We start from the raw sequence: 115,343 nt of genomic DNA on the forward strand, positions 1-115,343 counted from the left end.
GCGACCTGCTGGCATTTCCCTCGGTGGTGAAAGTCGATCCGCGCGAGGCCGGGCCAGGCGAGCGCGACTGCCAGCGCTATCTGCAGCAGCGGCTGATGGCGCTGGGCATGGACACCGATTTGTGGGATCCGGATGGCCCGGCGCTGTACCAGAAGTATCAGGGCCGTCCGGGCGCCAATAAAGGCCGCACCTTCGAAGGTCGGCCGAATCTGGGCGGCACTCTGAGCGGATCCGGTGGCGGCAGGTCGCTGATGCTTACCGGCCATATTGACGTGGTACCACCGGGTCCGGCTGAGCACTGGCACAGCGATCCTTTTGTGCCGGAGATCCGCAACGAGGCGGTGTATGGTCGCGGCGCGGTCGATATGAAAGGTGGCGTGGCCTGCATGCTGATGGCGGTGGAGCTGCTGCAGGATCTCAACGTGCAGCTGGCCGGCGACGTGGTGTTCACCACGGTAGTGGATGAAGAGATCGGCGGCATGGGCTCGCTGGCAATGGTGGATCGCGGCTTCAAAGCCGATGCCGGTATCATGACGGAGCCCACTGCCAACCGTATCGCGCCGATTTGCCACGGCATTTTGTGGGCGCGCATCATTCTGGATGGCATCGGCGGTCATGCGGAATTAACGCCGAACAGCTGGGACAGCAGCGGTCCGGTTGATGCCGTGATGTTGTGTCGCCAGATGCTGGACGGGCTCGATGTGCTGAACCGCCGCTGGCAGACGCAGCCCGACAAAAACCATCCACTCATGGATCTGCCCAACCAGATTATCGTGACGCAGCTGAAAGTGGGCGAGCATCCGGCGTCAATTGCCGGCCGCGCCGAGATCGTCATAGACGTGCAGTATCTGCCGGCAGAAAAGGATGAGATGGGGCTGGGCGGTAAGGTAAAACAGGAGATTGAGGCGCACGTGGCGAAGGTATGCGCGCTGGATCCTTACCTGGCAAAGCATCCGGCGCGCGTGGAGTGGATACTGGACGCCGACTGCGCCGAGATCCCGGCCGATCATCCTTTTGTCAGCGCTTTTCAGCAGGGCGTGAGTGACGCGGCACTGAGCCCGCAGCTGGCCGGCTTTGGTGCCCACAGCGACATCGGCCTGCCCAGCACGCTGGGCCAGACGCCGACGGTCAACTTTGGTCCCGGCGATCCGGCGCTGTCGCATCAGCCTAACGAACATGTGCCGATTGCCGATCTGGTGGCCTGCACCAAAGCCATTGCGCTGACGCTGGTGCACTGGTGCGGGCTGGCGAAGGAAGCGGGGCGCTGAGAGCATTAACCACCGCAGTGACGCTGGCCGCAGAGGGCCGGCGTCATGCGTTAGCGCATTCTGTCACTGAGCAGTCCTGACGGCTTAGCCACTTACGCTTTTCCACCCTCCGCCAGCCAGCATGCACTGGCGGAGGGGACCTGCATTACGGCTGATCGGGCAGCGCGGCGAGTAACTTATCCAGCGTCACCGGATAGTCTCTCACTCGTACGCCGGTTGCATTGTAGACCGCATTAACCAGCGCGGCACCGACGCCACACAGCCCCAGTTCACCAACGCCTTTGGCTTTCATCGGCGAAGAGACCGGGTCGGTGTCATCGAGGAAAATCACCTCCTGCTCGGGCACATCGGCGTGTACCGGCACTTCATAGCCTGCCATGTCGTGATTGACGAAGTAGCCGAGCCGGGTGTCCACCGCCAGCTCCTCCATCAGCGCGGCGCCGAGGCCCATGGTCATCGCGCCGATCACCTGACTGCGCGCGGTTTTGGGGTTGAGAATGCGCCCCGCGGCACATACCGCCAGCATGCGCCGCACGCGCACTTCGCCGGTGGCGCTATCGACCGCCACTTCAACAAAATGGCCGGCAAAGGTGGATTGCTGGAAGGTTTTGTCCAGATCGCCGAATTCCATGGTCTCTTCCGCCATCAGCGGACCCGCCGCAGTGAGCGGCAGGCGCTGCCCGCTGGCGTGAATGTGCCCATCGGCAAACTCTGCGCTTTCCGCATCCAGACCCAACTGTGCGGCAACCTTCTCGCGTAGCCGGACGCAGGCAGCATACACCCCGGCCGTGGAAGTATTGGCTCCCCACTGGCCCCCCGAACCCGCCGAGACAGGAAACGCCGAATCGCCGAGCCGCACGCTGACCTGCTCAATCGGCACGCCCATCATCTCGGCTGCCGTCTGGGCGATGATGGTATAGCTGCCGGTGCCGATATCGGTCATGTCGGTTTCGACGGTGATTGTGCCTTGCGCATCCAGCTGCACGCGCGCGGCAGAGGGTGCCAGCAGGTTGTTACGGAAACCGGCTGCCACGCCCATGCCCACCAGCCAGCGCCCCTCGCGCCGCTGCCCGGGTTGGGCACTGCGCTCCGCCCAGCCAAATTTGCTGGCGCCGGTGCGCAGGCATTGCACCAGCTGGCGGCGTGAAAAGAAGCGCTCCGGATGCAGCGGATCGACCTGTGTATCATTGATGATGCGAAACTCAACCGGGTCGATACCGGCGATGGCGGCCATTTCATCCATGGCAATCTCCAGCGCCATCAGACCGGGTGCTTCACCCGGCGCACGCATCGCGTTGCCCTCAGGCAGATCGAGTTCGGCGAGTCGCAGCCCGGTAAGCCGATTGGCGGCGGCGTAGAGTAATTCAGTCTGCTGCACCGCAGTTTCCGGCGTTCCGCCCGGCAGGTTACCGGACCAGCTTTCATGGGCAATGGCGGTGAGATGGCCATGCGCATCGGTAGCTAATCGGATGCGCTGCCGCGTTGCTGGCCGGTGCGTAGTGTTGTTGGGGATCATCGGGCGCGGCACCATTACTTTCACCGCGCGTCCCACGGCGCGCGCACCCAGAGCCGCCAGCAGCGCATCGCTACGTAGAAACAGTTTGCTGCCGAAGCCACCGCCGACGTAAGGAGAGAGCACGCGCACCTTTTCCATCGGCATATCGAGCGTGTGCGCAAGGTCGGTGTGGCACCAGTTAATCATCTGATTCGAGGTCCAGACCGTCAGGTGATCGTCCTGCCACAGCGCCATGGAAGCGTGCGGTTCCATTGCCATATGGCTTTGATCGGGCGTGGTGTAGGTGGCGTCCAGCGTAAAGGCTGCGCTGTGCAGGGCAGCATCGACGTCGCCCAGCGTTTTATCCGGCTCACCTTCGGGTGACGTTGTCACCTCTGGCTGAGCAGCTGCGAGATCGTAAGCCCCCGTTTCAGCCTGGCAGTTAACCTTAACCAGTTGCGCGGCCGCACGTGCCTGCTCGAAGGTCTCCGCCACCACCAGCGCGACGGCCTGGTGATAGTGTTCGATATTATTATTCGCCAGCAGCGTCGCGGTGTTACGCTCTGACTTGTTGAGCTTGCCGGCGGTTGCTCCGGTGACGATGCCGAGCACGCCCGGTGCCTGCGCCGCGGCGTGGGTGTCAATCGAGAGAATATTGCCTTTGGCAACTGGCGCGCCGACCACATAACCGTAGGCTGCATCCGGTGCTTCAGCGTGCCATTCATAGGCGTAATGCGCCGAGCCGGTGGTTTTCAACGGGCCGTCGATGCGTGCCAGTGGCTGGCCGACGACGCGCTGCTGGTCGATAGGATTGGCGGTTGCAGGTGTGTCAAATTTCATGCGTTGCTCCTCGCTTCCGCGATCGCTGAGGCGAGCGTGCGCTGCGCCAGCAACAGTTTGTATCGGTTGGCTTCAGTGGGACGCGCATCAGCAAACAGCACGTCGCAGACCGCCTGTGCCCCGTGAGGAAGTTCAGCATCCGCCGCCGCGCTGCGCCACGGCTGATGGGCCACGCCGCCGACGGCCACCCGGCCGCCACCCTCAGGCAGGATAACCGCTGCTACTGAGACCAGCGCAAAGGCGTAAGAAGCGCGATCGCGCACCTTACGGTAAATGTGCGTGCCACCCAGCGGTGCAGGCAGGGTAACCGCGACGATCAGCTCACCCGGCTGCAGCACGGTTTCGATATGCGGCGTGTCGCCCGGTGCGCAGTAGAATTCAGCGATGGGAATAGCGCGCTGGCTGCCATCAGGGCTGACGGTTTCAATCACCGCATCCAGCACTCGCATCGCCACCGCCATATCGCTGGGATGGGTGGCAATACAGGCTTCGCTGACACCCACTACTGCATGCTGGCGGCTGAATCCTTCGCGTGCGGCACAGCCCGTCCCCGGCTGACGCTTGTTACAGAGTTGATTAACATCGTAAAAATAGGGACAGCGCGTGCGCTGCAGCAGGTTGCCAGCGGTGGTGGCCTGATTGCGCAGCTGGCCAGAAGCGCCAGCTACCAGCGCGCGCGTCAGTACGGCATAGTCGCGCCGGATGCGCGCATCTGCCGCCAGATCGGTATTGCGTACCAGCGCACCAATACGTAAGCCGCCCCCGGCGGTGGGTTCAATGCTGTCCAGCGCCAGTCCGTTAACATCAATCAGGTGCGACGGGGTTTCAATTTCCAGCTTCATCAAATCGAGCAGATTGGTACCGCCGGCGATAAAGCGTGCGCCCGGATGCTGCATTGCGCTGCTGGCGGCCTGTGCAGGCGTCACAGCCCGTTCAAAGGTAAAGGCTCTCATGCTTTCTGGCCTCCGGCGTACTCTTTAATGGCGGCAAGAATGTTGGCATAAGCGCCGCAGCGGCAGATGTTGCCGCTCATGCGCTCACGAATTTCTTCATCGCTCAGCGCTGGCGCGGCGGTCAGATCGCCCGTGACATGGCTAGGAATGCCCGCCGCAATTTCCTGCAGTACCGCCAGCGAGGAGCAGATTTGCCCCGGCGTGCAGTAGCCGCACTGATAGCCGTCGTGGCGGATAAAGGCGGACTGCAGCGGGTGCAGATCATCAGGCGTGCCGACGCCTTCAATGGTGGTCACTTCGGCATCCTGCTGCATCACCGCAAGAGTGAGGCAGGCGTTGATGCGCCGGCCATTGACCAGCACGGTACAGGCACCGCACTGACCGTGATCGCAGCCTTTTTTGGTGCCGGTCAGGTGTAAATGTTCGCGCAGCGCGTCCAGCAGCGTGGTACGGGTATCCACGTTTAGCTGCTGAGGTTCGCCGTTCACCTGCAGCGTGACCGGCACCGTGACAGGGGCCGGCGCGGCGGAACCGGCACCGGCTGTCCGCCGGGCTCGCTCTGTCTCTTCCTGCTGCGGTGAATACCGCTGCGTCTTCTCATCGCGTGGGTTGCTCATGCCTTTGCCTCCGGACAAGTGGCGAAATGAAATCTCAATGACACCGATTTTTATAAGGTTTTGGAAAACTTTAAGCATAGACGTCAATACGCAGACGACCATGCGGCAGGGCAAAACCGATCCCAGCAACGGACAAGTCTGAAGCCTGTCGGAGTGTTCACGGTGACAAATACCCGCATTCATGATTAATATGCATGTTTTGCTAAAACGTTTTAGCGATTAAGTGAGACTGAATCATGATGAAACGTATCTGGTGTCTGGGTGATGCCGTAGTGGATTTGCTGCCTGATGACGCAGGCCGTTTGTTGCAGTGTCCCGGCGGCGCGCCCGCCAACGTGGCAGTGGGTATCGCCCGGCTGGCGGGTAACAGCGGATTTATCGGACGGGTGGGCGACGATCCTTTTGGCCAGTTTTTGTGTCGCACGCTGGCGCAGGAAAAGGTGGATGTTTCCCATATGCGCAAAGATGTGCAGCAGCGCACCTCCACGGTGGTCGTGGCCCTGGATGAGTACGGCGAGCGTACCTTCACTTTCATGGTGCGCCCCAGCGCCGACTTGTTTCTCACGCCAGACGATTTGCCGCGGTTTCAGTGTGGCGAGTGGCTGCACTGCTGTTCGATTGCGTTACTCGCCGAGCCGTCGCGCACGGCGGCGTTAACCGCCATGCAGCGCGTGCGTGAGGCGGGCGGTTTTGTCAGCTTCGATCCCAATATCCGTCTCGATTTGTGGTCCGATGCGGCGGAGCTGCTGCAATGCCTCAGTGCGGCCCTGCAGCGGGCGGATGTGGTGAAGCTCTCTGTGGAAGAACTGGCCTTTATGACGGACACCGCCGACATTGACAGCGGCATCGCGCAACTGGCGCAGCGCTTCTCCGTTAAATTGCTGTTAGTGACGCAGGGCAGCGCTGGCGTGCGTGCTTATTTTAATGGCCGGCAAACTCGCTATTCCGCGCGCGCGGTGATCAGCGTGGATACCACCGGTGCCGGCGATGCCTTCGTGGCGGGACTGCTGTGGGAACTGGCGCAGCGGGGTCTGCCGGCGGATGAAGCGCAGCTGGCGGCCTGCCTGCGCACGGCGCAGGCGTGCGGGGCGCTGGCCACCACCGCCAAAGGCGCGATGACCGCGTTACCCAACTATCAACAGTTACAGCAGCACGGTATCTGACCCCGCCGTTTTCCCTGTTTTGCGAAGTATCTCACATCCACTAAATCGGTTTAGCAAAATCCATTGCGCTTTAAAAATCGGCACCGCTATGATGCGGTGCCTAAACCGGTTTAGCAAAAAATACATCTGATGATAGCCTTGCCTCAGGGATGCAAAACAGTGAAAAAAAGCATAATCGCTATAACCCTTAGTACCGTGTTAGGCTCAGGCTCAGCCTGGGCGGCAGACGACATGAGCAGTATTGAAGCGCGCCTGGCGGCGATGGAAAAACGACTGGCCGCGGCTGAACAGCGTGCCAGCTTAGCGGAGCAGCGCGCGCAGGCGGCGGAACAGCAGGTGCAAAAGCTGGCTGCGGTGCAGCAGCAGAACCCGACGCCGGTTGCCGTGGCACAGACCGAACCGCAGGCCGCTCAGCCTGTTGCGCCCGCCGCCAGCAGCGAGTCAGAGGGCTTTGAGTTTCATGGCTACGCACGCTCCGGCCTGTTGATGAACAGCTCCGCTGCGAAAACTCAGGGCGGGCCCACCGTCACGCCAGCCGGTGAGACCGGCGGTCACGTCGGGCGGCTCGGCAATGAGCCGGATACCTACGTTGAACTTAACCTCGAACATAAACAAACGCTGGCCAACGGTGCCACCACGCGCTTCAAGGCGATGCTGGCCGACGGACAGCGCACCTACAACGACTGGACTGCCGCCAGCAGCGATCTCAACCTGCGTCAGGCGTTTGTCGAACTGGGGCAGCTACCGACCTTCACCGGTGCGTTCAAAGACTCCACGGTGTGGGCCGGTAAGCGTTTCGACCGCGATAACTTCGACATCCACTGGATCGATTCCGATGTGGTGTTTCTCGCCGGAACCGGGGCCGGTATTTACGACATGAAGTGGGGCGATGACGCCCGCAGCAACCTGTCGATTTATGGCCGCACCTTCGGGGACATCGAAAATAACGACAACACCGCGCAAAACTACATTCTGTCGCTGAATAACTTCGTCGGACCGCTGCAGCTGATGGTGAGCGGCATGCGCGCGAAAGATAACGATCAGCGCACCGATATTGACGGCAACCGCGTGAAAAGTGATGCCGCCAGTGACGGTGTGCACGCCCTGGTCGGATTGCACAACGACAGCTTCTACGGCCTGGGGGAAGGTTCAGCGAAAACCGCGCTGCTGTATGGTCATGGCCTCGGCGCAGAAGTGAAGAGCATCGGTGCCGACGGCGCGCTGTTACCGCAGGCGAATACCTGGCGGCTCGCCAGCTACGGCATGACGCCGCTGGGCGCTGGCTGGCATATCGCGCCGGCGCTGCTGGCGCAGAGCAGCAAAGACCGCTACGTCAAAGGCGACAGCTATGAGTGGGCCACCGTGAACCTGCGCCTGATTCAGGAATTTACCCAGAACTTTGAGATGCAGTATGAAGGCTCATATCAGTACATGGATCTGCGGCCTGAAGGCTATAACAATCGTCAGGCCGTCAGCGGCAACTTCTACAAGCTCACCGTCGCCCCCACGCTCAAAGCCAGCGATGTGGGCGAATTCCTCAAGCGTCCGGAAATCCGCCTGTTCGCCAGCTGGATGGACTGGGATCATCGTCTGGATAACTACGCCAGCGATGACGCCTTTGGCAGCACCGGCTTTAAGTCCGGTGGCGAGTGGAACTTTGGCGTGCAAATGGAAACCTGGTTCTGATGAAACGGCCCGCGTGCGGGCCGCTTAGCGCATGATGGCATAACAACCAAAAACAGAGGTTACTATGGATTTTGTTACTCTTTCCCGGTCGCTGCTGCCGCTGCTGGGAGGCCGGGAAAATATCGCCAGTGCAGCGCACTGTGCCACACGTTTGCGCCTGGTACTGGTGGATGATGCCAAAGCCGACACCGCCGCGATTGGCAAACTTGACGGGGTGAAGGGCTGTTTTCGCAATGCCGGACAGCTGCAGGTGATTTTTGGTACCGGCGTGGTGAATAAAGTGTATGCCGCGTTTATCCGCGAAGCTGGCATCAGTGAAACCAGCAAGTCGGAAGCGGCGGATATCGCTGCGCGCAAGCTCAATCCGTTCCAGCGCATTGCGCGTCTGCTGTCGAACATTTTTGTACCGATCATCCCGGCGATTGTGGCCTCTGGCCTGCTGATGGGACTGCTCGGCATGGTTAAAACCTACGGCTGGGTTAACCCCGATAATGCGCTGTATATCATGCTGGATATGTGCAGCTCGGCGGCCTTTATCATCCTGCCGATCCTGATTGGCTTTACCGCGGCACGCGAGTTTGGCGGAAACCCGTTCCTCGGTGCCACGCTCGGCGGCATCCTGACGCATCCGGCGCTCACCAACGCCTGGGGCGTGGCGGCCGGCTTCCATACCATGAACTTTTTCGGTATCGAAGTGGCGATGATCGGCTACCAGGGCACGGTGTTTCCGGTGCTGCTGGCGGTATGGTTTATGAGTGTGCTGGAGAAGCAGCTGCGCCGGGTGATTCCGGACGCGCTGGATCTGATCCTGACGCCGTTCCTGACGGTGATTATCGCCGGCTTCGTTGCGCTGCTGGTGATTGGTCCGGCAGGACGGATGCTGGGCGACGGTATTTCATTCGTCCTCAGCACGCTGATTGCCCATGCCGGCTGGCTGGCCGGACTGGTGTTTGGCGGGCTTTACTCGGTTATCGTGATCACCGGCGTGCACCACAGCTTCCATGCGATTGAAGCCGGACTGCTGGGCAATCCGGCGATTGGCGTCAACTTCCTGCTGCCGATTTGGGCGATGGCTAACGTGGCGCAGGGCGGTGCCTGTCTGGCGGTATGGTTCAAAACCAAAGATGTGAAAATCAAAGCGATTTCGCTGCCGTCCGGCTTTTCAGCGCTGCTGGGTATTACCGAGGCGGCGATTTTCGGTATCAACCTGCGCTTTATGAAACCCTTTATCGCCGGCCTGATTGGCGGCGCGCTGGGCGGTGCCTGGGTAGTGTCGGTGCATGTATATATGACGGCTGTCGGTCTCACCGGTCTGCCGGGCATGGCGATTGTGCAGGCCAGCTCGTTGCTTAATTATGCCATTGGCATGGTGATCGCGTTCAGCAGCGCATTTATGATCTCTTATCTGCTCAAATACAAAACGGACGCGGAATAATGGCGGCTTCTACATTGTTACCCGATATTTTACAGGCGGTGATGCGCGGTCAGCCGCGCGCGCTAAGCGACCCGCATTATCCGGGCTGGCATCTGGCACCCGTTACCGGATTACTTAACGATCCGAACGGTTTTATCCACTTCGCCGGGCGTTACCATCTGTTCTATCAATGGAATGCGCTGGGCTGCCAGCATCAGCATAAATGCTGGGGCCACTGGAGTTCAGCCGATCTGCTGCACTGGCAGCATGAACCCATAGCGCTAATGCCGGATGAGGAGTATGACCGCAGCGGCTGCTATTCGGGCAGCGCCGTTGATGATAATGGCGCACTGACCCTGGTCTATACCGGCAACGTGAAGTTCGTGGATGGTTCGCGCACCGCCTGGCAGTGTCTGGCGGTGCAGAATGCGCAGGGCGGCTTTGACAAACTCGGGCCGGTGATCGCGCTGCCCGACGGCTATACCGGACACGTGCGCGACCCGAAAGTGTGGCGGCATGGCGAGCACTGGTTCATGGTGCTGGGTGCGCAGGATCAACAAAAGCAGGGCAAAGTGTTGCTGCTGCGCTCGGCGGACCTGCGTGAGTGGCACAATCTGGGTGAGATTGCCGGCAGCGGCCTTAACGGACTGGCGGCAGCCAGTTATATGTGGGAATGCCCGGACATGTTTATCCTCGGCGATACCACCTTCCTGATTTGCTGCCCGCAGGGGCTTGCGCAGGAACAGCATCGTTTTCTCAATGCACATCCCAGCGCGTGGCTCTCCGGCGATCTTGATTATGCTAACGCCCGCTTTAGCCATGGCGAATTACATGAGCTTGACGCCGGTTTCGAATTTTACGCGCCGCAAACCACGCTAACCGCCAACGGACGCCGGCTGCTGGTGGGCTGGATGGGCGTGCCGGATGGCGAGGAGATGCTGCAGCCCACGGTGGCCAATGGCTGGATCCATCAGATGACCTGCGTGCGCGAACTGGGCACGCGTGATGGCCGGCTGTTCCAGCGTCCGGTTACTGAACTGCAGGCGCTGCGCAGCGCTGAACAGCACTATCAGGGGCCAGCCGCCGATGCGCCGGTCATTGATGCGCAGCGGCTGGAATTACTGCTGAGCGGGCAGGGCGACATCACCCTGGATTTCGCCGACCAGTTACGGCTGGAGTGGCGCGCCGACGGGTTGCGGCTCGCGCGGCGCAGTCTGGCAAACGGCGAGTGGCAGTTCCGTTACTGGCGCGGCGCGGTGAGTCAGCTCCAGTTACTGTGCGATCACTCCAGCGTTGAGATTTTCATTAATGAAGGGGAAGGGGTGATGAGCAGCCGCTACTTCCCGGCGCATCCGGCGCAATTAACCCTGACCGGACACGCAGAAGTGACGGCGCGCTACTGGTCGTTGCGGCCGTGCATGGTAGAATAAGTCATTGTTTCCTTAACCGATGCACTGACGTGAGAAAAACCAAACGCGTTACCATAGCGGATATCGCCGCGCTGGCGGGGGTGTCCAAAGCCACCGCCAGCCTGGTGCTGAATGGCCGTGGCAAAGAGTTGCGCGTGGCGAAAGAGACGCGTGAACGGGTATTAACGCTGGCGCGCGAACATCACTACCAGGCCAGTATTCACGCACGCTCGCTGCGCGATAATCGCAGCCATACGCTGGGTTTAGTGGTGCCGGAGATCACCAACCATGGTTTTGCCGTGTTCTCGCACGCGCTGGAAAATCTTTGTCGCGAGGCGGGCTTACAGCTGCTGATCTCCTGCACTGACGAGAACGCCGGGCAGGAGCGGGTGGTGGTGGATAATCTGGTGGCGCGTCAGGTGGATGGGCTGATTGTGGCGTCCAGCATGTTAAGCGACAGTGACTACGTCAAACTGAGCGATCAACTGCCGATCGTGCTGTTTGACCGCTACGTTAATGATACGCAACTGCCGCTGGTGATGACCGATTCGGTCACGCCGACTGCCGAGCTGGTGGAACGGCTGGCGCGCGCCAATCCGGATGAAATTTATTTCCTCGGCGGTCAGCCGCGTTTGTCACCCACCAAAGATCGTCTGGCCGGTTTCATGCAGGGTCTCGAACGAGCAGGTGTGACGCCACGGCCGGAGTGGATCATTCACGGCAACTATCACCCGAGCAGCGGTTATGAAATGTTTGCCGCGCTGTGCGCCCGGCTGGGGCGTCCGCCCAAAGCGATTTTCACCGCCGCCTGCGGTCTGCTGGAAGGGGTGTTGCGCTACATGAGCCAGCATCATCTGCTGCACAGCGACATCCGCGTGGCCAGCTTTGACGATCACTATCTGTATGACTCACTGACACTGCCGATCGATACCGTCGAGCAGGATGTGCCGCGCCTGGCGCAGGAGTGTTTTACGCTGCTCACTACCATGATTAACGGCGATGACCCCATCAGCCAGCATACCGTGCTGCCGGCAACGCTGCGGCTGCGCTTTGGCAAGTAGCGCAGCCGCATTGCGTTTCACGACTCAATCGGTCTCCGGCTCACACACCTGCCATCTGACCGAGCTGACGCCTTTTTCCAGGCTGATGCGGCTGACCAGATTTTCCAGCTGATCGGTCAGGCTGGGTTTACCCAGCACTTCCGCATTTACCGCCATGCGGTGTGACGGTTCCAGATCCTCACTGTGAAGGGATTGCAGCCGCAGACCGCTGCCGCCAAGGCTATGCAGCATCAGGCTGCGCACCTGCACCTCATCGGCCGCCAGACAGATGATCTGCACTTTGTAATACTGGCTGGCGTCTTCCGCAGTAATGATGCTCTGCCGATTGATGCCCTGTGCCAGCTCGCGCAGCAGGATGTTGGCGCACAGAATTACTACGCAACCGATGCCTGCTTCCAGCAGCAAGCCCATGCTGCATAACACGCCAATCGCCGCGGTACACCACAGCGTGGCAGCGGTGTTAAGACCGCGCACATTCAGGCCATCGCGCATGATGACGCCACCGCCGAGGAAGCCAATGCCGGAAACCACATAGGCCGCCACGCGCGAGGCATCTGCGGCAATTCCCGGTACGCTTTGCGTCATCAGCACAAACAAACAGGCACCGGTGCTGACCAGCGCATTGGTGCGCAGCCCGGTCAGGCGCTGGCGCAGCTGGCGCTCGCTGCCAATCAGCGCGCCCAGAATCAGCGCGACCGTGACGCGCAATAAAAAGATTTTCCAGTCCATGTCAGACCTCACTCCATCACCGCCGGGCAATGGATATTCAGGGTTGTAAGAATGGATTACAGCGGGGCCAGACAAAACGCAGAAAAAAGGGGGAGGGAAATCCACCGTCTTAACGCAGGGCTAAGACAGCGATGAGGCTATCTCAGCATCGGCACCGATTGTAATCGTGTGGGACAGGTGTCCAATTGTGTATCCTCATCAGTAAAAATTTCGCCGGCATTGTAGACGCTTTGCTCCGCCAGAGCGAAGACAAATCGCGCATCGTTTAAGCGGGGTTGAACAGGCATGAGATAATCACGCGTTTTCACACAATCAGGCTGGAGTGTCTGCTAAAAAACGTTTCATAATTAATTATCTGCGCTCATCCAAATACCCTAAGGTCTGACATGCAACCAATCAGTCTGCAAACCCGGTACCGTTCTGCGAACGAAAACACCATTGCGCTGTGGGCGAAAAATGCAGGCATCGGGAACATCCGTGAAGAAAATTACTACGATCCGGTAAAACTGGCGCTTGCCGCAGGGATAAAGCCGTCAGTTTCCTTACTGGTGTTACGTCTGATGGATGAATTGCAACAACTCACTCAGGCTGATCCGCTTGCCGATACGCTGCCAGCGCAAGGCCTTCATTTTACTTTTTTGCCTCTGACTTTACCGCTGTATAACGTCAACGAGCCATTACCAGCGAAAGCGGCGCAACTGACCACGATCTGGCAGGAATTTGCTGCGAAAAAAATCGTTATCCGGGATCTGCGCTTAGTGGCGTTGCCCAGTCAGTTATTGCTTGCGGGTATACCTGATACGCCTGCGATTGCCATGCGCCAGTCATTCTGCGACAAGGTTCTGGATTCAGACTGGAAAAATGAATTGCTGATGCGGCATGGCAACAGCCCATTGCCGGCACCATTCTGGCACAGCACGTTACTGCGCTACAGCGCTGAGTTTTTACCCGCAGTTTTGCGTCAATTCTTTTATGAACGTCAGGACATCAATTTCGGTGCGGTGGCGGGAGAATTGATGCTGGCGAAGGCTAACTACAACTGGACGACGTGTTATCCGTTATTGCCGGCGAGGGTTTAAATATGGTGAGTGCGCCATAACTGGCAGCCTCAGACTAATGGAGCTGTGTGTGGATACTACTGATTTACCTTTCGGGTCAAAGTGCGCATAATCATGATTATGTTAAATAAAATGTCTCGTCAGGTATCGCAGTCCTTCAGTTTCGTCCTTTACGCCTCTTATCCCCACAGCGGCACTGATGATTATTGACTGATACTCTTAACATTCCCGGCTCGATGGCCGGTATTGTATTTGTTGGGTCAAAATAGTGCGTGTAACAGTGAATCTTCCCTTACTCAGCTCTTCACCATTAAGGCTTAAGAATATCATTTCGATCAGTCAGATGTAGCTTAAAGGCAAGCTAACCCCCCCTATTTCAGGTGAGCTTTAATTCGCTTACACAAAAACTCATAGAAGTTGTTCGCATAATGCAGTGAATTCCCAGAGGGTAACCTCTGAAATATTGGACACTCTCCATCTTTAAGTTGCGAGTAGTCAAAATAGAATATTTCACCAAAATCAGTTTCACTCACAACTAGTTGTTTTTCTTTTGCCTTACCATTTTTCACGTCAGTTAGATTCTGATAAACAATATCTCCACCACAGACATCCTTAAAATCTATGCCATAAATACTATATATTTCCTCGCCACCAATTTCGCCGCCAACATACTCCTTTAAAAAAGCTTTATAGGATGGCGTAAATGGAAGACCAAGAGTTTTTTCAGCTCGTTCAATCCACTCACTATCAACGGCATTTTCAGCATTTCCAAAATCTACTAAATCACTATTATTAGCAATAAGCTCCGCAACATCTGATAGCGCAAAATCGCTCATAATTCATTCACCATATCCCGCAGCAATGATCATTATCACATAACTCAATCTCGATAACCATAAAAACAAATTCCTTGATGATAGATTGATATTAGTAAACATTTCGTTCAGACATTTAACATCCTTTCCATTATAGGTTTCGTTAGAAAATGATCTGCAATGAACAAAGAAAAGAAATGTAGAAATAAAGCCAATTGAATTTATGTATAAAGCTGAGGTGTTCTGATTTTTGACGAAGTCAAAGAGGTTACCAAATATCAAGGTGCCTCCAATCGATATGGCTGAGATATTAGATAACCGGCCAGGCTTAAAAAGCATGAAGTCAAAAAAAGAAATGTGGCTTTTGCTGGTGTTTTCCTGCTTAAACTGGAATGCGCAAAAAGGAAGAAACAAACAATGAATGTTAGCATGGAAATTACTGTTATAGATAAGCTAGTGTAGTAAATATCATTTAGATTCATGACCATAAAACTTCTGTTAAGAACTCCCTTTAAAATGAATACTACGGAATTTGATGCGACTAATCTCAGGAGATGATCCCACACCAATGAGAGACTAATCATTCCAACATTTTTCGTTATGTCTCACACCTGATGGAGGAAGAAATCATTGCATCAAATACTGCGTTCTACCGCGTTTCTTACCGGTGCCGCTGATTCTTAATTATCCAGGTGCGCATGAATGCGCACCCTACGAGATATAGCACAATTTAGTGTTTCTCCGGTGTGCATGAATGCGCACCTTGCGAGGCATCGCACAACTGAATGTGTCACCGGTGCGCATCAATGCGCACCCTGCGAGATATCGCACAATTTAATGTGTCACCGGTGTGCATGAATGCACACCCTACGAGTCATCGCATAATTTACTGTTTCTCTGAGGCGTATGAAGAAACAAAACCGCGCCGTTTTCTGTAGGGGCGCCATTCATGGCGACCAAAAAAGCAGGGAGAAATTCCACAAACCCGCCACGCACATTGTATCACCGGGCCGACGGATTTTCCCCCACTGAGCCGCGCACCACCATCCAGCTGTCAAACGCGGGTAAGACGCCGGCGGATTGCTGGCGGATGTGGCAAATCAACCGGCGCGCGGCTTCGCGTCCCATTTCATACACCGGCTGGGCGACCACGGTCAGCGGCGGTGACATCAGCTCGGTCCAGGGAAAATCGTCGTACATCACAAAAGAGATATCTTCGGGTACGCGCAGGCCGCGTTTGGCCAGACCGCGCAGGATGCCCATCGCAATCAGGTTATCGGAGGCAATCAGCGCGCTGGGTGGTTCGGCGAGCGCCAGCAGTTCAGTCAGGATCTGCTCAATGATGGCTTCGCTGAGTGCATTAAGCCGAATCAGCGCTGGATCCAGTTCCTTACCCGCGGCCCGGTAGGCATCAATCATTCCGCTAACACGCTGCGCCACCGGCGTGGGGCCCAGCGTGATTGCCGGCGAATACGGTGCAGCGCTGCGCATGCTGGAGAGATAAGCAATACGCTGATGTCCGGCCGCCAGTAACAGCTCCGTCGCCTGTTTGGCCACTGCGACAAAGTTTGCCTGGATGGTCTCCACCTCCATCCCCTGCACTGCCCGGTCGAACATCATTAATGAACGCCCTTCTGCCAGCACCTGGCGAAGATGTTCATTATCCTCAAACAATGAGCTGCACGGCGCGACGATGATGCCATCGACGCGCTTATCCAGCATCACGCGCACGGCTTCCCGCTCCTCGTCCAGCGTTTCATCGCTGTTACTCAGCAGCAGGTGAAAGCCCGCCTGGCGCGCAACGTCGGCCATGCCGCGCAGCGCGAGGCCAAAGTGTGGGTTTTCGATGTCGCCGACAATTACCCCAATAGTATTGGAGCGGCCAGTGTTCATGCTGCGCGCCAGCTCGTTCGGTCGGTATCCCAGCGCTTCAGCAGCCTGATTCACCCGCGACTGCACATCTTCACTGACGGAACCATACCCGCCCAGCGCACGTGCCGCCTGAGCTTTGGAAACATTGGCGGCGCGGGCGACGTCGGCAACGGTCGGACCGCGTGAACGAGCATTTTCATTGGTCATAATTATTTCGAATCACAAGTTGATAACAACATAATTGACGCTGCTGATAGCGTGTGCTTAATATCAGTATATCCGAATGAGACCGGTCTCACAACCAGAGCCGGTTTCATTTTGCCCCGCGTTGAGACCGGTCTCAATAACAATAAACCGGCTTGGCGAACTCTGAAGTTTCACCTGCACAGACGGAAGAGCCTTATGACATCGCACAAACGTTTCAATCACCTGACCGCCGCCCTGTTCGGCACGGCAATGCTGGTTTCCGCCAGCTGGAGCGCCCATGCCGCCAGCGACAGTAATCCCTGGGGTTTGATCGAACCCGGTCATCTCCGCGTTGCCAGCCTCGGCGACGCGAAGCCCTACACCTTCACCGATAAAAACGGCAACTTCACCGGCTTTGACGTCGAATTCTTCAAAAATGTGGCGCATCGCATGGGCATCGATCAGGTGGATTTTATCGGTCAGGACTTCTCCGCCATTCTGCCGGCGGTAGCAAATGGCCAGTATGATGCCGGCGTCGCCGCCATTGGCATCACGCCGCTGCGCGAAAAAACCGTCGATTTCTCCACCGGCTATCTCGCGGGCTATCTGACGGTGCTGACCCGCAGCGATTCCGGGGTGAAAAACGTTGAAACCCTGGCGCATAAACGGCTGGGGGTGATTCAGGGCACGCTGCAGGAGAACTATGCGCTGCAGCACTTCAAACAGACCGATCTGGTGCGTTTCCCCGATAACAACGCAGCGGTGTCCGCGCTGAATAACGGCACGCTTGATGCCATGTTCCTCGACTACGAAGCCGCCAAAGATTATGCCACCCGCTTCAAGCTGGTCACGGCGGCGAACATCCCTTCATTTGACGCGCCTGCGGGTGTCGCCATCGCCAAAGGCAAGCCCGAGTTCAAAGCAGCGCTGGATAAAGCCATCAAAGCGGCGATGCAGGATGGGACCTGGAAACAGCTGTACCAGAAGTGGTTCCCGGGTTCGCCAATGCCGCAACAATATCTGCCCGGCGGCCAATAACCCTGCGCATCGTTATGCGTGAGACTGCATCCGGTGACGGCGCATGTCCGTCACCCGCAACCGAGAATCGGCTATGGATCTGATCACTATTCTTTCCCGTACGTTTTTTGATATTCCATCAATGATGGATGTCCTGCCACAGCTGCTGGCAACCGGACTGGTCAACACCATCATTATCTCCGTGGCGGCCACCGTGCTGGGCACGTTATTCGGCCTGATCCTGGCGCTGATGGGCATCTCGCCCTCGCGCTGGCTGCGTGTGCCCGCGCGGCTGTATACCGATCTGTTTCGCGGCTTGCCTTCCATCCTCACCATTCTGTTGATTGGTCAGGGTCTGGCGCGTTTCAGCTATCAGCTATTTGGCCCGACGCCGTATCCGCTCGGCATTTTTGCCCTGAGCCTGATTGCCAGCGCCTACATGGGCGAGATTTTCCGCTCCGGTATCCAGAGCGTGGAACAGGGGCAGATGGAAGCCTGCCGGGCGCTGGGAATGAGCTATGGCCGGGCGATGCGCCTGGTGATCATTCCGCAGGGCATCCGCCGCGTGTTGCCTGCGATAGTCAATCAGTTCATCGCCATCATCAAAGACTCCTCGCTGGTTTATCTGCTGGGCCTGATGACCGGTCAGCGTGAGCTGTTCCGCGTCGGTCAGGATGCCGCCGTGCTGAGCGGCAACCTGTCACCCCTGATGCTGGCCGGGCTGTTCTATCTGGTGATCACCGTGCCGCTCACCCACGCCGTGAACTACATCGACGTCCGCTACCGTACCGGACGTCGCCGCGCCACCGCGCCACAAAGCGGCCTGAAGGAGCTCGATGAAGTGCAGCAAAAGCGCAACGTGGTTCCGGCGGTCTCCCTTACCAGCGAGCGAGGACACTAATATGACCATGCCATCTGCATTTCACGGTGCCAGTCTCGAGCTGCGCAATCTCACACTGGCGTACGGCCCGATTGAGGTGCTGCGCAATGTGTCGCTGAGCATCGAACCGGGCACCACCACCTGCATCATCGGTCCCTCGGGATCGGGAAAATCCACCTTGCTGCGCGGCATTAATCGCCTGCATGAGCCGAAGAACGGCGATGTCTTACTGGCCGGGCGTTCTGTCCTGAAGGACAAGCCCGATGCGCTGCGGCTGAGAATTGGCATGGTGTTTCAGCATTTCAACCTGTTTCCCGATCACAGCGCGCTGGAAAACGTGGCGCTGGCACCGTGGAAAGTAAAAGGCCGTCCGAAAGCCGAAGCACTGGAGATTGCCCGTCAGCGGCTGGCCGAAGTGGGCCTTGCTCAGCGAGCCGATCACCGTCCGCGCGATCTCTCCGGAGGTCAGCAGCAGCGCGTGGCAATAGCGCGCGCGCTGGCGATGGAGCCGGAAGTGATGCTGTTCGATGAAGCCACCTCGGCACTCGATCCTGAGCTGGTGAAAGGCGTTCTGACGCTAATGGCCGATTTGTGCCAGCGCGGCATGACCATGGTTGTCGTGACTCATGAGATGGGCTTTGCCCGGCGCGTGGCCGACCAGGTGGTGTTTATGGATGAAGGCGAAATCGTGGAAGCCGGCACGCCGGAACAAATCTTTGACCGTCCGCAATCCGCGCGCCTGCAGCGTTTTCTGTCGGAGGTGCTGTGATGACACATTTTCAGGTTAGCGGCCCAATCCGCACGGCCCTGGTGGGGTTTGGCGTCGCCGGCAGCGTGTTTCATGCGCCGCTGCTTGCCCATAACGCTGACTACCGTCTCGACGTCATCGTCACTGGCGATGCCCAACGCGTAGCGACCGCGCAGCAACGTTACCCTCAGGCGCGCGTGCTGCCGGACTGGCCAGCGCTGCTCAAGGCCATTGATGGCGGCGAGATCGGCATCGATCTCATCGTGCTGGCCACGCCGCCGGCGCAACACGCGGAGCAGGCTGTACAGGCCAGCCAGCGCGCGATCCATCTGGTGGTGGATAAACCGTTCGCACCGGACGTGCAGGCGGCAGAAATGATGATCGCCGCCGCGCAGCAGGCCAATACCTTGCTCACCGTGTTTCATAACCGACGCTGGGACGGCGATTTTCTGACGTTGCAGCGCCTGGTGCACCAGGAAGCCTTCGGCACCGTAAGGAGTTTTGAGTCGCGTTTCGAATGGTGGCGACCGCAGGGATTCGGCAACTGGCGTGACAGCGTCACGCTGGCACAGGGCGGTGGTTTATTGCTGGATCTCGGCAGCCATCTGATTGACCAGGCCATCCAGCTCTTTGGCCCGGTAGAACACGCCACGGCAGAGCTGGCGCGCCATTCCGGCCCGCAATCCGACAGTGACGAGGACTGTTTTGTTTCATTGCTGCACCACAACGGCGTGCGCTCGCGGCTGTGGATGAATGGCCAGGCGGCACTGAATGCGCCGCGCTTTCACCTGCTGGGCAGTAAAGGCGCCTTCACCCACTGGGGGCTGGACAATCAGGAGCCGCAGCTGGCGGCTGGCATGTCACCCGGCGACAACCAGTACGGCGTGACGCCGGCAGAAAACTCTGCCCGGGCCGGCACGGTCGGGGCAACCACAACGGTGCCGATTGAACGTGGTCACTACCCCGCTTTCTATCAGCTGTTAGCTCACGCGCTGGTACATGGCGGGCCGCCGCCGGTTGATGCGCGTGAAGCGCTCGGCGTTTTACAGCTTATTGAGCAGCTCCATCAGCAGCATCGCGTACGTATTGCCTGAAGGGCGAACATTTTTTAACAGAAGGAATGAATGATGTCTGACAAAACCGTGGTAAAAACCGTCATCGTGCTGGGTGGCGGCATCCTCGGCGTCTCAACCGCCTGGCAGCTGGCGCAGGCGGGCGCGCAGGTCACGCTGGTGACGGAAGCGGCACTCTGCTCCGGCGCCACCGGCCGATCCCTCTCCTGGCTCAACTCCGCGGGCGAGCGTTCGCAGCCTTACCATGCGCTGCGCATGGCGGGCATTGACCGCTATCGCACGCTGTTTGCCCGCCATCCGCAGCTCGACTGGCTGCGCTTCGACGGCGCGATTTATTGGGCCGCAGACGATGACGCGGGCACCAAAGCGCGTCATCACTATGAAAAAGCGCAGGGCTACGACTCAAAGCTGATCAATCGCGCCACGGTCGGTGATGTCGATGCACAGGTGAATCCGGCCAGCCTGAGTCAGGTGGCGATTGCCAACCCCGGTGAAGGCTGGGTCAGCCTGCCGCATCTGGTTGAGCATCTGGTTCAGGCATTGCGCGCGCTGGGCGGAGAGATCATTGAGCACGCCGGTAAAGCCAGCGTGATCACCAAAGACGGCCGGGCCAGCGGCATTCGCAGCGAAAAACGCGGTGAGCTGCTGGCCGATCGCGTACTGGTAGCGTGTGGCCCGTGGACGCCGGACGTGGTTGCCCCGCTCGGCGTGCACATCCCCAACGGTTCTCCGGTCTCTATGCTGGTAACCAGCCAGCCCGGCGATCACCGGCTGCAGGTGGTAATGAATACGCCGCGCGCGGCGGTCCGGCCTAATCCCGGCAACACCATCGCCGTCGATCACGACTGGTATGAAGAGCACATCGTCGCGCAGGCCGACGGGCAGTACAGCATTGATACCGCAGTCATTAACCAGCTGATGGCGGAAGCGGGTAACCTGATCGCTGACGGCGCGCCGCTGAAAGCCAGCAGCTGGAAAATCGGTCTCAAGCCGATTCCTGGCGATGGCGAACCGGTGGTCGGTGAGCTGCAGCAGGTTCCCGGCTGTTTTGTTGTCTTCACCCATTCCGGCGCCACGCTGGCATTGATCCTCGGTGAGATACTGGCGCAGGAGATACTCACCGGCGTTAAACACCCGATGCTGGCGACCTTCCGCCCGGAAAGATTCAGCTAACGTCAGCACCAGCGCCACGAAGAAAGTGGCGCTGGCTACACGCCCTGTTGTCTGTCACACACCGCGACTTTGCCCAATCCCATCGCCTCATCCACGCGCCCTTTTCGTTTCCCTGCTGGTCTGATATCCGCTTATTGCCGGTTTCTTTTCCGATGACAACCGCCAGGGCCAGATAAAATAAGAGTCCGCTATTGAGGCCACAAAGCTTCAGCGGCGGAAAATGTCACATTTTTCACGCAAATCACGACAATCTGAACACAGGAAACCCCTTATGCGTATCGCCATACTCGCCCTGGAAGGCAGCGTACTGTCCGCCGTTGCCGGAATGACCGACCTTTTCTGGATAACCAACAAAGCGATTGCCTCTTCCCCCGTGCACGCCGCACGCTTTCCCGATAAAGCTTTTGAAACGCTGATTGTCAGCGCCAACGGTGACCCGGTGTGGGATACGGAAGGCCGCCTGATTCACATCGACAGCTCATTTCAGGGGGCCGGTGCGGTTGATGTGGTGATTGCGCCCGGCATGTTGCTGGGGCCCGACCTGCAACCGATCAACCTTGACAGTATCCGTCAGGCTGCTGGCTGGTTTAACAAACTCTATCAGCAGGGTGTCTGGGTGGCTGCTGCGGGCACCGGTGGCGTGATCCTTGGCGAGGCGGGTTTGCTGAATGACCGTTCCTTTACCACCACCTGGTGGGTCAGCCATATGTTGCAGGCGCGCTATCCGCAGGCGCGACTGGCGAAAGGCAAGACGCTGGAGGAAGACGATCGCGTCATTACCAGCGGCGGCTGTTTTTCGTGGATATCGCTGGCCCTGTATATCATTGAAAAAAGCGCCGGCAAGGCGGTGGCGGATCTCACCCGGGAGATGTCGCTGGCCGATAACCCTGTGCTGCACACCCACCTTCCCGGCTCGCCGGGTACGGGGAAAAGCAGCACGCCGTTTCTGGTGCGGGCGCAGGAGATCATCCGCCTGGAAAATCCTGCCATCAATGCCGCGCAGCTGGCAGCCGCACTGAACGTTACCGGGCGCACCCTGCAGCGCAGAATGAAAGCCCTGTCGCAGGAGACGCCAAAAGAGTTTATTACCCGCATCCGCATTGAACTGGCCTGTACCATTCTGGCCAGCACCGACATCAGCGTGCGTCAGACCGCCTTGCAGTGCGGTTACAGCGAAGACACCGCCTTTCGTAAAGCCTTCCATCAGGTGATGGCGATGACGCCGGCCCAGTATCGTGAGTGGATAGCCCACCGTAAGAAGCAGGTAATTAGCGCAAAATAATACGCCACGCATTTTGAAAGTTATTTAATTACTTCAAAATTAATGATCCTGAAAAGTTAATTTATTCATAATTTTTGAAATAACCTTTTGTGAGGTCCTGCCGATGTACGGTGGGTTGTCGCTTTATTCCTTTTAACTTTTTACCAGGTAACAATATGATGAATATTACTCAAAGACTTACCCTGGCTTTCATTTTACTCTCAGCTTCACTGGTGGTGACGGGCATTATTTCTGTGCGACTGTTAGGCGGTTTTCAGGAGCGCTTTGAATATGTTCAGGTCAATGCGATTCCCTCTATTCGCGATCTGTCCGAACTGATTGATCGCAGCAATAAACTGTCGCTCTCCCTGTATAAACATCAAAGCCAGACTGACAATGCGCGCATGCCGCCGGTCGAGAAAGAGATCGCCCAGCGCCTGGCCGATATTAAAACGCTGGCAGAATATTATTTAGCCAATGATATCTCCAGCGACGAAGATAAGCAGATGACCATTAAAGGCCTGGCGACGCTGCGCGTGGTTGAATCACGGTTGCCGGCCTTTCTGGCTGCTTCACACGCTCATCAGGATGACGTCACGCTCGGCATGCTGGAAGCCGAGAGCGGTATTGGCGGCGCCATCAGCCAGTTAAAAAATGATTATCGCCAGCAGATGGCGCTTAATTTGTCGCTGGGTGACGGCTTGCGCGTGGTCAACCAGGAGATCTATCACCGCACATTCTGGGGATTGAGTGCCGGGGTCGCGGTGACACTGCTGTTACTGGGTACGCTCACCGCGTTAACGCTGGTGCGCATTCGTCAGAGCCTGAAAGCGATTGGTCAGGTGATGGATCACGTTGGCAGCAGCCTTGATCTGAGCGTCACCGCCGATGACAGCAAAAAAGACGAAGTCGGCAACATGGCCCGCGCCTTTAACCAGCTGCTTGACCGGGTTGGCAGCGCGCTGGCGCAGGTCAGTACCGCTTCTCACGCCGTCAGTTCGGCGTCGGCACAAATTGCCGCCGGCAACGAAGATCTCTCCTCGCGGACGGAACAGCAGGCCGCCTCGCTGGAACAGACGGCGGCCAGTATGGCGGAATTGAGCGAAACCGTGCGTCAGACGGCCGACAATACCCGGCAGGCTAATCGTCTGGCCGGTAACGCGACAGAACTTTCAGACGCCAGCGCGGTGTCGCTGGGCAATATGCTCAACACCATGGCGGAGATCCGCTCCAGCTCGAAAAAAATCACCGAAATTGTCACGCTGATCGAAGGCATTGCCTTCCAGACCAATATTCTGGCACTGAATGCTGCTGTCGAAGCGGCGCGCGCCGGCGAACACGGAAAGGGCTTTGCGGTGGTTGCGGGTGAAGTGCGCAATCTCTCGCAGCGTTCGACCCAAGCGGCCAGGGAGATCAAACAGCTGATTGATACCTCCTACAGCCTGGTGGAATCGGGTGCGGTCCAGGCCGAAGCGGTGGAAGAGAACATGACAGGACTGAAAACCGCGTTCCGTCAGGTGAATGACCTGGTAAGCGAAATCGCTGCCGCCGCCGAAGAGCAAAACACCGGCATCTCGCAGGTGCACCTGGCGATTAATCAGATGGATGATGTCACGCAGCAGAATGCGGCGCTGGTAGAGGAGGCCTCTGCCGCATCCGCGTCATTGCAGGATCAGGCGCAAACCCTGTCCGGCCTGGTGAATCAGTTTTCACTGGCCGCATCCGCGCGACCTGCTGAGCGCCCGAAAACGGTCTCCGCGCTGAAACGTCCGGCAGCTGTACCCGTGGCCGCCGGGCACGGCATGGACGCGGACTGGCAGAGCTTTTAACCCAATACGGCCAGCCAGGTGCTAAATAGCGCATTATTCCGGACCGCCGTGACGATGACGGCCGGTCCGGACTGGCTCAGGAGACAGCCGATCAAAGCAGCTGGCTGAGGTGCAGCTGCCCCATCAACAGCGGGTTATCGCTGTAATCTACCGGGATGGCCACCACGGCCGGTCCTTCCACCTCCATCGCCCGCCGCAACGTGGGTTCCAGTTCAGCGGCGCTGTTCACCGAAAATCCAGCGGCACCAAACGCCTGCGCGTAAGCTTTGAAATCCACCGGCCCGAAGTTCACACCGGACACGCGCTGGTATTTCTTCTCTTCCTGAATCGCCACCATGTTATAGCCATTGTCGACCCAGATGATGTGCAGAATATTGGCCTTTAACCTGACGGCAGTTTCCAGCTCCATGCTGGATTGCAGAAAGCCGCCGTCGCCCGACACCGAAACCACTTTACGGGACGGATCGACCAGCCAGGCGCCAATCGCCCACGGCAGCGCCACGCCCATGGTTTGCTGCCCGTTGGAAATCATGATTTGCCGTGCCCGGAAGCTGTAAAGATAACGGGCAATCCAGATATGAAAACTGCCCATGTCGACCGTCAGGCTGACGTCACTGTTAATGATGTCCTGCATCGCCCGGACGATACGCAGCGGATGCAGGGCGAATTGATCGAGGCTGGCACCCTGCATCGCCAGCAGCTGACGCTGTTGCTGGCGATCCTGCAGAATGGTGGCGGCAGCGTCGCTGAGCTGCAGCGGCGACGTGATTTGCGCGGCGATTTTGCGCACCGTACCGGCGATATCACCTACCAGTTCGGCGTCGGGTTGATAGTGGTTATCGGTCTCGGCGGGTAGCACGTCGATGTGCACCAGCAAGGCGTTGCTGCTGTTCCACATGGCCGGTTCATACTCGACCGGGCTGTAACCAATGGTGATAATCAAATCCGCCTGCTGGAGCAGGCGGTCACCAGCCTGATTGTTAAACAGGCCAACCCGGCCGGCAAAGCGTGAGAAGTGCTCCTGCCGCACCGCGCCCGCCGCCTGATAGGTGCTGGTCACCGGAATACGGCTTTTGCTCAGCAGTTCATGAATCGCCGCGCTGTTCTCCGGCTGGCTGGCCATCAGGCCCAGCAGAATCACCGGATTTTTCGCCCGCGCAATCTCGCGGCTTACGGCATTCACCAGCGCGTCGGGCGCAGCGCCCAGCGTGATGTGTCCTGAACGCTGTAACAGGCTGCCTGACACCGGCTGGTCAACAATGTCCTGAGGCAGACTGAGGAACGATGCGCCGCCGCGCCCGTTTTCGGCATGGCGAAACGCGTTCGATACGCACTCCGCGAGCGCCGAGGCATCAGTGACTTCTACGGCAAATTTGGTCACCGGGCGAAACATCGCCACCGTATCCATGCTTTGATGCACCTGTTTGGCACTGTCAGAGCGCTTAACCGCCCCGCCGATCGCCACCACCGGATCGCCTTCGCTGGTGGCGGTGGCCATGCCGGTCACCAGGTTTGAGCAGCCAGGCCCGGAAGTCACCAGCGCTACGCCGGCGTGGCCGGTCAGGCGGCCCATTGCCGCGGCCATAAACGCCGCGTTAGCCTCATGACGCACCGGAATCAGCTGAATGGAAGAGTCCACCAGCGAATCAAACACCTTGTCGATTTTGGCACCGGGAATGCCAAAAATATGGTTTACGCCCTGCGCTTCCAGCTGAGCGACAACCAGGTCTGCGCCACTGTTCCACAGCGTCTGGGTTTTAAGCTGTTTCATGATCACCTCTGCACTTAACTTTCGACGGAACGGATCGCGGCATCCAGATCCTGCGGATTAAGATCGGCCTGTAAAAACTCGCGATCCTGCGGCAGGTCGACCACCAGCTTACTGATGGCACCAAACGTCAGCGTGCCCTGCTCCAGCACATAATCGAGGATATGTCCGCCGCCCTGACGGTCGTCGGTGATGAAGTGCTCGTGATAGCCGGCGACGTTAATACCCTGCATATATTGCGGCGTGCGGAATCCAATCAGCTCACCGTCGCGCTGGCGAAAATCGAAGGTGGGCTGATTGCCGAGCACTTCCGGCATCGAGCGATACGGGCGGCACTGGCAGGGAACGGTGCGCGTCTGTACCGAGGCAAAGCGACCGCTCAGGCGCAGCGCGCAGAAATGGTTATCGGAGGTGATGATGCGATCAATCACCTGATGGACGTCATCACGCGTGGCGGTATGCGCAAAGCGGTGCTGATGTTCCGGTTTAAAGAAGGTCATCACGGCGAACGGGGTTTGTTGTTCAGGCCGTGCCGGGCTGGCGCTGCCATCGGCGCGCAGCTGATAAACCTGCCGGTCAAATGCCACCAGTTCACCATCCAGCTGATTAAACGTGCCGAGGCCAAAATCGCCCTTCTGCAACAGCTGCGCGACGGTGGTTGAACCGTCATAGACGCCATTGAGCAGCGCACTCATCAGGGAGGTCTGATAGATAACCTTTTCTGGTGATTGCTGTCCCAGTTGAGTGACGGATGCCTTTAGCTGATCTTCGCATGAACAATCAGATACAAAGTTACACATTTGCTGCCTCACAATCAGATAGTTAAGCCGTGTTAATATCATGGTGGGCTATATAGCTCACAGAATCCAATAGTGAAAACTGCCAACTTCGAGACGTTTTTGATATGGAACTTCGCCACCTGCGTTATTTCGTTGCCGTTGCTGAAACGCAGCACTTTACCCGCGCCGCCGAGTTGCTGGGCATGTCGCAGCCACCGCTCAGCCAGCAAATCCAGCGGCTGGAGCACGAGATCGGCACGCCGTTGCTGAAGCGCCTGACGCGCGGCGTGGAACTGACCGATGCGGGCCGCGCGTTTCTGCCCGATGCAATAGCGATTGTGCAGCTGGCCGATATGGCGCTGGAAAAGGCGCGCGGCGTGGCGCGCGGCATGAGCGGCCAGATGTCACTGGGTTTTGCCAGCTCGGTGGCGTTTGGCGCGCCGGTGTTTGATCTGATTCGCGCCTTCAAAACGCGCTACCCGGCGATGGAGCTCATCACCCGGGAAGAGAACATGGCGCTGCTGATGCAGGACTTAGGGGAAGGTTTGCTGGATGCGGCGTTCATTCGTCTGCCGTGTGAGAGCAGTAAGGCGTTTAACCTGAAAGTGATCGCCACGGAGGAGATGAAAGTGGCGCTGCCGGCCAGCCATGCGCTCAGCCAGCAGCAAAGTGTTGCGCTAACGCAGCTGGCCGAAGAATCACTGATTATTTTCCCGCGCGAGGTGGCGCCCAGCCTGTACGAATTAATCGTCAGTGCCTGTCTGCGCGCCGGCTTTGATGCAACACGCTTTCAGCAGGCTCCGCAGATTACCTCCTCGCTCGGCATGGTGGGCGCAGGCTGCGGGATTGCGCTGGTGCCGGCTTCGCTGTGCTGCGTCAACAATCCACAGCTGGTATTTCGTGACATTGAAAACAATACGCTGTTCACCGACATTGCCTTTGCCTGGCGGCGTAATCATCCAGCCAAAACGGTGTTACACCTGCTGAGTTTACTTAACGGGGAATAATTTGAGGGGGAAATCTGATGTCTGTGGTGACAGAGCGGACTGAACAATACGCTTATATAACATTAGCCGGGATAATAAATATACCGGCAGGTGCGTTTTTATCAGGATAATAATACGCAGCGATACTATTATTTTGCTCATTAATTATTAGAAAGCCAGCATTATTACCCGACTCATCCCTGCCAGAAATTAATAATGCCTTCATTCTCAGGAAGTAATGGCCTGCATGCTCTACTTAATTAGAGTTAGCAGAGAGGTCAGGTAACCTGTTATTGCCAGACTGATAAAAATAATACGATAAATTATCAGAATCGTCGCTGCTTAAAAATTTCGTTAAAGAAAATAAAAATGACAGATGCCGGTGTTAAGCCTACCATGAGAAAGACCATTATAATATTTACGCTTATTAACCACGCCAGCGGCAGGGTGTTGCAGGCCGCATACTGAACTTTTTGCTGTTAAATTTCGCACCGGAACCAGGCCGGCGCGGAGGAAATTATGCTGATGAATTTCAACGGTGACGACGATCGCCGCGCACGGGCATTGAAGGCGCTGCGCAGTCGCGACGAAAGCCGTGACGACGTATTGCAAAACTTTGTCCGGCTGACCAGTCAGGCACTGGGTATTCCAGGTAGCTTTGTCTCCGTTCTGGATGATGAACATCAGCATATCTGCGCCGCCCATAATTTTGCGCTGGAGCACTCGTCCCGCGAGGACTCGCTGTGCCGCCACGCCGTTGACAGTGACGGCGCGGTAGTTATCTCCGACACCCTGCTGGATGCGCGTTTTGCCCGCCATCCGCTGATCATCGGTGCCCCTTTTATCCGCTTTTACGCCGGTGTGCCGCTCAGACATCGCGATGGCTATGTGCTGGGCACGCTGTGCGTCACGGACGTCGCGCCACACTCATTCAACGCTGATCAGGTGAAGGTATTACAGCTGCTGGCCGATCTGGTGATGTCATTCCTCGAAGCGTGGCACTGTGCCGGCTTCACCGATCCGGTCACGGCACTGCCTAACCGCCAGCGCCTGATTCGTGACCTGCAGCGTCTCGCCTCCATCGGGGACCGGACGCCGCAGCGGCTGATCCTGATCGACTGCATTGATATGCCGCGCGCCTATGAACTGGCGCGCTCCATGGGCATGGGGCCGGTGGAAAGCCTGCTGAAGCACGTCACCACGTTACTGCCTTTGCGCCTGCAGCCCGGTGCGGACGACATCATTTATACCGTCGCCACCGGGCGTTTTGCGATTCTCACCATGGACAACAGCCCGCTGACCGCCGCATCGGTGGCAGAAAACCTGGCAGGGATCAGCGCGGATTTGGACGCGGGCATCTCTGTCGCCCTCACCTGCTTTACCGGCGAAGTCATTTTCATTCCAGCAGAACTTCGCGCGCAGGAAGTGCTGCGCCGGGCGGTAAGTGCCCTGCATGAGGCGATTGGCAACCGGGTGCCCGCCATGAGCTTCAGCCTGGTGGCCGATCAGCGCCGCACTCAGGACTTTCTGCTGATGAACGATCTGGCTGCGGCACTGCAACAGGATCAGGGCCTGTGGCTGGCGTTCCAGCCGAAGATCTGCCTGAACAGTGGCCGGCCCGTTGGCCTGGAGGCACTGGTGCGCTGGCGGCATCCGCAGCGCGGCGAACTCGCTCCCGATCTGTTTATCCCGCTGGCGGAACAGACCGAGCTGCTCAGTGCCTTAACCAGCTGGGTGACCGACAAGGCGATCGCCAGGTTAAAACGCCTGCAGCACAGCCCCCTCCAGCTGCCAGTGACCATCAATATCAGCAGCCGCGACTTCTCTGATCCCGGCTTTGCCGATGCGCTGGAAATGAAAATGCTGCAGGCCCGCCTGCCGACCTCGCTGCTGGGCATTGAATGCCTGGAGACCGAGCAGATTATTAACAGTCCCGCGGCGCTACAGGGGCTGGAGATGCTGAAGCTGCGTGGGTTTGGCATCTCGCTGGATGACTTTGGCACCGGCTACAGCAATATCGGCTACCTGCGACGGATGCCGCTGGATGTGATCAAGCTTGATCGCGCGCTGATCAGCGAAATCGCCTCAGATACCGCGTCGCGGATTATCGCGCGCAGCATCATTACCATGCTGAAACAGCTGGATTACACCGTACTGGCTGAAGGCGTAGAGAATGTCGACACCGTTGCCGCGCTGGCGGAGTACGGCTGCGATCAGGCGCAGGGTTACTTCTATGCGCGCCCGCTGCCGGAAAGCGAGCTGGATGCGTGGCTGACGCGCCAGCTTGCGGCACAACGCTGAGGTGTGGTTCAGTGTACGCCGGGGAGCGTCTGGAGCAGAGTCCGTGGCAATACGATGACTCTGTTAGCTTAAAGCAGAATGATACTTCAAAGGTGAAACAGAAATACCCGGCTTAGTTTTAGAGAATGCGCTTCACGGCCTCGTTATAAACCTCCGCGCGTTCTCTTTTACCAACCGAAATCACGAAAACCACCACCTTCTCGTCTATCACCTGATAGACAAGGCGATAACCTGAAGACCTGAGCTTTATTTTGTAACAGTCAGGCATACCGCGAAGCTTGTTCGCTTCAATACGGGGTGCCTCAAGTACTTCAGCCAACTTTTTTTTTAATTGTTCACGTACCGTCGAGCCCAGCTTTCGCCATTCCTTTAGTGCCCGCTCGTCAAAATCCAGAAAATAGGCCATCAAAGGTCATCCAGCGTCACACGAACTGGCTTAGGATTGCGAAGCCGCTCTTTCACTATTTCGACCAGCTCAGCATCTTCGTCGCTCAGCAGTGTCTGTTTGAACGGTAAACGTTCATTTTCGGCGATATACTCAAGCATGAGACGAAGCGCTTCAGAGGGAGTCACCCCCATTTTTTCAAGCGCAGCGTAAGAACGTGCTTTGAGTTCATCATCAATACGCAGGTTGATGCTGCCCATGTCCTACACCTCTTGTACATACAAATGTCATTACAAGTATTTCACTCCCTCATGCATATATCAAGTCATGCCCAGCGTTAAACGCGCTCTGCGAGGTAATGACATCCACCGCCACACGACTTCTGCCTTAAACGTAGCCCATCAGTTTCAGCATTGACTGCGCCTGGTGCATCGCTTCGGCGCGATGGGTGACGCCCAGCTTCTGGTACAGATTACGGATATGGGTTTTGATGGTGGTCGCCGCGACGTCCAGCTCGCCGGCGATCTGATCGTTGCTGTAGCCGGAATAGATCAGCCCCAGCACCTGCCATTCGCGTTGCGTCAGCGGGCTGGTGCGAATCAGCTCCGGCACATCCGGGTGGTTCAGCAGCCGGCTGACGAAGCCCTCATCGAAATGGGCAAACTTATGCCGGTGATACTTATTGATCTCACTGAGAATGCGCCGGGCCCGATGCTGATCGAGTTCGCTCAGCGTATTGAGCTGAATTAACTGGCGCAGCTGCTGCGCCATCATTTCGCCCTCAATCACGAAGTGGCTGACGAAGCCGGTGCTGCGTGCCAGCTTCAGCGCTTCGATCAGCGCCTGCTGCGCCTCCGCTTTGCGCGCGGTTTGCCAGTAGATTTGATTCAGCAGCAGCAGGTTACGGTTTAAATCACTCATCAGCCGCAGCGCATGCGCATTTTCATTCAGCTCATCGAGGATCACTTCGGCCTGGCTGAGATTGCCCAGCAGAATCTGCGCCCGCGCCACATTGCGCCACTGGCCCTGCAAAAAATGATTGTTGGCAAAGGCGGGTTTATCGGTATGGCGCATCCAGTGGCTGGCGCTCTGCGCATCGCCCGTCATCTGCCAGTAGATCAGCCGCACTTTGTCGGCGTTGGCAATCCAGTCGCTGTGCAGCACGCCGTTATTCATCAGGTTTTCCAGCCGGCTGAGATAGCTGCGCGCATTATCCAGATTGCCGCGTGCCAGCGAGCACTGAATCAATAGCCCAAGGCACTGGATTTGCTGCTGGGGCGGATAGCCTTTCAGGACTTTGATGCCTGCGCGCGCGGCGTGTTCGGCCTCATCCAGCCGGCCCCACGCCCACATCAGCTGCGCACGGATGCGCAGTAAAAACTCGTGCAGCGGGATGTTCGCCAGATGCTGTTCACTTACCAGCACAAACGCTTTTTCCTGAATCTCCCACGCTGATTGTAAAAAGCCCTGCGCGAACAGGATTTCGCTCTGCTGAATCAAACTCCACAGCGCGTAGTGCCAGGCTTCATCGCGGCGCGCCATCTGTTCGGTTTGCCGCATCAGCGCCAGCGAGTTGGTCAGATCGCCTTTGCAATGCATCACTTCGCCGTGCACTGAAGTGGCCACAATGCGGCTGTAGCGACGCGTTTCCGGCAGCGTTTCCAGCGCCAGCCGTGCCAGCCGCTCTGCTTCGTCGGCGTTGCCGTGATTGATGGCCACCTGCGCGCGCACCGCATTGAATTCGCCCTGCAGCGCGGCGTCAATTTCGCAGTCGCAGCCTTCCTCAAAGCGTGCCAGCAGCCGGTTAACTTCAGAAAAGCGATGCTGGCTCTGCATCAGCCAGGCCTGCAGCAGTACCAGTTTCGGACTGGCCAGCAGCGTGCGCCACGGCAGCGCATTCAGCGACTGCTCCAGCAGCGCCAGTTCACTGCGGTTGAACAGCGTCCACGCATGCTGCAGCAGCACGTCGCGCAGCATATCGGTATCGCCGGACGCCAGCGCATGATGAATCGCCTCGCCGGGAAAACCCTGCGCCATCCAGCTTTGCGCGGCCGCGCGGTGAATGGCCGGTAGCTCGCTGGCCAGCTCCCATTCGCAGCGCTGACGCAAAAAGCTGCCGAACAGCGGGTGATAGCTGAACCACTGCCCTGAATCATCCATGCGCTGAATAAACAGCCCCTGACGTTCAATTTCTTCCAGCCGCATGCGCCCGTTGTCTTCACCGGTCACGCAGGCGACCAGCGCATCATTCATCGACTGCAATAACGCGCTCTTCAGCAAAAAATGGCGCGTGGCGGCATCGACGTTATCCAGCACTTCCTCGACCAGATAATCGGAAAGGTGGCTGGCATTAATACCGGAGAGCCGGCGAGCGGAGTCCTGCGCCGATGCCGCGCCCTGACGGGTGGACAGTGCGATCAGCTGTAACGCGGTCGCCCAACCTGCTACATCATCACACAGACGGTTGCTCTCATCCGGCGCGAGCGGCGCACTCAGGCGGCAGTCGAAGAACTGTTTCGCCTCCTGATGGGTGAAGGCCAGCTGCTGGCTGCCCAGCTCCAGCAGTTGTTCACGCACGCGCAGGTTAGCAATACCCAACTGCGGCAGATTGCGGGACAGCACCACCAGCGTCAGGTTATCCGGCTGATGGCGCAGGAAAAAGCGCATCGCTTCATGCACGGCGGGATTAGTGATGTGATGATAATCATCGATGATCAGCCACAGCGGCTGCTGCCACGCGGCCAGCTCATTAAACAGCTGGGCGAACAGCGCATTGAGGTTCACGTACTGACGCTTTTGCGCCAGCGTCTCGCTGCGGCTGCATGCGCCGCGGGTAGCCTGCTGCAGCGCGGCGATCAGGTAATCGGCGAAGCGCTCCGGCTGATTGTCGCCCTCGTCTAATGAATACCAGCCCAGCTCGCTTTTATCAGCCGCCCACTGCGATACCAGCGTGGTTTTGCCGTAGCCCGCCGGGCTGGCAATCAGCACCAGCCGGTAATTCGCCGCTGCGCTGAGCTTTTGCAGCAGACGATCGCGGGTAACCGTGCTTTCAGGACGAACGGGACGACTCAGTTTTGAGGGTATCAACATGGGCGCACGCTTCTCCGTTAACGTTCAGCGCATCATTTTTTTACGCTTCGTAATTAATAGTCATACACGTTCGGAGATTCGGTTACTGAATGCAAGCGAACTGATTAGTTACGCTTTACAAAAGCGAGTGTTATCACACTCCTGCCGCGCTTTCAGATTTACCTCAGCCTCTCCACCCTCCCTGTCCTCCCCGTGGAATTTTTTACAGGAGGAGGTAGCCGCCTGGCGGCAGCGTCACACTGCCTGTAACCCTATTTATTCGACTGGAGTTTCCCTATGGCACTGCCCACATTTGACCCTGACCGTTTTTCTGCCGCGCTGGTGCGCCAGTGGCAACGTTTTGGCCTGCCGGATGCGCAGGAAATGAGCCCCGACCAGTGGTGGCATGCGCTGAGCGGCGCGCTGGCCGAACTGCTGGCGGATATACCGGTGCAGCCGGCCGCTGGCGGACAGCGCCACGTTAATTATCTGTCGATGGAGTTTCTGCTGGGCAGGCTGACCGGCAACAATCTGCTGAATCTCGGCTGGTACGACGGCGTCAAAGCGACGCTGGCCGCAGCAGGCGTGACGCTGAGTGACGTGCTGGAGCGTGAAACCGATCCGGCACTGGGCAACGGCGGTCTGGGACGGCTGGCCGCCTGTTTTCTCGATGCGATGGCGACCACCGGCCAGCCTGCGCTCGGCTATGGCCTGAACTACCAGTACGGCCTGTTTCGCCAGCATTTTGTCGGGGGTGCGCAGCACGAACAGCCGGATGACTGGCAGCGCGATCGTTATCCCTGGTTTCGCCACAACGCGGCGCTTGACGTGCAGGTCGGACTGGGCGGCAGCGTGACCACCATTGACGGCGTGGCGCACTGGCAGCCTGCTTTTGTTGTGCAGGGTGAAGCCTGGGATCTGCCGGTGGTCGGTTTCCGCAACGGCATCACGCAGCCCTTGCGTCTGTGGCAGGCAAAGCATGCCCGACCGTTTGATCTCCAGCGTTTCAACAACGGCGATTTCCTGCGTGCGGAACAACAAGGCATTGAGGCGGAAAAACTGACCAAAGTGCTTTATCCGAATGACAACCATCAGGCCGGCAAAAAACTGCGTCTGATGCAGCAGTATTTCCAGTGTGCCTGTACGCTGGCGGATATTCTGCGCCGTCATCAGGCCGCGGGACGAGCCATCGAAACGTTAGCGGATTATGAAGTGATCCAGCTGAACGATACCCATCCAACGCTGGCCATCCCGGAGCTGTTGCGCCTGCTGCTGGATGAGCACCGGCTCAGCTGGCAGGACGCCTGGCGCATTACTCAGCGCACCTTCGCCTATACCAACCACACGCTGATGCCGGAAGCGCTGGAGTGCTGGAACCTGCGCCTGGTGCGCAGCCTGCTGCCGCGCCATGTGATGATCATCAATACGCTCAATGCGCAGCTAAAACAGCAGGTTGAGGCGCGCTGGCCGGGCAATCAGGCGATCTGGTCAAAACTGGCGCTGGTGCACGATCAGCAACTGCGCATGGCAAATCTGTGCGTGATCGGCAGCTTTGCAGTCAACGGCGTGGCGGCGCTGCACTCGCGTCTGGTGGTACAGGACCTGTTCCCCGAGTATCACGCGCTGTGGCCGGAGAAGTTTCACAATGTCACCAACGGCATCACACCGCGTCGCTGGATCAACCAGTGCAATCCGGCGCTGGCGGCGCTGATCAACAAAACGCTGCAGCGTCCGTGGCTTAACGATCTCGATGCGCTGCAGGATCTGTCGCCATTCGCCGATGATGCCGCCTTCCGCGCCGAATATCGCGCCATTAAGCAGCACAACAAGCAGGCACTGACAGAGTGGATCGCCGCCCGAACCGGCATTGCGGTGCAGCCTGATGCGCTGTTTGACGTCCAAATCAAGCGGCTGCACGAATACAAACGGCAGCACCTGATGCTGCTGCACATGATTGCGCTGTGGCAAACGCTGGTCAGCGATCCGCAGGCCAATCTGGCTCCGCGCGTGATGCTGTTTGGTGCCAAAGCGGCGCCGGGTTATGCGCTGGCGAAAAACATCATTTACGCCATCAATAAAGTAGCAGAGACCATTAACCACGATGCGCGCGTCGGCGACCGGCTGAAAATTGTCTTTATCCCTGATTACAACGTGTCGGTTGCCGAGCGCCTGATCCCGGCCGCCGATCTCTCGGAACAGATCTCTACTGCGGGCAAAGAAGCATCCGGTACCGGCAATATGAAGCTGGCGCTGAACGGCGCACTCACCATCGGTACGCTGGATGGGGCCAACGTTGAAATCGCGCAGCAGGTCGGTGAAGAGAATATCTTCATCTTTGGCCATACCGTAGAGCAGGTCAGCGCGCTGAAACAGGCCGGTTACTCGCCATTGAACTGGCGCAGTAAGGACGCGCAGCTGGATCGCGCGCTGATCGCGCTGGAAGATGGCACCTTCAGTAACGGCGACCGCACGGCGTTCAGCGATCTGGTCAACAGCCTGGGCGCGCAAGGCGGCGATCCTTATCTGGTACTGGCTGATTTTCGCCACTATCTCAACGCGCAGCAGCAGGTTGAAGCGCTGTGGGCCGATCCTGAGGCCTGGACGCGCGCCGCAATCCTCAATACCGCGCGTTGCGGCATGTTCAGTGCCGATCGCGCCATTCGTGACTATCAGCAACGTATCTGGCAGGCCAGCCGCTAAGGAACGCCATGAAACCCAAAGATGCTCTTGATCGCCGTGCTGACGCGCTTATTGCTGCGGAATATATTGATGCGCACGGAAAACCGCAGCAGATTTCTGCTCTTACCCATCAGCGTCTCGCTGCGCTGATGCAGGCCCCTGCGAACGGCTCCGCACCGCTGCCGCCGGTGGTGATTTTTTATGTCGGACAGCCACTGAGTCTGGCACCGGTGCTCAGCGCCGACGCGGAATGGCAGTTGACGAGCGAAAGCGGCGAAAACTGGTCCGGGCGCTGCCAGCCGGGTGAAGCGTTGGTGTTGCCCGCGTTGCCCGCCGGTTATCACCATCTGACATTGACCCAGGAGTTACAGTGTCACCGTTGCCCGATTATAGTGGCACCCCGCCGCTGCTACGAACCTGCGGAACTGCTGGCGGGCGAATCGCTGTGGGGCAGCTGTATTCAGCTTTATACGCTGCGCTCTGCGGCTAACTGGGGCATCGGGGATTTCGGCGATCTGCGGCAAATGATCGCTGAAACCGCGCGGCGCGGCGGCGCGTTTGTCGGGCTCAATCCGCTGCACGCGCTGTTTCCTGCCGCACCGGAGAGCGCCAGCCCTTACAGTCCCTCTTCCCGGCGCTGGCTCAACATCCTCTATATCGACGTGGGCGCTGTGGCAGATTTTGGCCTCAGCGACGCGGCGCAGGCCTGGTGGCAAGCTGAGGAGACGCAGCAGGCGATTCGGGCAACGCGTGATGCCGCGTGGGTGGATTACACTGCCGTCACCCGGCTTAAGTTGCAGGGACTGCGGCTTGCCTGGCAGCAGTTTCGCCGGCGCACGGCAGATGATGGACAGGCGCAGGCGTTTGCGGAGTTTGTGCGTGCCGGGGGCGACAGCCTGCTGCATCAGGGACTGTTTGATGCGCTGCACGCGGCGCGCAGCGCCCAGGATGGCACGGGCTATGGCTGGCAACACTGGCCGGCCGAATGGCAGCAGGCCCACAGTGCAACAGTGCTGGCGTTTCGCATTGAGCACAGCGACGAGGTGCGTTTCTACATGTGGCTGCAGTGGCTGGCGGCAGAGCAATTCGCCGCCTGCTGGCAGCTGTGTCAGCAGCAGCAGATGGCGATCGGGCTGTATCGCGACCTGGCGGTGGGCGTGGCGGCGGATGGCGCGGAAACCTGGCGCGATCGGCAGCTTTACTGCCTGGACGCCAGTGTTGGCGCGCCACCGGATATCCTCGGTCCGCTCGGTCAGAACTGGGGATTGCCGCCGATGGACCCGCAGGTGATGGCCGCGCGCGGCTATGAACCGTGGATCGACCTGCTGCGCGCCAGCATGCGCGACTGCGGCGCGCTGCGCATTGACCATGTGATGGCGCTGCTGCGTTTATGGTGGATACCGAAGGACGAAAGCGCGGCGCACGGTGCCTATGTGCACTATCCGGTGGATGATTTGCTGGCGATTCTGGCACTGGAGAGCCAGCGCCATCGTTGCATGGTGATTGGCGAGGATCTGGGCACCGTGCCGGAAGCCATCGTTGATAAACTGCGCGACGCCGGTGTGTACTCCTACAAAGTGCTCTACTTTGAGCAGGAATCGCAGCGCCACTTCCGCGCGCCAGCGACGTGGCCGCGTCAGGCGATGGCCGTTACCACCACCCATGATATGCCGACGCTGCGCGGCTGGTGGCAAAGTGACGATTTGCGGCTGGGCAGTGCGCTGGGGCTGTACCCCGATCGGGCGATTCTCGCTGGCCTGTATCGCGATCGGCGCCTGGCTAAACAGGCGTTGCTGCGTACGCTGTTGCGCAGCGGTGATCTGCCGCCGCGCCGCCGCTTCCGGCGGGCCAGCGTGCGCATGAGTCATCAGCTTAGTCAGGCGATCCATCGCTATCTGGCCCGCAGCCAGTGTGCGCTGCTCGGTTTGCAGCCGGAAGAGTGGCTGGATATGGCACTGCCGGTCAACGTGCCGGGCACCGTCGATCAGTATCCCAACTGGCGACGTAAGCTTAGCGTAACGCTGGAAGCGATGGCGGAGGATGACAGAATCGATGCATTGCTGACGGCGGTACAATCACGTCAGCGTCAGCGTCAGCGTCAGCGTCAGCGTAAGTAGCACGAAACCGGCCTGCTGCGTGCAGGTCGGAGTGCCATAAAAAAGGTGCGCCTAAGCGCACCAGGTGGGGCAACTCAGCACTGTCGGGGCAGTTTCACCCCTTGCCTTTAACACTGCTGATAAAGGTTTGCCGCGCCGATGTCGATCCCAGACGCTCCGCTTCATCCAGCAGCTTCAGCGCTTTATCGATATTGCCCTGTTGCACCGCCTGACGAATGCTCTGATTGAAATAGCTTTCCGTCTCATTTACCAGCGGTGCCGGTTCAGGCGCTGGCGCGCGCGCCGTCGTGGCGGCCATGGCCGGCCGGGTGCTGCCAACGGTGACAGCGGCAGGCGCGGCTGAGCCAAACAACGGGCCAACCAGAATCGACGAGCCGGAGCTGGTTGCCACTTTCAGTTTGATTTTGCCGTCGCGACTGTGACGCGCCACCGGATCGGGAATATCCGGTACCGCATGGCCGGTGCCTTTGGCATAAGCTTTGGCCGGATCCAGCAGCGTCGTGGTCTGGGTTAAATCCTTGTCGGTGGTGAACACCAGCAAATAGATCTTCTGCTGGCCCGGCACCGGCGTCAGCTTCATCACCCCTTCCAGCCGATCGGCGCTCATCACGCCGGGCTGCTGATAGCTAAAGAAGCGACTCGGAAACCACGCGGCCGGCTGCAGGTTTTCATCCAGTACCAGCACATTGGGCGCAAAGACCTGATTGTGTACCACCTCGCTGCTTAGCGTAACCGTCAGCTCGCCCTGATTGGCAGGCAGGCTGTAAGCCGCGATGGCCCCTGTTAAGCCACGTACATCCAGCGGCGTTGCGCTTTGCGTCAGCGTGGTGGTTTGTGCACGCGTTGCATCCACCGGCTGCCAGCTGAGCTGCTGCAGCCGGGCGGTGGGAATGGCGGGTGCCGCGGAAAGATCCTGCGGTACCAGATTGATGTCGGCCTGAACTGGCATAATGACGCCGGTCAGCAGCGCGCTGCTCAGGCAGAAGGCGATAAGATGTTTTTTCATTGTGATATCCCAACAAGCTGTCAGGCAGCGACGTGGGCCAGGCAATGGCTGCCGCTGTCCGAAAACGCCGTGCGTCTGCCGCACGGCGGATGTTTGCTTAACCTGCGCAGCGCCTTACCACCAGATTTCCATCTGTGCGCCGAAGGTCCACTCATCGTTGTCGCCACGGCTGTTGGTGAACAGACCGTTGCCGCTGCTGTCCGCCGCGGCCAGCGAAGTGATATCGCCGGAGGCGTCTTTGCTGTAGCCCCACTTCTCATCCCATTTGGCGTAGGTGGCGAACAGGCGCAGCGCCGGACGTGACCAGATGCTGTCGCCAGCCTGCCACTGCTGCGCCAGGGTGATTTTGTACTGACCGTTGCGTTCGCTGACCTGCTGTGACTTGACGTTGTCATAGCCTACTTCCAGCAGGGTGCTCATGATGGGCGTCCATTTGTACATAGGACGTACGCCGACGGTGTACCACTCGGTTCCGCGGTTGTTATCCAGATCGACGTTCTGGTACATCGCCACGTACATCAGATCCCAGCGATCGGCCAGCGAGATCGCACCGTGATCCAGGATGCGGTACATATTACCGTTGTTATTGATGTTGCTGCCCTGCGGCAGGCCTTTGCCCTGCGAGGTCAGCGCATCAGTGGCGTACTGCAACACAAACTTGTTGTAGCCTTTCAGCATGCTCTGCGTGTGTTCCGCGGTGAACATCCAGCCATCTTTCGACGCGCCGTCGTCTAAGCGATAGCCGTCACGCGCGTTGGCGCGGCCATAGTCGACACCCAGTTCCAGCACGCCATTGGGGTTAGTTTCCAGGCCGGCGAGACGCACATCAAAAACGTCATTGGCGGTACTGGTGGCGTAATCACGGATCTGGTCACTGGAGAAGGTGTAAGAGCCGCCCGCTTCGGAAGAGCGTGTCGCGGCGAACGAGAGCTTACCAAACCCGAGATCGACATCTTCCAGACCGGCGCCCGGACCGGAGATATCCCAGTAGTAGAAGTCGATCATGTGAACATCATGACGCTGATAAAAGCGTTTACCGGCCCAGATGGTGGAACCCGGCAGCGCATCGATCAGGTTTTTACCTTTAACGTTGGCTTCACGGAAGGCCGGTGAGGTCGCTTCCCAGTCATTCTGCTGGGAAACGGAATAGGCGACGTTGGTATCGAAATAGAAACTTTTATCGCCCTCTTTCCACACTTCCTGGCCCAGTTTCAATTCAGCATAGGTTTCACATTCGTTGCCCAGACGGTATTTGCTTTGCGCGCCGGTAGCCTGAAAGCACTGTTGCTCGCCGCCGCTGCCGGTCCAGCCGATACCCGAACGGGCGTAACCCGTAAAATCGACCGCCATGGCTTGAGCGGAGAGCGTACCCGCTGCGATGGCAATCGCGACGGGAAGTTTGCGCAGAGTTAACATTTTCTATCTCCTGAGGTCATTGCTTTTATTGTTTTGCAGGGCTAAACACCGGGTTCCTGATGCAGCCTGCGGCAGGCGCTCCCGTCCTCGCGGAACAGGTGACAACGCTCCGGCGGCAGGCCAATACCCATCAGGGCGCCCTCTTCTACCAGCACCACGTCCTCCTGGCGATACACCAGGTTCTGACGAATGGCGGGGATCTGGATATGGATTTGCGTCTCGTGGCCGAGCTGCTCAACCACCTGCACTTCGCCCTCCAGCGTGACATCGGCGATGTCGCTGGAGAGCAGATGTTCCGGACGAATACCCAGCGACATGTTGCTGCCGACCTGGACGCCGGCGCTCTCCACCGGCAGCCAGACCCGCTGATCGTTGGGCAAGCGCACCTGCACCTGATCGATGGCGGTGGCGGTCACTTTGACGGGCAGAAAATTCATGCGCGGCGAGCCGATAAAACCGGCAACGAAGCGGTTAGCGGGATAGTGATAGAGTTCGAGCGGCTTGCCGACCTGGGCGATGCGACCGGCGTCCAGCACCACGATCTTGTCGGCCAGCGTCATCGCTTCGATTTGATCGTGCGTAACGTAAATCATGGTGCGCTTCAGGCGTTTATGCAGGCGTGAGATTTCAATGCGCATCTGTACGCGCAGCGCGGCATCAAGATTGGACAATGGCTCGTCGAGCAGAAACACACGCGGTTCGGCCACCAGCGTGCGCCCGATGGCCACGCGCTGCCGCTGTCCGCCTGACAGCGCTTTGGGTCGCCGTTCCAGCAGGTGCGCCAGCTGTAACACCTCCGCCACCTGATTGACGCGCTGCTGGATTTCAGCACGCTTTACGCCGGCCAGCTTCAGGCCAAACGACATGTTTTCGGCCACCGAAAGGTGCGGATAAAGGGCGTAAGACTGAAACACCATGCCGATACCGCGCTCAGCGGGCGGAACATCGTTCATACGCTGACCGCCAATCAGCAGATCGCCGCGGGTGATGGTTTCCAGGCCGGCGATCATGCGCAGCAGCGTTGATTTGCCGCAGCCGGATGGACCGACGAACACCACAAATTCCCCTTCGCCGATCTCCAGATTGATGTCTTTTGATACCTCGGTATCGCCCCAGGCCTTGGTGACATGGTGTAACGCAACGCTCGCCATGATGCTTTCCTCTTCGCAGGCTCATGCTTGCCTGCAGCACCGCAGGCAGACTCCGGCGACCACTATGGGCAGGCGCAGACGGCGCAACATCCTCCACCGTGTGGGTTTTTACTGGGGGATGAGGCGGGAGGAGGAGTACGCGCACGCCAGCCGCGCCGGCGCGACGTTCTCGGCAATTTTGTGAGCTGTCACGCAGAGCTGACGCGTCAATAGTGTGCGCCAGCGCGTATTAAGGCGCTGTTTTGCAACCGCGATCACGGCTTAGTGCCGTTGGGCGTAGAGCCCAGGAGGATGAAGAAATGGCATAACGCCGCAAAATGATGCCACTAATGATTTCCGCTTCCGCTAACAGGATGGAGTTATGACAATGAAAACCGGCGCACGCGTTCTGGCCCTTTCCGCCCTTACGGCCGTACTGTTTTCGGCTTCGGCCGTGGCCAAAATTGAAGAAGGTAAACTGGTCATCTGGATCAACGGTGATAAGGGCTACAACGGCCTCGCCGAGGTAGGCAAAAAATTCGAGCAGGACACCGGTATCAGCGTGACGGTTGAACATCCTGACAAAATGGAAGAGAAATACCCGCAGGTCGCCGCGACCGGGGATGGGCCGGACATCATCTTCTGGGCGCACGATCGCTTTGGCGGCTATGCCCAGTCAGGACTGCTGGCCGAAGTCACACCGGATCAAAACTTCCAGCAAAAACTGTTTCCGTTTACCTGGGATGCAGTGCGCTTCAACGGCAAGCTGATTGGCTATCCGGTTTCTGTGGAGTCGCTGTCGCTGATTTACAACAAAGATCTGCTGCCCACCCCACCGAAAAGCTGGGAAGAGATGGCGGCGCTGGATAAGCAGCTGCGCGCCAAAGGCAAGAGCGCCATCATGTTTAACCTGCAGGAACCCTATTTCACCTGGCCGCTGCTGGCCGCCGGTGGCGCCTATGCTTTCAAAAAGACCGATAGCGGCTATGACGTGAAAGATACCGGCGTCGACAACGCCGGCGCGAAAGCAGGCATGCAGTTCCTCGTCGATCAGGTGAAAGCCAAAATCCTTAATGCCGATACTGACTATTCGATTGCCGAAGCGGCCTTCAATAAAGGACAAACCGCGATGACCATCAACGGTCCGTGGGCGTGGAGCAATATCGATAAAAGCGGCATCAACTACGGCGTTACGCTGTTACCGACGCTGAACGGCAAGCCGACCAAAACCTTTGTCGGCGTACTGAGCGCGGGCATCAACGCGGCCAGTCCTAATAAAGAGCTGGCCAAAGAGTTTCTGGAAAATTACCTGCTGACTGACGCCGGTCTCAACGCGTTTAACAAGGACAAGCCGCTGGGCGCGGTCACCCTGAAGTCATTCCAGCAAACGCTGGAGAAAGACGCGCGCATCGCCGCCACCATGAGCAATGCGCGTAATGGCGACATCATGCCTAACATCCCGCAGATGGCGGCCTTCTGGTATGCGATGCGCACCGCGACGCTGAATGCGCTGAGTGGTCGTCAAAACGTCGATGCGGCGCTGAAGGATGCGCAGGCGCGTCTCAATAAGTAATGCTGTTACGGAGCCGACGGCTGTCGGCTCGCCACTGGCTGTTAAGGAACACCGTATCATGTCAGGAATACCGCAAAAGAGACGGCACAGCCTGGTGCTGCGCAGCCTGCTGGTCGGGATCGGCTGTCTGCTGGTCGGCTACCTTCTGGTGCTGATGTATGCTCAGGGTGAATACCTGTTTGCGCTGGTCACGCTGGTAGTCAGCGCGGCAGGCCTGTGGATTTACACCAACCGGCGCGCCTATGCCTGGCGCTATGTGTATCCGGGACTGGCCGGCATGGCGCTGTTCGTGCTGTTTCCTCTGGCCTGTACCGTCGCCATTGCCTTCACCAACTACAGCAGCACCAACCAGCTCAGTGAGGCGCGCGCGCAGCAGGTGCTGCTGAGTCGCCAGTATCAGGCCGGGGACGCGATGAACTTCGCGCTCTATCCGCAGGGCGATCGCTGGCAGCTGGCGCTCAGCGCAGGCGAAAGCAGCTTCCTGTCCCCGCCATTTACGCTGGGTGGTGAACAGCAGCTCAGCCTCACGCCAGCCGCGCTGCCCGCCACCGCGCGCGCCAGCTTAAAAATCATTACCCAAAACCGTCAGGCGCTGAGTCAGTTAACTGCCCGACTGCCGGACGGTCGCGAGCTGGTGATGAGTTCGCTGCGCCAGTTTTCCGGCACGCGGCCGCTGTATGTGCTGGACGCACCGGGACAGCTGAGAAATCAGCAAAACGGCGCCCGCTATCAGGCCAACCGGGACACGGGGTTCTATCAGCAGATCAACGCCGATGGCAGCTGGGCCAGCGAACAGCTCAGCCCCGGCTTTACCGTTGGCGCGGGCTGGAAAAACTTTGCCCGCGTGTTCACCGACGAAGGCATTCAGAAACCGTTCCTGGCGATATTTGGCTGGACGCTGCTGTTTTCGCTGTTGACCGTGCTGCTGACGGTCGCGGTGGGCATGGTGCTGGCGTGTCTGGTGCAGTGGGAAGCGCTGCGGGGCAAGGCCATCTATCGCGTGATGCTGATTCTTCCCTACGCGGTACCGGCATTCATTTCGATACTGATTTTCAAGGGGCTGTTTAACCAGAGTTTTGGCGAAATCAACGTCATGCTCAATGCGCTCTTTGGCTTCAAGCCAGCGTGGTTCAGCGATCCGACACTGGCGCGCGCCATGCTGGTGATCGTCAATACCTGGCTGGGTTATCCCTACATGATGATCCTGTGCATGGGCTTGCTCAAGGCGATCCCGGACGATCTGTATGAAGCGTCCGCGATGGATGGCGCCGGGCCGCTGCAGAATTTCTTTTTGATTACGCTGCCGCTGCTGCTGAAACCGCTACTGCCGCTGATGATCGCCAGCTTTGCTTTTAACTTTAATAACTTCGTGCTGGTGCAGCTGCTGACCAATGGTGGCCCCGATCGACTCGGCACCACTACGCCGGCGGGCTACACCGATCTGCTGGTCAACTACACCTGGCGCATCGCCTTTGAGGGCGGCGGTGGTCAGGACTTCGGCCTGGCGGCAGCCATCGCCACGCTGATCTTCCTGCTGGTCGGTGCGCTGGCGGTGATTAACCTGAAAGCGCTACGCATGAAGTTTGATTAAGGAGGCGTTATGGCCATGGTACAACCGAAATCGCAGAAGCTGCGTCTGCTGCTGACGCATCTGCTGCTGCTGCTGTTTATCGCGGCAATCCTGTTCCCGCTGCTGATGGTGATTGCCATCTCGCTGCGCAGCGGCAATTTCGCCACCGGCAGTCTGATCCCGGAACAGATTTCCTGGGAACACTGGCGGCTGGCGCTTGGATTCAGCGTTACTCATGCCGATGGTCGCGTGACGCCACCGCCCTTCCCGGTGCTGCTGTGGCTGTGGAATTCGGTGAAGATCGCCGCCATCAGCGCACTGGGGATTGTGGCGCTCTCGACCACCTGCGCCTACGCGTTTGCCCGCATGCGCTTCGCCGGTCGCGCCAGTTTGCTTAAGGGCATGCTGATTTTTCAGATGTTCCCGGCGGTACTATCGCTGGTGGCGCTCTATGCGCTGTTTGACCGGCTGGGGCAATATCTGCCGTTTCTCGGCCTCAATACCCACGGCGGCGTGATTTTCGCCTATCTGGGCGGCATCGCGCTGCACGTCTGGACCATTAAGGGCTATTTCGAAACCATCGATGGTTCGCTGGAGGAAGCGGCGGCGCTGGATGGTGCCACGCCGTGGCAGGCGTTTCGTCTGGTGTTGCTGCCACTTTCGGTGCCAATCCTCGCGGTAGTGTTTATCCTGGCGTTTATCGCTGCGGTCACCGAAGTACCGGTCGCCTCGCTGCTGCTGCGCGACGTCAACAGCTATACCCTCGCGGTCGGGATGCAGCAGTATCTTAATCCGCAGAACTATCTGTGGGGCGATTTCGCCGCGGCGGCTGTGCTGTCCGCCATTCCCATCACGCTGGTGTTTTTACTGGCGCAGCGCTGGCTGGTGAGCGGGCTGACGGCGGGCGGTGTAAAAGGGTAAAGATTCATCAGTGCCACTGCTTCCTCAACGGCAACCACCTGTTGAGGTTTTGGCGGCCAATGGCCGCCGTTTTTATTGCAGGCATAAAAAAAGTGGAGCGCTGTGGCCCCACTCTGTTTGCTGACTGCGCTGTATTATTCCGGCAGTGCGTGATCGCCCACCTGATTCTTCAGGATGGTATTGCCATCGGCGACATACTGGCGGCCTTAGAGGCGGCACGGCTAGGATGTTAATGATAAACGCTCAGTCCATAGGGTATTTAAACCCTGCGGACTGAGTCAGAGACAAATAAGGCGTTACGCGTTAGCCCTGCAGTTCTTTCCGCACAATCTCTGCGCCGGCACTTAATGCCTGCAGCTTACCGTAAGCCACATGACGCGACAGCGGCGTCATGCCACAGTTGGTGCTTGGATAGAGTTTATCGGCATCTACAAACTGCAGCGCTTTACGCAGCGTGGCCGCCACTTCTTCCGGTGTTTCGATGGTGTTGGTGGCGACATCAATCGCGCCAACCATGACTTTTTTACCACGAATCAGTTCAATCAAATCCATCGGAACGCGTGAGTTCTGACACTCCAGCGAAACGATATCAATGCCGGAACTCTGCAGTTTAGGGAAGATCTCCTCATACTGGCGCCACTCGGTACCCAGCGTTTTCTTCCAGTCGGTGTTGGCTTTGATGCCGTAGCCGTAGCAAATATGCACCGCGGTCTCACATTTAAGCCCTTCGATGGCGCGTTCTAAGGCGGCAATGCCCCAGTCATTCACCTCGTCGAAAAAGACGTTAAAGGCGGGTTCGTCAAACTGAATAATATCAACGCCCGCGGCTTCTAATTCGCGCGCTTCCTGGTTGAGAATTTTAGCGAATTCCCAGGCCAGCTTCTCACGGCTTTTATAGTGATCGTCATACAGCGTGTCGATCATGGTCATCGGGCCAGGCAGCGCCCATTTGATTGGACGCTGCGTCAGCTGACGCAGGTATTTGGCATCATCGACAAAGACCGGTTTCTGCCGGCTCACTTCGCCCACCACGCCGGGTACGCTGGCATCATAACGATTACGGATGCGCACCGTTTTACGATTCTCAAAGTCAACGCCGTTAAGGTGTTCGATAAAGGTGGTGACGAAGTGCTGGCGCGTTTGCTCGCCGTCGCTGACGATATCAATACCGGCCTGCTGCTGGTCGTCCAGACATAAACGCAGTGCGTCCTGTTTGCCCTGAATCAGCTCATCGCCCTGCAATTTCCACGGCGACCATAATGTCTCTGGCTGCGCCAGCCAGGAAGGTTTCGGTAAGCTGCCAGCCGTTGACGTCGGTAATAATGTTTTCATTAATCAATAACCTTATTTATTCGTTAATCAAAGAGCGAAATGATCAGACCACTGTTTCAGAATGCTGTGGTAAGGCTTAATAAACTGCTCTTCGGTAAATTTACCCTGCTCAATCGCCAGGCGGGTACGCTCTTCGCGATCGTAAACAATTTTGGTCAGCGAGTGATCCTGATGATAAAGGTCTGGCTGATATTCAATGCCCGCCGGTGAGTTCGCATTGTAAATCTCCGGGCGGTAAATCTTCTGGAAGGTTTCCATGGTACTGATGGTGCTGATCAGCTCCAGGTTACTGTAATCACTGAGCAAATCACCGGCGAAGTAGAAGGCGAACGGCGCCACGCTGTTGGCCGGCATGAAATAGCGCGCCCTGAGTCCCATTTTTGCAAAATAGAGATCGGTCAATGAAGATTCATTTTGCTGATACTCAATGCCCAGCACCGGATGCTGGTTACCGGTACGACGGTAGATATTTTTGCTGGAGACGCTGAGGCAAATGACCGGCGCTTTGCGGAAGTTGGCTTTATACGTCTCTGAGTTGACAAAATGGCGGAAAATATTGCCGTGCAGCACGCCGAAGTCATCCGGAATACTGAAACCGGAACGGCCTTTATTATGCTCGGACAGCAGAACGCTGAAATCATAATCACGCACATACGAAGAGAAATTGTTGCCGGTGATGCCTTCAATGCGCTCGCTGGTTTTTTTATCAACGATGTTGGTCTTCAGGATCTCAATCGCCGGAAAGCTTTTGCCCTCGCCGCCTGCACCCAGATTCATTTCCACAGAAATGATATCCAGTTCAATCGCATAGCGATCGCCTTTCGGGTTGTCCCAGTTCGCCAGCGAATTGAAACGGTTATTCATCATGATCAGCGCGTTGCGCAGATTCTCTTCACGATTGCTGCCGCGCGCCAGGTTGGCAAAATTGGTGGTAATGCGCGTATCTTTGGAAGGATTGTAATTCTCATCGAAGCGCGTGCTTTTTATACTAAAGGTAAAATCATTTTTCATCGCGAGCGGGCATCCTGATTTCTGCTTGCAACCTGACGCGGTTCTCTCCTTTGCCGGAGTTCCAAAATCGTTACAGGATTGCAAATTCAGCAGTGGTCATATTGTCGAAAATATTTAACATGACCTTAGTTATGCCAGAGTCCCTGCGTGAGGAAAAGTGATTAAATTTCAAAGCAAGATGAGCTAACTTCATGTTGCCTGCACCAGGCTCGCGCTGAGGGTAAGTAAGCAAAGGTTGGGCAAAAAACCTGCAAAATCAGGCGCTAATCTGCGCTATCACACTGCCCATCCTTAGCCTGACAGCTGACGGGGCGTTTGTCAGGTGAAAAAACTTCACCATCGCCGTTTTTCATCCCCTTTAGCGCTGTCCATCCAGATTTTCAGCGGTTAGAATAGCTGACTTCATATAATTGGCATTATATGAAGTCAGGATCCGCAGGATCATCACCTTTGGTTAACATGATGCAGTGTGTCTGCGCCACGCCGTGCATAAAAAACCGGCACCGCTACGTTAAATCTGGCGGGTGATGACCCTGCAACATGCACAGAATTCACGTAGCGACGTCATAAATTAATGAGTAAAACGGATACCCTGCCCGGGATTACCGCCAGCCCGGCCCTGATGCATAGTGCTGATGAGGATATTGCTGAACGCCTGAGAGAATTTGTCAGTGATAAAGAGGCATTTTCTGATAACACGTGGCGACAGTTGCTGAGCGTTATGCGGATCGGCAGCCGCTGGGCGACGGAACATGGCCGGCAATTTTTTCCGATGGATCCTGCCGATCTGCGTGATTACCTGCTGTGGCTTCAGGCATCGGGACGCGCCTCTTCTACCATCGCGACTCATGCGGCATTAATTTCCATGTTACACCGTAACGCCGGTCTGGTGCCGCCCAATGTTTCGCCGCTGGTGTTCCGCGCGGTGAAAAAAATCAATCGCAGCGCGGTGATAGCCGGTGAACGTGCCGGCCAGGCCATCCCCTTTCGCATTCGGGATTTACTTAAGCTGGATCAGCGCTGGGCGGGCTCTGATCGCCTGCAGAAACAGCGCGATCTGGCATTTTTGCATGTAGCTTACGCCACGCTATTACGCATTAGTGAATTGAGCCGCCTGCGGGTGCGTGACATTTCGCGTTCGGCCGATGGCCGTATCATTCTTGATGTCGCCTGGACCAAAACCATTGTGATGACCGGGGGACTGATTAAGGCACTCGGGGATCTCTCATCACAACGTCTGACCGAATGGCTGGTGGCATCCGGGCTGATCGCTGAACCCGACGCGTTCATTTTTGGCCCGGTGCACCGCGCCAACCAGGCGCAGATTGTCTGCGATAAACCGCTCTCGACCCGCGCGCTGGAGGATATTTTCGTCCGTGCGTGGCGTTAAGTGGGACCGGGCACCGGCTTGCAACCCAATAAGAATCGCTATCGCGGCTGGTCGGGACATAGCACCCGGGTCGGTGCCGCCATCGACATGGCCAGCAATAAGTACAGCACCGCGCAGATCATGCAGGAAGGCACCTGGAAGAAGCCGGAAACGGTGATGCGCTACATTCGCCACGTTGATGCGCATGCCGGGGCGATGGTGGATCTGATGAATGGGCACCTTTAATCACGCGGCTTTGCCTCATAGTCATACCTTTTAGGGTATCAAACAGGCCAATCTTAGTATTGGAATCAACGCTCACCCTGCTTCTAAGATAAATTCAGCCCGGAAACTGGCGGATTATTAACCGATAGTCAGAGGTGAACAACGATGAATAAACCGATTGCAAAATTAAACGACATCCCGGTACGCCGCGGTGGTGATGTCCTGCTGGAAGTGTTAGAGAGCGAAGGCGTTGAGTATGTGTTCGGTAACCCAGGTACGACTGAATTACCGTTCATGGACGCCCTGCTCCGAAATCCCAACATCAACTATGTGCTTGCCTTGCAGGAAGCCAGTGCGGTTGCGATGGCCGATGGTTACGCGCAGGCTGCCGGTAAGCCCGGTTTTCTCAATCTGCACACGGCCGGTGGTCTGGGACACGGCATGGGCAATCTGCATAATGCGGTTTGCTCGCAAACGCCATTAGTGGTGACGGCTGGCCAGCAGGATTTACGCCACAGCATCACCGATCCCCTGCTGTTGGGGGATTTAGTGAGTATGGGTAAGATTTTTTCCAAATGGTCGAAGGAAGTCACCAGCGTTGACCAGTTACCAATCCTGGTTCGCCGTGCTTTTCATGATGCGGATGCTGCGCCCAAAGGCCCGGTTTTCCTCTCTTTACCGATGGATGTGATGGAAGCCATGAGCGCCGTTGACATCGGCGCGCCGTCTAACGTTGATCGTAAAGCGGTCGCAGGTTCACTGCCGCTGTTAGCCAAAAAATTAGCCGCCTTTACTCCCGGCAAGGTCGCGATTATTGCCGGCGATGAGATTCATCAAAGCGGCGCGGCGGCGGAAGTTGTCGCACTGGCTGAGTTGCTGGCCGCTGACGTTTATGGCTCAACCTGGCCGAATCGGATTCCTTATCCCACCGCGCATCCTATGTGGCGAGGCAATCTCTCTACTCAGGCGACGGACATTGCCAAAGCGCTTGATCAATACGATGCAATCTTTGCGCTCGGCGGTAAATCGCTCATCACCATCCTCTACACCGAGGGGCGTGCCGTGCCGGAGCATTGTAAAGTGTTCCAGCTCTCAGCTGATGCCGGCGATTTGGGACGAACTTATCGTAGCGAGCTCTCAACTCTCGGCGATATTAAATTATCACTGGCGGTGCTGCTACCTGAGCTGAAAGAGGCTACCGCGCATAATCGCCCGGATTATCAGCGTCGTTTCGCGGCTGCGGCAGCACAGTTCGAACAAACTAAAGAGAACTTATTACAGTCGGTACAAGAGCAGCAGTCGGCCACGAAGATCACGCCATTGATCGCCGCATTTGAGGCCGCGCGCGCTATTGGTCCGGATATAACCATTGTTGACGAGGCCATTGCGACCTCACAATCGCTGCGTAGATCGCTGTCGAGTAACAGAGCAGATCAATATGCTTTTATGCGCGGTGGCGGTCTGGGCTGGGGCATGCCCGCTGCAGTGGGGTATTCCATCGGACTGGGCAAAGCCCCTGTTGTCTGTTTTGTTGGGGATGGTGCGGCAATGTATTCGCCTCAGTCGCTGTGGACCGCCGCCCATGAGCAATTGCCGGTAACCTTTATTGTGATGAACAATACTGAATATAATGTTCTTAAGAACTTTATGCGGTCTAAAGAAGATTATACCTCGGCGCAAACCAATCGCTTTATCGCCATGGATTTGGTAGATCCTGTGATTGATTATCAGGCACTTGGCACCGCGCTGGGGCTGAAAACGCGTAAGATTGAGGTGGCTTCACAGATCGCTGCGGCTGTCGAGGAGGCTATCGCCAGCGGTAAACCCAGCCTGATCGAAATCGTGATTGCTAAGAACTGATGCGGGTATCCGATGCCGTGCTTAACTCCTCTGCGAAGGCACGGCATTGGTTAACAAAGTGTTCCAGCGCTGGATTTTTATTATCAGAAGACCACATCAGGATATTTTCGATGGTATTTGCGTCCGCAATTTTCCGATAATTAATGCCTCTTATCTGCGCTGTCGCCATACTTGCCGGAATGATGGCCACCCCTAATCCATGAGTGACGAAATTAACGATGGTTTGCTGGACGGAAACCTCAACGCCAATATGTGGACTAAAACCGGCTTTCAGACATTGATTAAAAATTCTGTCATAAAGCAGCGGCGACATAGGGCGAGGCACAATGATAAACGGGTCATTGGCCAGCGTTTCCAGGGTGAAATTTTCAACACTGGCCTGGGGATGATCCGCAGGAAGCGCGACAATTAACGGTTCACGCAATAACACCAGTGAGTTAATTGCGGAGCTGGTGACTTCCGAAAAGCTGATCGCAACGTCCAGCCGTCCATCCTCCAGCGCAGCGTTTAACCCGGTCGGGATCATTTCCTGGAATTGCAGATCAATACCGGGATAATTCATTCTGTGTTTCATGACCAGTTGCGGCACCACACTGTACGATGCGTACATGGTTGCGCCCAGCTTAATCAATCCCATTTGCCCTTCTGAAACAGCCTGCACATTATTACACGCCTGCTGCATCATTCTTAATACGGCGTAAGCATCTTTTAAAAATTGCTCGCCGGCAAAGGTGAGTTTCATGCCTTTGGCATTACGGGTAAACAGTTTCGCACCCACATCACGTTCGAGCTGCGCTATTTGTCTGCTTAGCGGTGGCTGCGAAATATTCAACTTGTCTGCTGCCCGGCCTATATTCCCCACTTCTGCCACGGTACAAAAACTCATTAGCTGATTCAGTGTTGGCTTCATGACTGCGCTTCTCACGCATAATCTGACAATAGATACGTCAGTGAATCACAATTTAGCCGATATGGCATAGCAATTCGCCATATTGATCCCCATAACGCCGCTGAGGCTGGAATGCCCGCCTGATTACGCAGCGGGTTCATCACCATAGTGTGACTGCGCATACCCGGCAAAGCGCCGGATCTCCGGGTTAGCAGCGCCGGTTTTCCAGCACAGGTAGAGTGCCGTCGTGACATCCTGCTGCGCCAGCGGCAGCAGTGCCACATCCTGCCGCAAAAATCTCTCCGGGGCGTGGGGGATGAAGGTCACGCCCAGGCCCAGCGCGGCGAGGTCAACGGCGGTGGCCACATCGCGCGCGCGGAGCACGCTGGCTGGAATCTGCCTGGCGGCGGCATAGAGATTAAGCACCGCGCCACCCAGCCCGATGCCTTCCGGATCTTCCTGCAAAATCAGCGGCTCCGCCGCTAAATCAGCCAGCGAGATGCAGGCCTGCTGCGCCAGCGGATGGTCGTCTGCCAGCACCGCACACAGCGAGGTTTGATGCAGAATTTGCCAGCTAATCTGACGACGTTCCGGCAGCGGCCCGCGCAGGATGCCGATATCCAAATCGCCGCTCTCCAGCAGGCTTAGCTGTTGGTTGACGCTGTACTCCACGGGTTGCAGCGCGATCTGGGGAAAATCACGTCTGAAGGCACGGATAATTTTGACCAGCGCCGGCTCCAGCATGGACGTGCCCACATAGCCTATGCGTAACATGCCGCGTCGCCCGGCGGCCACCTGCTTAATCGTGTTCTGCAGATGCTCCACACGTTGCACCGTCTGCTGGACTTCCCCGAGCAGCAATGCGCCTTCGCACGTCAGACTCACCTTACGCTTGTCGCGCGCAAATAACTTCACGCCCCACTGCTGCTCCAGAGCCTGAATATGCTGAGACAACGCCGGTTGCGTGAGGTTAACCGCCGCCGCCGCTCGTGCGAAATGCAGCGTATCGGCGAGTGCCAGAAAAGAACGCAGCTTTCGGTAATCCATGCCACACCTGATAAGGGTTCGTTATTAATAAAAGCATATTACCAATTAGACCCTGATTAGCGAGCGCATTATCTTTGCCAGCAGGACGGCGACGGCAGGAACGCGCCGGAAAATTTTTGCCTTTCACAGGAGGCCTTATGCGCATCATTGTCGGCGTAACCGGTGCCACCGGTGCCCCACTCGCGCTGCGATTACTGCGGCAGCTGGCGGACATTCCGCACATCGAAACGCATCTCATTTTGTCACGCTGGGGAAAAGTGACGCTGGAACATGAAACCAACTGTTCTCTCAATGAAATCAAACAGCTGGCCGATGTGTTTCATCCGGCCGGTGACCAGGCCGCGACTATCTCTTCGGGCTCATTTGTCACCGACGGGATGGTGATTATTCCCTGCAGCATGAAAACGCTGGCCGGTATCCGCAGCGGGTATGCGGAAGGGCTGATTGGCCGCGCCGCGGATGTCATCCTGAAAGAGCAGCGCAAACTGATTCTGGTACCGCGCGAAACCCCGCTCAACACCATTCATCTGGAAAACATGCTGGCGCTGTCACGCATGGGCGTCAGCCTGATTCCGCCTGTGCCGGCCTGGTACAACCATCCGGCCACAATCGCCGATGTGGAAAATCATATCGTGGGTCGCGTGCTGGATCAGCTTGGCATCGACACTGCTGGCGCCACGCGCTGGCAGGGTTTGCATCCCGCCAGTGATGACCAGACACTCTCAAACTAAGGAACAGCCTATGTCAAACACATCTCCCTCTTCGCACAGCAGTGAGGTTTACGATCTGCGCTCTGCCATCGAACTGCTGAAACAATTTGATGGTGAGTATATTGAGACCGATGAACCGGTGAATCCCGAAGCGGAACTGTCCGGTGTCTATCGTTACGTAGGCGCGGGCGGCACCGTGATGCGTCCCACACAGACCGGACCGGCGATGGTGTTTAATCACATCAAAGGTTACGACAACTTTCGCGTACTGATTGGCTTGCTGGCTTCACGGCAGCGCGTGGCGCGCCTGTTAGGGGTGCCGAAAGAAAAGCTGGCGCATCTGCTGCGTTCATCGGTACATAACGCCATAGCACCGGTGGAAATAAGCCAGCAGCAGGCGGTTTGTCAGGAAGTGGTGCACCTCGCCACGGATGACGGTTTTGATATCCGCCGCCTGCTGCCTGCGCCTACCAATACGCCTGAAGATGCCGGCCCCTATTTCACCATGGGGATGTGTTATGCCGCCGATCCGGAAACCGGCGAACATGACGTCACTATTCACCGCTTGTGCGTGCAGGGCAAAGATGAGATCTCGATGTACTTTGTGCCGGGCCGCCATCTTGATCAGTTCCGCATCAAGGCTGAGCAGGCGGGCAAAGCGTTGCCGATTACCATCAGTATTGGCGTCGATCCGGCCATCGAAATTGGTGCCTGTTTCGAGCCGCCGACCACACCGCTCGGTTTTGATGAGCTGGCGATAGCCGGTGGTCTGCGCGGTCGGGCGGTTGAGCTGGTTAAGGGTGTCGCCGTTGATGCCCGCGCCATTGCCCATGCAGAGATCGTGATTGAGGGTGAACTGGTGCCGGATTATCGCGTACAGGAAGATCAGCATACCCATAGCGGTAAAGCGATGCCGGAATTCCCGGGTTATACCGGTGAAGCGCAGGCGGCAGTGCCGGTGATTAAAGTCAAAGCCGTGACGCACCGCAAAAATCCCATCCTGCAAACCTGCATCGGACCGAGCGACGAGCACACCAATCTGGCCGGTATCCCGACCGAAGCCAGCATTCTCGATATGGTTGAGCGTGCGTTACCCGGTCTGGTGAAGAATGTGCATTGCCCTTCGCCAGGCACCGGGAAATATGTTGCGGTGCTGCAAATCAATAAGCGCGGCCCACAGGATGAGGGACGCCAGCGTCAGGCTGCCCTGCTGGCTTTCTCGGCCTTTTCAGAGCTGAAGCACGTGTTCCTGGTTGATGAAGATGTTGATGTGTTCGACTTAAATGACGTGATTTGGGCGATGACCACGCGTTATCAGGGCGATGCAGATACCATCTTTATTCCGGGCGTGCGCTGTCACCCGCTCGATCCGTCACAGGATCCGGCCTTCAGCAACTCGATTCGCGCGCATGGCATTACCTGTAAAACCATTTTTGACTGTACGGTGCCGTATGACCTGAAACACAACTTCCAGCGCTCGCAGTTTATGGAAGTCGATGTTTCACGCTTCATTCCTGGTTTTAACCGTTAATCACTCACTGCCCGCCAGGCCTGCGCCTGATTGCGTCCGCTATGCTTGGCCTGGTAGAGCGCCGCGTCAGCATGCTCGATCAGGTTGCCGGCCTGATCGTCATGCCAGGTGGTCGCACAGCCCGCGCTGAGCGTCACCTGCGCGTCGGGCAGTGCGGAAGCGGCGTGAGGCAGATGCAGGTCAGCAATCGCCTGTACTGCCTGACGCGCAATATTCAGCGCCGCATGCTGATCGGCACCGGCGAGGATGATGGCAAACTCCTCGCCGCCATAGCGCGCGACCATGTCGCTCTGCCGTAGCTTAAGGCGTTTAAGCGCGTCGGCCACCTGGCGTAAACAGTGATCGCCTGCGACGTGCCCGTAGCGATCGTTGTAGTGTTTGAAGTAGTCAATATCCATCAAAATCAGCGACACCGGTTCTGATTTTTCCCGCAGATTATGCAGAGCATTCTGCAAAAAGCGGTCAAACTGTCTGCGGTTAGCCAGACCGGTCAGCCCATCAAAAAACGCCAGCTGATCCAGATGGTGATTGGCATCGGCGAGGTCGTTTTTTAGTTTGAGCAGCGCTTCCTGATAATGCTGGCTATGCCGAGCCTGACGAATGACAAACAGTCCCAGCAGGATAATCGCGACCAGCAGCGCCACGTTCAGGGAAATATCCTGAAGTCTTCCTTTCACCCAGCGCAGATACAGATTGCGCTTGTCGTAACCGGCCGCGACGACCAGCGGATAGCGTTCTGAGCTGGCGAAGCCGAAGATGCGCACCTGGCCATCCAGCGCTGCGTTCCACTCGCCGCTGCCGCGATCGGCTTTCACCAGCATCCGCTGGAACAGATGGCTGGCGGAGAGACTCTTGCCGATATAGCTGTCGGGCATCGGACGGGCATAAAGCACCGTGCTGTCTGCCAGCATCAGTACCAGCACGTCGCGCGGCCCCAGTTCGTAGTAACTGTAAAAACGGCGGAAATAATCCACTTTAATGGTGGCTAACAGGATGCCTTTGAAATCACGCGCGGCATCGCTGACGCGCAGGGAAACCGGAATAACCAGATCGCCAGTGCTGCGGCTGCGAATCACCGGGCCGATGTGCAAACTGTCACGGCTGTTGTTGCGGTGATAGCGGAAATATTCACGGTCAGAGTTGTTGGTGCCCACCGGCACGCTGCGCGTGGAGGTGGCGATCCAGCGTCCCTGCTCATCATAGTAAAACAGCCCATGCAGCTGCGGCAGACGGCTTTGCAGATCGCGCATAATCTGGCTCAGGTTGGCGGCGTTGAGCTTTTCCAGCGGCTGCGCCTGCAGGTCGCGCTGCACTTCACGCAGGGCCAGTTCGGTCTGGAGCACGGTATCTTCCGCCTGACGTGACTGTGACAGGGAAAGATTGACCGCCATCTCTTCCGTCTGGCGCACCGCGCCGTGCCAGTCTTCGCGCAGCGTCCACAGGGTGAGCGCAACAATCGCGCATATCAGCAATCCGCCGGACAGCAAAATACTGCGCAGCAGCGAGGAACCTGAAATGATTGCCGCTTCATTTTTCCTTTTAAACGTCATGTTTCACCCTGTTGCTGTCTCAACGCTAAGTTAAGCACATAATCAGCGACGGGATTTTCAGGATTAAAGGCGGTAAAGATGTCAGGCGTGGCGATGGCCGCTGAACGACGGGTGAATGCTGCATAAATCGCCAGCGATCAGCGCGCGTCTCACTCGCTGCTCATCGTGATGACCACCTTACCGAAAGGCCCCCGGTCCAGATGGTCCAGCGCTGATGGCAGGTCAGAAAACGCGTACACCGAGTCGATCACCGGCTTTATGCCGGTCCGATCAACGGCACGGATCAGGCGTGTGAGTGCGCGACGGCTACCAGTGCCGATACCATGAAGGGTCACGTCTTTCATCATCAGCGGCATTGCCGGTGAGCTGAAGTCAAAGCCCTCAAGCGCGCCGATCTGGCAGATGTGCCCACCGACCGCCGCCAGCTGCACGGATTTCCCCAGATGATCGCCACCGATGACTTCAAGGATATGATCGGCGCCGTGGTTGGCGGTGATGCGGTAAATTTCCTCCAGCCAGTCTTCACGGTGGCGATCCACATAATGGTCGGCACCCAGCGCTTTCGTCCGGTCGGCGTTGCTGGCTCTGCCGGAGACAATCACCTGCGCGCCATGCGCTTTGGCAATCTGCAAACCAAACAGGGCAACCCCGCCGGTACTGGGAATCAGTACAATATCGCCAGCCTGCACGCCGGCACGTTCGACCAGCGCAAACCAGGCGGTGAGACCGGCACAGGGCAATGTGGCAGCCTGAATCGGGTTAAGCGTCGCGGGGGCGGTAACCAGCCACGCTTCCGGCATAACCACATATTCAGCCAGCACGCCGGGATAATAACCGCCCAGCGTTTTATAGGCCGGCGTGCGCGCATCGCCGGGACGCACACCGTCGATCCAGTCGGGCGTGAACGTTGAGATAACCCGGTCACCGGTGCTGAAGCGGCTGACACCTTCCCCCCGGCCAACAACGACGCCGGCCAGATCGGAACCCGGTGTAAAAGGAAACGCAAGCGGCAGGCCCCGGCCATTCTCAATCACCATCTTGTCCCGGTGATTCAGGGCGACGGCTTCAACTTTCACCAGCACCTGCTGCGGACCCGGAACCGGCATCGCGACCGTTCTCAGTTCGAGGTTATCGCGCCCGATGGCGTCTGTTTCCCAGCGTCGCATGTGTTTTGTCATCGTAAAGCCCTTCCAGGTCATTAATTTTATTGGTGTTGTTAGTCTCCGGCTTCTGATTATGAATAACAATACGCTATAATCGACACAGCTTGTTGAGCCGGGAAGCAATAATGAAAGGCAGCGAATATAGCGAACTCCGGGCATTTGTGTGTGTCGCGGAGGAACGCAGTTTCAGACGGGCGGCGCAGCGCCTGGGTGTGTCGCCCTCCGCGCTGAGTCATACCATCCGCGCGCTCGAGGAGCGTTTGGGTAGCCGGTTACTCAACCGGACCACCCGCAGCGTGGCGCCGACAGAAGCAGGACAGGCCCTGCTCAATCGTCTGATGCCGGCGATGGCGGAGATCGCCTCGGCCGTCAGGGACGTCGGTGCCTGTCAGGACGAGCCGCGTGGACGGGTTCGCATCAATCTGCCGCGTATTGCTGCCCGCATGTTGATTGCGCCCATGCTGCCGTTATTCAGGGAGAACTATCCGCATGTCTCTCTTGATGTGGTTATTGATGACAGCCTCACAGACATTGTCGGCAAGGGATTCGATGCCGGCATCAGATCGGGACAACTCGTGCAGCAGGATATGATTGCCGTGCGGCTGACGCCCGACATGCGGATGATTGTGGTCGGTTCCCCGGACTACTTTTCACGCCATCCCGAGCCACAACATCCGCAGGATTTGCGCCAGCATCAATGCCTGACCTATCGCTGGGCCGATACCGGTGTGCTGCAACGTTGGGAATTTCATGGGCCGGCAGGCGCGCACAGCGTGAATGTTGAAAGCATTGTCACCGCCAACGAAACGGATTTTGTGCTCGACGCGGCGTTAAAAGGAACCGGGCTGGCCTATATCAGCGATCAGTTCGCCCAACCCTGGATTGAACGCGGCGAACTCAGGCAGGTGCTGAGCGAGTGGTCTGCAGTATTTTCAGGGCTTCATCTCTATTACGTTAACAATCCCCATATGTCGGCCTCGCTGAGAGCGTTTATTGACCAGTTAAAATCCTTTGTTGCGACGAGGCGTTGAAATCAGCAAGCGCCACGCTGCTCGTCCCGCTACAAATATTAAATCATGCTAATCATTACCCCTGCTTTCGTTCCGGTTGTTACCGCCCTTACTTTCTCCTCTTCAACGCACCTTATCCCCTGCCGCCACGCTTTTCAAACGATCTAAATTTGCAGCAAAAATTTATTCAATCATTAAATTATATTTATTATATTAGCGAACTTTAATGTGGACTGGTTGAGGATTACAGTGCATTTAACAAGGAAATCAGTGATTAGCAGCGCTATCTCTGATGGCGTACTGACAAAAAGAACCCACAGAATGTGCAGGATACTTAATGGTATCGATCAGCGTATTAGCATTACACCGGCAAGCGGATTGATTGACTTCCTTAAAGGGATGGAGGTGACCAACGAACAGTACCGGCGCAGTGGAATCGTTAAGGAAAAACGCTCAATTTTTCTCTATAACGAAGGGCTGCTGAATCCGGAAAGCACGCTGTTTCTCGCCCGCAAAGGCCAGGATATCCTCGGCACGCTAAGCGTCATCGCCAATCACAATAACCGTCTGCCGTGCAGCAAACTTTTTCGTGAAGAGATGGCCGCCCTGCAGCTGGAAAAGCGCAAAGTGGTAGAGCTTGGCACGCTGTCGGTACGCTATCAGGCAGACAGTGAAAACATCGTGTTTATGCTGTACCTGAAAATCATGATCTACACCATTTTCATTGAACAGGTGGATGACATCTTTATTCAGGTCAAAGAGAAGGTTGCTGCGTTTTACGAGCGCAATTTCCTGTTCAAACAGGTCGGCGGCACCAAAAAGCACCCGGATTACAGTGACCTTAACGCCACGCTGCTGCGCGTGGACGTGAAAAGCATCCGCGACAAAATTTATGAGCAGCAGTGTTATGGCCCGATGGGCTGGCTGCGCATGCTGCGTGAACTTGGTTTACTGCAGCACTACCGCACGCTGAGCCAGCAGTGCCACAGCTGCCCGCGCTTTACGCCGGATCAGCGGGACGCGGAGCTCTATCAATATCTGTGTAATCTGTGACGGCGCCAGCCGTCTCTGCACCGTTTTCGATTTTCACACAGATTACTTGCCGGCATTACTATCCACGTTGTGCTGCAGGAAGAGATCTTTTAGCCATTCGATGAAGACCCTGACTCTGGGTGATAGCTGTCGGTTGCGCGGATACAGGACAGATACGGGAGACGGTTCAGGTGGAAAGGCTTTGAGCAATTCGACGAGGGCTCCCGTCTTCAAATCATCTTCCACGTGATAACGCGGCACCTGGATGATGCCGAGTCCCATGCGCGCCACGGATACAAAGGTATCAGCCGCATTGACGGTAATTGAAGTTTTGATCGTCGTGGTGATGCGCTTGCCGTCCACCCTGAATGCCAGAGGGAGTATGCCGCTGCTGCCCGTGGTGCGAAATCCGATCATCCTGTGGCCGGAATGCAGTTCATTCGGATCCGACGGAAGCCCGAACCGGGAGACGTAACCGGGCGAAGCGACCGTGACCTCTTCCAGCGTGGCGACGCACCGTGCGATCATATCGCTGTCCTGCGGCGTTCCGACACGCAGGACACAATCAATTCCCTCACGCACCAGATCGACCAGCCGGTCACCCTCGCTCAGATAGATTTCAATATCAGGATAAGCTTCGAGAAAACAAGGAAGATGCGGCAGAACAAAATGTCTTGCCAGCGTGCCATGAACATCGACACGCAGCAATCCCTTCGGCCGGGCGCCGGCAAACGCGCCCTCGGCATCCTCGATATCGTCCAGTATAGAAACGCAGCGCTTGTAATAGGCTTCACCGTCCAGCGTCGGGCTGACGTGACGCGTGGTGCGTTCCAGCAGCTTAATGCCCAGGCGCGATTCAAGATGCTTAATCGCGTCCGTTACGGTCGAGCGTGGCAGGCCGAGGTCTTCCGCCGCCCTCGTAAAACTGCGGCGCGCTACCACACGCGTGAAAACGCGCATCGTATCAATTCTGTCCATGGCATTGTTCGTTATTATCGGATTCTGATGCCAGATAGTGACTGATTATCCGGAAAAGATACAGTGCTAGATTTCTCCTTGTTCAGGCGCGATACCGCGCGAAAATGGGAGAATATCTATGTCTGCTTCAGAGAAAGTTGCAATCGTAACCGGTGCATCCCGCGGAATTGGTGCCGCCATTGCCAGGCAGCTTGCTGCGGACGGCTTTGCCCTCGTGGTGAACTATGCCGGCAACGCAAAGGCTGCCGCCGCCGTGGTTGAGGAGATCAAAGCCGCCGGTGGCAGAGCCATCACCGCGCAGGCGGACGTTGCTGAAGCCAGCCAGGTCAAATGCATGTTCGATTTAGCCGAATCTGCGTTTGGTGGTATTGATGTGCTCGTCAATAATGCCGGCGTAATGATGCTGTCTCCGCTGGCCAGCGCCGACGATCAGAGTTTTAGCAAGCAGATCGACATCAATCTGAAGGGAACGTTTAATACCCTGCGCGAAGCGGCAAACCGCCTGCGTTCTGGCGGGCGCATCATCAACTTCTCCACGTCGGTTGTCGGGCTTAAGCTTGAGAATTATGGCGTCTATGCCGCGACCAAGGCGGCCGTCGAAACACTGACAACCATCATGTCCAAAGAGATGCGCGGACGCAGCATCACCGTCAATGCCGTCGCGCCCGGTCCGACTGCGACCGACCTCTTCCTCAACGGGAAAAGCGATGAACTGATCGCGCGCATGTCCAAAATGAATCCGCTGGAGCGTCTCGGCACACCTGAGGATATCGCCAGAGTCGTTTCTTTTCTCGCCGGACCACAGGGCAGCTGGATGAACGGACAGATCCTGCGCGCCAATGGCGGAATGGTCTGAGCCGCAAACTGCAGATTGAGTCAAAGGAGTACTGTTATGTCTCAGAAGATTATCCTTGTGACCGGATCGTCAAGCGGCTTCGGTCGCCTGACCGCCGAAGCGCTGGCTCGTGCTGGTCATACCGTTTATGCATCAATGCGGGATATTGCGGGTCGTAATGCCGCAAATGTCCGCCAGTTAAGCGAACTTTCCACGCGGGAAGGAATTGACCTCCGGCCGCTGGAACTTGATGTTCAGAGCGACATATCGGTTGATGCTGCCATTGAAACGGTAATATCCGACGCCGGGAAGCTTGATGTGGTGGTACACAATGCTGGCCACATGATGTTCGGCCCGGCCGAAGCCTTCACGCCAGAGCAGTTCGCCCAGCAATATGACGTTAACGTGCTGGGAACGCAGCGCGTCAACCGGGCCATACTGCCGCATATGCGCTCCCGACGTGAAGGCCTGCTGGTCTGGATTTCCAGTTCCAGCGTGACCGGCGGCACACCGCCCTATCTGGCCCCTTATTTTGCCGCCAAAGCGGCGATGGATACGCTTGCCGTTCAGTATGCGCGCGAGCTCAGCCGATTCGGCATTGAGACAACAATCATCGTGCCGGGAGCCTTTACCAAAGGGACGAACCATTTTGCCCATTCTGGAAGTCCTGCCGACACCGGGCGTGTCGCGGAGTATGAAGCAGGTCCTTATGCCGGTTTCGGAGATGTTGTGCAAAAGGCCTTTACGGAGATAGTGCCGGAAGATGCCGATCCCGCGCGCGTTGCAGCACAAATAACCGATGTTGTCGGTATGCCGTTTGGTACGCGTCCATTTCGTGTGCATAACGATCCGTCCGAAGACGGCGCGAATATCGGCTTTGCGGTCATCGACCGTTTGCGTGCCGAAATGCTAAATCGGGTTGGATTGTCCGATCTTCTGACGCCAGCGAAAGCACCGTCATGTGAAGGGTAACAGGTGTGACCGGCGGGATCGCTCGCCGGTTGCTTTACCATGCAAACAGGAGCGCCGGAAATGCACACCGTTGTCATCCTTATCTGTGGCTTTGCGCTATTTGGCATCTTCCTGGCATTTGGATGGCTCTGGCATTTAGGGCCCTTTCCCAGTGAGTTAACCACGAAAAGTTTCATCGCTGTCTGGGTGATAATCGCATTCATCAACATGTGGACAGGTATCAACAAAGCCGGCTATGCGTTCAGTGAAGAATTGTCCATACTGCCGTACATGTTGCTGCCGCCGGTCATCGCTGCCGGTTTCGTGCTGTTTCTCTGGTAACTCGATCACAAACAACCAGCAAGTCAGACTAATGACGTAAGCTACTGTTTAGCTAACATCGAAACATGATTCGCAGATGGCGATTTATCGCCTGTTTTCAGGTAAACTTTCCGGTGATGTAATGGTGAATTTTAAGGATGAAATCCATGAAAATTAGCGAAGAATCACTGCTGGAGTCCGGCTTCAGTCATAAAGATATCCAGAAAATCAAAAGCAATGTGGAAAATTTCGGGGGAACTCTTGATGAAGTGGTTCAGGATTTAGCAAAACGATTTAATGTAGCTAAGTGGATAACTATTATTGCTTTTTTAATCCTGATTTTTACATCTGTTTTATCTACAAAAAATAACACACTCTCTCTGGCTTTTGCTTTAATTGTAGGGTTACCTTTTATCTGGTATTTGACGCCCGCCAAACTCGCTTTTAAAGCCTGGCGGTATAAAAAACATGCTTCCGGGATTAAGGGCGATCTGTAATTGTCATCAGATCAAAAATAACTTTGGCCTTCACGCCGTATCCAACTATTTTCATGGTTAGTTTTGGCCGACTTAACGTACTGACTTTCCTGTAATAATCGATGGGCATATAGCGAAATAGTCTCCATGCTCCAGGCTTTCTTATTAAGCCTAAGATGCTGTAAGCGTTAGCAATAAGTGAGATTGATTTATATACGCCTAATCCACTTTTAGAACTAAAACCCATAAATTCAGCCGTAGACATAGCAGCATTGGCAGCGAACCCTTCAGATGAAGAATCATGAAGGACCTGATGGCTAAATTCTTTACTAAGGCCATTGAATCCATCCACAACGAGTATTGCGCCAGCCAGCACACCCAATGGATTAGCGCTAGCCAGTAGCGTTGTTCCTAAAGCTATTTCTGCGCCCGAAAGCACTACATTCACAGCAGAAATCACATAACCGACAATTTTGTTATTTTCCCGGACGAACTCCACTTTGGCGTAAAGTTTCGCAGTATTCCTGCGCAGCATTTGCCCCTGCTCTGCAAGATTTTCGGTCTCTGCCCTGAGATTTTTTACGCAGGCCATGCACTCTTCATCAGACTTTGCGCGCCGGGCAATCGAGAACTGCTCTTCAATCACATCCCTTATTTCCTGCACAAACTGGAGTCGCGTAAGTCCATCCCTGATGTGAAACCCGGCTTCACGGTTAGCCGTTTCAATCAGCTTACGGGCTTCAAGATTGACCATCGATTCTGCCCAGGCCCTGTTGCGCCCATTTGAACGCATCATTGCGAGTAGTGCTTCATCCATTTCACAGTTCCTTTGATTAGCCAATAATTCGATAATACTTAATCAGATCCCTCTTTAACATGAGGAGTTATTTTGGGCCGCTGGGTTTACGCCTGTCCAGAATTCCTTAGCGTTAGCTTGCATTCTGTTGAGCCTCAGCCCCTGGTTTGAATAAATGGCGCTAGTCAGCTTTACCGGCACGTTAGCCGAACCCGGCGCCATTACATCAATCACTAAAAGTATGTTGTAATTAATGTGTGTCATTGCCGCTTACATCTGGCATTGCTGCAAATCCGGCTGCAGCTCCTATGCTGTAGGGAGTCATTAACGTGCGGATATGAGGTATGCATGAGTTTACTGTTTAGCGCGACGCAGCTTGGCGAGTTGTCGCTGGAAAATCGCATTGTAATTGCACCGATGTGCCAATACTCAGCGGAAGAGGGTCAGGCAACGGCCTGGCACCGCATTCATCTCGGCCAGCTGGCGCTCTCCGGCGCGGGACTGCTGATTATCGAGGCAACGGCGGTGGAAGCTATTGGCCGTATCACACCGGGCGACCTGGGGTTATGGGACGATGCCACTGAAGCCGCGCTGGCCAGCGTGCTGCAGGACGTGCGGCGCTACGCTACCCTGCCGATTGGCATTCAGTTGGGTCACGCCGGGCGCAAAGCGTCCTGTGCTGCGCCATGGCAAGGCGGTGCGCAGCTCTCTGAGGAACACGGCGGCTGGCAGACCGTCGCGCCGTCTGCGCAGCCGTTTGGACAGGATGAGCGTCCGCCGGCCGCACTCAGCAAACAGGATCTGGCGCAGCTGAAACAGGCCTTTGTCGATAGCGCTCTGCGCGCGGTACGCATCGGCATTCAGCTGGTCGAACTGCATGCTGCGCACGGCTATTTGCTGCACCAGTTTCTGTCGCCGCTCAGCAACCAGCGTGACGATGAATATGGCGGCTCATTAGAGAACCGTCTGCGTTTCCCGCTTGAGGTGTTCAAGGCGCTGCGCGCTGCGCTGCCGGCGGAAATCCCGGTTGGCGTGCGGCTTTCTGCCACCGACTGGATCGAGGGCGGCTGGGATAATCAGCAATCGATTGTTTTCAGCCAGCAGCTCGAAGCCGCAGGCTGCGCCTATATTCACGTCTCCAGCGGGGGGCTGGCACCGCAGCAGCAAATCAGCGTCGGTCCAGGTTATCAGTTGCCGTTCGCTCGCGAGATTCGCCAGCAGGTCTCGATTCCGGTGATTGGCGTGGGGCTGATTACCGAACCGAAACAGGCCGAGCAGGCGCTGCAGGAGCAGGATGCCGATTTGATCGCGCTGGCACGCGCGGTACTGTATGACCCACGCTGGCCATGGCACGCCGCCGCCGAACTGGGTGCGCAGGCCAAAGCGCCGCCACAGTATCTGCGTTCCGAACCACACGGCCTGAAAGGCACCCTGATTAGCAACCAGTAGTTCCCCTGACCGGCAGCCGCCCGGTTGCCGGTTCTGCTCTGGGAAATTTCACAGATTTCAGCCCATTGTGCGCGACTGTACTGTTTTCGTCTTATGCTTTCCCGGCCAATTAACCAAAAGGAAGATGAGATGAAATTGCAGCATTATTTACTGGGCGGCGCGCTCTGCGCTTTCAGCGTGAGCGGCCTGGCCGCTGAGATGAAAAATCCCCTGAGCGTGCATGTGCTGAATCTGCAAACCGGCGTACCGACCGCAGGTATTGAGGTCGAGCTGGATAAGAAACAGGGGGAAGAGTGGGTGAAACTGGCGCAGGGCACCACCAACGAACAGGGACGTATTCCAGCGCTTTACCCGGCGGGCCAGAAGGCGCAGACCGGGATTTACCGCGTAATTTTTAAAACCGGTGACTATTACAAAAAAAACGCTCAGCCGACCTTTTTCCCGGAAATCCCGGTGATGTTCAACCTGGATAATGCCGATCAGCACTACCATATTCCACTGTTGCTCAGCCAGTACGGCTACTCCACCTATCGCGGCAATTAAGTCATGATGGCGTCGCTACCGATGCACTGACGGGTAGCGGCGCAATTCATTGCGCAATTTACAACGCTGCGGCTAATGGATTAGCGCGATAAATCGCGCCGCTACGAGCTGGTGCTGTGACCGTAAGCGGTGCAATTTATCGCACAATCTACAACGGCGCGGCGGCCAGATTCGCGCGATAAATCGCGCCGCTACGATACGAATAGTGCAGCCTCACCTCTGAACCCCATGGCTCACGCCACTCAGGCCGCAGCAAATTGCGGTAACACACCCAGCCAGCTCAGCGTCCATGCCAGCACATTCAGCACGCCGAAAAGCAGCACCAGACCAATCGCCAGTGGCGTACGCGGCCGATCGGCGAAACGCTGTTGCGCACGCCGCGCCAGCAGCGCCGGAATAATCACCGCCCACAGCGTGGCAAACAGACCGGCAAAACCGATGGCGGCGACGAAGCCATGCGGCCACCACAGCGAAGCGAGCAGCGGCGGCAAAAATGTCAGGCAGGCGGTTTGCAGCCGCGCGCGCGGGGAATGCCCCCAGCCGAGGCGGTCGGCGATAAAATCAAACAGGCCTGCCGTCACGCCGAGGAATGAGGCAATCACCGCAAAATGTGAGAACACCGACATCATCAGCGACAACGCGCGCACGTGCAGGTGATCGCGCAGCGCGGCCATCAGCGCGGCAATATCTCCGCCCTGCTGCACGATGTCAGGAAACGCAGCGCGCGGCAAATTCCCCATGGTGCAGACAATCCAGAACAGGTAAAGCGCCAGCGACATCAGCGTGCCCAGCACCAGCGCGCGTGTCACCGGCGACTCGCGGCGCTGATAATAACTCACTAGTCCGGTGATGTTACCGTGATAGCCAAAAGAGGCCAGACAGAACGGCAGCACGCCCAGCGCGTAAGGCCAGTAGCTGTCTCCCGGCGCGGCGGCAGCGAACAGCGAGGGCACGTCAACCTGGGTTAACAGCCCGCCGAACAGCAAAATCAATAGCAGGATTTTTGCCAGCACGCAGAACGTCATCAAACGACTGACGCCGGTGGTGCCGAGCCACACCACGGCGGCGACACACAGCGTCAGCGCGATTTTGGCCCCGGCGGTTGAGAGCGGCACGCCAAGCTGATTCAGCGAGTGCTGGTAAACCGGACCACTGGCTGAAATATAAGCGTAGGTGAGAATGCCCAGTACAAAAAGGATGCTGAGGCCATTGATGCTGGCCCAGCCGCGCCCGAGCAAATCGCGCGTCAGCGTATCGTAGCCCGCGCCCGGCGGATAATGCAGGCTGACACGCATAAACAGCAGCCCGGAGAGCAGCATTGCGCCCCAGCTTATGCCCAGCAGCAGCAGCGCCCAGCCAAACCACGCCCCGGCCATCACGATCGGTAACGTAAACATACCGGCGCCCACTACCGTCCCACAGATGATCATGGCGCCCCACCATACCGAGGGCTGGCGGCGCGCCATTACGCTCTCCGTCATCACACTTTTCCTTGCACAACATAAAGGCGGCGATGATACACGGGATCGCTAACAAATGTGAGGCGCGGCGGTGACTGACGGGAAGACAGCTGTCAACAGGTGACAATGTCACATAAAAGCGCACCGGTTCCGGTGCGCCAGCCGTGATTTTGCGGGATTAACAATAGAAAGCCGGACGTGGCGGCATGGTAATCGGGACAATGTCACCGTTGTTCTGTGCCGCAACACAGGCATCGGCTGCCACGGCGGCGGCATAGCCGTCCCACGCCGACGGGCCTGTCATATTGCCCGACAGCACGTTGTTGATGAAATCCTGCAGCTCAACGTCATACGCAGCGATAAAACGCTTTTTCCAGTCGGTCAGAATGCCGGTGGAGAGCTGCGCCGCGTGGCGGGTCTGTACCGACATTGGTTCAGGCAGGCGGGCAATGCCGCTCTCGCCAACCACCTCACACTGAATGTCGTAACCATAGGCGCAGTTAACGAAGATCTCGACATCAATGCGGATGCCCTTCGCGGTTTCCAGCAGCACAATCTGCGGATCCTTCAGGTGCGATGACGCGTGGCGGGTCTTGCGTGGGTAAATCACCTGCGCACTGACATAATCATCATTCAGCAGCCAGCGCAGCACGTCAAGTTCATGGATCAGCGTATCGGTGATCGCCATATCGGTGGTATAAGCATCGCCGACCGCAGGATTGCGGTGCGCGCAGTGCAGCATCAGCGGCTCACCCAGGGTGCCGCCGTCGATAATCGCTTTCAGCGCGCGATAGCCGCTGTCGTACGGTCGCATAAAACCCACCTGCACCAGTTTTTTGCCTGCGGCAATTTCCGCTTCGACAATGTTCATACAGCCCTGCGCGGTCACTGCCAGTGGCTTCTCGCAGAATACCGCTTTGCCGGCTTTGATGGCTGCCAGCACAAACTCTTCATGCGTCGGGCCCCATGAGGTGACCAGAATGGCCTGCACCTCCGGCGCGGCGATTAAATCGTGCGCGTTGTCGTAAATCTCCGCCTGCAAGCCGAGCTCGCTAATCACCTGCTCACAGTTGCTGCGATTGATATCATTAAGCGCGACCACGCGCGCATGCTGCAGCACCTGGCTGCAACGACGAATGTGTTCACGGCCGATAGCGCCAGTGCCGATTACACCAATATTGAGTGTCATGCGGGGTTCCTTCAGCAAAATGCCGGATTTGTTAGTGGTTGAGGTAGTCAATGCTGCTGCGGATTTCGCGCGTAATATCCTCAGCGCTCCAGCTCTCCATCACCGAAGAAAACGGCTCGAAAGCATAAACACCGCGATAGCCCATCTCTTCCAGGCGCTGCACCTGCTCGCGGGATTTCAGCAGGTCATCCGCGCTCAGCATGATGCGCTCTTCGTCGGTGAGTTGATGAGTCGGGCGCGCATCCGTTACGCCAGAGAGATGCACCAGGCCGATGTGATTCACGTCTACGCCACCGGCGAAATCCTGTTCGGCGCCTTCGTACAGGTGATGATGGAAGGTATCCAGCACGATGTTAAACGGCACGCCGGCCTGAGCGATAAGCTGCTGCGCCAGCGCGGCGGAGCGCAGTGAGCTCTGCGGAAAACCGAGCGGTTCAACCAGCCCGGCAACACCATATTCGGCAAACAGCGGCGCCAGGGTTTGCAGTGCCTGTACGGTTTGCTCATTACTCACCGGCGTCCCATCATTGAGCGGACAGAGCACCAGCGCTTTCGCCCCGGTGGCGCGCGCATCGGCTAACAGCGCGCGCGTTTTTTCCAGCACCGCATCATCTAACTGGTTGAAGGGATACACCGCGTTGATGGTTTCGATCTCAAGCTGATGCTGCGCTGCCAGACGACGCACCTCCTCACCGCCTGCGCCGTCGGTCACGCTGCCGCTTTTCATATCGTTGCGTATTTCAACTTTATTTAATCCCAGCTGTTCCACCAGCGCGAAGAATTCCGCCATGCTGAGATGAGGGGCAATTTTACGGTTAACACAGAATCGGTCACTGCTTATTTTGTAGGTCATGATCTTTCCTGGATAATAATCACTGGGTAAGGTTCTGTTTGCTGCAAGGTACTGACATGCCCTGATAGTAAGTTATCTTTTTTGCCCGCTCTGCGGCTTCTTTGAGTGATTTACATCAGCCTGAGCGCCCTCACATTTAGCCTTTGCCGTCATACAGTTCATAGAAATAGTGTTCGACCTGTTCCAGGCTGCGCCCTTTGGTTTCCGGGATAGCACGCAGTACAAAAAGGGCGCCGCCGATCCCGATCACCGCAAAGGTGAGAAACGCCCCTGCAAGCCTAAAGGCGGCCAGCAACAGCGGGAAGGCCATGGAAATGGCGAAGTTGGCAATCCACAAGGCAAAAACGGCACCGCCCATGCAAATGCCGCGCATGCGCGCCGGAAAGATTTCCGACAGCAGCAACCAGGTGACCGGTGACAGCGCGCCCTGCTGAAAACATAAAAACATCAGCATTCCGGCCAGTACCAGATAGGCCCGCAGCAGATTAACCGCACCACCGGCGTGATACTCCGGCATAAGCAGGCACACCGTGGCGATAAAGAACAGGCAGGCGGTACAGCCCATCTGACCAATCAGCACCAGCGGACGACGGCCAACCTTACCGATTATCACGATCCCCACCAGCGTCATGATTACGGAGATCACGCCGTTGGCGATGGTGGCGAACAACGCCGCATCGTTGCTCAGGCCGGTAGCAGTGAGCATGGTTGGCGCGTAGTACATGATGGTATTCACACCGGTCAGCTGCTGGATGGCGGCAATGCCAATTCCCAGTAAAAACACTTTGCGCAACCATGGCGTGCGCAGGTCACGCAGGCGACCTTTGCCTTGCTGGCGATGCTCTTCGATGGTCTCTTCGATCTCCTCCAGCTCCCACTCTACGTCCTCCGCCGCCCGGGTTTTCTCCAGCACCCTGCGCGCGCCAGCGGTGTTGCCGCGCATGACGTGCCAGCGTGGACTTTCCGGCATAAAGATCATTCCGATCCACAACAGCACGGCGGGTACGGTGGAGATGGCCAGCATCCAGCGCCAGGTATGTTCGCCACCCCAGATTTCATTGAAAGTGGCATTGGAGACATAGGCCAGCAGCTGGCCAGAAACAATCATCAGCTCCTGCAGCGTCACCAGTTGACCGCGTTTATTCGCCGGGGCAATTTCCGCGATATACACCGGCACAGTGGCAGCCGCCCCGCCAACGGCAATACCAAGAAACAGGCGTGACGCAATCATCGTCACCACATCAGGTGCGAAGGCAGAGCCGACCGCGCCGAGGGCAAAAATAAAGGCCAGCGTGATGATGATTTTGCGGCGCCCGAGGGCATCCGCGAAGTGCCCTGCCAGCAGCGCGCCAAAGGCAGCGCCGAACAACAGTGAACTGGTCACCAGCCCGGTAGTGAAAGGCGTGAGATGCAAATCGCTGCGCATGAACAGCAGCGCGCCGGATACCACGCCGGTATCGTAACCAAACAGCAACCCGCCGAGTGTCGCCACCAGCGCGATGATTTTTACGAAGGGTTCGGTTGTTGTTGTGCTGTTGGGGCCGGACGCGGTGTTGGTGGAGAGATAAAGTTCTTTTTCCATAATACCTCCTGGTAAAAAATGCGTTAGGAAAAGCATCAGAACAAAGCAGCGCGTCCAGGCTATCGGCATTTTTATTTCATGTTAATTTATATTTGAAACCTGCTTTTCAAATTGTGAGTTCAAGCCTTTTGACCGGTTTATTTTGATGGATTTACATCAGCAGAAAAAAGGTGAATGAAGATCGGGCGAGGTGGTTATTTAAGCGCAGCAGATCGGCCCCTTTACGCCGGGAGTCGCCACGCTTTGTGATCAATCGCGCAACAACTGCACAAACCTTCTTGTATGGTAGTCGCTCTTTAACCTCTTAGGGATTTGTCATGGCCTCTTCAACTGTTGCTCAATCTGATACCGCTGAAGCTCACCCTAAATCATTGATTCGCCGCGTCGCCAGCGCCTCGGCGATAGGCACGGCGGCAGAGTATTACGACTTTTTCGCTTACGGTACGGCAGCGGTACTGTTCTTTGGCCATCTGTTCTTTCCCAGTCACGATCCGCTGGTCAGCACACTCGCTGCCTTCGCCACTTATGCGGTTGGCTTCCTCGCACGTCCCATTGGCGGCATGGTGTTTGGGCACATCGGCGACAAAGTGGGACGCAAAAAGGCGCTGGTGGCGACCATCCTGATCGTGGGCCTTGGCACGTTCTGCATTGGCCTGTTGCCAACCTACGAAAAAATTGGCGTCTGGGCCCCGATATTACTGATTGCCATCCGCTTGCTGCAGGGGTTTGGCGTCGGCGGTGAACAGGCGGGCGCGGTATTAATGACGGCTGAATATGCGCAGCCTGCCCGGCGCGGTTTCTTTGCCAGCTGGGTGCAGATTGGTGCTCCGGTCGGGTTTCTGCTGCCGCTGGCGCTGTTCGCTATGCTTAATGCCGCGCTGAGCGCGGAGCAGATGATGGACTGGGGCTGGCGCGTACCTTTTCTGCTCAGCGCGCTGCTGGTGATTGTCGGCCTGTTTATTCGCCTGCGCATTGATGAATCGCCGGTCTTCGCCGCCATTCGTGAAACCAAAGCGGCAGAATCCAGGCCGTTAAAAGAGGTGCTGCGTGGTAATCCACGGCTGGTGGTCAACGGCGTGGCAGCGAAACTGATCGAAGCCTGCGCCTTCGCCCTGTTTACCGTCATCATCCTTGCCTGGGGTAAGGCTAATCAGCTTGATGCCGGCATTTTGATGAACAGTATGATCGTCGCGGTGATCCTCGAAGTACTGGCGATCCCGCTGATGGGTGCCCTTTCCGACCGCATCGGTCGCAAGCCGGTTTACCTGATCGGCACGCTGCTGATCATGCTCTCGATCGTGCCCTTTTTTCTCGCGCTGGCGCACAACAGCTACTGGCTCACGCAACTGGCGATGATCGTGGCGCTGACGCTGGGCCACAGCATGTGTTATGCCCCGCAGGCGTCATGGTTCCCCGAACTGTTTCCCACGCACATTCGCTGCAGCGGTATCGCGGTGATCTGGCAGATCGGTTCGCTGATCGGCAGCGGCGTACTCGGACTGGTGGCGGTGAAGATTCTGCAAGTGACCCATGGCCACTGGTATGGTCTGGCGCTGTATGTTGCAGTGCTGGGGGTGATTTCTTTGTTCGGCCTGCTGCGTCTGCCGGAAACGGCGCCAGGCCGCCGCCAGGGTGAATATCACCCGTGGCAGCAGCATTAACGGTTAACGGCGCGGCAGCGCCACACACAGCAGGCCGCAGACGATCAATATGACGCCAGCGAGACTGCTCCAGCGGAAGGTTTCATGCAAGGCTGGCAGGGAAATAGCGGCCAGCCACACCAGCACATAGCTCAGACTGAGCAGCGGATAGAGCCGGTTGAGCGGCAACAGCCGCAGCGCCAGCAGCCAGCACAGCATTGAGCAGCCGTAGGCCGCCAGTCCGCCGATTAACGGTATCAGGCCGTGCTGCCACGGTAGCGCGGTCCATGTATCCAGCGGTGGCAGCGCGAGCATTGCCGTGCGCAGCAGCAGCTGCGCCAGTGACACCAGCAGCACGCTGGCCAGCGCCAGCAGCCAGCCCTTCACAGATGGCTCCCCATCAGCGCAACCCCGGCAACGATCGCCAGCGTACCCAGCCACTGCCGTCGCGTGTAGGTCTCACGCCAGATGACGCGCGCCGCCACCGCCACCAGTACAAAATTCAGGCTCAGCATCGGGTAAGCCACGCTGACCGGCACGGTGCGCAGCACCACCAGCCACAGCAGCATCGCCGTCCCCAGCAGCAGCAGGCTGAGCACCAGCCAGCCGAACAGGCGGTGCCCGCCGCAGTGGGCCGCCTGTTTCTGGCACAGCTGGGCGGCACAACTGAGCAGACTTACCAGCAGGATCAGCAGCAGATTCATGGTGTCGCGTTGTAGCCGTAGTAGACCAGCCGTCCCTGCTGATACACATCATCCGGCACCGGCAGATGCGCATCCGCTTGCTTTTCGTCAGAATTCAGCAGCAGCACCAGCGCTACCGGACCCTGTCGGCGATGCAGGCGCAGCCAGTCGGCGAAGGCTTCCCCGTCGACGTAGCGCGTTTTTGCATCGGGATAACCCAGTCCGTACTCCAGCTCACCTTTTTCATCGAAGAAAGTGATATCGCTGCGGCGCAATTCCCATGCGACCGCAGAAGCGATGCCGGAATTGTCCACCACCAGATAGCGGCTCTGCGCCAGCTGAGGCCGAACGGCGCTGACGAAACTCTGCGGCTGTTTGCTGTCACGTACCTTTTGTGGGATAGCCAACCCGACCAGCAGCGCCAATGCCAGCGGGCAAAGCGCAGCCAGTTGCCAGCGGCCTGTTTTCAGGCTTAACCAGCCCATCACCGCCCAGCCGGCAAATGCCAGCGCAGCGCACAGTACCCGCAGCAACTCATCGCGCGCGTACACCGGATGGTGCGCCAGCCCCCAGGGTGCCAGCACCACCACGACCAGCAGCGTGGCGCCCAGACCAAACAGCAGGTTAATCCAGCCATTTACCGCCAACGCCTGTTTCAGGCGCGCGGTGTTACCGTGCGCATAATGCGCCATTAACAACGCCAGCGGCGCAAAGCACGGCAGGATATAGGTCGGCAGTTTGCCTTTGGCGATGCTAAAGAACAGCAGCGGCAGTACAACCCAGCTAAGCAAATAGATCGCGGCAGCGTGCTGTTGACGCTGTCGCCATGCGCCGCTCAGCGCGCCTGGCAACAGGCCGAGCCACGGTAAACAGCCCGCCACCAACACCGGCAGGTAATACCAGAACGGCGCTTTGTGCTGCGCATCGCTCTCCGCGAAGCGCTGAATATGTTCGACCCAGAAGAAGTAGTGCCAGAAATCGCCTTCCTGATGCTGAATGGACAGCGCCCAGGGCGCGCTGATCGCCGCCGCCACCGCAATCGTGAGCGGCCCCCAGCGCAGCAGTTCACCAAAACGTCGCTGCCAGAGCCCCCAGGGCACAATCGCCAGCACCGGCACCGCCAGCGCCAGAAAGCCCTTGGTCATGAAACCCATGGCACAGGCCGCGCCGAGCAGCACATACCCCATCAGCCGCTGTGAGGTACTGTGCGCCTGCGCAGCAAACCAAAAGCTGCACATCGCCGCCACCAGCCACAGCAGCAGAATCGGATCGAGCACGGCATAGGTGCCAATGCCGTAAACCAGCAGCGAGGTAAGAAAGATCACGCTGGCGGTGAGCGCTATTTTGCGGCTGGGGAACATCCGTTTGCCCAGCCAGTAGATCAGCATGGCACTCAGCGTGGTACAGATAATCGCACCGGCGCGCACGCCAAAATTATTATGCCCAAATAACAGCTGGCCAAGATTATTGACCCAGTAACCGGCAATCGGCTTCTCGAAGTAGCGCAAATCAAAAAAATGCGGCACCACCCAGTTACCGCTCAGCAGCATCTCGCGGCTGATTTCGGCATAGCGGGTTTCATCCGGCTGCCAGAGATCGCGGAATGGCACCGGGATCAGATAATAGAGAGCAAAAAGCGCTATCAGCAGCACTATGCGGGTGCGGCTGCGCATCGGTGTTTCCATACTTGGGTCCTGTAAAATGTTAACTCTGGCAACCCAGCCAGCCTTCCCGGCCGGCAATGTGCCCGCGCACCACATGGCCCTGTGGCAGCGTACTGAGATCGTCCGGCAGCAGCTCGCTCAGCGGACAAAACCGGATGCCCTGCTGCTGCGCGCGCGTCAGCAGATCGGCAAAGGCGGGCAAACCGACGATGCCTTCGACCTCTGCGTGAATGGTATAGACCGGCGTACCGCTGGCGGCATGCATCTGCGCGAGAATAAAGTCGTTAAACCCCTCCGCGCTGACCTGCTGGCCCACCACTTCATCCCACGTCGGCAGGGTTACCGGAATTTGCACCGTGCCGAGGCTGCCATCGTTGAGGCGCGGAATGAACGGCCCGCTGCCGCGACAGTCGCTGTTATAGCGAAAGCCAAACGGCTGCTTGGCATCCAGTACCCGGCTGTCGGCGCGCCAGCCTGCCACCGCAGAGCAGGTGACACTGTCACCCAAAATGGCTTCCAGCGTCGCTTTACCGCGCGCAATCTGCGCATTCAGCTGCTGTGGCGACCAGACGCCAGCCCAGGTCTGCCAGGCAAAGTGATCCCACGCATGTAACCCCACTTCATGGTGATCTGCCGTGGCGCGAATAATCGACGCCAGCCCTTTGCCTATTTCGCGGCCCGGCCAGGCGGTACCGGCCAGTAAAATATCCCAGCCGTACAGCGAGGCCGCGCGCGAACGCAGCATTTTCCACAGAAAGCGCGGCTTCATCAGGCGCCACAGGTGGCGTCCCATGTTGTCCGGCCCAACGCTGAAGAAGAAGCTGGCCTGCAGCTGATGCAGGCTGAACTGCTGCAGCAGCGCCGGTACGCCCAGTTGCGTGCCGCGCCAGGTATCGACATCAACACGCAAACCCACTCGCTTCATGGCTTTTCCTGTAGCTCAACGGTGCGCAGGAAGAAGTCCAGCGTGTTGTCGATGGTGGTATCCATCGCCACGGTTGGCGTCCAGTCGAGCAGACGGCGGGCGTTTTTAATCGACGGCTTGCGGTGCTCCACGTCCTGATAGCCCTTGCCATAGTAGCTGCTGCTCTCTACCTCACGGAAACCGGCAAACGGCGGGAAGCGATCGCGCAGCGGGTGGCGCTCAAAGCTGGCCAGCAGGTGTTCCGCCAGCTCTTTGATACTGGCTTCGTTCTCCGGGTTACCAATGTTAACGATCTGGCCATCGCAGTTGTTGTGTTTGTTCTCGATAATGCGGAACAGCGCTTCGATACCGTCGCGAATATCGGTGAAACAGCGCTTCTGTGCGCCGCCGTCGATCAGCTTGATCGGCGAGCCTTCCACCAGATTAAGGATCAGCTGGGTGATGGCGCGAGAACTGCCGATACGCGCGGCGTTGAGGTTATCCAGACGCGGGCCCATCCAGTTAAACGGGCGGAACAGCGTAAAGCGCAACCCCTCTTTTTCGCCATAGGCCCATAGCACCCGGTCCAGCAGCTGTTTTGATACCGAATAGATCCAGCGCTGTTTATTGATCGGTCCGACCACCAGGTTGGAGTGATCCTCGTCGAAATGCTGATCGGTACACATGCCGTACACTTCGGAGGTCGACGGGAAAATGATGCGCTTTTTATACTTCACGCAGTCACGAATAATTTTCAGGTTCTCTTCGAAATCCAGCTCGAATACGCGCAGCGGATTACGGGTATATTCGATCGGCGTGGCGATCGCCACCAGCGGCAGCACCACGTCACATTTCTTGATGTGATACTCAATCCATTCAGAGTGGATGCTGATATCCCCTTCAACGAAGTGGAAGCGCGGTTCATCCAGGAAGCGGCTGATGGCATCGGAACCGATATCCAGGCCATAAACCTCAAAGTTATCATCCTGCAGCAGGCGTTCGGTGAGATGGTTGCCGATAAAGCCGTTTACGCCGAGGATCAGCACCCGCGTGCGGCGTTTCACCGCAGCAACCGGCTGCGAATAAAGCAGCGCACCCGGCACCATGCCCAGACTCTGCGCCAGCTGGCTGCCGTTCATGTAAACACCGTTGTCGCTCTGCCCGGTGACCACTTCGAGCGCGCCCTCGCCGCAGGCAATCAGGAACGGCTCAACTGACAGCACCGTGCCCGGTTTGGCGCTGGGCGCATCCTGGTGAACCCGCCCTTTCCACACCACGAATTTCACCGTGCCGGCATACGCAAACGCACCAGGCCAGGGATCGGTGACTGCACGCACCAGGTTATTCACTTTAGCCGCCGGCAGCTCCCAGTTGATGCGGCCGTCCTCCGGCGTGCGGCGACCGACCACGGTCGCTTCCGCGTCGTTCTGCGGCGTGGCGGCAATCTCACCGCGCTTCATCGGCGGCAGCGCGCCTTCCAGCAGCTGGCCGGCGCAAGCCACCAGTTTACGGTGCAGCGTCAGCGCATTATCCTGCGGGTCAATCGCCACGCGCTGCTGCGCCACAATGTCGCCGGCATCGGCACGTTTCACCATGCGGTGCAGCGTTACGCCAGTTTCCGTCTCGCCGTTGACCAGCACCCAGTTAAGCGGCGCACGACCACGGTATTTCGGCAGCAGCGAACCGTGCAGGTTAAACGCGCCAACCCGCGCGCAGTTCAGAATGGTATCGCTCAGCAGTGCGCGATAATAAAACGAGAAGATAAAGTCCGGCTGCATGGTGCGGATGCGATCCACCCACAGCGGATGGTTAGCATCTTCCGGCGCATAAACCGGAATGCCCTGCTCAGCCGCGAGGCGTGCTACCGAAGGAAACGCATGGCTCTCCGGCGAGGTGTCCGCATGGGTGAAGATGGCACTGATTTCATAGCCTGCGTTCAGCAGCGCAGTGATGCCTGCACAGCCCATTTCGGCATAGGCGAAGACGATAGTTTTCATTGCTTAATTTCCTGTACAGACGGGGCATCTTGTTGCGGATGGATAACACGTTGAATGAAGTAGCGCGGACGGGCGCGTACGTCGTTATAAATACGACCGATGTATTCGCCCAGCAGGCCCATGCCGACAAACTGCGCGCCGACAAAAATAAACAGCACGGCAAATAGCATGAACACACCGTCACCGGCCCAGCTGGCACCAAGGAACAGGCGCAGCACAATCAGGATCAGAGAAAAGGCGAAACCGGCCAGCGCGATTAAGCTGCCGACAATACTCAGCAGACGCAGCGGCGTGGTGGTCAGGCAGGTCACCAGGTCATACATCAGGTTGATCAGCTTCATAAAGCTGTATTTGGAGTCGCCAAACTCACGCTCGGCATGCGTAACCGGCAGTTCAATGGTGCGGCGCGCGAAGGTGTTCGCCAGAATCGGGATAAAGGTGCTGCGTTCGTGGCAGTTGAGCATCGCATCGACAATGTGACGGCGATAGGCGCGCAGCATGCAGCCATAATCGCCCATCGCTTTGCCGGTCACGCGCTGAATCAGGTGGTTGATGGTGCGTGAAGCGCGGCGCCTGAACCAGCTGTCCTGACGGTTCTGACGCACGGTGCCGACCACGTCGTAGCCCTGCTGCGCAGCTTTGACCAGATTGGGGATCTCTTCCGGCGGGTTTTGCAGATCGGCATCCAGCGTAATGATCACATCACCGGAAACATGGCTGAAACCGGCCATAATCGCCGAGTGTTGCCCGTAGTTGCGATTCAGCAGCACGCCGACCACGTGACTGCCCGGCATATCCGCCGCATCGGCGATCATCTGCGCGGAGCGGTCGGCGCTGCCGTCATCCACCAGTAAGATTTCATAGTCAAGGCCGAGCGTGCGGCAGGCCGCGTCGGTACGGCGCACCAGCTCCGGCAGGCTCTGTTCTTCGTTGTACACCGGGATCACCACGGAGACTTTGCGAATCGGTTTTTCTTCCAGCATCTCAGGCTCCCGCAAGGTGGCGTAAGGCAGTAATCACACGCGTTACATCGTCATCGAGCATGTCGGGGAACAGGGGCAGCGAGCAGATACGTTCGCTGTTCCATTCGGTGGCCGGCAGCGAGAGCTGCGGATAGCGTTCACGGTAATACTTGTGGGTATGCGCGGCGCGGAAATGCAGGCCGGTGCCGATGTCATGAATTTTCAACTGCTCCATCAGCGCATCGCGACTGATACCGCAGCGCGTTTCGTCCACGCGAATGATAAACAGATGCCACGCATGCTGATGCGGCCACGCCGGCTGCACCAGCGGCAGCAACGGCGTATCTGCCAGCTCGCGCAAATAGCGCGCGGCGATGGCCTGGCGACGTGCATTGATGGCCGGCAACTTTTGCAGCTGCACCAGCGCAATCGCGGCGTTGATGTCTGGCAGGTTGTATTTAAAACCGGGCATGATTACTTCGGCCTGCGGTTTGCGGCCATGGGTATGGCGATCGTAGGCATCGACGCCCAGGCCGTGGAATTTCAGGCTGCGCAGGCGGTCAGCCAGCTGCGCGTCATCGGTCACCACGATGCCACCTTCGGCGCAGGTGATGTTTTTGATGGCGTGCAGCGAGAAGATTGCGGTGCCCTGCTGCCCGACGTGCCGGCCTTTGTAGTAGCAACCTACCGCGTGGGCCGCATCTTCAATGAGCGGGATATTGTGGCGCGCGCTGACGGCGCGAAGGGCGTCGATATCCGCCGGCGCACCGGCATAGTGAACCGGCACGATGGCGCGGGTGCGCGGCGTAATGGCCGCTTCGATCTGTTCTGCGCTCACCATCAGGTTATCGCGATCCACATCGATCATCACCGGCGTCGCGCCCAGCAGCGTAATAATATTGAGCGTGGAAACCCAGGTCAGCGACGGGGTGATCACCTCGTCGCCGGGCTGGATACCCAGCGCCATCAACGTGACGTGCATGCCTGCTGTGGCAGAGCTGACGGCAATAGCATGCTGGTTGCCGGTGAGCTGGCAAAACGCCTGCTCCAGCGCAGCATTCTGCGGTCCGGTGGTAATCCAGCCCGATGCAAATACCGCCTGCACCGCGGCCAGTTCTTCCTCACCCAATGCCGGGCGCGAAAACGGAAGGAAACTCATAAGATAACCTTACTGTTGTGCCTGAAAACATGCTGAAAAATAAAACAAGCGTTATTGCCGCGCATGACAACCTGATGAAACACGCTGTAACCTTTTGTTTAAACGTTACTTAAACGAGTGTGTTCGCAGGGCGGCTGTCATCTGCGCGCAATAAAACTTAAGCAGGTCTGTTTTATCGCTATAAGAAACCAAAATACGGGGGAAAACTTAACTGAACATTAAATGGCAAAGCGGCACGCTGACTTTTTTACGTGATGTTGAAGATTGGTAGAAGATTGCGCGCCGGGGCCGGAAATCAGCATCGGGTCAGACATTGTGGGTATGCTTGTCGACTCCGGCAATTAAAGTGGCTATTTTTCAATGCATTAACCAAGAGACTATACTGTTCTTAAGGTTATCCTAAGGTTGGCTGCTTATTCTTCCCTGGGATAGTGACGCCAGAGGCTGGACAGGAGAATGATGATGAGAACCGCGACTGACAGACTTTCACAGGCAGCACTACGCCGGCATCACATTGGCGTGAAAACAAAAGGATTGCGTTTCCGCGGTGAGCTGTATGTGTTTCGCTATAACGCCGGCCATTACGACGTGTTTCGCAACAGCGAATGGGTGATGTCGCTCGCCACCAGCAATGTGCTGGAAGCCATGCAGCAGTTTAAACAGAGCCAGTAAACTCGCTGGCGCATTGATTGGATTATGATCTGTCTCCGCTGGTGTATTGATTAGATTGTTGTCAGCCTCGGCTGGCCCATCGATAGGATTTTTGCCTGTCTTCGCATCGATTTGGTCATTGCCAGCCCGTGAAATTCACGCATCCCTGCTTATATCTCCTCTGTTCTCTGGAACCCGCTCGTAAATCCTGCTGCAAATCGCTGCAACGCCGCTTTGCTGCTCGCCACGCCGTCTCCACCGGCGTATTGTGCCTCTCGCACACCGGCCAGGGTTAGCGACAGATCGCGGTGCGCATCAATGCGCACCCTGCGAAACCTGTAGGGTCGCCATTTATGGTGACCTGTCGTCAAACCGCACAAATCCGTAGCGGCGCGATTTCGCGGTGCGCATCAATGCGCCCCCGGCGAAACCTGTAGGGTCACCATTTATGGCGACCTGTCGCCAAACCGCACAGAACTGGTAGCGGCGCGATTTCGCGGTGCGCATAAATGCGCACCCTACAGGTTTTGTAGGGTCGCCATACATGGCGACCTGTCGCCAAACCGCACAGAACTGGTAGCGGCGCGATTTCGCGGTACGCATAAATGCGCACCCTACAAAACCTGTAGGGTCGCCATTTATGGCGACCTGCCGTCAAACCGCACAAATCCGTAGCGGCGCGATTTATCGCGCAAACAGGTTACGCGGCACCTTTATGCCAACCTGTCGTGCAACCGGGCAAAAAATCGCCCCGCTTACACCGGTACGCATCAATGCGCCCCCACGGTAACCGCGCCATGATCTGCACGATCGCCATTCGTGGCGACAGAAAAACCCAACGCTGCATGGACAGCAGGAGAAAACCTCATGGAAATCGCCTACTGGTTGATCGGTACACTGCTGGCGCTGTGCGTCGGCAGCTTTCTCAACGTGGTCATTTATCGCCTGCCGCAGCAGGTAATGAACCCGCAACCCGGCATTACCCTGCTGTTGCCGCGCTCGCACTGTCCACACTGCCAGACCACGCTGCGCGCGATCGATATGCTGCCGCTGCTCAGCTGGCTGTTGTTGCGCGGACGCTGTCGCTACTGCCACCACCCGGTGAGTCTGCGCTACCCGCTGACGGAACTGCTCACCGCCGCGATCAGCCTGGCGCTGGCCTGGCTGCTGCCGCCCGATAGCCGCCTGCCTGCCGCCCTGCTGCTCGCCTGGATTCTGCTGGCGCTGACTCTCATCGACATTGAGCATCTGCTGTTGCCGGACGCTCTCACCCTTTCACTGCTGTGGCTTGGCCTGCTGTTCAAAGCGCTGCACTGGCTGCCCGGAACGCTGCATGACGCGGTGTTCGGCGCGATAGCCGGCTACAGCGCACTGCGGCTAATGGGTGGACTCTACCAGCTGATAAAAAAGCGCCCCGGTCTCGGTGGCGGAGACGCCAAACTGCTGGCTGCGCTGGGTGCCTGGCTTGGCTGGGCGCTTTTACCCTTTGTGCTGTTACTGGCTTGCACAGGCGCAATTGTGTTTGTTCTGCTGGCCCGATTAGGCTGGCAACGCGAGCTGTATCACGTGCTGCCCTTTGGTCCGTGGCTGGCACTGGCGGGCATAAGTCTTTTTATTCACACGATTATTTAATCGCCTGTTCATATCGCGGCGCTAAAATAAGTGGCCAGTTTCTGTCCAACGTCCTGATTCCTATATGAAAAGAATAAACAATTCTAAACAAAATTAATCATTGTGATGTGCGTCAAAAGGCTCTATATTGGCCGCGTTTTTTGAGCCACTGATACTTTTTTGTTCAACTAGTCAATCGGCCAGCCTGTTCGAGCCCCGGTTGAAGGAGAGATATGATGACGGATAAAGTCCGTATTGATACTTTTGGTGCCAACTCATTCAACGGAAACAACGACGCATTCTTAGCCCGTCAGGCTGAGTTTGAATCAAACGTCAGGAGTTACCCGCGCAAGTTGCCTTTAGCGATTGCCAAAGCCAATGGCGTGTGGATTACGGATGTTGAAAACAAACAATATCTTGACTGTCTGGCTGGCGCAGGGACGCTGGCACTTGGTCATAACCATCCTGATGTTCTGCAGAGCATCCAAAATGTCATTACCAGCGGCTTGCCGTTACATACTCTTGATCTGACGACGCCTCTGAAAGATCAGTTCTCCGAATCTCTGCTCTCGCTGCTGCCAGGTCAGGGTAAAGAGTACTGCCTGCAGTTCACCGGTCCATCCGGTGCTGATGCCGTTGAAGCGGCGCTGAAGCTGGCGAAAAAAGTCACCGGCCGCAGCGGCGTAATCAGCTTCTCTGGCGGTTACCACGGGATGACGCACGGCGCGCTGTCCGTGACCGGCAACCTGTCGCCGAAAGAAGCGGTTGACGGCATGATGCCAGAAGTGCAGTTCATGCCTTACCCGCACCTGTACCGTTGCCCGCTGGGCCTCGGCGGCGAAGCTGGCGTGAAAGCCCTGACCTACTACTTCGAAAACCTGATCAACGACGTTGAAAGCGGCGTGCGTAAGCCTGCGGCCGTGATCCTCGAAGCGGTACAGGGTGAAGGCGGCGTGAACCCGGCGCCAGCTGAGTGGCTGCAGCGCATCCGCAAAGTGACCCAGGAACACGGCATTCTGCTGATCCTTGACGAAGTCCAGGCTGGCTTTGCCCGTACCGGTAAGTTCTTTGCCTTCGAACACGCGGGCATTGAGCCAGACATCATCGTGATGTCTAAAGCGGTGGGCGGCGGTCTGCCTCTGGCCGTGCTGGGTATCAAAAAGCAGTTTGACGCCTGGTCACCTGGCCACCACACCGGCACCTTCCGCGGCAACCAGCTGGCGATGGCAACCGGTCTGGCGACGCTGAAGATCCTGACCGAGCAGAACATCGCCGGCAAAGTAGCAGAACAGGGTGAATGGCTGAAAGCCCAGCTGAACGCGATGGCGAAACGCTTCCCGGTTATTGGTCACGTACGCGGCCTCGGGATGATGATCGGTATCGAAATCGTTAAGCCACACGAGCCAGCTGACCACATGGGTAGCTTCCCGGCCGACGGCGAACTCTCTGCACTGCTGCAGAAAAAATGCTTCGAAGCCGGTCTGATTCTGGAGCGTGGCGGTCGTCACGGTGCGGTACTGCGCCTGCTGCCATCACTGCTGATCAGCAACGAAGAGCTGGCCGTGTTCCTGGATAAATTTGAGCAGGCGCTGCTGGGCGCTGGCGTCAAACCTGTTTGACTGGAAGAGTAAATGTCTGAAGTAAACCCGATTCTGGCCGCCTCGGCCCCGAGCATTGAGGCGTACCAGCAGGCGATTGCCCAGAGCAGCGCCGCGGTTGTGCAGTGGCTGCAACAGCCTGAGATGTACCAGGGCAAAACGGTTGCCGAACTGCGCGAGCGTATCACGCTCGACTTCAATCCAAACGGCCTGGGCAACCAGGCCGCGATTGAACGTGCGATTGAATATTTCTTAAAAGACAGTCTGGCGGTGCACCATCCGCAGTGCGTTGCGCACCTGCACTGTCCGAGCCTGGTGGTAAGCCAGGCGGCTGAAGTGCTGATCAACGCCACTAATCAGAGCATGGATTCGTGGGATCAGAGCCCTTCTGCCACTATTATTGAAATCAAACTGATTGAGTGGCTGCGTGCGCAGGTTGGCTATCCGGCCGGTGATGCGGGCGTGTTCACCAGCGGCGGTACGCAGAGCAACCTGATGGGCCTGATGCTGGCACGTGACGCTTTCTATGCGCGTCAGGGCCATTCCGTGCAGCAGCACGGCATCACTGGCGATCTGCGCAAGATTAAAGTGCTGTGCTCAGAAAATGCCCACTTCTCCGTGCAGAAGAACATGGCGCTGCTGGGCCACGGCTATCAGTCTGTGGTGCAGGTGAAGTCGGATCAGTTCGCCCGTATGGACGTGAATGACCTGAAAGCCAAACTGGCGCAGGCTGAAGCCAACGGCGAACAGATCCTGGCGATCGTCGCGACGGCAGGCACCACCGATGCCGGCGCCATCGATCCGCTGCGTGAAATCGCAGCCATCGCCGCTGAGCACAACATCTGGGTGCACGTGGATGCGGCCTGGGGCGGTGCGCTGCTGCTGTCTGAAAAGTATCGTCATTACCTGGATGGTCTGGAGCTGGTGGATTCCGTCACCCTCGACTTCCACAAACAATACTTCCAGACCATCAGCTGCGGCGCGTTCCTGCTGAAAGACGCGCGTCACTATGAGCTGATGCGTTATCAGGCAGCTTACCTGAACTCCGAGTTCGATGAAGAAGCCGGCGTGCCGAACCTGGTGTCCAAATCACTACAGACTACGCGTCGTTTCGATGCGCTGAAACTGTGGATGGGTCTGGAAGCGCTGGGTCAGAAACAGTACGCCGCGATTATCGACCACGGTGTGAGCCTGGCACAGGACGTCGCGCAGTTCGTTGAATCTGAGCCGCGTCTGGAGCTGGTAATGCAGCCACAGCTGGCCAGCGTGCTGTTCCGCTATCGTCCAGAACAGCTGAGCGACAGCGCGCAGATCGCCCTGTTCAACCAGCGCATCGGCGATGCGTTGCTGGAGTCTGGCCGCGCTAACGTCGGTGTGACCGAGCATGCAGGCGTGACCTGCCTGAAGCTGACGCTGCTGAACCCGACCGTCACGCTGGAAGACATCAAGCTGCTGCTGGCGCTGGTAGAAAAAACTGCTGATCAACTGCTGAGCGCCTGATTAGGCGTGAAGTGAACAAGCCGCTAACCGGCAACGGTTAGCGGCTTTTTTTATAGGTTAAAGACTGATCGCCGCACGCTGGCTCACTGCGGAATGCGTGCAATTACCTTGATTTCAAAATCATAACCCGCCAGCCAGTTGACGCCCACCGCCGTCCAGTTGGGATAAGGCGCATCGCCGAAGAAGCGCAGCCGGACTTCGTTCACCGTGGCGAACTGCGCTTCCGGATCGGTATGAAACGTAGTGACATCAACTACGTCATCAAAACTGCAACCGGCGGCCTTCAGCACAGCCGCGAGATTGGTGAACGCCTGATTAACCTGACGCGTAAAATCGGGCTCGGCGGTGCCATCATCCCGGCTGCCCACCTGGCCGGAAACAAACAGCAGGTCGCCGGAACGAATCGCCGCAGAGTATTTATTGATGTTGTACAACGCCTGACGGCCCGCTGGAAAAACAGCATCGCGTTTGTTCATAATCGTACTCCTGAAGATGAGAGAAGAAAGCGGGTTAGCTATGCCCGCTTTCGCTTTTACATACGCCGCGTATGTATTACTATGTTTTACATACGCGGCGTATGTCAATGCAAAATTTAAGGAACAGCGATGGCAGCCAGACGACGGGCAGACCAGGTGGAAGAGACACGCGGCAAACTGATTGCCGCTGCACGACGCGCGTTTGCGCAGAAGGGTTACAGCGAAGCGTCAATGGATGACCTCACGGCAGCCGCCGGGCTGACGCGCGGTGCGCTGTACCATAATTTTGGCGATAAGAAAGGGTTACTACAGGCGGTCATTGACCAGATTGATGGCGAGATTCTTGAGCAGATGCGCGCAGCCGGACAGCAGTATCACACTCGCTGGCACGCGTTTCTGGCGGAAGCCATTACCTATATCGAGATGTCGCTGGAGCCGGAAGTCCAGCGCATCATGCTGCTGGACGGCCCGGCGGTGCTGGGCGATCCGTCGCGCTGGCCTAATCAGACCGCCTGTCTGCGCACCACCGCCGCCATGCTGGCGGAGCTGATTGAGGAAGGTACGGTGAAACCGGTCGATACCGAAGCGGCGGCGCAACTGGTCAACGGCGCCGCGCTCAATGCCGCGCTGTGGATTGCCGCTGCCGATGAGCCGGTCGCGGCACTGCCGCGTGCGGTGCAGGCCTTTCGGCTGCTGGTTTCCGGGCTGCTGGTCAACCCGGCGTCGCATTGAGTTCGCGTATCCAGCTGAGAAACGCCTGCAGCGGCGCCGGGATCAGCCGGCGGTCATTGTAATACAACCACAGGCCGGGAAAGCTGAGCCACCAGTCGGCAAGAATCGGTTGCAGACTGCCGTTGGCCAGCGCCGGCTTCAGCCAGTCCTCAAACAGATAGACCACGCCGGCACCGGCGATGGCCGTTGACACCGTCAGCTCCATCGCCGCACCGATGCTGCAAATCAGCGGCCCCTGCGGCTGTAGCATGATGCGTTCCGCGCCGCGGCTGAACTCCCATTCGGCCGTCACCCCGGTGGCATAACGACCATACAGACAGCGATGCTGCATCAGGTCGCGCGGATGCTGCGGCGTACCGTAAGCCGCCAGATAGGCCGGCGCCGCGGCCGCGGCAAAGCGCTGCACGCGCGGACCAATCGGCAGCGCCACCATATCCTGTTCCAGATGATCGTCGTAACGGATACCGGCATCGCAGCTGTCGCGAAAAATGTCCTGCACATTACTCTCCGCCACGATCTCCAGCCGGATGTCGGGATAGCGCTGCAAAAATCCCGGCACAATCGCCGGTAATACCAGCCGCGCCGCGCTGACCGGCACGTTCAGCCGCAGCGTGCCGCCCGGCGTGTCACGGAACGTGTTCAGGGCATCCAGCGCCGCATCCACTTCGTTCATGGCGGGCAGCAGCCGTGACATCAGCGCCCGGCCCGCTTCGGTCAGTACCACCGTTCGCGTAGTGCGATTGAACAGCCGAACGCCCAGTTGCTGTTCGGCGCGCCGCACCGCATCACTCAAACGCGACGGATTGCTGCCGCTCATGCGCGCCGCCTCGCGAAATCCACCGGCTTTTGCCACCGCCACTACCGCATGCAGCAACGCCATATCCAGCGCCATTGTGCGTCACTCCGTACAGTCTGTCCTGATTTACACGGATAGTCGCACAGCACCGTTGTGATTACAATTTAAACACTATCCGATGAAGGAGGTTTACATGTCACAGGCTACCACCACTTACACACTGGGCGACCGTCAGGTTGCCCGTCTCGGCTACGGTGCCATGCAGCTGGCCGGTCCCGGCGTATTTGGCCCGCCAAAAGATGAGGCCCGCGCGTTACAGGTGCTGCGCGATGCCGTGGCTGCCGGTGTGAATCACATCGACACCAGTGATTTTTACGGCCCGCACATCACCAATCAGCTGATCAAAAAAGCGCTCTATCCTTACCCCGACGATCTGGTGCTGGTGACCAAAGTGGGTGCCCGACGTGATGCAAAAGGCGGCTGGCTGCCCGCCAGCACGCCGGAGGAACTGACGCAGGCGGTTGAAGATAACCTGCGTAATCTGGGGCTCGACGTGCTGGAGGTCGTCAATTTACGCTCGATGCTGAGCGTTCATGGGCCAGCAGAAGGATCGCTGGAGCCGCAAATTGAGGCGATGATTAAGTTGCAGCAGCGTGGCCTGATTCGGCACATTGGCCTGAGCAACGTGACCGCCAGTCAGGTGGCGCAGGCACAGCAGATGACGCCGATTGCCTGCGTACAGAATCTGTATAACCTCGCCAATCGTCAGGATGATGCGCTGATCGACCAGCTGGCCGCACAGGGCATTCCCTACGTGCCGTTCTTTCCGCTCGGCGGTTTTTCGCCGCTGCAGTCGGAACAGCTCAGCGCGGTGGCCAGCACGCTCAACGCCAGTACGCTGCAGGTGGCGCTCGCCTGGCTGTTGCAGCGTTCAGATAATATTCTGCTGATTCCCGGCACCTCCTCGCCGCAGCATCTGCAGCAGAATCTGGCCAGCGCGGCGCTGACGCTGAGCCCGGAGGTGGTTGCGCAACTGGACAGCATTGGCCGGGCGTAAGGCATATGCCGGGGCTATCCCCGCCCGGCGATGCCCGCTTCCACCAGGCAGGCTTTGAGCACACCAAACGCATCCTGGCACTGGCGCTCATCCACGCAGGCGTAACCGAGCAGCAGACCGCGTCGCTCCTGCGGATGCATGTAGTATTGCGACAGCGGCCGCACCTTCACGCCGCGTCGCAGCGCCAGCGCGGCAATCGCCACATCGTCGCAGCCCGGGGGCAGATTCAGCACCAGATGCAGCCCTGCTTCATGATTGACCACCGGCATAAAGGCCGCGCCCAGGTAGCGCTCAATTAGCGTCATCATAAAGCGCCGGCGCTGACTGTAGAGTTTGCGCATGCGGCGGATGTGCGTCATGTAGTGGCCTTTCTGAATAAACTCAGCCAGCGCGCGCTGCACCAGCAGATGGCCGCCGCGATAAAGTTCGGCCGCCGCCACGCGCAGCGGCTGTGCCAGCGCTTTCGGCACCACCAGATAGCCGAGACGCAGCGCGGGATAGAGCGTTTTACTGAAGGTGCCCATATAGATAACCGGCGCATCCGGCTCAAAGCCCTGCAGCGAGGGAAATGGCTGGCCGGCGAAGCGAAATTCGCTGTCATAGTCATCTTCCACCAGCCAGCTTTTGTGTTTGCGCGCCAGGTCGAGCAACTGTCTGCGCCGCTCCAGACTAAGATGCACACCCAGCGGATACTGGTGTGACGGTGTCACAAAAATCATCTTCGGCGCTTTGCTGCGCGGTGCCAGCTCCGGGATAATGCCCTGTTCATCCACCGCTTTGGCCTGAATTTTTAGTCCGTTAATGCGTAACAGGTTGCGTGTGCCCCAATAGCCTGGCTCCTCGATCCACACCGGATCGCCCGCGTCGCACAGTACGCGCGTCACCAGATCCACCGCCTGATGAATGCCTTCAGTAATGATGATTTGATCGGCGTCGGCACGCACCGAGCGCGCCACGCTGAGATACTCAGCCAGCGCCTGGCGCAGCTGCGGACAGCCGCCGTTACTGCTGTAAATCAGCCGCTCGATGTCGGGTTCGCGATTCAGCCGCGACTGAATCTGGCTAAACAACTTATGCGGAAACTCACGCACATCCGGCGCGCCGGGCACAAACGCACCCCACTGATAAGGCGAGGCATTGGCGTGACCGAGCAGCGTGGCGCCGCGTTTTGAAATCGCCGCCGGTTTACTCATCAGGGGTTCACTGAGCGGCAGCGCTGGCGCGCTGTTGAGGCACCCTTCCGGCAGGTTTTCTGCAATCCAGGTGCCGCTGCCGGTGCGCGCGCTGACATATCCCTGCGCGACCAGATTTTCATAGACGTTGAGCACCGTATTACGCGACACCGCCAGCCCGCGCGCTAAATCACGCGTCGCCGGCAGGCGCGAGCCGCGCGGGAAAATGCCCTCTACAATTGCCGCCTGCATGCAGTGCAGCAGGCGCTGCTGCAGCGTACCTTCCGCGACAAACTGTAGTCGTTCCAATACATGATCGGCGTACAAACTCCGCAATTGGCTCCATCCTTCTCAGTGAAATTGGCTCTGGCAACCGCGCTCAGTGCAGGCATAAATAAGCGTGTTTGTCGTGATTTGTAAAGACGCTTATCGCTAAGGAAAGGTTATGGAAGGTAAAAACAGCCAGTTGCAACAACGCAAAGATGACGCGCTGCCGCGCGGCACCGGTAATCTTTGTCAGTGGTATGTCGATCAGGCCGAAAACGCCACGCTGCGTGATGTTGAGGGCAATAGCTGGATTGATTTCGCTGGCGGCATCGCAGTGCTCAACACCGGCCACCGTCATCCGCGCATCGTGCAGGCCATTGCCGATCAGTTAGCAAAATTCACCCATACCGCGTTCCAGGTCACGCCGTATGAAAGCTATGTGGCGCTGGCGGAACGCATCAATCAGCGGGTGCCAATTGCCGGTAAAGCCAAAACCGCTTTTTTCACCACCGGCGCTGAAGCGGTAGAGAATGCGGTTAAAGTGGCGCGCGCCGCTACCCGTCGTCACGGCATTATCACCTTCGGTAACGCCTTTCACGGCCGCACTTTCATGACCATGGCGATGACCGGCAAAGTGGCCCCCTATAAGCGCGATTTTGGCCCGATGCCGGCCTCGGTGTTTCACGCCCGCTACCCTAACGCAGTGACCGGCATCAGCGTTGAGGACGCTATCGCCAGCCTGCACGATCTGTTCAGCCACGACATCGCGCCGCAGGATGTGGCCGCCATTGTGCTGGAACCGGTACAGGGCGAAGGTGGTTTCCACATCGCGCCGGCAGAATTTCTTACGCAGCTGCGCGCGCTGGCCGATGAGCACGGCATTCTGCTGATTGCCGATGAGGTACAGAGCGGATTTGGCCGCACCGGCAAGCTGTTCGCCATGGAACACTACAGCGTGCAGCCCGATCTTATCACCATGGCGAAAAGCCTGGCGGGCGGCATGCCGCTGTCGGCGGTGAGCGGTCGTGCTGACATCATGGATGCGCCCGGTCCGGGCGGGCTGGGCGGTACTTACGCCGGCAATCCGCTATCGATTGCCGCCGCGCATGCGGTGCTGGATGTCATCGACGAAGAACAGCTGTGCCAGCGCGCCAGCGACCTGGGCGCTACGCTGAGCGAACTGCTGCACCGCGCGCGCCGCGCTAACGCGTCGATTACCGACGTGCGTGCGCTGGGCTCAATGGTAGCGGTGGAGTTTGCCAGCGCGCAGCAGGCGCAGGCGCTACAGCAACAGGCGATGGCGCGCGGTCTGCTGCTGCTGACCTGTGGCCCGCAGGGCAACGTGATCCGCTTCCTCTATCCGCTCACCATTCCGGATGCCCAGTTCCGTCAGGCGCTGGATATTCTCGACAGCCTGCTCAGCCAGCCTTAGCGTTCCACCCATTGTCCGATCGCTTGCCTGCCGCGTGCAGGCAAGTTTCACCTGCATAACAGGCGGGGTCTGCCCTGCCTGAGAGACGATCTGGAGAGATATTGATGACTGCTCAGAATGCCGATGTACTGGCTCAAAGCCTGAAACCCCGCCACGTGCGCATGCTGTCGATTGCCGGTGTGATTGGCGCCGGGCTGTTCGTCGGTTCCGGCCATGCGATTGCCGAAGCCGGGCCGGCGGTGCTGCTGGCCTACATCGCCGCCGGTGCGCTGGTGGTACTGATCATGCGCATGCTGGCGGAGATGGCGGTCGCCTCACCGGACTCCGGCTCCTTCTCCACCTACGCCGACAAGTCCCTTGGCCGCTGGGCCGGTTTTACCATCGGCTGGCTTTACTGGTGGTTCTGGGTACTGGTGATCCCGCTGGAGGCCAACGCCGCCGGCACCATTCTGCACGGCTGGTTCCCGCAGGTGGCGGTGTGGGAATACACGCTGGCGATCACCAGCTTCCTGACCATCAGCAACCTGTTCAGCGTGAAAAACTACGGTGAGTTTGAGTTCTGGTTCGCGCTGCTGAAAGTGGTGGCTATCGTCGCCTTTCTTGGTGCCGGCAGCCTGGCGCTGTTTGGCCTGCTGCCCGGCAGCAGCACGCAGGGTATTTCACATCTGTACGACACCCACGGCTTCATGCCTAACGGTATCAGTGCCGTGCTCGCCGCCATTCTTACCACCATGTTCTCTTTCATGGGCACGGAAATCGTCACCATTGCCGCCGCCGAATCTAACGAACCGCGCAAGCAAATCACCCACGCCACCAACTCGGTGATCTGGCGTATTGCGCTGTTTTATCTGCTGTCGATCTTTCTGGTGGTGGCGCTGGTGCCGTGGAATACGCCGTCGCTGATGAAAGCCGGGTCTTACCAGACGGCGATGGAGATGATGAACGTGCCGTATGCCCGGCAGATTGTCGATGTGGTGGTGCTGATCGCGGTATGCAGCTGTCTTAATTCTGCGCTTTATACCGCGTCGCGCATGCTCTATTCCCTGTCGCGTCGTCAGGATGCGCCAGCAGCGGCCTCGCGCACCACGCGCAGCGGCACGCCGTGGGTCGCAGTGCTGATGTCTACCGCCGCAGCATTTCTGGCGGTGATCGCCAACTATCTGGCGCCAAGTGCGGTGTTTGAGTTCCTGCTGGCCAGCTCCGGCGCCATTGCGCTGCTGGTTTATCTGGTCATTGCCGCTTCGCATCTGGTGCTGCGGAAAAAGCGCGAGGCGCGCGGCGAGCAGCTCAGCTATCGCATGTGGCTGTTCCCGGGTCTGACGTGGGCCACTATGGTGTTCATTATTGGCGTACTGACGTCAATGCTGTTCAATGCGCAGCATCGTTCCGAAATTATCGCCACCGGGCTGTTAACGCTGCTGGTGCTGGTCGCCAGCCAGATTGTGCACCGCAAGCGCGCGGCGCGTAAAAACAGCGAGGAGATGGTAGCGCTGCGTTCGTAACGCTCGCCATGACGGGCACGGAAGCCCGCCGTTACTGCACATCAATACTGATTGACTCTTCCGCCACGTTAATCGTCACGGTGCAGTGCGTCCACACCGGCTGCCCTTCAGTCATCTCATGTTCGATAAAGTATTGCTGAAAGTCTTTCAGCGCGGCACTGAGATCGCCAATCGCGCGCGCGTCCGGCTCGAACCAGTCCGGTTCGCCGTTTTCATCAAGGTAGTTAAACTGAAACTGCCCGCCCTCCTCATCGGCAAACAGCTCCGCCTGCACCACCAGCACCTGCGCGCCGTCGGGGCCACAGCTGAAAATGATCTGGCCAATGCGGCGATAAAGGTCTTCGTATTGCATAGTGAGAACTCCTGTAAGATGCGGGACGCGCGACAGCGCCGCGGCGGCATTCATCTTAGCCAATGTATTGACATTATGTCTGAGGATCAGAGAATGAACGCCTGCGAATAACGGACTACAAGAAACGGAGTTTATCATAGCCTGTTCAGCGCGTTACCTCTCTGTTACCCACATTAAACGCGTCGCCCGTCTGCTGTCTGCCGTGCTGTTGCTGGCCAGCTGCGCCTCGGAGCCGCCTAAATCGCTGGTCACCCCGTTTCCGTCGCCGACCAAACCTCCTGTTCCGGCTAAACCCGCAGCGCAGGCTGAACCAGTGCGCGGCGTCTGGCTCACCACGGTGTCGCGCCTCGACTGGCCGCCGATATCCTCCGTCACAGCCAGCCCGGCACTGCGTATCAGCCAGCAGCAGCAGGCGCTGACGGCCAAACTGGATAAGCTGCATAGTCTGGGTATCAACACGGTGTTTTTCCAGGTGAAGCCCGATGGCACCGCGCTGTGGCGTTCGCGTATCCTGCCATGGTCCGATACCCTGACCGGCAATATCGGGCAGGATCCGGGTTACGATCCGCTGCAATTTATCCTCGACGAGGCGCACAAACGCGGCATGAAGGTGCATGCGTGGTTCAATCCTTACCGCGTGTCGACCAATACCAAACCTGCGACTGTGACGGCGTTAAACAACACGCTCCAGCTGCAGCCGGCCAGCGTGTTTGTGCTGCATCGCGACTGGATCCGCACCGCCAGCGACCGCTTCGTGCTCGATCCGGGCATTCCGGCGGCGCGCGACTGGATCACCAGCATCGTGGCGGAAGTGGTGTCAAACTACGCCATTGATGGCGTTCAGTTCGATGACTATTTCTACACCGAAACCGCGACATCGCCGCTCAATGACAGCGCCACCTTTCGCCAGTACGGCGCGGGCTTTGCCAGCAAAGCCGACTGGCGGCGGCACAATACCCAGCTGCTGATCGAGCAGGTTTCCCGCACGATTAAACAGCTCAAGCCTGCCGTTGAGTTCGGCGTCAGCCCGGCGGGTGTATGGCGTAATCTGTCGCACGATGCCGCCGGCTCCGATACGCGCGGCGCGGCGGCTTATGATGAAGCCTATGCCGACACGCGCCGCTGGGTGCAGCTTGGGCTGCTGGATTACATCGCGCCGCAGCTCTACTGGCCGTTTGCCCGCCAGGCTGCGCGCTATGACGTCCTGGCGCGCTGGTGGGCCAATGTGGTACAGCCAACCCACACCCGGCTGTACATTGGCGTGGCGCTGTATAAGGTGGGTGAAGCCTCGAAAAGTGAGCCGGACTGGACAGTTCAGGGCGGCGTTCCCGAGCTGAAAAAACAGCTCGATCTGAATGAATCGCTGCCGCACATCGACGGCACCATTCTGTTTCGCGAAGATTATCTTAATCAGCCGCAGACGCAGCAGGCGGTCGATTATTTACGTCAGCGCTGGGGAAAATGAATTATTCAGGCCAGCAGAGGAATACTGCTGGCCTGAAGCGTTAGCGCGGGTTATCCGGATCGAGTATTTCAATACTGCGCGGCACACCGTTCACGCGGACTTTCAGGAAACGGCGGGTGATCCACTTCCCCGTGGCATCCTGCTCCTGCCGTTCAAAAAACGGCCCACGCAGCAGCAGTTCTTTATTATTGTTGTAGCCAAAGCCGACATCTTTATTGCCCACCCAGTGCTGCTCAAAGGCGACGACCGGCTGGTTATCCAGTGCCGTGGCTTCTTCCGCACTGCAGGCGGTAAAACTTTTGCGGAAAATAAAACACTGACCGGACTGATAGCGATCGCGCCCGTTGGTTTCCACCAGCGCAATTGAGAAGCCGGTATAGGCCGGAATTTTAACGTACAGTTTGGTGTGTGCGCCTTTGCCCTCAATATGCACCTTAATTACGGGTGAGGAGCCTTCGCTGTGCCAGCTGCCAATGGTGTTATCGTCGTTGCGCGCCTGCAGATAAATATTCGCCACGCCCTCCGGTGTCCGGTAGCTGTAATCGGTTTGCGTTTCCGACTGGGAAACATACTGCGCGCTGCCGACAATGCGAACGTGAATTTGTGAGGTAGCGTCGGAAAAATTAAATTCGCCGACGTAAAACCATTTCGCGTCTTTGCCACGGTTATCCATGTGATGCTGCGAGGTGGTGAAGTCATAACTCAGCGATCCCTGAATGATCGCGCCAAGATCGGAAATCTCCATCACGCCACGATCGCCTTCCGCCAGCAGCGTCCATGGCTCAATACCCTCTTTGCTGAAGTCAAAGCCCGCGCTATCGCGGTGCACGCTTTTCTGAATAATCATCGCGCGGCAGTAGCCCATTTTCATGGGATTTTGCGTCGATTCAATCACCAGCCCTTCAATCGTCCACTGACCATTGGTGAGATCGCCGGCAAATTCGGAGTGCTCGATCCAGCCATTGCGAATAAACGATTGCGTGCAGCGCGGCAGATCGAACACCGGCTGTTTGGTGCTGCGCTGCAAATTAAAGTTGGAGAGTTCAATCGCGGTCGAATGATCCCAGGCGCCTTTTTCCCGATCGGACCAGCGCGCATAGACAATACTGCCCTGACAGCCACGTGAATAAAACTGGTCGATTTTACAGTCCAGCGTGTCAATCAGTTCCAGTGCCCGCCCGCCGAGGTAGCGAAACTCCATGCTGCTGACGCGCAGAAACTGGCCACCGATAATACTGTTGGTAAAGAAGCCGACATTATTAAACGCCGTGCCGCCGTCTTCGCCGCTATCAGAACTCATGCCTTTCACCACAAAGCCGGAAATTTCCACATAGCGTGCGCGTACGCTGAAGAAATGGGTTTTGCGCGGTTTTGGTCCCCAGTTAAATTTCAGCGTGGTGGTGGGGAAATAACCGAAGTTGACCGGCGCGCCGGATATTTTAAAACGGTTAATCTCTCTGTCGCTGCCCAGTACTTCCGCTAAATCAAAGCCGGACAGGCTGAACTCACCGGCGGTAAAGCGAATGCCCGCGGAGGGTAAGACACGCTGCGACCATTTAAACATGCGGATCACCGCATCAATACAATCGGTGGTGCCATCGGCTATCGCGCCAAAATCCACCACCGTGACCGCGCTATAATCGAGGACCACTCTTTTCCAGCGCTTTTTACCGGACGTTACGAAATTTAGCCCGCCGTCATCGGGCGTACTGTTGTCGGTGGCATCGTAGACAAACACGCCGCCGCCCATCCGACTGCCACGGCTGTACTCCAGCACCGACGCAATTTCGCCAATCGAAACAGGTTCCTGTTTACGTAAATCATCAATGGTATGTAATTGAATCACCGTCCCGGTAGCGGAAGGTGTGGTAGTGCTGGTGGTGCCAGATGTATTCGCCATGGTGTTCCCCATAAATTATTAACGTAATACGACAGAGCATCAGCAGTATAAGTGATTGAAAACTAATATATTGACCTGTACCAGATTATACGGGAGCTTTTCAGCGGCGTGATGTGGCGAGAGAGAATAACGATATGATTCCGGAAGGAAAGCGAAGCGACAAAAATACGTTTTACAGATTTATCGCAGAATAATTGTGGTAATCGCCGGTACGAACGTTCTGATTAATTTGACTTACGAAGAAGAATGGCTTGAATTATCGAAATATTTCCGGCGATCATCAGTTTAATTTTTTACGCGAGATAACGCGCCAGTGAAATTTCCGACTGGCGCGCCGTTATCAAAATGTCGCATTCAGGCCAATATTCCAGCTCACCTGATGATACGCGCTGTTGCCTCCGACCGCAGAAACCCCGGCGAAAGCGTTGACCGTTTCACCCAGCGGCACGCTGGCCCCCAGCGACATATCCAGCCAGTTTTTATCACCGGCGCTGACGCTGCGTACAAAGCCGGTCTGCGTTGACTTCAGCCCGGCGCGCACCGCGTTCTGCGTATCGCCAAACTGGTGGTTATAACTGAGCTGCGCCCACGGATTCACCGGCCACTGTTTGCTGTCGATACGCCAGCCAAGCGCGCCGATTTGCGAATGCAGGGTTTGATCGGAAAAACGCATGGCGGTGCTGCTGTCGCCGTTTTCGCTGTAGCCCCCTGCCCGCACATAATCCAGTGCGTAGCTGGCAACCGGGCCGGTGGAAAGGTGTTCGCCTATTGGCAGGTCCCAGCCGGTTTGCACCCGCAGCCCGAGCATTTTGCCGCTGCTGCTGCCCTGTTCGGTGCGCGTTGCCGGGCCGATATTGATGCGACGTTCGATGCTGTCAAAATCGAGATCGGCATAGTGCACATCCGCATTGATCCAGCCCTGCTCCAGCAGCGTCAGCTGGCTATACAGCGCCAGCAAATTGCCGCGCAGCTTGTAATCATAGTGCGCCGAAGGATGCTGGTGCTGCGCGGTGCTCGACAACAGCAGACCTGCCTGCCAGTTATCCGTGAACTGATAGCCCAATCCCAGCGTCAGGCTGCCGGTATCAGCGTCGCCGTTAAGCAGGCTGTCGCCGCGATAATCAATATGCTGACCGGCATAGCCGCCGAACACGCTAACCTGACCGGCGCTGGCCGGCTGCTGACGCTGCTGCTGTAAATGGCCGTCGAGGGTGTTTTGCATATCACGCGACAGCATCAGCGGCGCCCGTGCCAGTGCCGCCACCTGCGCGGGTGCGTCGAGGATCGATTGAATATAGTCGGCGATCATGGCATGTACCGCCGGGCTGGGATGCAGCCGGTCGGCAAACAGATAGGCCTGCGCGTTGCTGAAACCGGGCGTTGACGAGGTGCATTCGGCGGCAGAGGTGCCAACCGGACAGGCCATCCCCAGCGTATTGCTCAGGCCATAGCGTTGCGGATCGGCAATTACCTCGTTGAACAGGCCGGCGATGTCGGCACGCACAATGTTGCCATTCAGCGCCACCAGCCCGGCTTCTTCCTGCTGGTTATAGCCATCGGAGAGGGCCGTCACCTGCTCGCTGAGCACCTGCCAGGCCGAAAATAGCTGCTGCGCCAGCGCGGCACGCAGCGCCGGGATGGTCGATACCTGTGCGGCAGCCTGATCGAATGCGTCGCGCACCGCCTGCTGGCGCGCAGCCACATCGGGCGTGGCATGGCTGTCCAGTGAGGCAAACGCCGCGACCATCGCCGACTGCGCCGCCGGGCCCAGCACACTCAGCACCGCCTGCACCATGAAAGGCGTGGAGCCAAGCTGCGGCACGTTTGGCACGATTACCGCCCCCGCACCGGCATCCAGCAGGGTTTTGATTTGCGACACCGCCGCGCTGGCGCTGTTGCTGATGGTATCGCGCGCGGTAAGCGGATTAGTCACCGCCGCCGCGATATCGTTAGCGCCCACCCAGTGAATGTACAGTCCGTTGCTATCTGCGCGTCCGCCGGTGGATTGCAGATAAGCAGCCAGCTGGTCTTGCGTATTGAGGCTGGCATCCAGCGCCGGCACGGTAACGCCGCCGCCCTGTGCATAGTTGCTGCCACCGCGCGACGACGGCTGCAGCGTTTGCCCAAACTGTGCAGCGAGGATCTCGTCATACAGTGGATGTTGCGCGCCATCATAAGTAAAGCGCCCGACATTACCGCCATCGCTCAGGCTATCGCCGAAAACCGTCAGGTTATCCCACGCCAGGGCGCTAAACGGCACATACAGGCAACTCAATGTGGCAAACGCGACCGCCGATCGCGTCAGGTTGCGACTCTTCATCATTCACTCCGAATCAGGCCAGAGGTCATGTCTGACCGCTAAAGGTGCCGGCGCGGCAGGATGTCGGCGCGCAGGCTGAAAACCGCTTAAACAGCGGAAAGGACAGTGATAACAAGGATGCTTAAGGTGTAGTCAGGCAGGCGCGCCTTTACCAGGCAGAGAGCGGAAATTTGCGGGGTGGATCGGCACGTCAGGGATTGCGGGCTGATAATCGCAGCGTGAGGAACGGTGCTTTGGGTGACGAAGCGGCGGCGTTAACTGTAGCCGAAATAATTTCGATTGTTGCAGCCCGGTAATCCAGCGCCGACAGAGCTGCTGGAAAGCTTTCAATAGCACCCGAACCAGGAACAGAATTTACCCGAATAACGGGTTTTTCTGCCGCGTCTGAGTAAGCTGGTTATGCATCTTTGTTGAGCACGCATCTGTAAATATCCGCGTTCGCCTGGAACACAAACCTTCATCCTTCATCACTCTATGGTCACTGGTCGATCGGATTGGGATTTCGACCGGACAGAAGATCGAGGTGATCACTACGCCAGGGCGGTTGATTATCCGTTGGCGGCTGAGGGCTGATGCAGGAACAGCGCCTTACAGTCAGATGCGGTGAGGATTTTAGGTCTGACAGGGCTGGAATTGCAGGTGCTGAATGGTGCACTGATACTGACAGCGAAAGAGGAAGCAGCGTTTATTACCGCCGTCAGCACACCGCAGAAGCGGACATGGCGCAACGGTAAGGTCGAATGGCGGGCGGTGTGAAAGGGTAAAAAAAGATCCCGGCCAATAACCGGAATCTGTGTTGGATCAGTAAAAGTCTTCTTGAGTGAGTTGTTTACCTGTCGGAACCACTTCATCTTTATCAAAAGATAAAAGATATTCTTCGTCGTAAAGTTTTATTGAGTATCCGTACAGTACTCCGTCTTCTTCACTTATTCCCATGACTCCGCCTTTCTTACCGACATACTTTTTATTTTTATCTTTGCAACCAGAAGTTATTTCTATCTCCTGATAAAAACCGATTTTACTTTCCATAAATACGCGCCTTACTTATTTATGTGTGATTTTTCCGTCAAGGGACACATTCAAGTGCGATCCATCTCTTGTCGCCCAGCCAGGCTGAGCTTTCCCTTTAGGTGATAATTGAACATCCCATTCGAAGGCTTGCCCTGCGGTCCGGGAGGGGCCTTTCACCCATTCATTACCAAACTTATCGAGATAACCGTTATTTAGTCCTCCTGGTAACGGATTACTGGGAGAGTAATTACCATCAGGAACAAACCTTATTTTCCCTTGAGTCGGAAGCTCTACGTATTTTATACGTCCCTTTGTGGACCAGGACTACGCACCTCCCGCTGTACCGCCGGGGTTAAACGGTGGTTCATCAACATAACTAAGGTTCTTGTCTGCCTTAGCTGCCGGTGACTTGCTGACGGTCGAGGGCTGTTTTATCTCAATACCCTTCATACCCGCCAGCGCAACAGCAATCGCCTGTGCCTGCATGGCTGAATCATATTGTTCAGCCACACTGTCCCAGCTTTGCCCGGACTGCTTTGCTATCGCCGTTATCGCCTGATCACGGCTGATGCCTCCCGCATCCAGCCCCTTCAATACGCTTTCAAGATTTGCAGCGTCCTGCGGGTACAGGTCTTTGTAAATCAGCGAATAAGTAACCCTGTCGCCGTATTTATCCAGCGCCGTCTGAGCCTGGCTGACCAACGTCCCACAGGCCGCGCTGCCTTTATTGCTCTGTGTACATACATCGTGAATAGCCTGGTCACGGGTTTTATCGGTCTGGATGATACCGGACAGCTCCTGCCGCTCGTCAGGCGTGATAGTGCCAGCCTTCTCCTTACGCTCCAGGATGGCTTTTCTTTCGGCTTCCTGCACGCTTAGCCAGTTATTCTCAACCGCATTCTTCCCTGCCTGAGCGCCGGCCAGCGCACTGGCGCTACTGCCACCGGTCACGCCGCCTGCCAGACCTGCAGCCAGGGTACTCAGTGCACTGATGATCTGCTTATCCGACTCCTGCAGGTCACTGACCTGTTTACCCGGATACATCGAATGCATGATCAACTGACCCATCAGCTCTCCGCTGACCGCACCGGTGCGCCTGCTGCCGTGCTGCCGTGCTGCCGCCCGCGATCTTATCACACGAACCATTGCACTGGTGCCACGGCTGGAAAGGCAGATCGATGCGATCCGACAGACGCTAATGGCGAAGCAGAAGTTTATTTCTGAGATGCTGGATAACGTGATGGGTAAACGGATTAGCTAACAGGCGCGGAACTGTGGTGCTCGAATATCCCAGCCCGCTGACCGCAAGCAATTAACGAGGAGCTGGTTATGGCTGGCACTCATCATAAGTCAGAGACCGACACGTCCACATCTAAATCAAGACGTTATACCGTGGGATTTATCCGCGATCACCTGCAGCACAGGCCTTGACCGTCCATTAACCTGCGCGGTCACTGGATGGCTGAGCAGGGGTTTGCGACAGGGCAAAAGGTCGAGATGATCACCACGCCGGGGCAGATGATTATCCGGCTGGCGGCGGACTGATAATGTAAAAATCCCGGCTCAATGGCCGGGATTTCCTTTTAGTTATCTGTATAAGCGGCTATTAGCTTATTTATTTCATACCAAAGTTGATTTTCATTAAATTCATATTCTTCACGATCATTATCTGAGTTATACATATCAGCAATACAAAATACGCTGGATAGTAACTCACTTAAATTATCATCATCCTGTGCAAGTAATTCATTATCACGTTCTGTTTTCCACTTAATCATATAAGTGTCCACAAAGCAGCCAGCTGTTATGTCCCTCGATATAAAACTATCAATGTAGCTCTTAAGTGATTGACTCATCTTAAAACCCCGTTATCCATAAAGTTATCATACTGTTTCGTTTGAGGATCAAGCTTCCATCAACTGACAAAATTACCTGTTTTATCAACCACAATTACATTATTTTTTTGCGGGTTAAAAAATACTTTCGATTCTGGAACTAACAAGTATGTTTCATGTTCATAAGTTCTTGTGTTATCTAAATGTGGCGTGGTATTCGTCAACAGGCCGAAGATGAAGCAGTGACTTAAGTCGTTCCCCGGTGCGCTGAACGACACTGGCAATCTGCCGGTGATCAAGCGCGGGAACGGGCATTGTGGGTAAATTTGACGGCTAAAAAATAAGAAGATCCCGGTTTGAGAGCCGGGCTCATTGATGGCTAATCGTCGTAGCGGAAGTCTACATTTAGTTTCATTTTTTTAACATCCAAAGTCACTTCACATCCATGCCACGCAGGGCGGCCATTGGTCAGATTGTTTTCAATATAATAGTTGCGAAGCTCTACCAGATAATGAAGGATATCTGTATTCGCCCTTCCACCTGCCGTTAACCATTGAGTTTTATCATCATCATCAAGATAATCATATTCATATTCACAATGATCATTTTCCGGTGACAATTCTGCTCGCATAATGATCTTCTTAGCTTTATCGGGAGCGATACTATATAAAACAGTACCGATATCTTTATAAATTTCCTGACCATTCCTCATTATTGCCCTCCCGGTGCATTTATAAAGGTTTTTTCAGTAGTTGATATGGCTGAGCACGATACTAAGCCAGAAGTGAGCATTTCCAAAGCGTTACGCCAGCTTAAGGTCGGATATACCAGTATCCGCCATGAGTGCCGCCTCACCGGCAGAACCACCCGTTACAGCTGTTACCCCAGCCTTAACCTGAAGGGTAACTGGCTTGAAGAGGCGGGGTCACGGACAGCTGATAATCCGGCCGCTGGCTGAGTGACAGATGAAAACTCCCGGGTTTTTAGGACCGGGATTTCTGAGGTTATGCAGGTTTGGAGGGCGGAGATTAACGGGCTTTACGCTCATCTATTTTGGCAAAAAGCCATGATCTAAAAGCTGCGGCTGTTCCTGCAATGATACTCGCAATCAGAATATATTTAATATCTGACTGTTCAACAGCAATTCTATGGCTAATGATTAGCTGAACAGCTATCAGCGCCAAAGAGAAAAAAACTAAGCAGCAAAAGACCATATATACAATACTTATAAGCAACAACCATATTGTAGGCTTATTTTTTCTTATCATTTTTATAAACCTCATCCTCAACAGTGTTATTTATAAACTCTCCACCTACTGAACCAATAATATCATCAAAAACTTTAGCAGTCCCGTTGAACAGTGGAATGATGTCAATCATATCTACTGGCCGCAGACCGTGGCGCTTCTCATTTTCCTTACTCAGCGCATTATTCTCAACAACAACTTTCTCTGACGCGGATTACAGAGGCGAGGCCGATTTTTCCCGTTACTTTCCGTTCATTACCGTCGTTTTTGCCTGCCGCACTTCCGGTGCAACAACTTTTTGCCCCGACGCGCCTTTTTAGCCTGAACACGCTACCTCCCCCGTTGAAGAACCCACCCACCGGGTAAATTGCCTGCAGCTATTCAACATAATGCAGGGTTATGCACAGTTCAGGAGGACGAACCACGCATAATCAGCGTTATGTCTGGCGCCCTTCAGAAGCCTGCGATGGTGCAGGCTGAGAGTCAGGAGAAACAGAAGGTTAAGAGATTAACTGTCGGGAAGGCTGTTTTTAAATATAGATGAAACATCAATGTAATTAATTTTCTCGTCTCGCTCATATTCCATTGGCAAAGAATCAAAAACCTTAATTTCATCCCCAAGATTAATGATTATTAAAGTAAGTCCTTCATCAAAAGCTAACTTTGCCCCAGTCACTTTTTGTTCAATTTCAGAATAAATCACGTTAAATCGTAAGAGTGTTTTTCCAATAATTTTCTGAAAAGAATATAAATTTGACAAATCCATAATTATCTCTTTGCCATACTCTCCGAGATCATTTTCCTGCATTGGCGAATCAGTTAGTTCAAGTGAAGCCCCATCCAGTCCGCACCTGAACACAACACTTTTATTTTCATTAAAAAAAACAAGCTGAAGTTGTTGCGGCGCTCCTAAATCTGGAATGTCATAAACATATATCAGACCATTGACATTTTGAAGTTTTTGTCCAACTATATTACGTAACAGCTCTTGATACCCCTCCCCAAAAAGCATCATTGTAGTGCCCCCTTCAGTGCATTTTTTACAGAGGTGTTATTTAACACACCATCTTTAAGGATAGTAATAAAACTACCATCTGGTTTAGTAACAACAACATCATTTCCTTTTATTCTGAAGAATACATCACCACGACTGGCACCTGCTCCAGCACCTTGCCCTGCAATTTTCCCTGCAACAACTTTATCTGGATTAGAGCCTATATCATTTATGATATTTAAAACACGTTCTCGATCAGCCGCATTTGATGCATTCCCACCAAAATCTTCAACATGTTTACCCAGTTTTTTCCCAACCTGTGCATTAGTTACCGAGAACTTGGCACTAGCACCAACACCAGAAGTTGGAACGGATATTTTCCCTGGACCAGGAGGATATTCAGTAATTTCATCACTGGCCTTGTTGAGCAGCTTAGATGCTTCAATGAGATCGCCCTTAGCCAGAGCTTTTTCCACATTTTTCAGAATACCGGAAGCAATGCGCTCTCCCGGGATCACTGAGGCAGCAGCAAGAAGATATCCAGTGCCGATTGTACCTCTGCTAGGCTTTTGATGGTCCCGACCACCGGCATAAAATCTGCGCCCGTTGACAGAATATCTTTCAGTTCTTCCTGACGTTGAGTGTACATCTTCACCGAGCAAGAGTCCGCACTTAATCCTGCATAGTTCTCCTTCTTGTAGCGTTCGTTCTCAGCCTCAACGTACTCACTGGCTTTCTGCTCCAGCGTCTTGCCTTCAGACTGCGCCTGAGCAATATCACCCAGCGAGTTATTCTCAACCACATTCTTCCCTGCCTGAGCGCCGGCCAGCGCACTGGCGCTACTGCCGCCGGTCACGCCGCCTGCCAGACCTGCAGCCAGGGTACTCAGTGCACTGATGATCTGCTTATCCGACTCCTGCAGGTCACTGACCTGTTTACCCGGATACGTCGAATGCATGATCAGCTGCCCATCAGCTCTCCGCTGACCGCACCGGTGCGCCTGCTGCCGCGCTGTTGCCTGCTACCCGCGAGCTTATCACTCTAACCACTGCACGGTGCCACGGCTGGAAAGGCAGATCGATGCGATCAGGCAACTGCTAATGACGAAGCAGTAGTTTGTGGCTGAGATGCTGGACGATGGGATTGGTTAAAAAGAGTAGATATCAGGCGCGGAGCTGAGGAGCGCCAACACCCCAACCCGCTAACCACAACCAACTATACGAGGTAGTTAATCATGGCTGAGCACGATACTAAGTCAGAAGTAAGCATTTCCAGAGCTTTACGGCAGCTTAAGGTCGGATATACCAGTATCCGCCATGAGTGCCGCCGTACCGGCAGTGACCTGCTGCCCAGCCTTAACCTGAAGGGTAACTGGATTGAAAAGGCGGGGTTTACGACCGGTGCGCCGGTGACGGTCGCCGTGGAGCACGGGCAGCTGATAATACGGTCGCTGGCTGAGTGACAGGCAAAAAAATCCCGCCTGTTAAGGCGGGTTCGTTGTTTATTTAATAGGAGTTGCTACATATTCACCAAGGATATAAACATCTTCAATATTACATTCTGGATATATACATTTAGCCCAATTGGTAATAACCCATTCTGTACTTAATGCTCTACCTTCGATTGACGCGCTTTCGACTGGTAAAGATATTAAAATCAATCCAGCTTTGTGACCAGAAGATACGACTAAGCCGTGAGTTTCAAATAAATCTATGACCATAAAATCAACCCATTCTTCATATGGCCAAACAGCAGGCAGCCTAAAGACCGTTCCCCTCTTGATTGATTTGTTTTTATAATCAATAAGTTTCATCATTTCACCTTCAAGTCATGGCCGCCTGACTTATCGATGCTATTAGGGATTGTTTGTACCTGCAACCCTGCCATTACCATTTTTATTAACCACCTTTCATTGCCCAACCGGGGTTTACCAATAACCCGTGAACGCTGCACAACTTGCTTGTGCGGCGGGCGCGGGTTGGACGGAGCGCGAACCGGCAGGGGTCGCATGCAGAGGGTTAAGCAGGGAGGCCCCCGGCGGGGGCCGCACGGGGCGGAGATGGCGAATGACTCATGCCCGGCTGGCCGAGTTACTGGAGGTTGACCGCCGGGTTTACAACCGCTGGGAACGGGGGGCATCGGTTCCCAGCTTGACGCCGTGGTCAGGATTGCGCAGGTATACAGACCAGCCTTGATTCGCTGCTTGGACTGGAACCCATGACGCCGCCGCAGATACATAACCCGCGTTTACAGGCGCTGGTGACGCAGATGGATTCGTTATCGGATGAAGATCAGCAGGCGCTGATCGTCCTGATGGACAGCCTGCTTAAGCGTTTGAAGATGACGCAGTTATTGACGTCGTAGAAGGGATTTACTACAGAATAGACGATTTTTATCAGCGCAGGGCTGCCGGGCTGGCACCCGATAACTCTGCTCACCACAACAACTAGTTAGGAGTAGTTATTATGTCTAAACGCGATTTTAAGTCAGAACCCCGCGCAACTGAAGTAAAAGAATCCCAACGGCATTACACCGTCGGCTACGTCCCCACTGGCATGAAGGGCAACCCGCCGCCGCAACTCACGCTGAAGGGCCGCTGGTTGGAAGATCTCGGCTTTAACACCGACCAGCCCGTTATCGTCACCGTCGAGCGTGGGCGGCTGGTGATTTAGGCGGAGATTAGGATCTAACCGGAAAAAAAAGACGATCCCGGCGCAAGGGCCAGGATCGTCTTTACTGCATTAGTGTCACTCTACATAGTTGATCATTCTGATTAAACTGAATATGCAGTGTATGACTTTCTGTTTTGTATTTTATCCAACGATTGACATATCCCAACAACATATCCATTTTTCCACCTCCAGATCCCGAAGGAGTTCCCAAAGCCTGAATAATCTCTGACTCACGACTATTAACAGGTAAAGGCAGTTCCCCTGTATAGGCAGAAAATCCTTCATCGGATTGTATATACAAACTAATTTGATTTACCAGGTCATCTTCTAGTAAAAATAAAACACCCGAATTAAAAAAAGAGTAATAACTTCGATCACCTAATACGCCTTCTTCAAAAACAGGTAATTCATTAATTTTTTGAGGAAGATAAATAAACTCATTACTCGCCTTCGAGCCCCCTAGCATTTCAACAAGATTATTCCATGCCAACATTATTTAATGACCCCAATTTGCCGATTTCTGTCAATAATTTTCTTTACAGTATCATCAACTAGAGCCGGCTTATATCTACGCTCTATCGTATTGGTTCTCAAGGCATCAGTATCACGATACACGGCACCGCACAGATCTTACGCATCTTGCTGAACTTGAGCTGCCGTGTTTTTCCCACCATAAGTAGGCCTAGCCCGATAAACATCTTTAGGGACTTCTACAGCAGTAGCATTTTGATATAAAGTCTTTTCTTCCGCTGGAGTCAATTTCCTACCTAACTCATTTCCCTTTGCTGTTCTCCGAGCAGCAAAAGAGGGAATATGGTCATGCTCTAAACTATCACCCATTACAGCACGATCTTTAAGCTCTTTATATGAACCAACATCTAACGGCTTAATTGCCTTAATATCATCACTGGCCTTATTGATCAGCTTCGAGGCTTCAGCAACTTCCACTTTCTTCAGCGCTGTCTCAGCCGCTTTAGTGGCCTTGCCCGCCACACCCCCTGCGCCCGGTATCAACCCTACCGCTGCGGCAAGATAGTCCAGCACACTCTGCGCTTCCGCAAAGCTCTTGATATCACCCACCACCGGCACAAAATCTGCACCGGCGGCAAGGGTTTCTTTCAGCGATTCACGCCGCTCGTCGTACATCTTCACCGAGCAGGCTTCCGCGCTTAATCAGGCACAGTTCTCCTTCTTGTAGCGTTCGTTCTCAGCCTCAATACTCACTGGCTTTTTGCTCCAGCGTCTTGCCTTCAGACTGCGCCTACGCAATATTACCCAGCGAGTTATTCTCAACCGCATTCTTCCCTGCCTGAGCGTCGGCCAGCGCACCGGCGCTACTGCCGCCGGTCACGCCGCCTGCCAGGCCTGCAGTCAGGGTACTCAGTGCACATGATCTGCTTATCCGACTCCTGCAGGTCGCTGACCTTTTTACCCGGATACATCGAATGTATGATCAACTGACCCATCAGCTCTCCGCTGACCGCCCCCGTCGCGCCTGTTACCGCGCTGTTTCCTGCCGCCCGCGATCTTATCACACGAACCATTGCACTGGTGCCACGGCTGGAAAGGCAGATCGATGCGAGCCGGCAGATGCCAATGACGAAGCAGAAGTTTATTTCTGGGATGCTGGATAACGTGATGGCTAAACGGAGCAACTTACAGGCGCGGAACTGAGGTGCTCGAATACCCCAGCCCGCTGACCGCAAGCAATTAACAAGGAGCTGGTTATGGCTGGCACGCATCATAAGCCAGAGACCGACACGCCCACAACTAAATCAAGACGTTACACCGTGGGATATGTCCGGAATCAGAGGAAGTTCACGCTTTCACCGTCTATTATCCTGAAGGGCCACTGGATGGCGGCACTGGGATTTGAGACCGGGCAGAAGATCGAGGTGCTCACTGAGCCGGGACAGTTGATTATCCGCCTGGCTGCTGAAGGATAACTGACTGATAAAAAAGGAATCCCGGCTCACTGGCCGGGATTTCTTGTTGAAATCAATTAGGATCTGATGGGGGAGATTTTCGCGTATTGAACTTGTCTATCAGATTAAAAACTATTGTAGCTAATGTAATCGCTGTTCCTGCAATAGATCCAAAAACAATAGCTCTCTTTAGCTGTCCATCGGGAATTAGAAAATATCCATTTTTAATATATATAATGACCGATGCTCCAGCCCCTAAAATAAAACAAATCAGTATACAAAAAACACAAGAGTAAATTAGTAATTTGATATATGCGATCATTTTTTCTCCTCCTTTTCTTTTTCAGAAAATTTTTGTGGAGTTGGTGTATTTAAGAGATTTTGTGTATATCCACCTAAAAATTCTGTCCCGAGCGAGCCTACAGCATCAAATATGAAGCCAGGTGCATCCTTTCCTGTTAACGAATTAACAACCCCTGGTGCATATTCACCAAATCCCCATCCCAATCCAGCGCTACCTGCGGCGACACCAATCGCCCCAATATCAGCTCCATTACTCAATGCCGCACCAGTCGTAGCTATTCCTACGTTCTGCAATAGTCCACGTCCCGGAGCCAGTGCGCCGGTTACAGCCGCAGAAGCACTGCCCCAGTAGTCCCAGGTTGTTTGCTGATTTTCAGGCAGGCTTTGATTCTTCTCACTGTTGATATCAAACCACTGATACGTACCATTAGCCATTGCCGCCATGACTGCACCACCGACTACTTTACCTACCGATGCAGCCGGACCTAAATAAGCTGCTCCTGCTATCAACACGCCGTCCTTATATCCATTCACGATAACCTTGGTTATATTCGCGCCGTCAGGCAAATCACCCTGCCTCAGTTTATCCAATCCTGCCTGTTTCTGCTCTGGTGTAAGGTTATGTTCCTGTGAATACTGATTCCATGACTGCGCAGCGGAGCCTGAACTGGTCATACCCGTACCCAAACTCAGCGCATTATTCTCAACCGCATTCTTCCCTGCCTGAGCGCCGGCCAGCGCACTGGCGCTACTGCCACCGGTCACGCCGCCTGCCAGACCTGCAGCCAGGGTACTCAGTGCACTGATGATCTGCTTATCCGACTCCTACAGGTCACTGACCTGTTTACCCGGATACATCGAATGCATGATCAACTGACCCATCAGCTCTCCGCTGACCGCACCCGTCGCGCCTCCTGCCGCGCTGTTTCCTGCTGCCCGCGAGCTTATCACACTAACCACTGAACGGGTGTCTCGGCCGGAAAGGCAGATCGATGCGATCCGACAGACGCTAATGGCGAAGCAGAAGTTATTTCTGAGATGCTGGATAACGTGATGGGTAAACGGATTAGCTAACAGGCGCGGAATTGAGGTGCTCGAATATCCCAGCCCGCTGACCGCAAGCAATTAACGAGGAGCTGGTTATGGCTGGCACCCATCATAAGTCAGAGGCCGACACGCCCACAACTAAATCAAGACGTTATACCGTGGGATATATCCGCGATCACCTGAAGCACCGACCTTCACCGTCGATCACTCTGCGCGGCCACTGGATGGCCGAGCTGGGATTTGCTACCGGGCAGAAGATCGCTGTGATCACTGAACCGGGGCAGATGATTATCCGGCTGGCGGCGGACTGATAATGTAAAAATCCCGGCTCGCTGGCCGGGATTGTATTAATTAGTAATCAGAGTGATATGTGACTTTGTATGTGTTTCCTAATTCTCTTTTAAGATACTCGGCTAATTTATACCCATCATCAATAAATAACTTTTCTTCTTTTTCACTTTTAAAACTGGATGATGCAGGATCATCTACATTAAGAATATCATCATATCGTTTAGCCCATTCATTCAGGCTATTTTCAGCTCCAGTGATATTGGTAATTCCTCAGGTGATATATCACTAAAGTCGCCCGAATCACCTCCCCATAATGGATGACAATGATAGTCAGCCATTAATTTTATCTCTTTCATTTTACCGAGCCTCGCAATTTAGCCCCTACGACGTAGCCGTTGTTCCGTACAGTGATAGCAATATAGTACTTCTTACCATTTATCATGGTTTAACAGATGGGCCTGCCAATCCCAGGACCTTGATAACCAACAACTTTACCATCAGTGACAGCATTCATTATTATATCAGGAATACATGCTTCTGATACACCTATTTGAGCAAATTGGCTCCCATGCTGTTCCACAATATGTTGTAATCCTGCTTTTGAATTTTTTTCAAGAATAATAAATTTTCCGCCATTGTCCTTTTCTGCACTAACAACATTTTCAGGTGTAACTTTAATTCCTTGTGTGGTCATCTCATTAAACAAAGATCTAGTTGTCAAACTATTCTTCGCAATTATGACGAGGTCTTTACCCAACATTATCAAAGAAGTTACAGCAGCCTGATTTTCAGGATCGGATATAAACGCCGCAAAAGTCGTCCAGCCAGGGCTGTTTACATCTATATTTCTCAGATCCTGTCCATTCCATTGCTGAACATAGGCTTTGACTTCATCGCTTGTCATTACCTCAACGCCAGAAAGCTTTCCTACCCAGCCAGGACGCGCCGCCATATCAATGCCGCCCTGCGCCAGTTCTTTATCAACAACTACAGCTTCCAGCGGATTATCTTTCAGTTTCTGATCGGTGTCTGCGCTTTGCTTATCGCTGACCTGCTTCCATTTATCAATCACTGGCTGGCAGTCGCTGCCGGATTTCCGGCAGTCTGACAGACTCTTTATCAAAGCTGAGCGCCTGACTGGCATTCAGCGCATAGTTGATCATCCGGCTGGCGGTGGAGTAAGTGGCAGGTAAAAATATCCCGGCTCAGTGGCCGGGATATTTTGGTTAATCATTCAAGGTCTGGTAATCTTCATATTCCCAGGAAAAGACGCGGGAGAGCTTTTGCGCTATATCCATCCAGTCTTCACCTTCACACTGATCGATGTAGTCTGTGATCGTCTTTTTGATTTCATCCAGATCGTATTTACGCACCAGAAGCGTGTGGCGCATTAACTCCGGCAGCCAATGATGTTTGCAGAGCCATTCGGGGGTGCAGACTTTTACATAAAAATAATTGCTACCAGTTTCATCGATAGGTCCAATTGTTAACGTTAATGACATAATGAAATTATCTGCTTCTTCTGGAAGATAAAGTTTCAGATCAAATAAATCATTTCCTAGCGTTTTCAATTCAGCTTTCATTTTTTAAAACTCATATGCCCATTACCAATACGTATCCTTTCACCAGTTGATGGGTTTATTTGGTAGATTTCGAAGTTGGCTTGCACTCCTGTTGGATTCAAATGCTCTGGAGCATTTGGCTTCGAATCAGGATAACGGTATATCCTTAAACCATCAGCACTAACCAGACCTTTTCCGTCCGTTGTTGGTATAGCCCCATCTCCTACCCAGATTTTACCTAATCGATCTGCTTCGTCTCTGCTTCCAGAACCAACACCATAATTCAGTTTTCCATTATCACCCCCTGACAACGGCGTCCAACCTCGGATCCTGCTTAGCGATATTGTTCAGGTTCTGCTGCATCAGATCGTCTTTCAGCTTCGGATAGGCTGCTGCGTTATAAGCAGAGACCTCATCACTGGCCTTATTAATCAGCCGTGGAGCTTCAACCACATCCCCTTTCTTCAGCGCCGTTTCCGCAGCCTTAATCGCCTTACCTGCCACATCCCCTGCACCCGGTATTATCCCGATAACTGCTGCCAGATAATCCAGCGCCGTCTGCGCTTCCGCAAAACTCTTAATGTCACCGACAACCGGCACAAAATCCAGTCCGGCCAGACCCGCACCTCTCAGCAATTCATCACGATGCGCATCCATTTCAGCACCGCAGGCTTCGGCATTCATTCCGGCACAGTTTTGAGCCTTGTATTCCTCAGTAACCTTCACCAACGAATCCTGCGCTTTCTGATATTTCTCCTGCTGCGATATTCCTGAGGCTTTGTTCTCAGCAATATCACTCAGCGCATTATTCTCCACCGCATTCTTCCCTGCCTGAGCGCCGGCCAGCGCACTGGCGCTACTGCCGCCGGTCACGCCGCATGCCAGACCTGCAGCCAGGGTACTCAGTGCACTGACGATCTGCTTATCCGACTCCTGAAGGTCGCTGACCTGTTTACCCGGATACATTGAATGCATGATCAGCGGCCCATCAACTCTCCGCTGACCGTACCCGTCGCGCCTGCTGCCGCGCTGTTTCCTGCCGCCCGCGATTTTATAACACTAGCCACTGCACGGTGCCACGGCCGGAAAGGCAGATCGATGCGATCCTACAGACGCCAATGACGAAGCAGAAGTTTATTTCTGAGATGCTGGATAACGTGATGGGTAAACGGAGTAGCTAACAGGCGCGGAACTGAGGTGCTCGAATACCCCAGCCCGCTGACCGCAAGCAATTAACGATGGGCTGGTTATGGCTGGCACGGATCATAAGTCAGAGGCCGACACGTCCACAGCTCAATCAAGACGTTATACCGTGGGATATATATGCGATCACCTGAAGCACCGGCCTTAACCATCGATCACCCTGCGCGGCCACTGGATGGCTGTGCTGGGATTTGCGACCGGGCAGAAGATCGAGGTGATAACCACGCCGGATCAGATGATCATTCGCCTGGCGGTTGACTGATAATGTAAAAATCCCGGCTTAATGGCCGGGATTTGGTCATTAAGAGATCATTTGATCTAATATGTTTCCAATCTTACTTAACAAGGCTGCAACCTCATTTCTATCAGAGCCTATTCTTGTTTCAAACTCAGCAATATCAATACCATTACAGATTTCATTCAACGCTGAATTTAATATCAGCAACTCTTCTTCTGTTATATTAATTTTTGCACTTTTCATCGTGACAGATAATAGTTCCATATTTACCTCAAGCTATCAAAGTAGGCTCTGCCGTTAACTGGTCTGAATGCAGTACCACCATCGCCAGGTTTGGGGTTTCGTATAACAACGGTGTTTGTAGATTGATCCCAATAAGCTGACCTTCCGCCACTTAGCTCTTTGACAGAAGTTGGATTTTTTACAACGTTCTCAATGTGTTGAGCAAACTGTTCTTTCGTCTTTATTCCCAGATTAGCGAATTCATTTTGCTGAATAACATGCTTTTCGAAAGCATGTCCATCGGCTATCTCTTTTCCCGTTAACTCGGCATTAAGATTTTTACTATTTGCAGCACTATGAGCCTCATTATTCCGCGCATTTTCCTCATCCTGTGGCTCCCAACCGCCAGGCGTTCCGGACCCCGTTCCACCCAATTCGGCTTTATCAGCATCCGAAAAATCTTTGCCAATATTTGGTTGGTTCTGTTCTTCGCCATTTTCCGAAGAACAAGCTCGTCCGAAGGAGCACTGCGTTGCCTTGTCCA

Annotated in this window: 106 protein-coding genes and 5 pseudogenes (2 of these 111 cut by a window edge); 51 read left to right on the forward strand and 60 right to left on the reverse strand. The window is 56.3% G+C overall.

The features are described 5' to 3' along the window. Positions 1-1,268 carry the 3' portion of a M20 family metallopeptidase gene (locus tag K7H94_RS20035; RefSeq protein ID WP_058758757.1) on the forward strand. It extends 67 nt beyond the left edge of the window, so the window shows 1,268 of its 1,335 coding nt (coding positions 68-1,335); its start codon lies off the left edge, out of view; it ends in the stop codon at positions 1,266-1,268. Between the two features lie 145 nt (positions 1,269-1,413). Here the strand turns inward: K7H94_RS20035 and paoC are convergent, their stop codons facing one another. From paoC to paoA, 3 genes are read right to left on the reverse strand one after another with little or no spacing between them, the layout of a single operon-like run. Beyond that, entirely contained in the window at positions 1,414-3,603 is a 2,190-nt protein-coding gene (gene paoC / locus K7H94_RS20040; RefSeq protein ID WP_222952354.1) for an aldehyde oxidoreductase molybdenum-binding subunit PaoC, read from the reverse strand. Then, entirely contained in the window at positions 3,600-4,556 is a 957-nt protein-coding gene (locus K7H94_RS20045; protein ID WP_222952355.1) for an FAD binding domain-containing protein, read from the reverse strand. The genes paoC and K7H94_RS20045 overlap by 4 nt, the downstream gene beginning before the upstream one ends. After that, complete coding sequence (paoA, locus tag K7H94_RS20050; RefSeq protein ID WP_222952356.1) at positions 4,553-5,173, reverse strand: aldehyde dehydrogenase iron-sulfur subunit PaoA; 621 nt, start codon at positions 5,171-5,173, stop codon at positions 4,553-4,555. Before paoA ends, K7H94_RS20045 begins: the two co-directional genes overlap by 4 nt. Positions 5,174-5,409: 236 nt before the next feature. Here paoA and K7H94_RS20055 point away from each other — a divergent pair, with 236 nt between their 5' ends. The 5 genes from K7H94_RS20055 (at position 5,410) to K7H94_RS20075 (ending at position 11,906) form a co-directional block, all read left to right on the forward strand. Next, positions 5,410-6,336: an aminoimidazole riboside kinase gene (locus K7H94_RS20055; RefSeq protein WP_127834880.1), complete on the forward strand. Its 927-nt coding sequence runs from the start codon at positions 5,410-5,412 to the stop codon at positions 6,334-6,336. 129 nt (positions 6,337-6,465) lie between these two features. Beyond that, positions 6,466-8,022 carry a carbohydrate porin gene (locus K7H94_RS20060; protein ID WP_420874736.1) on the forward strand — a complete coding sequence of 519 codons (1,557 nt, stop codon included), beginning with the start codon at positions 6,466-6,468 and terminating at the stop codon, positions 8,020-8,022. 64 nt (positions 8,023-8,086) lie between these two features. After that, the gene (locus K7H94_RS20065; protein WP_222952358.1) at positions 8,087-9,457 is read left to right on the forward strand and encodes a sucrose-specific PTS transporter subunit IIBC; all 1,371 of its coding nucleotides are present in this window, start codon (positions 8,087-8,089) and stop codon (positions 9,455-9,457) included. Beyond that, positions 9,457-10,866, forward strand: a complete 1,410-nt coding sequence (locus K7H94_RS20070) for a sucrose-6-phosphate hydrolase (protein WP_222952359.1) — start codon at positions 9,457-9,459, stop codon at positions 10,864-10,866. Before K7H94_RS20065 ends, K7H94_RS20070 begins: the two co-directional genes overlap by 1 nt. A 29-nt stretch (positions 10,867-10,895) precedes the next feature. Further along, on the forward strand, positions 10,896-11,906 hold the full coding sequence (locus K7H94_RS20075; RefSeq protein WP_132463811.1) for a substrate-binding domain-containing protein: 1,011 nt from the start codon (positions 10,896-10,898) through the stop codon (positions 11,904-11,906). A 24-nt stretch (positions 11,907-11,930) separates the two neighbouring features. Here K7H94_RS20075 and K7H94_RS20080 read toward each other — a convergent pair whose 3' ends face one another. Next, positions 11,931-12,635, reverse strand: coding sequence for an MgtC/SapB family protein (locus K7H94_RS20080; protein WP_021509440.1), 705 nt, complete (start codon positions 12,633-12,635; stop codon positions 11,931-11,933). Positions 12,636-13,021: 386 nt separating this feature from the next. On the opposite strand from K7H94_RS20080, the gene K7H94_RS20085 reads away from it, so the two are divergent. Then, positions 13,022-13,714 carry a hypothetical protein gene (locus K7H94_RS20085; RefSeq protein WP_222952360.1) on the forward strand — a complete coding sequence of 231 codons (693 nt, stop codon included), beginning with the start codon at positions 13,022-13,024 and terminating at the stop codon, positions 13,712-13,714. Between the two features lie 350 nt (positions 13,715-14,064). On the opposite strand, the gene K7H94_RS20090 is transcribed toward K7H94_RS20085, so the two are convergent. Together K7H94_RS20090 and K7H94_RS20095 are read right to left on the reverse strand one after the other, a co-directional pair. Beyond that, a complete protein-coding gene (locus tag K7H94_RS20090; RefSeq protein ID WP_222952361.1) occupies positions 14,065-14,529 on the reverse strand; it encodes an SMI1/KNR4 family protein in 465 nt (154 codons plus the stop codon). Between the two features lie 981 nt (positions 14,530-15,510). Next, a complete protein-coding gene (locus K7H94_RS20095; RefSeq protein WP_222952362.1) occupies positions 15,511-16,587 on the reverse strand; it encodes a LacI family DNA-binding transcriptional regulator in 1,077 nt (358 codons plus the stop codon). A 195-nt stretch (positions 16,588-16,782) separates the two neighbouring features. Between K7H94_RS20095 and K7H94_RS20100 the strand changes: the two genes are divergently transcribed. From K7H94_RS20100 to K7H94_RS20130, 7 genes are all read left to right on the forward strand, one after another. Then, on the forward strand, positions 16,783-17,604 hold the full coding sequence (locus K7H94_RS20100) for an ABC transporter substrate-binding protein (protein ID WP_058759175.1): 822 nt from the start codon (positions 16,783-16,785) through the stop codon (positions 17,602-17,604). Positions 17,605-17,677: 73 nt separating this feature from the next. Then, positions 17,678-18,484, forward strand: a complete 807-nt coding sequence (locus tag K7H94_RS20105) for an amino acid ABC transporter permease (RefSeq protein WP_021509434.1) — start codon at positions 17,678-17,680, stop codon at positions 18,482-18,484. Position 18,485: 1 nt separating this feature from the next. Continuing rightward, complete coding sequence (locus K7H94_RS20110) at positions 18,486-19,232, forward strand: amino acid ABC transporter ATP-binding protein (RefSeq protein ID WP_058759174.1); 747 nt, start codon at positions 18,486-18,488, stop codon at positions 19,230-19,232. Then, a complete protein-coding gene (locus K7H94_RS20115; protein WP_222952363.1) occupies positions 19,232-20,305 on the forward strand; it encodes a Gfo/Idh/MocA family protein in 1,074 nt (357 codons plus the stop codon). Before K7H94_RS20110 ends, K7H94_RS20115 begins: the two co-directional genes overlap by 1 nt. A 33-nt stretch (positions 20,306-20,338) precedes the next feature. Next, positions 20,339-21,457, forward strand: a complete 1,119-nt coding sequence (locus tag K7H94_RS20120) for an NAD(P)/FAD-dependent oxidoreductase (RefSeq protein ID WP_222952390.1) — start codon at positions 20,339-20,341, stop codon at positions 21,455-21,457. Positions 21,458-21,728: 271 nt separating this feature from the next. Next, complete coding sequence (locus K7H94_RS20125) at positions 21,729-22,739, forward strand: GlxA family transcriptional regulator (RefSeq protein WP_141496004.1); 1,011 nt, start codon at positions 21,729-21,731, stop codon at positions 22,737-22,739. Between the two features lie 158 nt (positions 22,740-22,897). After that, positions 22,898-24,547 carry a methyl-accepting chemotaxis protein gene (locus tag K7H94_RS20130; RefSeq protein ID WP_222952391.1) on the forward strand — a complete coding sequence of 550 codons (1,650 nt, stop codon included), beginning with the start codon at positions 22,898-22,900 and terminating at the stop codon, positions 24,545-24,547. A gap of 91 nt (positions 24,548-24,638) precedes the next feature. On the opposite strand, the gene alsS is transcribed toward K7H94_RS20130, so the two are convergent. Further along, on the reverse strand, positions 24,639-26,318 hold the full coding sequence (gene alsS, locus K7H94_RS20135; RefSeq protein ID WP_021509428.1) for an acetolactate synthase AlsS: 1,680 nt from the start codon (positions 26,316-26,318) through the stop codon (positions 24,639-24,641). 14 nt (positions 26,319-26,332) lie between these two features. Continuing rightward, positions 26,333-27,115 carry an acetolactate decarboxylase gene (budA, locus tag K7H94_RS20140; protein WP_031280091.1) on the reverse strand — a complete coding sequence of 261 codons (783 nt, stop codon included), beginning with the start codon at positions 27,113-27,115 and terminating at the stop codon, positions 26,333-26,335. A 104-nt stretch (positions 27,116-27,219) separates the two neighbouring features. Between budA and K7H94_RS20145 the strand changes: the two genes are divergently transcribed. Both K7H94_RS20145 and K7H94_RS20150 read left to right on the forward strand, forming a co-directional pair. After that, a complete protein-coding gene (locus K7H94_RS20145; protein WP_150059021.1) occupies positions 27,220-28,101 on the forward strand; it encodes a LysR family transcriptional regulator in 882 nt (293 codons plus the stop codon). Between the two features lie 498 nt (positions 28,102-28,599). After that, positions 28,600-30,381, forward strand: coding sequence for a bifunctional diguanylate cyclase/phosphodiesterase (locus tag K7H94_RS20150; RefSeq protein WP_222952364.1), 1,782 nt, complete (start codon positions 28,600-28,602; stop codon positions 30,379-30,381). A gap of 118 nt (positions 30,382-30,499) precedes the next feature. Here the strand turns inward: K7H94_RS20150 and K7H94_RS20155 are convergent, their stop codons facing one another. The 3 genes from K7H94_RS20155 to malT form a co-directional block, all read right to left on the reverse strand. After that, positions 30,500-30,787: a type II toxin-antitoxin system RelE family toxin gene (locus K7H94_RS20155; protein WP_021509424.1), complete on the reverse strand. Its 288-nt coding sequence runs from the start codon at positions 30,785-30,787 to the stop codon at positions 30,500-30,502. After that, the gene (relB, locus tag K7H94_RS20160; protein ID WP_058759167.1) at positions 30,787-31,026 is read right to left on the reverse strand and encodes a type II toxin-antitoxin system antitoxin RelB; all 240 of its coding nucleotides are present in this window, start codon (positions 31,024-31,026) and stop codon (positions 30,787-30,789) included. The genes K7H94_RS20155 and relB overlap by 1 nt, the downstream gene beginning before the upstream one ends. Before the next feature lie 127 nt (positions 31,027-31,153). Then, positions 31,154-33,856, reverse strand: coding sequence for an HTH-type transcriptional regulator MalT (gene malT / locus K7H94_RS20165; protein ID WP_222952365.1), 2,703 nt, complete (start codon positions 33,854-33,856; stop codon positions 31,154-31,156). A 276-nt stretch (positions 33,857-34,132) separates the two neighbouring features. On the opposite strand from malT, the gene malP reads away from it, so the two are divergent. Both malP and malQ read left to right on the forward strand, forming a co-directional pair. After that, on the forward strand, positions 34,133-36,535 hold the full coding sequence (gene malP / locus K7H94_RS20170) for a maltodextrin phosphorylase (RefSeq protein ID WP_222952366.1): 2,403 nt from the start codon (positions 34,133-34,135) through the stop codon (positions 36,533-36,535). Between the two features lie 8 nt (positions 36,536-36,543). Then, positions 36,544-38,631 carry a 4-alpha-glucanotransferase gene (gene malQ / locus K7H94_RS20175; protein ID WP_222952367.1) on the forward strand — a complete coding sequence of 696 codons (2,088 nt, stop codon included), beginning with the start codon at positions 36,544-36,546 and terminating at the stop codon, positions 38,629-38,631. Between the two features lie 94 nt (positions 38,632-38,725). Here malQ and malM read toward each other — a convergent pair whose 3' ends face one another. From malM to malK, 3 genes are all read right to left on the reverse strand, one after another. Continuing rightward, the gene (gene malM / locus K7H94_RS20180; RefSeq protein WP_058759163.1) at positions 38,726-39,637 is read right to left on the reverse strand and encodes a maltose operon protein MalM; all 912 of its coding nucleotides are present in this window, start codon (positions 39,635-39,637) and stop codon (positions 38,726-38,728) included. A 114-nt stretch (positions 39,638-39,751) separates the two neighbouring features. Then, on the reverse strand, positions 39,752-41,053 hold the full coding sequence (locus K7H94_RS20185) for a maltoporin (protein WP_058759162.1): 1,302 nt from the start codon (positions 41,051-41,053) through the stop codon (positions 39,752-39,754). 41 nt (positions 41,054-41,094) lie between these two features. Continuing rightward, complete coding sequence (gene malK / locus K7H94_RS20190) at positions 41,095-42,204, reverse strand: maltose/maltodextrin ABC transporter ATP-binding protein MalK (RefSeq protein WP_058759161.1); 1,110 nt, start codon at positions 42,202-42,204, stop codon at positions 41,095-41,097. A gap of 361 nt (positions 42,205-42,565) precedes the next feature. On the opposite strand from malK, the gene malE reads away from it, so the two are divergent. Genes malE through malG form a run of 3 tightly spaced genes read left to right on the forward strand, consistent with a single transcriptional unit; the run spans position 42,566 to position 46,247 of the window. Next, entirely contained in the window at positions 42,566-43,756 is a 1,191-nt protein-coding gene (gene malE, locus K7H94_RS20195; protein WP_222952368.1) for a maltose/maltodextrin ABC transporter substrate-binding protein MalE, read from the forward strand. Between the two features lie 58 nt (positions 43,757-43,814). After that, positions 43,815-45,347, forward strand: a complete 1,533-nt coding sequence (gene malF / locus K7H94_RS20200; protein WP_222952369.1) for a maltose ABC transporter permease MalF — start codon at positions 43,815-43,817, stop codon at positions 45,345-45,347. Positions 45,348-45,356: 9 nt separating this feature from the next. Beyond that, complete coding sequence (gene malG, locus K7H94_RS20205) at positions 45,357-46,247, forward strand: maltose ABC transporter permease MalG (protein ID WP_058759158.1); 891 nt, start codon at positions 45,357-45,359, stop codon at positions 46,245-46,247. Positions 46,248-46,550: 303 nt separating this feature from the next. Here malG and K7H94_RS20210 read toward each other — a convergent pair whose 3' ends face one another. Further along, positions 46,551-47,579: a methionine synthase gene (locus K7H94_RS20210; RefSeq protein ID WP_021509410.1), complete on the reverse strand. Its 1,029-nt coding sequence runs from the start codon at positions 47,577-47,579 to the stop codon at positions 46,551-46,553. A gap of 27 nt (positions 47,580-47,606) precedes the next feature. Beyond that, complete coding sequence (locus K7H94_RS20215) at positions 47,607-48,590, reverse strand: DUF1852 domain-containing protein (protein ID WP_058776344.1); 984 nt, start codon at positions 48,588-48,590, stop codon at positions 47,607-47,609. A gap of 622 nt (positions 48,591-49,212) precedes the next feature. Here K7H94_RS20215 and K7H94_RS20220 point away from each other — a divergent pair. Both K7H94_RS20220 and K7H94_RS20225 read left to right on the forward strand, forming a co-directional pair. Continuing rightward, positions 49,213-50,205, forward strand: a pseudogene (locus tag K7H94_RS20220) (tyrosine-type recombinase/integrase). A 144-nt stretch (positions 50,206-50,349) separates the two neighbouring features. Next, positions 50,350-52,044 (forward strand): thiamine pyrophosphate-binding protein, encoded by a 1,695-nt coding sequence (locus tag K7H94_RS20225; RefSeq protein ID WP_222952370.1) that lies wholly within the window; start codon positions 50,350-50,352, stop codon positions 52,042-52,044. On the opposite strand, the gene K7H94_RS20230 is transcribed toward K7H94_RS20225, so the two are convergent. After that, positions 52,034-52,954 carry a LysR family transcriptional regulator gene (locus tag K7H94_RS20230; protein WP_222952371.1) on the reverse strand — a complete coding sequence of 307 codons (921 nt, stop codon included), beginning with the start codon at positions 52,952-52,954 and terminating at the stop codon, positions 52,034-52,036. The two genes, K7H94_RS20225 and K7H94_RS20230, sit on opposite strands and share 11 nt — an antisense overlap. A gap of 123 nt (positions 52,955-53,077) precedes the next feature. Further along, positions 53,078-53,980, reverse strand: a complete 903-nt coding sequence (locus tag K7H94_RS20235) for a LysR family transcriptional regulator (protein ID WP_222952372.1) — start codon at positions 53,978-53,980, stop codon at positions 53,078-53,080. Between the two features lie 137 nt (positions 53,981-54,117). Between K7H94_RS20235 and K7H94_RS20240 the strand changes: the two genes are divergently transcribed. Continuing rightward, positions 54,118-54,711: a UbiX family flavin prenyltransferase gene (locus K7H94_RS20240; RefSeq protein ID WP_222952373.1), complete on the forward strand. Its 594-nt coding sequence runs from the start codon at positions 54,118-54,120 to the stop codon at positions 54,709-54,711. A gap of 10 nt (positions 54,712-54,721) precedes the next feature. Next, the gene (locus tag K7H94_RS20245) at positions 54,722-56,221 is read left to right on the forward strand and encodes a UbiD family decarboxylase (RefSeq protein ID WP_021509403.1); all 1,500 of its coding nucleotides are present in this window, start codon (positions 54,722-54,724) and stop codon (positions 56,219-56,221) included. Here K7H94_RS20245 and K7H94_RS20250 read toward each other — a convergent pair. Together K7H94_RS20250 and K7H94_RS20255 are read right to left on the reverse strand one after the other, a co-directional pair. Continuing rightward, positions 56,218-57,771, reverse strand: coding sequence for a GGDEF domain-containing protein (locus tag K7H94_RS20250; RefSeq protein WP_222952374.1), 1,554 nt, complete (start codon positions 57,769-57,771; stop codon positions 56,218-56,220). The genes K7H94_RS20245 and K7H94_RS20250 overlap by 4 nt on opposite strands. 149 nt (positions 57,772-57,920) lie before the next feature. Beyond that, positions 57,921-58,949 carry a zinc-dependent alcohol dehydrogenase family protein gene (locus tag K7H94_RS20255; RefSeq protein WP_222952375.1) on the reverse strand — a complete coding sequence of 343 codons (1,029 nt, stop codon included), beginning with the start codon at positions 58,947-58,949 and terminating at the stop codon, positions 57,921-57,923. A 110-nt stretch (positions 58,950-59,059) separates the two neighbouring features. Between K7H94_RS20255 and K7H94_RS20260 the strand changes: the two genes are divergently transcribed. Continuing rightward, positions 59,060-59,965 carry a LysR family transcriptional regulator gene (locus K7H94_RS20260; protein ID WP_222952376.1) on the forward strand — a complete coding sequence of 302 codons (906 nt, stop codon included), beginning with the start codon at positions 59,060-59,062 and terminating at the stop codon, positions 59,963-59,965. Positions 59,966-60,265: 300 nt separating this feature from the next. Continuing rightward, positions 60,266-60,997: an N-acyl amino acid synthase FeeM domain-containing protein gene (locus tag K7H94_RS20265; protein ID WP_125311799.1), complete on the forward strand. Its 732-nt coding sequence runs from the start codon at positions 60,266-60,268 to the stop codon at positions 60,995-60,997. 42 nt (positions 60,998-61,039) lie between these two features. On the opposite strand, the gene K7H94_RS20270 is transcribed toward K7H94_RS20265, so the two are convergent. Then, positions 61,040-61,954, reverse strand: a complete 915-nt coding sequence (locus K7H94_RS20270) for a LysR family transcriptional regulator (RefSeq protein WP_222952071.1) — start codon at positions 61,952-61,954, stop codon at positions 61,040-61,042. A 118-nt stretch (positions 61,955-62,072) separates the two neighbouring features. On the opposite strand from K7H94_RS20270, the gene K7H94_RS20275 reads away from it, so the two are divergent. From K7H94_RS20275 to K7H94_RS20290, 4 genes are all read left to right on the forward strand, one after another. Next, complete coding sequence (locus K7H94_RS20275; protein WP_222952072.1) at positions 62,073-62,810, forward strand: SDR family oxidoreductase; 738 nt, start codon at positions 62,073-62,075, stop codon at positions 62,808-62,810. Positions 62,811-62,846: 36 nt separating this feature from the next. Further along, positions 62,847-63,761 (forward strand): SDR family oxidoreductase, encoded by a 915-nt coding sequence (locus K7H94_RS20280; RefSeq protein WP_222952073.1) that lies wholly within the window; start codon positions 62,847-62,849, stop codon positions 63,759-63,761. Positions 63,762-63,821: 60 nt separating this feature from the next. Beyond that, positions 63,822-64,082, forward strand: coding sequence for a hypothetical protein (locus tag K7H94_RS20285; protein ID WP_222952074.1), 261 nt, complete (start codon positions 63,822-63,824; stop codon positions 64,080-64,082). Between the two features lie 146 nt (positions 64,083-64,228). Beyond that, a complete protein-coding gene (locus K7H94_RS20290; RefSeq protein ID WP_222952075.1) occupies positions 64,229-64,558 on the forward strand; it encodes a hypothetical protein in 330 nt (109 codons plus the stop codon). Here K7H94_RS20290 and K7H94_RS20295 read toward each other — a convergent pair. Then, positions 64,542-65,354, reverse strand: a complete 813-nt coding sequence (locus tag K7H94_RS20295; RefSeq protein WP_021509394.1) for a DUF4225 domain-containing protein — start codon at positions 65,352-65,354, stop codon at positions 64,542-64,544. The two genes, K7H94_RS20290 and K7H94_RS20295, sit on opposite strands and share 17 nt — an antisense overlap. 327 nt (positions 65,355-65,681) lie before the next feature. Here K7H94_RS20295 and K7H94_RS20300 point away from each other — a divergent pair, with 327 nt between their 5' ends. Both K7H94_RS20300 and uraH read left to right on the forward strand, forming a co-directional pair. After that, a complete protein-coding gene (locus tag K7H94_RS20300; RefSeq protein WP_104187344.1) occupies positions 65,682-66,782 on the forward strand; it encodes an NADH:flavin oxidoreductase/NADH oxidase in 1,101 nt (366 codons plus the stop codon). Positions 66,783-66,911: 129 nt separating this feature from the next. Further along, positions 66,912-67,325 (forward strand): hydroxyisourate hydrolase, encoded by a 414-nt coding sequence (gene uraH, locus K7H94_RS20305; protein WP_058770194.1) that lies wholly within the window; start codon positions 66,912-66,914, stop codon positions 67,323-67,325. Between the two features lie 242 nt (positions 67,326-67,567). Here uraH and K7H94_RS20310 read toward each other — a convergent pair whose 3' ends face one another. From K7H94_RS20310 to K7H94_RS20325, 4 genes are all read right to left on the reverse strand, one after another. Further along, complete coding sequence (locus K7H94_RS20310) at positions 67,568-68,806, reverse strand: aromatic amino acid transporter (RefSeq protein WP_222952076.1); 1,239 nt, start codon at positions 68,804-68,806, stop codon at positions 67,568-67,570. A gap of 157 nt (positions 68,807-68,963) precedes the next feature. Next, positions 68,964-69,974, reverse strand: coding sequence for a bifunctional inositol 2-dehydrogenase/D-chiro-inositol 1-dehydrogenase (iolG, locus tag K7H94_RS20315; RefSeq protein ID WP_222952077.1), 1,011 nt, complete (start codon positions 69,972-69,974; stop codon positions 68,964-68,966). Positions 69,975-70,005: 31 nt separating this feature from the next. Beyond that, on the reverse strand, positions 70,006-70,827 hold the full coding sequence (locus K7H94_RS20320; RefSeq protein ID WP_222952078.1) for a TIM barrel protein: 822 nt from the start codon (positions 70,825-70,827) through the stop codon (positions 70,006-70,008). Between the two features lie 136 nt (positions 70,828-70,963). Then, positions 70,964-72,409: a sugar porter family MFS transporter gene (locus K7H94_RS20325; RefSeq protein WP_222952079.1), complete on the reverse strand. Its 1,446-nt coding sequence runs from the start codon at positions 72,407-72,409 to the stop codon at positions 70,964-70,966. Between the two features lie 317 nt (positions 72,410-72,726). Between K7H94_RS20325 and K7H94_RS20330 the strand changes: the two genes are divergently transcribed. Then, positions 72,727-74,070, forward strand: a complete 1,344-nt coding sequence (locus K7H94_RS20330; RefSeq protein ID WP_141495976.1) for an MFS transporter — start codon at positions 72,727-72,729, stop codon at positions 74,068-74,070. Between the two features lie 3 nt (positions 74,071-74,073). Here the strand turns inward: K7H94_RS20330 and arnF are convergent, their stop codons facing one another. Genes arnF through arnB form a run of 7 tightly spaced genes read right to left on the reverse strand, consistent with a single transcriptional unit; the run spans position 74,074 to position 81,418 of the window. Further along, positions 74,074-74,436, reverse strand: a complete 363-nt coding sequence (gene arnF / locus K7H94_RS20335; RefSeq protein ID WP_058781501.1) for a 4-amino-4-deoxy-L-arabinose-phosphoundecaprenol flippase subunit ArnF — start codon at positions 74,434-74,436, stop codon at positions 74,074-74,076. Further along, positions 74,433-74,753 carry a 4-amino-4-deoxy-L-arabinose-phosphoundecaprenol flippase subunit ArnE gene (arnE, locus tag K7H94_RS20340; RefSeq protein ID WP_021509383.1) on the reverse strand — a complete coding sequence of 107 codons (321 nt, stop codon included), beginning with the start codon at positions 74,751-74,753 and terminating at the stop codon, positions 74,433-74,435. Before arnE ends, arnF begins: the two co-directional genes overlap by 4 nt. After that, a complete protein-coding gene (gene arnT / locus K7H94_RS20345; RefSeq protein WP_222952392.1) occupies positions 74,750-76,405 on the reverse strand; it encodes a lipid IV(A) 4-amino-4-deoxy-L-arabinosyltransferase in 1,656 nt (551 codons plus the stop codon). Before arnT ends, arnE begins: the two co-directional genes overlap by 4 nt. Positions 76,406-76,436: 31 nt before the next feature. Beyond that, positions 76,437-77,321, reverse strand: a complete 885-nt coding sequence (arnD, locus tag K7H94_RS20350) for a 4-deoxy-4-formamido-L-arabinose-phosphoundecaprenol deformylase (protein ID WP_222952080.1) — start codon at positions 77,319-77,321, stop codon at positions 76,437-76,439. Further along, positions 77,318-79,297 carry a bifunctional UDP-4-amino-4-deoxy-L-arabinose formyltransferase/UDP-glucuronic acid oxidase ArnA gene (arnA, locus tag K7H94_RS20355; protein ID WP_021509380.1) on the reverse strand — a complete coding sequence of 660 codons (1,980 nt, stop codon included), beginning with the start codon at positions 79,295-79,297 and terminating at the stop codon, positions 77,318-77,320. Before arnA ends, arnD begins: the two co-directional genes overlap by 4 nt. After that, complete coding sequence (gene arnC, locus K7H94_RS20360; RefSeq protein WP_021509379.1) at positions 79,294-80,280, reverse strand: undecaprenyl-phosphate 4-deoxy-4-formamido-L-arabinose transferase; 987 nt, start codon at positions 80,278-80,280, stop codon at positions 79,294-79,296. Before arnC ends, arnA begins: the two co-directional genes overlap by 4 nt. A 1-nt stretch (position 80,281) precedes the next feature. Then, positions 80,282-81,418, reverse strand: a complete 1,137-nt coding sequence (gene arnB / locus K7H94_RS20365) for a UDP-4-amino-4-deoxy-L-arabinose aminotransferase (protein WP_058776364.1) — start codon at positions 81,416-81,418, stop codon at positions 80,282-80,284. Positions 81,419-81,874: 456 nt separating this feature from the next. Here arnB and K7H94_RS20370 point away from each other — a divergent pair, with 456 nt between their 5' ends. The 4 genes from K7H94_RS20370 (at position 81,875) to K7H94_RS20385 (ending at position 86,778) form a co-directional block, all read left to right on the forward strand. Beyond that, positions 81,875-82,090, forward strand: a complete 216-nt coding sequence (locus K7H94_RS20370) for a hypothetical protein (protein WP_227746467.1) — start codon at positions 81,875-81,877, stop codon at positions 82,088-82,090. An 846-nt stretch (positions 82,091-82,936) separates the two neighbouring features. Beyond that, positions 82,937-83,701 (forward strand): prepilin peptidase, encoded by a 765-nt coding sequence (locus K7H94_RS20375; RefSeq protein WP_222952081.1) that lies wholly within the window; start codon positions 82,937-82,939, stop codon positions 83,699-83,701. A gap of 215 nt (positions 83,702-83,916) precedes the next feature. Further along, on the forward strand, positions 83,917-85,299 hold the full coding sequence (locus K7H94_RS20380; protein WP_021509096.1) for a diaminobutyrate--2-oxoglutarate transaminase: 1,383 nt from the start codon (positions 83,917-83,919) through the stop codon (positions 85,297-85,299). Positions 85,300-85,311: 12 nt separating this feature from the next. Then, positions 85,312-86,778, forward strand: a complete 1,467-nt coding sequence (locus tag K7H94_RS20385; RefSeq protein WP_059012974.1) for a pyridoxal phosphate-dependent decarboxylase family protein — start codon at positions 85,312-85,314, stop codon at positions 86,776-86,778. 83 nt (positions 86,779-86,861) lie between these two features. Here K7H94_RS20385 and K7H94_RS20390 read toward each other — a convergent pair whose 3' ends face one another. Beyond that, on the reverse strand, positions 86,862-87,254 hold the full coding sequence (locus K7H94_RS20390) for a RidA family protein (RefSeq protein WP_058759130.1): 393 nt from the start codon (positions 87,252-87,254) through the stop codon (positions 86,862-86,864). Positions 87,255-87,383: 129 nt separating this feature from the next. On the opposite strand from K7H94_RS20390, the gene K7H94_RS20395 reads away from it, so the two are divergent. Then, entirely contained in the window at positions 87,384-87,986 is a 603-nt protein-coding gene (locus tag K7H94_RS20395; RefSeq protein ID WP_021509093.1) for a TetR/AcrR family transcriptional regulator, read from the forward strand. On the opposite strand, the gene K7H94_RS20400 is transcribed toward K7H94_RS20395, so the two are convergent. Beyond that, complete coding sequence (locus K7H94_RS20400; protein WP_222952082.1) at positions 87,967-88,878, reverse strand: LysR substrate-binding domain-containing protein; 912 nt, start codon at positions 88,876-88,878, stop codon at positions 87,967-87,969. The two genes, K7H94_RS20395 and K7H94_RS20400, sit on opposite strands and share 20 nt — an antisense overlap. Positions 88,879-88,975: 97 nt before the next feature. Here K7H94_RS20400 and K7H94_RS20405 point away from each other — a divergent pair, with 97 nt between their 5' ends. Continuing rightward, positions 88,976-89,839, forward strand: coding sequence for an aldo/keto reductase family oxidoreductase (locus K7H94_RS20405; RefSeq protein ID WP_127834917.1), 864 nt, complete (start codon positions 88,976-88,978; stop codon positions 89,837-89,839). 14 nt (positions 89,840-89,853) lie between these two features. Here K7H94_RS20405 and pdxR read toward each other — a convergent pair whose 3' ends face one another. Beyond that, positions 89,854-91,347, reverse strand: a complete 1,494-nt coding sequence (pdxR, locus tag K7H94_RS20410) for a MocR-like pyridoxine biosynthesis transcription factor PdxR (protein WP_222952083.1) — start codon at positions 91,345-91,347, stop codon at positions 89,854-89,856. 109 nt (positions 91,348-91,456) lie between these two features. On the opposite strand from pdxR, the gene gabT reads away from it, so the two are divergent. Continuing rightward, the gene (gabT, locus tag K7H94_RS20415) at positions 91,457-92,710 is read left to right on the forward strand and encodes a 4-aminobutyrate--2-oxoglutarate transaminase (RefSeq protein WP_088517268.1); all 1,254 of its coding nucleotides are present in this window, start codon (positions 91,457-91,459) and stop codon (positions 92,708-92,710) included. 104 nt (positions 92,711-92,814) lie between these two features. Beyond that, on the forward strand, positions 92,815-94,212 hold the full coding sequence (gene gabP / locus K7H94_RS20420) for a GABA permease (RefSeq protein ID WP_222952084.1): 1,398 nt from the start codon (positions 92,815-92,817) through the stop codon (positions 94,210-94,212). A 31-nt stretch (positions 94,213-94,243) separates the two neighbouring features. On the opposite strand, the gene K7H94_RS20425 is transcribed toward gabP, so the two are convergent. Beyond that, positions 94,244-94,564, reverse strand: coding sequence for a hypothetical protein (locus K7H94_RS20425; protein ID WP_021312978.1), 321 nt, complete (start codon positions 94,562-94,564; stop codon positions 94,244-94,246). A 172-nt stretch (positions 94,565-94,736) separates the two neighbouring features. Here K7H94_RS20425 and K7H94_RS20430 point away from each other — a divergent pair, with 172 nt between their 5' ends. Beyond that, on the forward strand, positions 94,737-96,029 hold the full coding sequence (locus tag K7H94_RS20430) for a glycoside hydrolase family 10-like protein (protein WP_222952393.1): 1,293 nt from the start codon (positions 94,737-94,739) through the stop codon (positions 96,027-96,029). A gap of 40 nt (positions 96,030-96,069) precedes the next feature. Here the strand turns inward: K7H94_RS20430 and K7H94_RS20435 are convergent, their stop codons facing one another. From K7H94_RS20435 to K7H94_RS23335, 5 genes and pseudogenes are all read right to left on the reverse strand, one after another. Further along, on the reverse strand, positions 96,070-97,929 hold the full coding sequence (locus tag K7H94_RS20435) for a hypothetical protein (RefSeq protein ID WP_222952085.1): 1,860 nt from the start codon (positions 97,927-97,929) through the stop codon (positions 96,070-96,072). A gap of 340 nt (positions 97,930-98,269) precedes the next feature. Next, complete coding sequence (locus tag K7H94_RS20440; protein ID WP_420874731.1) at positions 98,270-100,252, reverse strand: autotransporter outer membrane beta-barrel domain-containing protein; 1,983 nt, start codon at positions 100,250-100,252, stop codon at positions 98,270-98,272. Between the two features lie 798 nt (positions 100,253-101,050). After that, positions 101,051-101,278: an Imm31 family immunity protein gene (locus K7H94_RS20445; RefSeq protein ID WP_104187380.1), complete on the reverse strand. Its 228-nt coding sequence runs from the start codon at positions 101,276-101,278 to the stop codon at positions 101,051-101,053. A gap of 15 nt (positions 101,279-101,293) precedes the next feature. After that, positions 101,294-101,632, reverse strand: a pseudogene (locus K7H94_RS23050) (polymorphic toxin type 17 domain-containing protein); the annotation flags it as partial. A gap of 303 nt (positions 101,633-101,935) precedes the next feature. After that, positions 101,936-102,406, reverse strand: a pseudogene (locus tag K7H94_RS23335) (VENN motif pre-toxin domain-containing protein); the annotation flags it as partial. A gap of 297 nt (positions 102,407-102,703) precedes the next feature. On the opposite strand from K7H94_RS23335, the gene K7H94_RS23055 reads away from it, so the two are divergent. Further along, positions 102,704-102,805 (forward strand): type I toxin-antitoxin system SymE family toxin, encoded by a 102-nt coding sequence (locus tag K7H94_RS23055; protein ID WP_254919543.1) that lies wholly within the window; start codon positions 102,704-102,706, stop codon positions 102,803-102,805. A 38-nt stretch (positions 102,806-102,843) separates the two neighbouring features. Here K7H94_RS23055 and K7H94_RS20465 read toward each other — a convergent pair whose 3' ends face one another. Continuing rightward, positions 102,844-103,116, reverse strand: a complete 273-nt coding sequence (locus tag K7H94_RS20465) for a colicin immunity domain-containing protein (RefSeq protein WP_141495964.1) — start codon at positions 103,114-103,116, stop codon at positions 102,844-102,846. A 358-nt stretch (positions 103,117-103,474) separates the two neighbouring features. Beyond that, positions 103,475-103,807, reverse strand: a complete 333-nt coding sequence (locus K7H94_RS20475) for a hypothetical protein (protein ID WP_222952087.1) — start codon at positions 103,805-103,807, stop codon at positions 103,475-103,477. A gap of 45 nt (positions 103,808-103,852) precedes the next feature. Here K7H94_RS20475 and K7H94_RS20480 point away from each other — a divergent pair, with 45 nt between their 5' ends. Continuing rightward, complete coding sequence (locus K7H94_RS20480; RefSeq protein ID WP_088517278.1) at positions 103,853-104,053, forward strand: SymE family type I addiction module toxin; 201 nt, start codon at positions 103,853-103,855, stop codon at positions 104,051-104,053. A gap of 70 nt (positions 104,054-104,123) precedes the next feature. Here K7H94_RS20480 and K7H94_RS20485 read toward each other — a convergent pair whose 3' ends face one another. The 5 genes from K7H94_RS20485 to K7H94_RS23060 all read right to left on the reverse strand — a co-directional run bounded on the left by K7H94_RS20485 (position 104,124) and on the right by K7H94_RS23060 (position 106,294). Continuing rightward, entirely contained in the window at positions 104,124-104,363 is a 240-nt protein-coding gene (locus K7H94_RS20485; RefSeq protein WP_141495963.1) for a hypothetical protein, read from the reverse strand. Next, positions 104,347-104,475: a hypothetical protein gene (locus K7H94_RS23165; RefSeq protein WP_276523025.1), complete on the reverse strand. Its 129-nt coding sequence runs from the start codon at positions 104,473-104,475 to the stop codon at positions 104,347-104,349. Before K7H94_RS23165 ends, K7H94_RS20485 begins: the two co-directional genes overlap by 17 nt. 375 nt (positions 104,476-104,850) lie before the next feature. Continuing rightward, on the reverse strand, positions 104,851-105,357 hold the full coding sequence (locus K7H94_RS20490) for a hypothetical protein (protein WP_181444766.1): 507 nt from the start codon (positions 105,355-105,357) through the stop codon (positions 104,851-104,853). Further along, complete coding sequence (locus tag K7H94_RS23170; RefSeq protein WP_276523026.1) at positions 105,354-105,812, reverse strand: hypothetical protein; 459 nt, start codon at positions 105,810-105,812, stop codon at positions 105,354-105,356. Before K7H94_RS23170 ends, K7H94_RS20490 begins: the two co-directional genes overlap by 4 nt. 38 nt (positions 105,813-105,850) lie before the next feature. Then, positions 105,851-106,294, reverse strand: a complete 444-nt coding sequence (locus K7H94_RS23060; protein WP_276523027.1) for a VENN motif pre-toxin domain-containing protein — start codon at positions 106,292-106,294, stop codon at positions 105,851-105,853. A gap of 276 nt (positions 106,295-106,570) precedes the next feature. On the opposite strand from K7H94_RS23060, the gene K7H94_RS20500 reads away from it, so the two are divergent. Then, the gene (locus tag K7H94_RS20500; protein ID WP_222952088.1) at positions 106,571-106,798 is read left to right on the forward strand and encodes a SymE family type I addiction module toxin; all 228 of its coding nucleotides are present in this window, start codon (positions 106,571-106,573) and stop codon (positions 106,796-106,798) included. A gap of 39 nt (positions 106,799-106,837) precedes the next feature. Here K7H94_RS20500 and imm45 read toward each other — a convergent pair whose 3' ends face one another. After that, positions 106,838-107,149: an Imm45 family immunity protein gene (gene imm45 / locus K7H94_RS20505; protein ID WP_222952395.1), complete on the reverse strand. Its 312-nt coding sequence runs from the start codon at positions 107,147-107,149 to the stop codon at positions 106,838-106,840. Between the two features lie 404 nt (positions 107,150-107,553). On the opposite strand from imm45, the gene K7H94_RS20510 reads away from it, so the two are divergent. Next, entirely contained in the window at positions 107,554-107,700 is a 147-nt protein-coding gene (locus tag K7H94_RS20510) for a hypothetical protein (RefSeq protein WP_222952089.1), read from the forward strand. A gap of 101 nt (positions 107,701-107,801) precedes the next feature. Continuing rightward, positions 107,802-108,008, forward strand: coding sequence for a SymE family type I addiction module toxin (locus K7H94_RS20515; protein ID WP_222952090.1), 207 nt, complete (start codon positions 107,802-107,804; stop codon positions 108,006-108,008). A 61-nt stretch (positions 108,009-108,069) separates the two neighbouring features. Here K7H94_RS20515 and cdiI read toward each other — a convergent pair whose 3' ends face one another. From cdiI to K7H94_RS23180, 3 genes are all read right to left on the reverse strand, one after another. After that, a complete protein-coding gene (gene cdiI / locus K7H94_RS20520; RefSeq protein WP_222952091.1) occupies positions 108,070-108,501 on the reverse strand; it encodes a toxin-immunity protein system imunity protein CdiI in 432 nt (143 codons plus the stop codon). A gap of 137 nt (positions 108,502-108,638) precedes the next feature. Then, positions 108,639-109,154 (reverse strand): hypothetical protein, encoded by a 516-nt coding sequence (locus K7H94_RS23175; protein ID WP_276523030.1) that lies wholly within the window; start codon positions 109,152-109,154, stop codon positions 108,639-108,641. Positions 109,155-109,269: 115 nt separating this feature from the next. Continuing rightward, entirely contained in the window at positions 109,270-109,359 is a 90-nt protein-coding gene (locus K7H94_RS23180) for a VENN motif pre-toxin domain-containing protein (protein ID WP_276523028.1), read from the reverse strand. Positions 109,360-109,735: 376 nt separating this feature from the next. Between K7H94_RS23180 and K7H94_RS20530 the strand changes: the two genes are divergently transcribed. Next, entirely contained in the window at positions 109,736-109,954 is a 219-nt protein-coding gene (locus tag K7H94_RS20530; protein WP_245001421.1) for a SymE family type I addiction module toxin, read from the forward strand. Between the two features lie 297 nt (positions 109,955-110,251). Here the strand turns inward: K7H94_RS20530 and K7H94_RS20535 are convergent. Beyond that, a pseudogene (locus K7H94_RS20535) lies at positions 110,252-111,049 on the reverse strand (VENN motif pre-toxin domain-containing protein); the annotation flags it as partial. 329 nt (positions 111,050-111,378) lie between these two features. Here K7H94_RS20535 and K7H94_RS20540 point away from each other — a divergent pair. Beyond that, a complete protein-coding gene (locus tag K7H94_RS20540) occupies positions 111,379-111,594 on the forward strand; it encodes a SymE family type I addiction module toxin (RefSeq protein WP_245001423.1) in 216 nt (71 codons plus the stop codon). A gap of 332 nt (positions 111,595-111,926) precedes the next feature. On the opposite strand, the pseudogene K7H94_RS23065 reads toward K7H94_RS20540, so the two are convergent. The 4 genes and pseudogenes from K7H94_RS23065 to K7H94_RS23230 form a co-directional block, all read right to left on the reverse strand. Next, positions 111,927-112,731, reverse strand: a pseudogene (locus K7H94_RS23065) (VENN motif pre-toxin domain-containing protein); the annotation flags it as partial. Positions 112,732-112,800: 69 nt separating this feature from the next. After that, a complete protein-coding gene (locus K7H94_RS20550; protein ID WP_222952092.1) occupies positions 112,801-113,157 on the reverse strand; it encodes an immunity 8 family protein in 357 nt (118 codons plus the stop codon). After that, positions 113,154-113,447 (reverse strand): filamentous hemagglutinin, encoded by a 294-nt coding sequence (locus K7H94_RS20555; protein ID WP_222952093.1) that lies wholly within the window; start codon positions 113,445-113,447, stop codon positions 113,154-113,156. Before K7H94_RS20555 ends, K7H94_RS20550 begins: the two co-directional genes overlap by 4 nt. Further along, positions 113,434-114,111 (reverse strand): VENN motif pre-toxin domain-containing protein, encoded by a 678-nt coding sequence (locus tag K7H94_RS23230; RefSeq protein ID WP_222952094.1) that lies wholly within the window; start codon positions 114,109-114,111, stop codon positions 113,434-113,436. Before K7H94_RS23230 ends, K7H94_RS20555 begins: the two co-directional genes overlap by 14 nt. A 388-nt stretch (positions 114,112-114,499) precedes the next feature. Between K7H94_RS23230 and K7H94_RS23075 the strand changes: the two genes are divergently transcribed. Beyond that, positions 114,500-114,601: a SymE family type I addiction module toxin gene (locus K7H94_RS23075; RefSeq protein ID WP_276523032.1), complete on the forward strand. Its 102-nt coding sequence runs from the start codon at positions 114,500-114,502 to the stop codon at positions 114,599-114,601. A 39-nt stretch (positions 114,602-114,640) separates the two neighbouring features. Here K7H94_RS23075 and K7H94_RS20570 read toward each other — a convergent pair whose 3' ends face one another. Beyond that, positions 114,641-114,841: a hypothetical protein gene (locus K7H94_RS20570; protein WP_222952095.1), complete on the reverse strand. Its 201-nt coding sequence runs from the start codon at positions 114,839-114,841 to the stop codon at positions 114,641-114,643. Positions 114,842-114,843: 2 nt separating this feature from the next. Further along, positions 114,844-115,343, reverse strand: the end of a protein-coding gene (locus K7H94_RS23235; RefSeq protein WP_222952096.1) for a VENN motif pre-toxin domain-containing protein. It continues 847 nt past the right edge of the window; the window shows 500 of its 1,347 coding nt (coding positions 848-1,347); the start codon falls outside the window, past its right edge; it ends in the stop codon at positions 114,844-114,846.

Origin of the sequence: Pantoea dispersa (assembly GCF_019890955.1) — a bacterium.
Taxonomy (GTDB): Bacteria; Pseudomonadota; Gammaproteobacteria; order Enterobacterales; family Enterobacteriaceae; genus Pantoea; species Pantoea dispersa.

Coding starts and splice junctions, on each gene's coding strand:
- K7H94_RS20435 (WP_222952085.1), bottom strand. CDS start 97,929: ATGGCGAATACATCTGGCACCACCAGCACTACCACACCTTCCGCTACC.
- K7H94_RS20210 (WP_021509410.1), bottom strand. CDS start 47,579: ATGAAAACATTATTACCGACGTCAACGGCTGGCAGCTTACCGAAACCT.
- K7H94_RS20510 (WP_222952089.1), top strand. CDS start 107,554: ATGACGCCGCCGCAGATACATAACCCGCGTTTACAGGCGCTGGTGACG.
- imm45 (WP_222952395.1), bottom strand. CDS start 107,149: ATGAAACTTATTGATTATAAAAACAAATCAATCAAGAGGGGAACGGTC.
- K7H94_RS20285 (WP_222952074.1), top strand. CDS start 63,822: ATGCACACCGTTGTCATCCTTATCTGTGGCTTTGCGCTATTTGGCATC.
- budA (WP_031280091.1), bottom strand. CDS start 27,115: ATGTGTAACTTTGTATCTGATTGTTCATGCGAAGATCAGCTAAAGGCA.
- K7H94_RS20230 (WP_222952371.1), bottom strand. CDS start 52,954: ATGAAGCCAACACTGAATCAGCTAATGAGTTTTTGTACCGTGGCAGAA.
- K7H94_RS20265 (WP_125311799.1), top strand. CDS start 60,266: ATGTGCAGGATACTTAATGGTATCGATCAGCGTATTAGCATTACACCG.
- K7H94_RS20475 (WP_222952087.1), bottom strand. CDS start 103,807: ATGAGGAATGGTCAGGAAATTTATAAAGATATCGGTACTGTTTTATAT.
- K7H94_RS20090 (WP_222952361.1), bottom strand. CDS start 14,529: ATGAGCGATTTTGCGCTATCAGATGTTGCGGAGCTTATTGCTAATAAT.
- K7H94_RS20325 (WP_222952079.1), bottom strand. CDS start 72,409: ATGGAAAAAGAACTTTATCTCTCCACCAACACCGCGTCCGGCCCCAAC.
- uraH (WP_058770194.1), top strand. CDS start 66,912: ATGAAATTGCAGCATTATTTACTGGGCGGCGCGCTCTGCGCTTTCAGC.
- K7H94_RS23060 (WP_276523027.1), bottom strand. CDS start 106,294: ATGCATTCGACGTATCCGGGTAAACAGGTCAGTGACCTGCAGGAGTCG.
- arnB (WP_058776364.1), bottom strand. CDS start 81,418: ATGAGTTTCCTTCCGTTTTCGCGCCCGGCATTGGGTGAGGAAGAACTG.
- K7H94_RS20145 (WP_150059021.1), top strand. CDS start 27,220: ATGGAACTTCGCCACCTGCGTTATTTCGTTGCCGTTGCTGAAACGCAG.
- K7H94_RS20225 (WP_222952370.1), top strand. CDS start 50,350: ATGAATAAACCGATTGCAAAATTAAACGACATCCCGGTACGCCGCGGT.
- K7H94_RS20130 (WP_222952391.1), top strand. CDS start 22,898: ATGAATATTACTCAAAGACTTACCCTGGCTTTCATTTTACTCTCAGCT.
- K7H94_RS20250 (WP_222952374.1), bottom strand. CDS start 57,771: ATGACGTTTAAAAGGAAAAATGAAGCGGCAATCATTTCAGGTTCCTCG.
- K7H94_RS20465 (WP_141495964.1), bottom strand. CDS start 103,116: ATGAGTCAATCACTTAAGAGCTACATTGATAGTTTTATATCGAGGGAC.
- K7H94_RS20085 (WP_222952360.1), top strand. CDS start 13,022: ATGCAACCAATCAGTCTGCAAACCCGGTACCGTTCTGCGAACGAAAAC.
- K7H94_RS20070 (WP_222952359.1), top strand. CDS start 9,457: ATGGCGGCTTCTACATTGTTACCCGATATTTTACAGGCGGTGATGCGC.
- iolG (WP_222952077.1), bottom strand. CDS start 69,974: ATGACACTCAATATTGGTGTAATCGGCACTGGCGCTATCGGCCGTGAA.
- relB (WP_058759167.1), bottom strand. CDS start 31,026: ATGGGCAGCATCAACCTGCGTATTGATGATGAACTCAAAGCACGTTCT.
- K7H94_RS20300 (WP_104187344.1), top strand. CDS start 65,682: ATGAGTTTACTGTTTAGCGCGACGCAGCTTGGCGAGTTGTCGCTGGAA.
- K7H94_RS20405 (WP_127834917.1), top strand. CDS start 88,976: ATGTCACAGGCTACCACCACTTACACACTGGGCGACCGTCAGGTTGCC.
- K7H94_RS20485 (WP_141495963.1), bottom strand. CDS start 104,363: ATGATAAGAAAAAATAAGCCTACAATATGGTTGTTGCTTATAAGTATT.
- K7H94_RS20095 (WP_222952362.1), bottom strand. CDS start 16,587: ATGACCAATGAAAATGCTCGTTCACGCGGTCCGACCGTTGCCGACGTC.
- K7H94_RS20370 (WP_227746467.1), top strand. CDS start 81,875: ATGATGATGAGAACCGCGACTGACAGACTTTCACAGGCAGCACTACGC.
- K7H94_RS20480 (WP_088517278.1), top strand. CDS start 103,853: ATGGCTGAGCACGATACTAAGCCAGAAGTGAGCATTTCCAAAGCGTTA.
- K7H94_RS20110 (WP_058759174.1), top strand. CDS start 18,486: ATGACCATGCCATCTGCATTTCACGGTGCCAGTCTCGAGCTGCGCAAT.
- K7H94_RS20240 (WP_222952373.1), top strand. CDS start 54,118: ATGCGCATCATTGTCGGCGTAACCGGTGCCACCGGTGCCCCACTCGCG.
- K7H94_RS20395 (WP_021509093.1), top strand. CDS start 87,384: ATGGCAGCCAGACGACGGGCAGACCAGGTGGAAGAGACACGCGGCAAA.
- K7H94_RS20570 (WP_222952095.1), bottom strand. CDS start 114,841: ATGGAACTATTATCTGTCACGATGAAAAGTGCAAAAATTAATATAACA.
- K7H94_RS23175 (WP_276523030.1), bottom strand. CDS start 109,154: ATGTACGACGAGCGGCGTGAATCGCTGAAAGAAACCCTTGCCGCCGGT.
- malG (WP_058759158.1), top strand. CDS start 45,357: ATGGCCATGGTACAACCGAAATCGCAGAAGCTGCGTCTGCTGCTGACG.
- K7H94_RS20390 (WP_058759130.1), bottom strand. CDS start 87,254: ATGAACAAACGCGATGCTGTTTTTCCAGCGGGCCGTCAGGCGTTGTAC.
- gabT (WP_088517268.1), top strand. CDS start 91,457: ATGGAAGGTAAAAACAGCCAGTTGCAACAACGCAAAGATGACGCGCTG.
- K7H94_RS20260 (WP_222952376.1), top strand. CDS start 59,060: ATGAAAGGCAGCGAATATAGCGAACTCCGGGCATTTGTGTGTGTCGCG.
- K7H94_RS20215 (WP_058776344.1), bottom strand. CDS start 48,590: ATGAAAAATGATTTTACCTTTAGTATAAAAAGCACGCGCTTCGATGAG.
- malQ (WP_222952367.1), top strand. CDS start 36,544: ATGAAACCCAAAGATGCTCTTGATCGCCGTGCTGACGCGCTTATTGCT.
- K7H94_RS20060 (WP_420874736.1), top strand. CDS start 6,466: ATGATAGCCTTGCCTCAGGGATGCAAAACAGTGAAAAAAAGCATAATC.
- malT (WP_222952365.1), bottom strand. CDS start 33,856: ATGTTGATACCCTCAAAACTGAGTCGTCCCGTTCGTCCTGAAAGCACG.
- K7H94_RS23230 (WP_222952094.1), bottom strand. CDS start 114,111: ATGCATTCAATGTATCCGGGTAAACAGGTCAGCGACCTTCAGGAGTCG.
- K7H94_RS20320 (WP_222952078.1), bottom strand. CDS start 70,827: ATGACCTACAAAATAAGCAGTGACCGATTCTGTGTTAACCGTAAAATT.
- arnA (WP_021509380.1), bottom strand. CDS start 79,297: ATGAAAACTATCGTCTTCGCCTATGCCGAAATGGGCTGTGCAGGCATC.
- malP (WP_222952366.1), top strand. CDS start 34,133: ATGGCACTGCCCACATTTGACCCTGACCGTTTTTCTGCCGCGCTGGTG.
- K7H94_RS20245 (WP_021509403.1), top strand. CDS start 54,722: ATGTCAAACACATCTCCCTCTTCGCACAGCAGTGAGGTTTACGATCTG.
- K7H94_RS20295 (WP_021509394.1), bottom strand. CDS start 65,354: ATGGATGAAGCACTACTCGCAATGATGCGTTCAAATGGGCGCAACAGG.
- paoC (WP_222952354.1), bottom strand. CDS start 3,603: ATGAAATTTGACACACCTGCAACCGCCAATCCTATCGACCAGCAGCGC.
- K7H94_RS20385 (WP_059012974.1), top strand. CDS start 85,312: ATGTCTGAAGTAAACCCGATTCTGGCCGCCTCGGCCCCGAGCATTGAG.
- K7H94_RS20270 (WP_222952071.1), bottom strand. CDS start 61,954: ATGGACAGAATTGATACGATGCGCGTTTTCACGCGTGTGGTAGCGCGC.
- K7H94_RS20445 (WP_104187380.1), bottom strand. CDS start 101,278: ATGGAAAGTAAAATCGGTTTTTATCAGGAGATAGAAATAACTTCTGGT.
- K7H94_RS20490 (WP_181444766.1), bottom strand. CDS start 105,357: ATGATGCTTTTTGGGGAGGGGTATCAAGAGCTGTTACGTAATATAGTT.
- K7H94_RS20425 (WP_021312978.1), bottom strand. CDS start 94,564: ATGCAATACGAAGACCTTTATCGCCGCATTGGCCAGATCATTTTCAGC.
- K7H94_RS20100 (WP_058759175.1), top strand. CDS start 16,783: ATGACATCGCACAAACGTTTCAATCACCTGACCGCCGCCCTGTTCGGC.
- K7H94_RS23165 (WP_276523025.1), bottom strand. CDS start 104,475: ATGATTGACATCATTCCACTGTTCAACGGGACTGCTAAAGTTTTTGAT.
- K7H94_RS20155 (WP_021509424.1), bottom strand. CDS start 30,787: ATGGCCTATTTTCTGGATTTTGACGAGCGGGCACTAAAGGAATGGCGA.
- K7H94_RS20500 (WP_222952088.1), top strand. CDS start 106,571: ATGGCTGAGCACGATACTAAGTCAGAAGTAAGCATTTCCAGAGCTTTA.
- paoA (WP_222952356.1), bottom strand. CDS start 5,173: ATGAGCAACCCACGCGATGAGAAGACGCAGCGGTATTCACCGCAGCAG.
- cdiI (WP_222952091.1), bottom strand. CDS start 108,501: ATGTTGGCATGGAATAATCTTGTTGAAATGCTAGGGGGCTCGAAGGCG.
- malF (WP_222952369.1), top strand. CDS start 43,815: ATGTCAGGAATACCGCAAAAGAGACGGCACAGCCTGGTGCTGCGCAGC.
- K7H94_RS20400 (WP_222952082.1), bottom strand. CDS start 88,878: ATGGCGCTGGATATGGCGTTGCTGCATGCGGTAGTGGCGGTGGCAAAA.
- malK (WP_058759161.1), bottom strand. CDS start 42,204: ATGGCGAGCGTTGCGTTACACCATGTCACCAAGGCCTGGGGCGATACC.
- K7H94_RS20150 (WP_222952364.1), top strand. CDS start 28,600: ATGCTGATGAATTTCAACGGTGACGACGATCGCCGCGCACGGGCATTG.
- K7H94_RS20550 (WP_222952092.1), bottom strand. CDS start 113,157: ATGAAAGCTGAATTGAAAACGCTAGGAAATGATTTATTTGATCTGAAA.
- K7H94_RS20440 (WP_420874731.1), bottom strand. CDS start 100,252: ATGATGAAGAGTCGCAACCTGACGCGATCGGCGGTCGCGTTTGCCACA.
- K7H94_RS20235 (WP_222952372.1), bottom strand. CDS start 53,980: ATGGATTACCGAAAGCTGCGTTCTTTTCTGGCACTCGCCGATACGCTG.
- K7H94_RS20275 (WP_222952072.1), top strand. CDS start 62,073: ATGTCTGCTTCAGAGAAAGTTGCAATCGTAACCGGTGCATCCCGCGGA.
- K7H94_RS20185 (WP_058759162.1), bottom strand. CDS start 41,053: ATGTTAACTCTGCGCAAACTTCCCGTCGCGATTGCCATCGCAGCGGGT.
- K7H94_RS20530 (WP_245001421.1), top strand. CDS start 109,736: ATGGCTGGCACGCATCATAAGCCAGAGACCGACACGCCCACAACTAAA.
- K7H94_RS20125 (WP_141496004.1), top strand. CDS start 21,729: ATGCGTATCGCCATACTCGCCCTGGAAGGCAGCGTACTGTCCGCCGTT.
- K7H94_RS20080 (WP_021509440.1), bottom strand. CDS start 12,635: ATGGACTGGAAAATCTTTTTATTGCGCGTCACGGTCGCGCTGATTCTG.
- K7H94_RS20115 (WP_222952363.1), top strand. CDS start 19,232: ATGACACATTTTCAGGTTAGCGGCCCAATCCGCACGGCCCTGGTGGGG.
- K7H94_RS20280 (WP_222952073.1), top strand. CDS start 62,847: ATGTCTCAGAAGATTATCCTTGTGACCGGATCGTCAAGCGGCTTCGGT.
- K7H94_RS20255 (WP_222952375.1), bottom strand. CDS start 58,949: ATGACAAAACACATGCGACGCTGGGAAACAGACGCCATCGGGCGCGAT.
- K7H94_RS20290 (WP_222952075.1), top strand. CDS start 64,229: ATGAAAATTAGCGAAGAATCACTGCTGGAGTCCGGCTTCAGTCATAAA.
- K7H94_RS20540 (WP_245001423.1), top strand. CDS start 111,379: ATGGCTGGCACCCATCATAAGTCAGAGGCCGACACGCCCACAACTAAA.
- arnD (WP_222952080.1), bottom strand. CDS start 77,321: ATGAAGCGAGTGGGTTTGCGTGTTGATGTCGATACCTGGCGCGGCACG.
- K7H94_RS20310 (WP_222952076.1), bottom strand. CDS start 68,806: ATGACGGAGAGCGTAATGGCGCGCCGCCAGCCCTCGGTATGGTGGGGC.
- arnE (WP_021509383.1), bottom strand. CDS start 74,753: ATGAATCTGCTGCTGATCCTGCTGGTAAGTCTGCTCAGTTGTGCCGCC.
- K7H94_RS20330 (WP_141495976.1), top strand. CDS start 72,727: ATGGCCTCTTCAACTGTTGCTCAATCTGATACCGCTGAAGCTCACCCT.
- K7H94_RS20515 (WP_222952090.1), top strand. CDS start 107,802: ATGTCTAAACGCGATTTTAAGTCAGAACCCCGCGCAACTGAAGTAAAA.
- gabP (WP_222952084.1), top strand. CDS start 92,815: ATGACTGCTCAGAATGCCGATGTACTGGCTCAAAGCCTGAAACCCCGC.
- K7H94_RS20055 (WP_127834880.1), top strand. CDS start 5,410: ATGATGAAACGTATCTGGTGTCTGGGTGATGCCGTAGTGGATTTGCTG.
- arnT (WP_222952392.1), bottom strand. CDS start 76,405: ATGCGCAGCCGCACCCGCATAGTGCTGCTGATAGCGCTTTTTGCTCTC.
- alsS (WP_021509428.1), bottom strand. CDS start 26,318: ATGAAACAGCTTAAAACCCAGACGCTGTGGAACAGTGGCGCAGACCTG.
- malM (WP_058759163.1), bottom strand. CDS start 39,637: ATGAAAAAACATCTTATCGCCTTCTGCCTGAGCAGCGCGCTGCTGACC.
- malE (WP_222952368.1), top strand. CDS start 42,566: ATGACAATGAAAACCGGCGCACGCGTTCTGGCCCTTTCCGCCCTTACG.
- K7H94_RS20380 (WP_021509096.1), top strand. CDS start 83,917: ATGACGGATAAAGTCCGTATTGATACTTTTGGTGCCAACTCATTCAAC.
- K7H94_RS20045 (WP_222952355.1), bottom strand. CDS start 4,556: ATGAGAGCCTTTACCTTTGAACGGGCTGTGACGCCTGCACAGGCCGCC.
- K7H94_RS20120 (WP_222952390.1), top strand. CDS start 20,339: ATGTCTGACAAAACCGTGGTAAAAACCGTCATCGTGCTGGGTGGCGGC.
- K7H94_RS20105 (WP_021509434.1), top strand. CDS start 17,678: ATGGATCTGATCACTATTCTTTCCCGTACGTTTTTTGATATTCCATCA.
- K7H94_RS20065 (WP_222952358.1), top strand. CDS start 8,087: ATGGATTTTGTTACTCTTTCCCGGTCGCTGCTGCCGCTGCTGGGAGGC.
- K7H94_RS20375 (WP_222952081.1), top strand. CDS start 82,937: ATGGAAATCGCCTACTGGTTGATCGGTACACTGCTGGCGCTGTGCGTC.
- arnC (WP_021509379.1), bottom strand. CDS start 80,280: ATGCTGGAAGAAAAACCGATTCGCAAAGTCTCCGTGGTGATCCCGGTG.